The organism is Luteibacter sp. (assembly GCF_009912395.1).
Lineage (GTDB): Bacteria > Pseudomonadota > Gammaproteobacteria > Xanthomonadales > Rhodanobacteraceae > Luteibacter.
The window spans coordinates 1-115,343 of sequence record NZ_WNDO01000010.1 but is presented as its reverse complement, the minus strand read 5'-3'; the positions used below and the strand labels follow the sequence as shown (position 1 = coordinate 115,343).

Annotated in this window: 87 protein-coding genes, 6 tRNA genes and 2 pseudogenes (1 of these 95 running past the window's edge); 39 read left to right on the top strand and 56 right to left on the bottom strand. The window is 65.7% G+C overall.

Translation table 11 applies throughout. From position 1 onward, the window contains the following. The 3 genes in view from recJ to GAK28_RS11090 are tightly spaced (at most 1 nt apart) and all read right to left on the bottom strand, a layout consistent with a single transcriptional unit that may run on beyond the window. Positions 1 to 267 carry the 5' end (the start) of a single-stranded-DNA-specific exonuclease RecJ gene (gene recJ / locus GAK28_RS11100; RefSeq protein ID WP_291778607.1) on the bottom strand. 1,443 nt of this gene lie to the left of the window's left edge, so only the first 267 of its 1,710 coding nucleotides appear in the window; the start codon lies at positions 265 to 267; the stop codon falls past the left edge of the window. Further along, complete coding sequence (locus GAK28_RS11095; protein ID WP_291778604.1) at positions 264 to 1,253, bottom strand: phosphoglycerate mutase; 990 nt, start codon at positions 1,251 to 1,253, stop codon at positions 264 to 266. Before GAK28_RS11095 ends, recJ begins: the two co-directional genes overlap by 4 nt. 1 nt (position 1,254) lies before the next feature. After that, complete coding sequence (locus tag GAK28_RS11090) at positions 1,255 to 3,144, bottom strand: ATP-binding cassette domain-containing protein (protein WP_291778601.1); 1,890 nt, start codon at positions 3,142 to 3,144, stop codon at positions 1,255 to 1,257. 181 nt (positions 3,145 to 3,325) lie between these two features. On the opposite strand from GAK28_RS11090, the gene GAK28_RS11085 reads away from it, so the two are divergent. The 6 genes from GAK28_RS11085 (at position 3,326) to GAK28_RS11060 (ending at position 7,898) form a co-directional block, all read left to right on the top strand. Then, entirely contained in the window at positions 3,326 to 3,652 is a 327-nt protein-coding gene (locus tag GAK28_RS11085; RefSeq protein WP_291778598.1) for a hypothetical protein, read from the top strand. A 143-nt stretch (positions 3,653 to 3,795) separates the two neighbouring features. After that, positions 3,796 to 4,833: an agmatine deiminase family protein gene (locus GAK28_RS11080; protein ID WP_291778594.1), complete on the top strand. Its 1,038-nt coding sequence runs from the start codon at positions 3,796 to 3,798 to the stop codon at positions 4,831 to 4,833. 47 nt (positions 4,834 to 4,880) lie between these two features. Next, entirely contained in the window at positions 4,881 to 5,771 is an 891-nt protein-coding gene (locus tag GAK28_RS11075; protein WP_291778590.1) for a carbon-nitrogen hydrolase, read from the top strand. 120 nt (positions 5,772 to 5,891) lie between these two features. Next, a complete protein-coding gene (locus GAK28_RS11070; protein ID WP_291778587.1) occupies positions 5,892 to 7,112 on the top strand; it encodes a TraB/GumN family protein in 1,221 nt (406 codons plus the stop codon). Positions 7,113 to 7,210: 98 nt separating this feature from the next. After that, a complete protein-coding gene (locus GAK28_RS11065; RefSeq protein ID WP_291778584.1) occupies positions 7,211 to 7,531 on the top strand; it encodes a cytochrome c in 321 nt (106 codons plus the stop codon). A gap of 19 nt (positions 7,532 to 7,550) precedes the next feature. After that, positions 7,551 to 7,898, top strand: a complete 348-nt coding sequence (locus GAK28_RS11060; protein WP_291778582.1) for a cytochrome c — start codon at positions 7,551 to 7,553, stop codon at positions 7,896 to 7,898. A 73-nt stretch (positions 7,899 to 7,971) separates the two neighbouring features. On the opposite strand, the gene GAK28_RS11055 is transcribed toward GAK28_RS11060, so the two are convergent. Continuing rightward, positions 7,972 to 8,565, bottom strand: coding sequence for an NfuA family Fe-S biogenesis protein (locus GAK28_RS11055; protein ID WP_291778580.1), 594 nt, complete (start codon positions 8,563 to 8,565; stop codon positions 7,972 to 7,974). 142 nt (positions 8,566 to 8,707) lie between these two features. Between GAK28_RS11055 and GAK28_RS11050 the strand changes: the two genes are divergently transcribed. Together GAK28_RS11050 and GAK28_RS11045 are read left to right on the top strand one after the other, a co-directional pair. Next, positions 8,708 to 9,049: a 4a-hydroxytetrahydrobiopterin dehydratase gene (locus GAK28_RS11050; RefSeq protein WP_291778577.1), complete on the top strand. Its 342-nt coding sequence runs from the start codon at positions 8,708 to 8,710 to the stop codon at positions 9,047 to 9,049. Position 9,050: 1 nt separating this feature from the next. Further along, positions 9,051 to 10,448 carry a CPBP family glutamic-type intramembrane protease gene (locus tag GAK28_RS11045; protein ID WP_291778575.1) on the top strand — a complete coding sequence of 466 codons (1,398 nt, stop codon included), beginning with the start codon at positions 9,051 to 9,053 and terminating at the stop codon, positions 10,446 to 10,448. Between the two features lie 176 nt (positions 10,449 to 10,624). Here GAK28_RS11045 and GAK28_RS11040 read toward each other — a convergent pair whose 3' ends face one another. After that, positions 10,625 to 11,572, bottom strand: a complete 948-nt coding sequence (locus tag GAK28_RS11040) for an RluA family pseudouridine synthase (protein WP_291778572.1) — start codon at positions 11,570 to 11,572, stop codon at positions 10,625 to 10,627. Between the two features lie 351 nt (positions 11,573 to 11,923). On the opposite strand from GAK28_RS11040, the gene rne reads away from it, so the two are divergent. Continuing rightward, positions 11,924 to 15,490, top strand: coding sequence for a ribonuclease E (gene rne / locus GAK28_RS11035; RefSeq protein WP_291778569.1), 3,567 nt, complete (start codon positions 11,924 to 11,926; stop codon positions 15,488 to 15,490). A gap of 111 nt (positions 15,491 to 15,601) precedes the next feature. On the opposite strand, the pseudogene GAK28_RS11030 reads toward rne, so the two are convergent. Beyond that, a pseudogene (locus tag GAK28_RS11030) lies at positions 15,602 to 16,255 on the bottom strand (response regulator). A gap of 541 nt (positions 16,256 to 16,796) precedes the next feature. On the opposite strand from GAK28_RS11030, the gene GAK28_RS11025 reads away from it, so the two are divergent. Continuing rightward, the gene (locus tag GAK28_RS11025; protein ID WP_291778566.1) at positions 16,797 to 17,048 is read left to right on the top strand and encodes a hypothetical protein; all 252 of its coding nucleotides are present in this window, start codon (positions 16,797 to 16,799) and stop codon (positions 17,046 to 17,048) included. On the opposite strand, the gene GAK28_RS11020 is transcribed toward GAK28_RS11025, so the two are convergent. The 4 genes from GAK28_RS11020 to GAK28_RS11005 are packed head-to-tail and all read right to left on the bottom strand — an operon-like array spanning position 17,045 to position 44,991. Then, positions 17,045 to 18,022 carry a TauD/TfdA family dioxygenase gene (locus GAK28_RS11020; RefSeq protein WP_291778564.1) on the bottom strand — a complete coding sequence of 326 codons (978 nt, stop codon included), beginning with the start codon at positions 18,020 to 18,022 and terminating at the stop codon, positions 17,045 to 17,047. The genes GAK28_RS11025 and GAK28_RS11020 overlap by 4 nt on opposite strands. Before the next feature lie 55 nt (positions 18,023 to 18,077). Next, positions 18,078 to 19,826 carry an ABC transporter ATP-binding protein gene (locus GAK28_RS11015; RefSeq protein WP_291778561.1) on the bottom strand — a complete coding sequence of 583 codons (1,749 nt, stop codon included), beginning with the start codon at positions 19,824 to 19,826 and terminating at the stop codon, positions 18,078 to 18,080. Then, on the bottom strand, positions 19,823 to 27,082 hold the full coding sequence (locus tag GAK28_RS11010) for a non-ribosomal peptide synthetase (RefSeq protein WP_291778558.1): 7,260 nt from the start codon (positions 27,080 to 27,082) through the stop codon (positions 19,823 to 19,825). Before GAK28_RS11010 ends, GAK28_RS11015 begins: the two co-directional genes overlap by 4 nt. Beyond that, the gene (locus GAK28_RS11005) at positions 27,079 to 44,991 is read right to left on the bottom strand and encodes a non-ribosomal peptide synthase/polyketide synthase (protein ID WP_291778556.1); all 17,913 of its coding nucleotides are present in this window, start codon (positions 44,989 to 44,991) and stop codon (positions 27,079 to 27,081) included. The genes GAK28_RS11010 and GAK28_RS11005 overlap by 4 nt, the downstream gene beginning before the upstream one ends. Positions 44,992 to 45,095: 104 nt before the next feature. Here GAK28_RS11005 and GAK28_RS11000 point away from each other — a divergent pair, with 104 nt between their 5' ends. Together GAK28_RS11000 and GAK28_RS10995 are read left to right on the top strand one after the other, a co-directional pair. Beyond that, entirely contained in the window at positions 45,096 to 45,425 is a 330-nt protein-coding gene (locus GAK28_RS11000) for a hypothetical protein (RefSeq protein ID WP_291778554.1), read from the top strand. 436 nt (positions 45,426 to 45,861) lie between these two features. Further along, the gene (locus tag GAK28_RS10995) at positions 45,862 to 46,482 is read left to right on the top strand and encodes a hypothetical protein (protein WP_291778551.1); all 621 of its coding nucleotides are present in this window, start codon (positions 45,862 to 45,864) and stop codon (positions 46,480 to 46,482) included. Positions 46,483 to 46,665: 183 nt separating this feature from the next. Here the strand turns inward: GAK28_RS10995 and GAK28_RS10990 are convergent. From GAK28_RS10990 to GAK28_RS10965, 6 genes are all read right to left on the bottom strand, one after another. Next, positions 46,666 to 46,741, bottom strand: a tRNA-Gly gene (locus GAK28_RS10990). Positions 46,742 to 46,806: 65 nt separating this feature from the next. Beyond that, the gene (locus GAK28_RS10985; RefSeq protein WP_291778548.1) at positions 46,807 to 47,955 is read right to left on the bottom strand and encodes a beta-eliminating lyase-related protein; all 1,149 of its coding nucleotides are present in this window, start codon (positions 47,953 to 47,955) and stop codon (positions 46,807 to 46,809) included. 73 nt (positions 47,956 to 48,028) lie between these two features. Beyond that, the gene (locus GAK28_RS10980) at positions 48,029 to 50,206 is read right to left on the bottom strand and encodes a CBM35 domain-containing protein (RefSeq protein ID WP_291778546.1); all 2,178 of its coding nucleotides are present in this window, start codon (positions 50,204 to 50,206) and stop codon (positions 48,029 to 48,031) included. 99 nt (positions 50,207 to 50,305) lie between these two features. Continuing rightward, positions 50,306 to 52,531 (bottom strand): alpha-galactosidase, encoded by a 2,226-nt coding sequence (locus tag GAK28_RS10975; protein ID WP_291778544.1) that lies wholly within the window; start codon positions 52,529 to 52,531, stop codon positions 50,306 to 50,308. A 38-nt stretch (positions 52,532 to 52,569) separates the two neighbouring features. Continuing rightward, positions 52,570 to 53,442, bottom strand: a complete 873-nt coding sequence (locus GAK28_RS10970) for an aldose 1-epimerase (protein WP_291778541.1) — start codon at positions 53,440 to 53,442, stop codon at positions 52,570 to 52,572. Between the two features lie 213 nt (positions 53,443 to 53,655). Further along, a complete protein-coding gene (locus GAK28_RS10965) occupies positions 53,656 to 54,393 on the bottom strand; it encodes a FadR/GntR family transcriptional regulator (protein WP_291778538.1) in 738 nt (245 codons plus the stop codon). A gap of 415 nt (positions 54,394 to 54,808) precedes the next feature. Here GAK28_RS10965 and GAK28_RS10960 point away from each other — a divergent pair, with 415 nt between their 5' ends. Together GAK28_RS10960 and GAK28_RS10955 are read left to right on the top strand one after the other, a co-directional pair. Continuing rightward, positions 54,809 to 55,138, top strand: coding sequence for a hypothetical protein (locus GAK28_RS10960; RefSeq protein ID WP_291778535.1), 330 nt, complete (start codon positions 54,809 to 54,811; stop codon positions 55,136 to 55,138). 41 nt (positions 55,139 to 55,179) lie between these two features. Then, complete coding sequence (locus tag GAK28_RS10955) at positions 55,180 to 56,193, top strand: hypothetical protein (RefSeq protein WP_291778533.1); 1,014 nt, start codon at positions 55,180 to 55,182, stop codon at positions 56,191 to 56,193. Between the two features lie 70 nt (positions 56,194 to 56,263). Here the strand turns inward: GAK28_RS10955 and GAK28_RS10950 are convergent, their stop codons facing one another. Both GAK28_RS10950 and GAK28_RS10945 read right to left on the bottom strand, forming a co-directional pair. Further along, entirely contained in the window at positions 56,264 to 57,241 is a 978-nt protein-coding gene (locus tag GAK28_RS10950; RefSeq protein WP_291778530.1) for a hypothetical protein, read from the bottom strand. A gap of 28 nt (positions 57,242 to 57,269) precedes the next feature. Beyond that, on the bottom strand, positions 57,270 to 57,461 hold the full coding sequence (locus tag GAK28_RS10945) for a hypothetical protein (RefSeq protein WP_291778518.1): 192 nt from the start codon (positions 57,459 to 57,461) through the stop codon (positions 57,270 to 57,272). 486 nt (positions 57,462 to 57,947) lie between these two features. Here GAK28_RS10945 and GAK28_RS10940 point away from each other — a divergent pair, with 486 nt between their 5' ends. The 4 genes from GAK28_RS10940 to GAK28_RS10925 are packed head-to-tail and all read left to right on the top strand — an operon-like array spanning position 57,948 to position 60,026. Continuing rightward, a complete protein-coding gene (locus GAK28_RS10940; protein ID WP_291778515.1) occupies positions 57,948 to 58,910 on the top strand; it encodes a hypothetical protein in 963 nt (320 codons plus the stop codon). 44 nt (positions 58,911 to 58,954) lie between these two features. Next, entirely contained in the window at positions 58,955 to 59,287 is a 333-nt protein-coding gene (locus GAK28_RS10935; protein ID WP_291778513.1) for a hypothetical protein, read from the top strand. Between the two features lie 37 nt (positions 59,288 to 59,324). Further along, positions 59,325 to 59,660 (top strand): hypothetical protein, encoded by a 336-nt coding sequence (locus GAK28_RS10930; RefSeq protein ID WP_291778510.1) that lies wholly within the window; start codon positions 59,325 to 59,327, stop codon positions 59,658 to 59,660. A 48-nt stretch (positions 59,661 to 59,708) separates the two neighbouring features. Further along, positions 59,709 to 60,026 (top strand): hypothetical protein, encoded by a 318-nt coding sequence (locus GAK28_RS10925; RefSeq protein WP_291778507.1) that lies wholly within the window; start codon positions 59,709 to 59,711, stop codon positions 60,024 to 60,026. 581 nt (positions 60,027 to 60,607) lie between these two features. Here the strand turns inward: GAK28_RS10925 and GAK28_RS10920 are convergent. Continuing rightward, complete coding sequence (locus GAK28_RS10920; RefSeq protein ID WP_291778503.1) at positions 60,608 to 61,045, bottom strand: hypothetical protein; 438 nt, start codon at positions 61,043 to 61,045, stop codon at positions 60,608 to 60,610. 156 nt (positions 61,046 to 61,201) lie between these two features. Between GAK28_RS10920 and GAK28_RS10915 the strand changes: the two genes are divergently transcribed. Further along, a complete protein-coding gene (locus tag GAK28_RS10915) occupies positions 61,202 to 61,534 on the top strand; it encodes a YnfA family protein (protein WP_291778500.1) in 333 nt (110 codons plus the stop codon). Here GAK28_RS10915 and GAK28_RS10910 read toward each other — a convergent pair. Further along, positions 61,531 to 62,166 carry a cation transporter gene (locus tag GAK28_RS10910; protein WP_291778497.1) on the bottom strand — a complete coding sequence of 212 codons (636 nt, stop codon included), beginning with the start codon at positions 62,164 to 62,166 and terminating at the stop codon, positions 61,531 to 61,533. The genes GAK28_RS10915 and GAK28_RS10910 overlap by 4 nt on opposite strands. A 61-nt stretch (positions 62,167 to 62,227) precedes the next feature. Between GAK28_RS10910 and GAK28_RS10905 the strand changes: the two genes are divergently transcribed. After that, the gene (locus GAK28_RS10905) at positions 62,228 to 62,629 is read left to right on the top strand and encodes a helix-turn-helix domain-containing protein (RefSeq protein ID WP_291778494.1); all 402 of its coding nucleotides are present in this window, start codon (positions 62,228 to 62,230) and stop codon (positions 62,627 to 62,629) included. A gap of 10 nt (positions 62,630 to 62,639) precedes the next feature. Here GAK28_RS10905 and GAK28_RS10900 read toward each other — a convergent pair whose 3' ends face one another. Beyond that, positions 62,640 to 63,461 carry an AraC family transcriptional regulator gene (locus tag GAK28_RS10900; protein ID WP_291778491.1) on the bottom strand — a complete coding sequence of 274 codons (822 nt, stop codon included), beginning with the start codon at positions 63,459 to 63,461 and terminating at the stop codon, positions 62,640 to 62,642. 211 nt (positions 63,462 to 63,672) lie between these two features. On the opposite strand from GAK28_RS10900, the gene GAK28_RS10895 reads away from it, so the two are divergent. The 4 genes from GAK28_RS10895 (at position 63,673) to GAK28_RS10880 (ending at position 66,896) form a co-directional block, all read left to right on the top strand. Next, positions 63,673 to 64,713, top strand: coding sequence for an aldehyde reductase (locus GAK28_RS10895; protein ID WP_291778489.1), 1,041 nt, complete (start codon positions 63,673 to 63,675; stop codon positions 64,711 to 64,713). Positions 64,714 to 64,887: 174 nt separating this feature from the next. Then, positions 64,888 to 65,133, top strand: a complete 246-nt coding sequence (locus GAK28_RS10890; RefSeq protein WP_291778736.1) for a hypothetical protein — start codon at positions 64,888 to 64,890, stop codon at positions 65,131 to 65,133. Between the two features lie 6 nt (positions 65,134 to 65,139). Further along, a complete protein-coding gene (locus GAK28_RS10885; protein WP_291778486.1) occupies positions 65,140 to 65,379 on the top strand; it encodes a hypothetical protein in 240 nt (79 codons plus the stop codon). Between the two features lie 437 nt (positions 65,380 to 65,816). After that, on the top strand, positions 65,817 to 66,896 hold the full coding sequence (locus GAK28_RS10880) for a hypothetical protein (RefSeq protein ID WP_291778483.1): 1,080 nt from the start codon (positions 65,817 to 65,819) through the stop codon (positions 66,894 to 66,896). Between the two features lie 571 nt (positions 66,897 to 67,467). Here GAK28_RS10880 and GAK28_RS10875 read toward each other — a convergent pair. The 11 genes from GAK28_RS10875 to GAK28_RS10825 all read right to left on the bottom strand — a co-directional run bounded on the left by GAK28_RS10875 (position 67,468) and on the right by GAK28_RS10825 (position 76,970). Then, a tRNA-Leu gene (locus GAK28_RS10875) sits at positions 67,468 to 67,554 on the bottom strand. Positions 67,555 to 67,603: 49 nt separating this feature from the next. Beyond that, positions 67,604 to 67,677 (bottom strand) — tRNA-Cys (locus GAK28_RS10870). A gap of 77 nt (positions 67,678 to 67,754) precedes the next feature. Then, positions 67,755 to 67,830, bottom strand: a tRNA-Gly gene (locus GAK28_RS10865). 38 nt (positions 67,831 to 67,868) lie between these two features. Beyond that, positions 67,869 to 68,477 carry a CDP-diacylglycerol--glycerol-3-phosphate 3-phosphatidyltransferase gene (pgsA, locus tag GAK28_RS10860; protein WP_291778480.1) on the bottom strand — a complete coding sequence of 203 codons (609 nt, stop codon included), beginning with the start codon at positions 68,475 to 68,477 and terminating at the stop codon, positions 67,869 to 67,871. 45 nt (positions 68,478 to 68,522) lie between these two features. Beyond that, the gene (gene uvrC / locus GAK28_RS10855) at positions 68,523 to 70,346 is read right to left on the bottom strand and encodes an excinuclease ABC subunit UvrC (protein ID WP_291778477.1); all 1,824 of its coding nucleotides are present in this window, start codon (positions 70,344 to 70,346) and stop codon (positions 68,523 to 68,525) included. A 209-nt stretch (positions 70,347 to 70,555) separates the two neighbouring features. Beyond that, positions 70,556 to 71,341 (bottom strand): 3-deoxy-manno-octulosonate cytidylyltransferase, encoded by a 786-nt coding sequence (kdsB, locus tag GAK28_RS10850; protein WP_291778475.1) that lies wholly within the window; start codon positions 71,339 to 71,341, stop codon positions 70,556 to 70,558. 100 nt (positions 71,342 to 71,441) lie between these two features. After that, positions 71,442 to 72,749 carry a 3-phosphoshikimate 1-carboxyvinyltransferase gene (gene aroA / locus GAK28_RS10845; RefSeq protein WP_291778472.1) on the bottom strand — a complete coding sequence of 436 codons (1,308 nt, stop codon included), beginning with the start codon at positions 72,747 to 72,749 and terminating at the stop codon, positions 71,442 to 71,444. After that, on the bottom strand, positions 72,746 to 73,858 hold the full coding sequence (gene hisC / locus GAK28_RS10840; RefSeq protein ID WP_291778469.1) for a histidinol-phosphate transaminase: 1,113 nt from the start codon (positions 73,856 to 73,858) through the stop codon (positions 72,746 to 72,748). Before hisC (GAK28_RS10840) ends, aroA begins: the two co-directional genes overlap by 4 nt. Further along, positions 73,855 to 74,955 carry a prephenate dehydratase gene (pheA, locus tag GAK28_RS10835; protein ID WP_291778466.1) on the bottom strand — a complete coding sequence of 367 codons (1,101 nt, stop codon included), beginning with the start codon at positions 74,953 to 74,955 and terminating at the stop codon, positions 73,855 to 73,857. Before pheA ends, hisC (GAK28_RS10840) begins: the two co-directional genes overlap by 4 nt. Before the next feature lie 79 nt (positions 74,956 to 75,034). Further along, a complete protein-coding gene (serC, locus tag GAK28_RS10830; protein WP_291778463.1) occupies positions 75,035 to 76,120 on the bottom strand; it encodes a 3-phosphoserine/phosphohydroxythreonine transaminase in 1,086 nt (361 codons plus the stop codon). 76 nt (positions 76,121 to 76,196) lie between these two features. Continuing rightward, positions 76,197 to 76,970, bottom strand: coding sequence for an FHA domain-containing protein (locus GAK28_RS10825; RefSeq protein ID WP_291778460.1), 774 nt, complete (start codon positions 76,968 to 76,970; stop codon positions 76,197 to 76,199). A 129-nt stretch (positions 76,971 to 77,099) separates the two neighbouring features. Here GAK28_RS10825 and GAK28_RS10820 point away from each other — a divergent pair, with 129 nt between their 5' ends. Then, the gene (locus GAK28_RS10820) at positions 77,100 to 77,381 is read left to right on the top strand and encodes a polyhydroxyalkanoic acid system family protein (protein WP_291778458.1); all 282 of its coding nucleotides are present in this window, start codon (positions 77,100 to 77,102) and stop codon (positions 77,379 to 77,381) included. A 97-nt stretch (positions 77,382 to 77,478) separates the two neighbouring features. Beyond that, positions 77,479 to 77,697, top strand: a complete 219-nt coding sequence (gene infA, locus GAK28_RS10815; RefSeq protein WP_019466733.1) for a translation initiation factor IF-1 — start codon at positions 77,479 to 77,481, stop codon at positions 77,695 to 77,697. Between the two features lie 66 nt (positions 77,698 to 77,763). Here the strand turns inward: infA and GAK28_RS10810 are convergent, their stop codons facing one another. Continuing rightward, positions 77,764 to 78,354 carry an ATP-dependent Clp protease proteolytic subunit gene (locus tag GAK28_RS10810; RefSeq protein WP_291778456.1) on the bottom strand — a complete coding sequence of 197 codons (591 nt, stop codon included), beginning with the start codon at positions 78,352 to 78,354 and terminating at the stop codon, positions 77,764 to 77,766. Between the two features lie 58 nt (positions 78,355 to 78,412). Between GAK28_RS10810 and GAK28_RS10805 the strand changes: the two genes are divergently transcribed. Then, a complete protein-coding gene (locus tag GAK28_RS10805) occupies positions 78,413 to 79,072 on the top strand; it encodes a sigma-70 family RNA polymerase sigma factor (RefSeq protein WP_291778454.1) in 660 nt (219 codons plus the stop codon). Positions 79,073 to 79,166: 94 nt separating this feature from the next. Here GAK28_RS10805 and clpA read toward each other — a convergent pair whose 3' ends face one another. Next, positions 79,167 to 81,434: an ATP-dependent Clp protease ATP-binding subunit ClpA gene (clpA, locus tag GAK28_RS10800; protein WP_291778452.1), complete on the bottom strand. Its 2,268-nt coding sequence runs from the start codon at positions 81,432 to 81,434 to the stop codon at positions 79,167 to 79,169. Positions 81,435 to 81,510: 76 nt separating this feature from the next. Further along, positions 81,511 to 81,843, bottom strand: coding sequence for an ATP-dependent Clp protease adapter ClpS (gene clpS, locus GAK28_RS10795; protein ID WP_291778450.1), 333 nt, complete (start codon positions 81,841 to 81,843; stop codon positions 81,511 to 81,513). A gap of 123 nt (positions 81,844 to 81,966) precedes the next feature. On the opposite strand from clpS, the gene GAK28_RS10790 reads away from it, so the two are divergent. From GAK28_RS10790 to hflD, 3 genes are all read left to right on the top strand, one after another. Continuing rightward, on the top strand, positions 81,967 to 82,455 hold the full coding sequence (locus tag GAK28_RS10790; RefSeq protein ID WP_291778447.1) for an NUDIX hydrolase: 489 nt from the start codon (positions 81,967 to 81,969) through the stop codon (positions 82,453 to 82,455). Further along, on the top strand, positions 82,452 to 83,546 hold the full coding sequence (gene mnmA, locus GAK28_RS10785; RefSeq protein ID WP_291778445.1) for a tRNA 2-thiouridine(34) synthase MnmA: 1,095 nt from the start codon (positions 82,452 to 82,454) through the stop codon (positions 83,544 to 83,546). Before GAK28_RS10790 ends, mnmA begins: the two co-directional genes overlap by 4 nt. Positions 83,547 to 83,619: 73 nt before the next feature. Then, positions 83,620 to 84,246, top strand: coding sequence for a high frequency lysogenization protein HflD (gene hflD, locus GAK28_RS10780; protein ID WP_291778442.1), 627 nt, complete (start codon positions 83,620 to 83,622; stop codon positions 84,244 to 84,246). A 71-nt stretch (positions 84,247 to 84,317) separates the two neighbouring features. On the opposite strand, the gene GAK28_RS10775 is transcribed toward hflD, so the two are convergent. Then, positions 84,318 to 85,262, bottom strand: a complete 945-nt coding sequence (locus GAK28_RS10775) for a LysR family transcriptional regulator (RefSeq protein ID WP_291778439.1) — start codon at positions 85,260 to 85,262, stop codon at positions 84,318 to 84,320. A gap of 214 nt (positions 85,263 to 85,476) precedes the next feature. On the opposite strand from GAK28_RS10775, the gene acnA reads away from it, so the two are divergent. Together acnA and GAK28_RS10765 are read left to right on the top strand one after the other, a co-directional pair. Then, the gene (acnA, locus tag GAK28_RS10770; protein WP_291778436.1) at positions 85,477 to 88,218 is read left to right on the top strand and encodes an aconitate hydratase AcnA; all 2,742 of its coding nucleotides are present in this window, start codon (positions 85,477 to 85,479) and stop codon (positions 88,216 to 88,218) included. Between the two features lie 322 nt (positions 88,219 to 88,540). Continuing rightward, on the top strand, positions 88,541 to 90,235 hold the full coding sequence (locus GAK28_RS10765; RefSeq protein WP_291778432.1) for an AMP-binding protein: 1,695 nt from the start codon (positions 88,541 to 88,543) through the stop codon (positions 90,233 to 90,235). Positions 90,236 to 90,343: 108 nt separating this feature from the next. Here GAK28_RS10765 and GAK28_RS10760 read toward each other — a convergent pair whose 3' ends face one another. Continuing rightward, positions 90,344 to 90,751, bottom strand: a complete 408-nt coding sequence (locus GAK28_RS10760) for a PilZ domain-containing protein (protein WP_291778429.1) — start codon at positions 90,749 to 90,751, stop codon at positions 90,344 to 90,346. Positions 90,752 to 90,833: 82 nt separating this feature from the next. Further along, positions 90,834 to 92,021: a DNA polymerase IV gene (gene dinB, locus GAK28_RS10755; RefSeq protein WP_291778427.1), complete on the bottom strand. Its 1,188-nt coding sequence runs from the start codon at positions 92,019 to 92,021 to the stop codon at positions 90,834 to 90,836. Positions 92,022 to 92,419: 398 nt separating this feature from the next. Between dinB and GAK28_RS10750 the strand changes: the two genes are divergently transcribed. The 4 genes from GAK28_RS10750 (at position 92,420) to arsC (ending at position 95,977) form a co-directional block, all read left to right on the top strand. Further along, positions 92,420 to 93,223 (top strand): ScpA family protein, encoded by an 804-nt coding sequence (locus GAK28_RS10750; RefSeq protein WP_291778732.1) that lies wholly within the window; start codon positions 92,420 to 92,422, stop codon positions 93,221 to 93,223. An 89-nt stretch (positions 93,224 to 93,312) separates the two neighbouring features. Then, the gene (gene scpB, locus GAK28_RS10745; protein WP_291778425.1) at positions 93,313 to 94,143 is read left to right on the top strand and encodes an SMC-Scp complex subunit ScpB; all 831 of its coding nucleotides are present in this window, start codon (positions 93,313 to 93,315) and stop codon (positions 94,141 to 94,143) included. Further along, positions 94,140 to 95,639, top strand: a complete 1,500-nt coding sequence (locus GAK28_RS10740; RefSeq protein WP_291778422.1) for a pseudouridine synthase — start codon at positions 94,140 to 94,142, stop codon at positions 95,637 to 95,639. Before scpB ends, GAK28_RS10740 begins: the two co-directional genes overlap by 4 nt. 2 nt (positions 95,640 to 95,641) lie before the next feature. Further along, positions 95,642 to 95,977 (top strand): arsenate reductase (glutaredoxin), encoded by a 336-nt coding sequence (gene arsC, locus GAK28_RS10735; RefSeq protein ID WP_291778419.1) that lies wholly within the window; start codon positions 95,642 to 95,644, stop codon positions 95,975 to 95,977. Between the two features lie 54 nt (positions 95,978 to 96,031). On the opposite strand, the gene hisIE is transcribed toward arsC, so the two are convergent. Genes hisIE through GAK28_RS10690 form a run of 9 tightly spaced genes read right to left on the bottom strand, consistent with a single transcriptional unit; the run spans position 96,032 to position 103,367 of the window. Next, entirely contained in the window at positions 96,032 to 96,634 is a 603-nt protein-coding gene (gene hisIE / locus GAK28_RS10730) for a bifunctional phosphoribosyl-AMP cyclohydrolase/phosphoribosyl-ATP diphosphatase HisIE (RefSeq protein ID WP_291778417.1), read from the bottom strand. Beyond that, entirely contained in the window at positions 96,631 to 97,401 is a 771-nt protein-coding gene (gene hisF, locus GAK28_RS10725; RefSeq protein ID WP_291778414.1) for an imidazole glycerol phosphate synthase subunit HisF, read from the bottom strand. The genes hisIE and hisF overlap by 4 nt, the downstream gene beginning before the upstream one ends. After that, positions 97,395 to 98,147: a 1-(5-phosphoribosyl)-5-[(5-phosphoribosylamino)methylideneamino]imidazole-4-carboxamide isomerase gene (gene hisA, locus GAK28_RS10720; RefSeq protein ID WP_291778411.1), complete on the bottom strand. Its 753-nt coding sequence runs from the start codon at positions 98,145 to 98,147 to the stop codon at positions 97,395 to 97,397. The genes hisF and hisA overlap by 7 nt, the downstream gene beginning before the upstream one ends. Next, positions 98,144 to 98,734: an imidazole glycerol phosphate synthase subunit HisH gene (gene hisH / locus GAK28_RS10715; protein WP_291778408.1), complete on the bottom strand. Its 591-nt coding sequence runs from the start codon at positions 98,732 to 98,734 to the stop codon at positions 98,144 to 98,146. Before hisH ends, hisA begins: the two co-directional genes overlap by 4 nt. After that, complete coding sequence (gene hisB / locus GAK28_RS10710; protein ID WP_291778404.1) at positions 98,734 to 99,798, bottom strand: bifunctional histidinol-phosphatase/imidazoleglycerol-phosphate dehydratase HisB; 1,065 nt, start codon at positions 99,796 to 99,798, stop codon at positions 98,734 to 98,736. The genes hisH and hisB overlap by 1 nt, the downstream gene beginning before the upstream one ends. Beyond that, positions 99,795 to 100,859 (bottom strand): histidinol-phosphate transaminase, encoded by a 1,065-nt coding sequence (gene hisC, locus GAK28_RS10705; RefSeq protein WP_291778402.1) that lies wholly within the window; start codon positions 100,857 to 100,859, stop codon positions 99,795 to 99,797. Before hisC (GAK28_RS10705) ends, hisB begins: the two co-directional genes overlap by 4 nt. After that, positions 100,856 to 102,163, bottom strand: a complete 1,308-nt coding sequence (hisD, locus tag GAK28_RS10700) for a histidinol dehydrogenase (RefSeq protein WP_291778399.1) — start codon at positions 102,161 to 102,163, stop codon at positions 100,856 to 100,858. Before hisD ends, hisC (GAK28_RS10705) begins: the two co-directional genes overlap by 4 nt. After that, positions 102,160 to 103,053: an ATP phosphoribosyltransferase gene (gene hisG, locus GAK28_RS10695; protein ID WP_291778397.1), complete on the bottom strand. Its 894-nt coding sequence runs from the start codon at positions 103,051 to 103,053 to the stop codon at positions 102,160 to 102,162. Before hisG ends, hisD begins: the two co-directional genes overlap by 4 nt. Beyond that, the gene (locus GAK28_RS10690; protein ID WP_291778395.1) at positions 103,050 to 103,367 is read right to left on the bottom strand and encodes a YerC/YecD family TrpR-related protein; all 318 of its coding nucleotides are present in this window, start codon (positions 103,365 to 103,367) and stop codon (positions 103,050 to 103,052) included. Before GAK28_RS10690 ends, hisG begins: the two co-directional genes overlap by 4 nt. A gap of 149 nt (positions 103,368 to 103,516) precedes the next feature. Here GAK28_RS10690 and GAK28_RS10685 point away from each other — a divergent pair, with 149 nt between their 5' ends. Continuing rightward, positions 103,517 to 104,209 carry a response regulator gene (locus tag GAK28_RS10685; RefSeq protein ID WP_291778392.1) on the top strand — a complete coding sequence of 231 codons (693 nt, stop codon included), beginning with the start codon at positions 103,517 to 103,519 and terminating at the stop codon, positions 104,207 to 104,209. Between the two features lie 6 nt (positions 104,210 to 104,215). Here GAK28_RS10685 and GAK28_RS10680 read toward each other — a convergent pair whose 3' ends face one another. Both GAK28_RS10680 and hisS read right to left on the bottom strand, forming a co-directional pair. Then, positions 104,216 to 106,105 (bottom strand): aromatic amino acid lyase, encoded by a 1,890-nt coding sequence (locus GAK28_RS10680; RefSeq protein WP_291778389.1) that lies wholly within the window; start codon positions 106,103 to 106,105, stop codon positions 104,216 to 104,218. A gap of 36 nt (positions 106,106 to 106,141) precedes the next feature. Beyond that, positions 106,142 to 107,524 (bottom strand): histidine--tRNA ligase, encoded by a 1,383-nt coding sequence (gene hisS, locus GAK28_RS10675; protein WP_291778387.1) that lies wholly within the window; start codon positions 107,522 to 107,524, stop codon positions 106,142 to 106,144. Positions 107,525 to 107,678: 154 nt separating this feature from the next. Between hisS and GAK28_RS10670 the strand changes: the two genes are divergently transcribed. Then, a tRNA-Pro gene (locus GAK28_RS10670) sits at positions 107,679 to 107,755 on the top strand. 64 nt (positions 107,756 to 107,819) lie between these two features. On the opposite strand, the gene GAK28_RS10665 is transcribed toward GAK28_RS10670, so the two are convergent. From GAK28_RS10665 to GAK28_RS10635, 7 genes are all read right to left on the bottom strand, one after another. After that, on the bottom strand, positions 107,820 to 108,224 hold the full coding sequence (locus GAK28_RS10665; RefSeq protein WP_291778384.1) for a globin: 405 nt from the start codon (positions 108,222 to 108,224) through the stop codon (positions 107,820 to 107,822). A 138-nt stretch (positions 108,225 to 108,362) separates the two neighbouring features. Continuing rightward, a tRNA-Ser gene (locus GAK28_RS10660) sits at positions 108,363 to 108,455 on the bottom strand. A 71-nt stretch (positions 108,456 to 108,526) separates the two neighbouring features. Then, complete coding sequence (gene csrA / locus GAK28_RS10655) at positions 108,527 to 108,724, bottom strand: carbon storage regulator CsrA (protein WP_166947260.1); 198 nt, start codon at positions 108,722 to 108,724, stop codon at positions 108,527 to 108,529. A gap of 301 nt (positions 108,725 to 109,025) precedes the next feature. Beyond that, the gene (gene alaS / locus GAK28_RS10650; protein WP_291778377.1) at positions 109,026 to 111,659 is read right to left on the bottom strand and encodes an alanine--tRNA ligase; all 2,634 of its coding nucleotides are present in this window, start codon (positions 111,657 to 111,659) and stop codon (positions 109,026 to 109,028) included. A gap of 65 nt (positions 111,660 to 111,724) precedes the next feature. Continuing rightward, a complete protein-coding gene (locus GAK28_RS10645; protein ID WP_291778375.1) occupies positions 111,725 to 112,240 on the bottom strand; it encodes a regulatory protein RecX in 516 nt (171 codons plus the stop codon). Further along, positions 112,221 to 113,267, bottom strand: coding sequence for a recombinase RecA (gene recA, locus GAK28_RS10640; RefSeq protein WP_291778372.1), 1,047 nt, complete (start codon positions 113,265 to 113,267; stop codon positions 112,221 to 112,223). Before recA ends, GAK28_RS10645 begins: the two co-directional genes overlap by 20 nt. Positions 113,268 to 113,358: 91 nt before the next feature. Beyond that, positions 113,359 to 113,871, bottom strand: a complete 513-nt coding sequence (locus tag GAK28_RS10635; RefSeq protein WP_291778369.1) for a CinA family protein — start codon at positions 113,869 to 113,871, stop codon at positions 113,359 to 113,361. 1,159 nt (positions 113,872 to 115,030) lie between these two features. On the opposite strand from GAK28_RS10635, the pseudogene GAK28_RS10630 reads away from it, so the two are divergent. Beyond that, a pseudogene (locus tag GAK28_RS10630) lies at positions 115,031 to 115,216 on the top strand (hypothetical protein); the annotation flags it as partial. Positions 115,217 to 115,343: the final 127 nt, after the last annotated feature.

The window sequence follows — 115,343 nt, the reverse complement described above, 5'->3', positions numbered from 1 at the left end:
GGCCGTGCCGGTCGCGCCGTCGCAGTCGTAGTCGCCCGCGACCACGATGCGCCAGCCTTCGTCGATGGCCTGCGCGAGCAGGGCCACGGCGCGCTCCATGCCGCCCATCTGGGCCGGTGAAAGCATGCGCGCCAGCTTGTGGTCCGCCTCGTCGGGCGTGCAGACGCCGCGCGCGGCGTAGATGCGCTGGATCACCGGATGCGCCCACGCGGGCCAGCCGCTGGGTGCGGTGGCGACGGCGCGGCGATACCAGAGCTTGCCGGTCATGCCTTGCGCCAGAAACGCAGGCGATGCCGCTTGCGCAGCACCATGCGGCGTCCGTCGGCGAAAGAGAGACGCAGTTCGGTGCCGGCGTCGAGGTGGGACTGGAGCATGGGCCACCAGTCGCGTTCGAAGGCGGTGGGTTGGATGTCCTGGAGGTCGAGCAGGCTTATCTGTAGGAGCGCGCTTGCGCGCGATTCGGGGGTGTCGCCAGCGTGCATCGCGCGCAAGCGCGCTCCTACAGAAGTCCGGGTTTCGTTAGTGCCACCGGAAAGCAGGGCCGAACGGGGTTGGACTTCGACGTCGGCTTTCTGCGCCAGAGCCCACACCAGCAGGTCGTCGCTATAGATGCGTTGCTGTCCGCACTCCACCCAATCGGGCAGCACGCCCGCGCCCCATAGCCAGACGCTGTTGATCGGCGGCAGGCCTTCGCGTGTGCGCAGCGCGTTGGTGGGATGGTTGTGCAGCACGACCTGCGCTTCGTTGAGCAGCGCGCGCCAGCGTCGGCCCTCCTCGCCTTGCGGAAGCTGTTCGAACAGATCGGCGCCCAGTGCCTCCTCGGGCTCGGGGAACGCAGGCACGCCGACGTACTCGGGCACGCGAAGCTGCCAGTGCTGCGGGTCGCCCACGGACAGGCTCATGCCTTCGGCGGAGAAGGTTTCGGCGAGCGCCACCACCATGCCCTCGGCCTCTTCCGGCAAGACACCAAGATTGCCGCAACCGAGCAGACGCGCACCGTTGAGTTCCGGCTGCACCCAGGCAGGATCGGCGCACAACCAGAGCGCATCGCCTGCATCGCCGGCCACCGCCTGACGAATCAGCGCGGCGGCGGGCAGTGGCCCCGAGGGCCAGCGGAAATGTTCGGCCAGCGCGGCGAGGTAACCCGGCACCGCCGATGGCAGCGACGTACCGCGTGCCAGCCATGCCGTGAATTCAGGGATATGCGCGAGCTTGTCGCGTCCCGGCAGCAGCAGATGCAGGACGTTGGCCATGTCAGGCGTCGAGCTTTTCGAGGAGTTCGAGCCATTCCAATTCGAGGGCTTCCTTCTCGCCGCGCAGTTCGGCCTGGCGCTGGCCAAGACGCATCAGCTCGGTCGTGGGACCGCCGTATACGGCGGGGTCGGCGAGCTTGCCCTCGATCTGGGTCAGCTCCTTGTCCATGGTGGCGATGAGCGTTTCGATCTTCTTCACCCGCGCGCGCAGCGGCTTTTCCTTTTCGCGCTCCTCGGCGCTGAGCTTGCGCTTTTCCTTCGCGGAACTCTGAATAGGCGCCTCGGCTGCGGCGGAAGCCACGGCCGCCGTCTTGCGTGTCGTGGCGCGCGTGCGCAGCCACTTCGCGTAGTCGTCGAGGTCGCCATCGAATGGCGCGACGTCGCCATCGGCCACGCGCCAGAATTCGTCGCACACCATGCCGAGCAGGTGGCGATCATGCGAGACCAGCACCAGCGCACCGTCGAACGCGGCGAGCGCGTCGGCCAGGGCTTCGCGCATGTCGAGGTCGAGATGGTTCGTCGGTTCGTCAAGCAGCAGCAGGTTGGGCTTGTCCCACGCGATCAGCGCCAGCGCCAGGCGAGCGCGCTCGCCACCGGAGAACGCGTCCACCGGTTCGAAGGCGCGATCGCCGGGGAAGTTCCAGGTGCCGAGGTAATCGCGCAGGATCTGTGCGCCGGTGGTGGGCGCCTTCTGCTGGAGATGGTCGAACGGGCTCGCGCCTTCGATCAAGCTTTCCACCGTGTGCTGGGCGAAGTAGCCGATCTTGGTGTCCTTGTGGAAACCGCGTTCGCCTACCAGTGGTTCCAGCTCGCCCATCAGCGACTTCACCATCGTGGACTTGCCGGCGCCGTTCGGTCCCAGCAGGCCGATACGGTCGCCCGATTCCAGACCGAAGGCGACGTCGCGCAGCACCACGTGCGAGCCGTAGCCGGCGTCGATGTGGTCGAGCTGCAACATGGAGGTGGGCAGGCGATCCGGCGTGGGGAACGCGAAGCTGAAGGAACGCTCGGCGCGCACGGCTTCGGTGCCGGCCATCTTCTCCAGGCGCTTCATGCGCGACTGCGCCTGCTTGGCCTTGCTGGCCTTCGCCTTGAAGCGGTCGATGAAGGATTGCAGGTGGGCGCGCTCGGCCTGCTCGCGCTCGTGCGCGATCTGCTGCTGGCGCAGGTGCTCGGCGCGCTGGCGTTCGAAGGCCGTGTAGTTGCCGGTGTAGAGCTTCGCGGTGCCGTCGTGCAGGTGCATCGTGTGCGAGGTGACCGCGTCGAGGAATTCGCGATCGTGCGAGATGATCAGCAGCGTGCCCTGGTAGCGGCGCAGCCATTCCTCCAGCCACAGCACGGCATCGAGATCGAGATGGTTGGTGGGCTCGTCGAGCAGCAGCAGGTCGGACGGCGCCATCAGGGCGCGGGCCAGGTTGAGGCGCACACGCCAGCCGCCGGAGAACGAGGCGACGGCCTGTTTGTGAGTCTCGGGGCTGAAGCCCAGGCCGTGCATGAGGCGGCCGGCGCGGGCACGCGCGTCGTAGCCGTTGAGTTCTTCGATGCGATGGTGGGCGCGGGCGACGGCTTCGTGATCTTCCGCGATATAGGCGTCCTGCTCGGCCTTGAGGGCCGCGGCCACGTCCACGTCACCGCCCAGCACGTACTCGATGGCCGGGTCCGGCAGTGCCGGGGTTTCCTGCGCCACCGAGGCCAGGCGGACCTTGGACGGCATGTCGAGGTCGCCGACCTCCGGCTCCAGCTCGCCCTTCAGCGCGGCGAACAGCGTGGACTTGCCACAGCCGTTGCGGCCGATGACGCCGAGGCTCCATCCGGACTGGATCGTGAGGTCCATCTGCGAGAGCAGCGTGCGGCTGCCCCGGCGCAGGGCGAGGTTGCGGAAGGAGATCATGGCAGGCAATCAGCGATAGGCGACTGCGCATGATAGCGGCCCGGCCGCGCCGCGTCGCCCGAAACGCGACGCAGCACACAGCCGTGAAGGCCGCCGCGCGCCGCCCATGGCACGGCCGGGGGCGATCTGCTACAACGGCGTCCTGCGCCGCCTTGGGGAGCGCGACGGAGCCTTTATGTCCATGTTCAAGCCTGTTTTCGCTGCGCTCGCCCTGGCGATCGCCTCGGCCTCGTCCGCCCATGCCGGCGACAACCTACTCGTCCAGCGCGTGCAGCAGGAGCAGGCCATGAACCTGCCGGCCAAGGGCATGAGCATGACCGAGGTCGAGCGCCGCTTCGGCACGCCCACATCGAAGCTCGACGCCCGCGGCGGGGGCCACCCGAAGCAGCCGGTGATCAATCGCTGGATGTATCCGGGCTATATCGTCTATTTCGAGCGCAGCCGGGTGATCCACACCGTGCTGAACACGCCGGCCGGCAACAACAAGAACCCCTCCAACCCCTTGTAGGAGCGCGCTTGCGCGCGATGGGGCTGGCGGCAACCGTGAATCGCGCGCAAGCGCGCTCCTACGACAGCCGTTGCGGGTGAAAAGCACGGGTCATGCGGAAGCCTTACAATAGGCGGCTTCCCCCAAGCAGCCTCTTCACGACCATGACCGATCGCTCCTCCTACCGCCTGCCCGCCGAATGGGAGCCGCAGGCCGGCGTCCTCATCGCCTGGCCGCACGCGGACACCGACTGGGCCGACCGCCTGGCCGAGGTGGAGACCACCTACGTCGCCCTGGCCGCCGCCGTGACCCGCTTCGAGCCGCTCCACGTCATCGTGGCCGACGCCGAATTGCGTGAACGTGCGCGCCTGCTGGCCGAGCAGGCCGGTGCCGACATGTCGCGACTGCACTTCATCGAGCTGCCGTACGACGACACCTGGCTGCGCGATTCGGGTCCGATTACCCTCACCGGCCCGGACGGCGTGCTGCTCAACGATTACCGCTTCACCGGCTGGGGCGGCAAGTTCGGCGCGGAACAGGACGACGCGATCATCGCGGGCCTGCTCCAGCGCGGCGTGCTCTCCGGCCTGCCGCACCAGCGCATCGACTGGGCGCTGGAAGGCGGCGGCATCGAAAGCGACGGCAAGGGCACCATCCTCACCACCTGGAAGTGCCTCACCCAGCGCCACCCCCAGCTGTCGCGCGAATCGATGACCGAGACGCTGGCCACCACCCTGCACGCCGATCGCGTGCTGTGGCTGGACCACGGCTACCTCGAGGGCGACGACACCGACGCCCACATCGACACGCTCGCGCGCTTCAGCCCGGACGGCGGCATCGTCTACCAGGCCTGCGACGACGCCAGCGACCCGCATCACGCGGAGCTGGGCCGCATGGGCGAAGAGCTTGCCGCGCTGCGTTCGCCGGAAGGCAAGCCGTACCCGCTGCATCCGCTGCCCTGGGCGCAGCCGATCCTCGACGAGGGTCGCCGCCTCGCGGCGTCCTATGCGAACTACCTGATCGTCAACGGCGCGGTGCTCGTGCCGGCCTACGGCGACCGTGTGGACGACGAGGCGGCCCGCATCATCGGCCTAGCCCATCCGGGCCGCGAAGTGGTGCAGGTGCCGTGCCGTCCGCTGATCTGGCAGAACGGCAGCCTGCACTGCATCACGATGCAGTTGCCGGCCGACATCGCCAAGTAATTCCCTTTCATCACCGGCGCGGCGCTGGCCGCGCGAGGATCGACGACATGACCCGCAAGACCCTCAAGGTCGCCCTCCTCCAGGAAACCGACCACGGCAGCCGCGACGCCAACCTCGACGCGATCGAGGCCGGCCTGCGCAAGGCCGCCGCGGCCGGCGTGGAACTGGTGCTGCTGCAGGAACTGCACAACGGCCCGTACTTCTGCCAGCACGAAAGCGTCGACGTGTTCGACCTGGCCGAGACCATCCCTGGCCCGGGCACCGATCGCATCGGCACGCTCGCGGAAGAGCTGAAGCTCGTCGTCGTCGCCTCGATCTTCGAGAAGCGCGCCACCGGCCTGTACCACAACACCGCCGTGGTCTTCGATCGCTCGCGCGAGATCGCCGGCAAATACCGCAAGATGCACATCCCCGACGATCCGGCGTTCTACGAGAAGTTCTACTTCACGCCGGGCGACATCGGCTTTGAGCCGATCCGCACCTCGGTGGGCAAGCTCGGCGTGCTGGTGTGCTGGGACCAGTGGTATCCGGAAGCCGCGCGTCTCATGGCGCTGGCCGGCGCCGACCTGCTGTTCTATCCCACCGCGATCGGCTGGGACCCCAACGACAACGACCCCGAGAAGGCCCGTCAGCGCGAGGCCTGGATCACGGTGCAGCGCGGCCACGCCGTCGCCAACGGCCTGCCCCTGCTGTCGTGCAACCGCACGGGCTACGAAGCCGACCCGACCAACGTGGGCAGCGGCATCCAGTTCTGGGGTTCGAGCTTCGTCGCGGGTCCGCAGGGCGAGTTCCTCGCCCAGGCGAGCACCGACGCGGCCGAGTTGCTGATCTGCGAGGTGGACATGGAGCGCAGCGAACACGTGCGCCGGATCTGGCCGTTCCTGCGCGATCGCCGCATCGACGCCTACGGTGACCTGACGAAGCGTTTCCGCGACTGACCGCCTATCGCGCGAACCGCCGACGCGCCCCTTGCGCTTCGCGGTTCACGCCCCACTACGGTTGATTCACGCCTTACGCTCCATTCCCACGCGCTGGAATACCGAATGCTCCCGGACGAGATGACCCAAACCGAAGTAGCAGCCCTGGAAGGCCAACCGATCCAGCGCATGGAGCGCGACGGCGTCCAGTACGTCATCCTCGGCACCGCGCATGTGTCGCGGGCGAGCGTGCAGGCCGTCGAGGCCCTGCTCGACACCGAGCACTTCGACGCCGTGGCGGTCGAGCTGTGTGCCAGCCGTGCTCATGGCATCCGCGATCCGGAAGCGTTCAAGCAGATGGACCTGTTCCAGGTCATCCGCCAGGGCAAGGCCGGCATGGTCGCGGCGAGCCTCGTGCTCGGCTCGTTCCAGAAGCGCCTTGCCTCGCAGTACGGCATCGAGCCCGGCGCGGAAATGAAGGCCGCGATGGACGGCGCCGAGGCGCGCGGCACGCCGGTGTGGCTGGTGGATCGCGAAGTGGGCACCACGCTCAAGCGCGCCTGGCGCAGCATCGGCTTCTTCCAGCGCTTCGGCCTGCTCGCCGGCATGCTGGGCAGCGTGTTCGAGCGCGAGGACATCGCCGAGGAAGACATCGAGAAACTCAAGCAGTCCGACCTGCTCGAAAGCGCCTTCAGCGATTTCGCCCAAGGGTCTGCCCCGCTTTATCACGCGCTGATCGCCGAACGCGACCAGTTCATGGCCGCCCGCCTACGCGAGAACGGCGAGCGCATGGATGTCGACGCGCCGTCGCGCAAGGTGCTCGTGGTGATCGGTGCCGGTCATCTGAAGGGCATGAGCGAGCAGCTCGCCAACCAGCACGGCGACGCACGCGCCACGGCCGACGACCTCGCCGTGACCCCGCCCGCGGCGAAGTGGCCGAAGTACCTCGTGGTGGGTGTCGTGCTGGCGATCTTCGCCGTCATCGGCTTCGCCTTCTATCGCAACCCGAGCCTCGGCAAGGACGCGCTGATGAGCTGGGTACTGCTCACTGGCGGTCTGTCGGCACTGGGCGCGCTCATCGCGGGCGCGCATCCGCTCAGCATCGTGGCCGCCTTCGTCGCCGGCCCGATCAAGCCCTTCCGGCCGGGCATCCCGTCGGGCGCCATCAGCGCGATGGTCGAGGCCTGGATCCGCAAGCCGCGCGTGGGCGACTTCGAACGCCTGCGCGACGACATCACCCACTGGACCGGCTGGTGGAAGAACCGGGTGGCGCGCACGCTGCTGAATTTCTTCCTGGTCTGCGTCGGCACCATCGCGGGCGAGTACATCGCCGGGTTCTATATCCTGCGTTCGCTTTTCTAGGGCCAGCCCTGGGCCGAGTTGTCCCGCGTCGCGGACCGCTTCTATACTCCGGGGGCTACTTTTACCCCGGCCCCGCCCGGCACCCAGGGAACCCATTGATGAAGCGTTTGCATCTGATTGGTCTGACCGCTGTAGCCATGTGCGCCGCTTTCGCGACGCACGCCGAAGGAAACAAGGCCAACGGGCGAACGCTCGTCTATACGTGCCAGGGGTGCCACGGCATTCCCGGGTACTCGAACGCCTATCCCAGTTACCACGTGCCCCATATCGCGGGCCAGAACGAGCAATACCTCGTCAATGCGCTGAAGGCCTACAAGAGTGGTGAGCGCACGCACCCGACGATGGGCGCCCAGGCACAGAGCATGTCGGACCAGGAAATCGCCGACATCGCCGCCTATCTCTCCAGTCTCGCCAAGTAAGCCGCCGAGGACGCATACGATGATCCGTGGGATCACCCTGACCGCCATCGCCGCCCTGCTGGCGCTGACCGCCACCTCCTCCATCGCCGCTGGCGACCCCGCCGAGGGCGCCAAAAAAGTTGCCACCTGCGTGGCCTGCCATGGCAAGGACGGCAACGCCGTCGATCCGCAGTACCCGCGCCTGGCCGGCCAGTACGCCGACTACCTTGCGCAGTCGCTGCACGAGTACAAGGACGGCCGCCGCAACAACGCCATCATGAAGGGCTTCGCCGCCACGCTGTCCGACCAGGACATCAGCGACATCTCCGCCTACTTCTCCAGCCTGCCGACGAAGTTGCAGGGGCTGGAAGGCCACGTGCAGCAATAACGCCACCCTCTGTAGGAGCGCGCTTGCGCGCGATCGCGCGCAAGCGCGCTCCTACAGAGAAAATCGTTGCGGGTTATCCTGCCTTCCGCTCGAAATACGGCTTCTCGCCCGTTTCGTGGTCGGTAACGTCGCGAACCTCGGTCACCTCGGGAATCCGCTCGCGCAGGGTCTTCTCAACGCCGTTCTTCAGCGTGACATCGACCATGCCGCAGCCGTGGCAACCGCCGCCGAAACGCAGCACGACCACGCCCTCGGCCGTGACCTCCACCAGCGAGATGCGGCCGCCATGCGAGGCGATCTGCGGCGCGATCTCCGACTCCAGCACGTAGCGGACGCGCTCGACCAACCCCGCGCCCTCGCCCGGTGCCTCGCCCTTGATGCGCGGCGCGCGGATGTTGAGCTGGCTGCCGGTCGGCGTCATCTCGTAGTCGATATTGGCCGGGTCGAGCCAGCGCATGCTGTCGCCATCGACGTAGAGGTTGAAACCCTCGCACTCGATGGTCCACTCGTCGCCGGCCAGTTCCGCGGCGGCGCAGAACTCGAGTTCGCACTGGGCGGCCGGCGTGCCGGCGGACACCACGCGCAGGCGGATACCGAGGCCGTCCTCGCCTTGCTGGGACAGCAGACGCTGGAAATGCGCCTGGGCGCGCTCCGAAATGTCGATCATGGGAACTCCGAAACAGGGTCCGGCCGTACGGCCGCCGGAAAACAGCACCATTTTAGTACGGTTTCGAGATGAGCGCGCCGTTTTGACAATTCAACCGTCGTCACGCCACGCTTCACGCTTTCGTTCCCAGGGACACCCGGCCATGACGCTTTCCCCCCTCGCCACCCAGCACTGCCAGCCGCGCAAGGGCGCGGAGCACGCGCTCGATCGCACCGCCATCGACGGCCATCTCGCCACGCTGCCGGGCTGGAAGGTCACGGCCGACGGCAAGGCCATCGTCAAGGATTTCCCGTTCAAGGACTTCCACCACACCCTCGGTTTCATCAACGCCGTGGGCTTCATGGCCAACCAGGAAGACCACCACCCCGACCTCGAAGCCGGCTACGGCCACTGCCATGTGCTGTGGTCGACCCACGATGTCGGCGGCCTGTCGCTGAACGACTTCATCTGCGCCGCGCGCGTCGAGGCCCTGCTCGATCGCTGACGTGAGACCTCGCGCGCCCCTGTGGAGCATGGTGGTAACGGCCCTGCTGGCCGCGACCCTGTTCGTCCTGATCCAGCCCTTCGCCTCCCGGGTGGTGCGCCAGACCCTGGCGCACAACGGCGCGGCCGATCGCGCCGCTCTGGCGGCGGGCGATTCGCCGTGGCACTGGCACTTCACGGATAAGGACGACCTGGTCGCCGGGCGCGCTTTCGGCACGGGCGTGCTGGCTTCGTCCTCGGCAGGACTCCTGCTGGAGACCGTGGACGACAGCGTCAACCAGCTCGGTTTTCCGCTGGCCCGTACCGTCGATCTTCGCCGACTGGACACCCTGCACCTGGACATCAAGGCGTCCGCCCGGGGCAAGTACGCCTTGCTCGCCCGGCAGACTCTGATCTCTCCCCTGCTCTCCGCCGATATCGGCACGCTTCCCGCCGGCCCCCTGCCGGGCACGGTCCGACTCGACCAGTTGGCCTGGAAAGGGGCGGACGGCGCACCCGTGGCCCTGCCGCCTCGCCTGGCGATGCTGCGGCTGACCGTGCAGCTTCCGGCCCAGTCCACCCTGACCCTGCGCGAGGCCTGGCTTGCGGCCGGTACCGGTCCGGTCACGACACGCGGCACGCCGCTTCCCGCTGGACTGCCCACCGAGGCGCTGCTGCATTGGCGCGACGCCCGGTACGTCAACGATCCACTGGCGACCTTCGGCGATCTTCCGCCGCCGGCGTCGCACTGGACGGGATGGCCCTGGATTCCGCTACCCATCTACCTGGTGCTGATCCTGGTGTCCGGTCGTCGAGCCCATCGGCGCGGCAGCGCCGGGGGCGCCGACGCACTCCTGGTGCTGGCCGGCCCGCTCTGGCTCATCGCAGGCATGGGCTTGGGCCCCGTGTTGTCGATTCCGGGATCGCTGATGTTCGCGCTCGGCGTGGCCTACGCCGGTGCCCTGACCTGGCGGCGTCTCATTCCCGAGTGGCACTGGTCGGGCGCGTGGCGTATGGCTGGCTGGCCGCTCCTGGCAATCCCCGTGGCCATTGGCCTGGTCGCGGTGGCCGGGCATCCACTGGCGTGGCCGTCGCCGGGGCGCGCCGCACTCTATATAGGTTGGGCGTTGTTCCAGCAGTGGTTGCTGCTGGCCGTGGCCGGCAGCCTGCTGGACCGCGCCATGCCCCGCCCCTTCGCCGTGCTGCTGACGGCGCTCGCCTTCGCCCTGCTGCATACGCCCAACGGGCTGTTGATGCAGCTGTGCTTCGTCGCCGAACTGGGCTGGGCCTGGTGGTACACCTACCATCGCTCGCTGCTGCCGGTGGCGCTGGCCCACGCCGCGGCCGCCGTGATGCTCCAGGCCGACCTGACCGGCGGCATCCTCCGCTCCCTCGAAGTCAGCGCCCGCTACCTGATGTAGGAGCGCGCTTGCGCGCGACCAGGGCAAAGCGATTGGGTCGACCCTGACGCAGCCTTGTAGGAGCGCGCTTGTGCGCGATGGGCCGAAACGGTGAGTCGACCCATCGCGCGCAAGCGCGCTCCTACAGACCAACGGGCCGCCCTGCATGGGTCGCGCGCAAGCGCGCTCCTACAGGATTAGCCGCGGAGATTGTCTAGGAACGTCTTCAATTCGTCCGGTAACGGCGCCGAAAAGTCGTAGTTTCGGCCATCCAGGTCGAAACTCATCCGCGACGCGTGCAGGAACATCCGCTTCAGGCCCAGGCCGCGGAAGCGCTTGTTGGCCTCTTCGTCGCCGTACTTCGGGTCGCCGGCCAGCGGATGACCGATGTACTGGGCGTGGACGCGAATCTGGTGGGTGCGGCCCGTGCCGAGCGTGGCCTGCATTAGGCGGGAGCCCTTGTACTGCTCGACCTCCTGGAAGAAGGTCAACGACGGCTTGCCGGCGTCGTCTACCCGCACCATGCGCTCGCCGCCATGCATCACCGACTTCAGCAGGGGCTCGTTCACGTCGAACTTGGCTCGGCGCGGGGTGCCGACCATCAGGCAGAGGTACTGCTTGATGACCGCGTTGTCGCGGATCAGGGCCTGCAACCCAGTCAGCCCCGATCGGGACTTGGCCAGCACCAGCACGCCGCTGGTGTCGCGGTCGAGGCGGTGGACGAGCTCCAGGTGATCCTTGGGACGGGCCGCCCGGAGCAGCTCGATGGCGCCATGGCTCACGCCGCTGCCGCCGTGGGCCGCGATGCCGACCGGCTTGTCGATCACCAGAAAGTGCTTGTCCTCGAAGATCACGGCGTCAACGACGGCCTTGACCATGCCCGCCGGGGCCACGCCCTCCTCGCGTTCAGCCACCCGGACCGGGGGAATTCGCAGCATATCGCCGGCGGCCAGGCGCGTTTCCGGCTTCGCCCGCTTGCCGTTGATCCGCACCTGACCCGTGCGAAGAATGCGATAGACAAGGCTCTTCGGCACCCCCTTCAGGAGGGTCATGAGGGCATTGTCGACACGCTGGCCATCCCTCTCGGGACCGATTTCGAGCAGGCGCACACCTTGGCCGCCGTCGAGGGAAGTTACCGTCTGCATTGATAAAACTCGAAATTGATAGGATACTCGGCCAGCGCCAGGCTCCGCTGAAGACTCGTCTCTCGCGGGGTGCCGGTTCCGTCGCGTAAGGCGAGTGTCGCGTCAACCCGTCCGAGGGGTCGGGGGGCGAATGGCACCCCACATCGTAACGGTTCGGGTTGCGGTTGTCCGGTTCATCCGTAGGGATGCGGTCCGGTTGCAAGGCGCTTATTCACGAATCACGCCGGGCCCAGGTATCGGTCCCGGATCTTATGCCGCTTTAAGCCTCATCGCAGCGGCGCGATCCCCGGCAGGCCGCCACATGGGCGCCACCGCGGCGCGCGGCCGCGCGGCAAGGCCGAGGAACCTACAATGAAGCGTATGTTGATCAACGCGACTCAGCGCGAAGAGTTGCGCGTGGCCATCGTCGACGGACAGAACCTCTACGATCTCGATATCGAGATTCCGTCCCGCGAACAGAAAAAGGCCAACATCTACAAGGGTCGCATCACCCGCGTCGAACCCTCCCTGGAAGCCTGCTTCGTCGATTACGGCGCCGAGCGCCACGGCTTCCTGCCGCTGAAGGAAGTCGCCCGCGAGTATTTCAACCCGAACGCGGAAGGCAAATCCAACATCCGCGAACTGTTGAAGGAAGGCCAGGAAATCATCGTCCAGGTCGAGAAGGAAGAACGCGGCAACAAGGGCGCGGCTCTCACCACCTTCATCAGCCTCGCCGGTCGCTACATGGTGCTGATGCCGAACAACCCCCGTGCAGGCGGCGTCTCGCGTCGCATCGAGGGTGAAGACCGGCAGGCCCTCAAGGAGGCCATGGAGCATCTGTCGGTGCCCGACGAGATGGGCCTCATCGTGCGTACTGCCGGCATGGGCCGCGACGCCGAGGAACTCCAGTGGGATCTCGACTACCTCCTGCAGCTGTGGAAGTCGATTTCGGCCGCCGCGAATTCGCAGAAGGCGCCGTTCCTGATCTACCAGGAATCCAAGCTGTTCATCCGCGCTCTGCGCGACTACCTGCGCAACGACATTGGCGAGATCCTTATCGACGAGGAGTCCCTCTTCAAGGACGCCCGCGATTTCGTCCAGCAGGTCATGCCGAACAACCTGCGCAAGCTCAAGCTCTACCAGGATCCCACCCCGCTCTTCTCGCGGTACCAGATCGAAACGCAGATCGAGAGCATCTTCGAGCGCAACGTGCGCCTGCCGTCGGGCGGATCGATCGTGATCGACCAGACCGAAGCCCTCACTGCCATCGACATCAACTCGTCGAAGGCCACCAAGGGCAGCGACATCGAGGAAACGGCGTTCAACACCAACCTCGAGGCCGCAACCGAGATCGCCCGCCAGCTGCGCATCCGCGATGCCGGTGGCCTGATCGTGATCGACTTCATCGACATGGATAGCCCGCGCCACCAGCGCGAGGTGGAAGAGCGCCTGAAGGACGCCCTCAAGGCCGACCGCGCCCGTGTCCAGATCGGCCGCATCTCGCGCTTCGGCCTGCTGGAGATGTCCCGCCAGCGCCTGCGCCCGAGCCTCGGCGAAGCCACCCAGATCGTCTGCCCGCGTTGCGAAGGCCATGGCCACATCCGCAGCGTGGAATCCCTGGCGCTGTCCACCCTGCGCCTGATCGAAGAACACGCGATGAAGGAAAACACCGGGCAGGTCCTGGTGCAGGCGCCGCCGTCGGTCGCCAACTTCCTTCTCAACGAGAAGCGCGCCAGCATCGTCGAGATCGAACTCCGCCACAACGTGCACGTGGTGGTGGTCGCCGACCACAAGCTGGAGACCCCGCATCTCGAGATCACCCGTATCCGCGAGGCGGACATGGGCGAGCACAGCAAGCCCAGCTACGAGCGCACCACCCCGGTTACGGCAACCCCGCTGCCGAAGATGGGCCAGATGCCGGGCAGTGGCGAGCAGCCGCTGGTGACCGGCGTCGTGCCGTCCTCGCCTGCCCCCATCCGCGACGAAGCCCCGGAGCCGATCGCCCCGGTCGCCCAGCCGGCCCGCACGGCCGCACCGGCCGCGCCCACCGGCGGCTTCTTCTCGCGCCTGTTCAGCAGCCTGTTCGGCGGCGGCACCTCGCAGCCGGCCCCGGCCGCGCAGCCGACCCCGAGCAGCCGTCGCGAGGAATCGCGTTCGGGTGGTCGCAACGAGCGCAACGACCGTAACGGTCGCCGCGACGAGCGTCGTGGTGAAGGTCGTGGCAAGGGCGAACCGCGTCAGGGCCAGCAGGGTCAGCGCAACAAGGACAAGGACAACACCCAGGTCCAGCAGGGCAAGGGTGGCCAGCAGCAGGCCAAGGGCAACAAGCAGGGCCAGCAGCAGCCGCGCCAGGGCGAGGAAAAGAATCGCCAGAAGGACGGCCAGCCCGCCCAGGGCGGTCGCCAGGGCGGTCGTCCGGAACAGGACAAGCAGGACAAGAACGCCAACCAGGCCGGCAACGAGAACCGTCGCCAGCAGCAGCCGCGCGGCGAGCGCCAGCCGCAGGGCGAGAAGGTCGACAAGCCGGTGACGGAGAAGACCGAGAAGGTCGCCGCCACCCAGGCCCCGCAGCAGCCGCGCGCCGAGAAGGCCGTCGCACCTGTCGCTCCGGCGGCGGTCGACGAAAAGCTGCTCGCGGCCGGCACGGCCGGTGCCGCGGTGGTCACCGCTACCGTCGTGGCCGAGGTCGATGCGCCCAACGCCTCGACCACCGACATCACGAGCGAAGACGCCGACCTGTCCGCCGACGGCACGAAGGACGTCGGTGAAGGCGGCCAGCGTCGTCGTCGCGGTCGTCGCGGTGGTCGTCGCCGCCGTCGCCAGGACGATGGCACGCAGGCTGGCGCGATCGAAGGCTCAGGTTCCGACGAACTCGACGACGAGGACGGCGACGAGGCCGCCCCGGTCACCGCGCGCGACAGCGACAGCGTGCCGCCGGTGCTCGACACTGCGGAAGCCAACGAGAACGCGTTCAAGGTGCAGCCGCCCCGCAACGAGGCGACCCGCCCCGCTCCGGCGCAGGCGGAAGAAGATGGCGAGAAGGTGCCCTCAGCGCTGACCCTGCCCTCGCTGCCGAAGCTGCCGCCCATCCCGGGCGCATCGGCCACCACGCCGACCTCGCATGATGCACCAGTCGATGTCGCCGCGACGCCGGCCGAGTCGGCCGAGCTCCGCACGACCGAACGTCGCCAGACCGAATCGGACGCGCCGCGGAAGGACGTGTCGGCAGCCCAGGTGACCGACGTGGCCGCCGAGTCGGTGGCACCCGTCGCCGCACCCGCACCGGCACCGGTGGTCGAGGCCACGGCTCCGGCCGTGGAAACCATCGTGCAGGCCGCCGCTCCGGCTCCGGTCTCCTCTCCGGACGAGGCCATCTCGGCGCTCGATACGCCGGCCCGGGGCCTGATCCCGGAAGCCGACGAAGCGCCGAAGGCGGAAAAGGTCGAGAAGAACGTCGAGCCCGTGAAGGTCGAGACGGTTGAGGCACCGACGGTCCAGGCCGAGGATGTCGCGATGACGCCGGTCGAAGAGAAGCACGAAGCACCGGCCCCGACGCCCGTAGCCGAAGCGGCTCCGACACCTGAAGCCGCGCCGATCCCGGCTCCGACGCCCGTGATCGAGACGGCCCCGGCGCCCGAAGCCTCGCCGGTCTCGGCTCCGATCGAGCCTGTCGCCAAGGACGACGCCGAGGCGGAGAAGACCGAAAAGGTGGTCGCCCCTGCCCCGACGCAGGACGTCACCCCGGTCGCCGCGCCTCAGCCGCCGGCGGCACCGACGCCCAAGTCGCCCGAAGCCTCGAACGTGTCGCATGTCTCGCATGCGCCGGCCGCTCCTTCGGAAAGGCCGAGCTGGACGCCGCCCACCCAGGGCGACCTCCTGACCCGTCCGCGCCAGGAACCGCACGGCAACGACGAGTCGTCCCACAACGCCCAGTCGTAATCGCCAGGAAAACCGGCATGTCCCTTCGGGCAGGCCGGTTTTCGACGGATACGTTCCAAACGAAAACGCCGGGCTATGCCCGGCGTTTTCGTTGAACCCTATCGAATCGAATCAGCTACCGACCTGGTGGTTGTGCGTATCCAGCAATCCGTGCACGGTCATCAGGTGGGCGAGGCCCACGACGTGATCGACGTGGAGCTTTTCCATCAGGCGCTGCTTGTACGTAGAGACGGTCTTCGGGCTCAGGTTGAGCCGTTCGCCGATGGAGGTGAGCGGCATGCCACGCACCAGCATCATGGAGACCTCCATCTCACGGGTGGACAGCGTATCGAACGGCGAATCCGAGCCATCGAGCGTGGCGAGCGCGAGTTGCTGGGCCACCGTGGGTGCGAGGTAACGACGGCCGGACGCGACCTGGCGCACGGCGCTCAGGAGTTCGTCCGCGGAGCAGCCCTTGGTGAGGTAGCCCAGCGCGCCAGCATCGAGCAGGCGCTTGGGGAATCGCGCGTCGTCCACCACCGTCAGGATGACGATATTGGTGCGAAGCTTGGCGCGGATGACGCGCTCGGTCAGTTCCACGCCACTCATACCCGGCATGTGGACGTCGACCAGTGCGATATCCGGTGCCTGTGAGCGGATCAGGCGAAGGCCTTCCTCGGCCGATGACGCCTCCCCTCAAATCCGGATATCCGCCTGCTGCTGCAGGATCATCCGGAAACCGGTCCTGACCAATTCATGGTCATCGACCAAAACTACGTTAATCATCAGAAGCCCTCCCTGGGCCGATGTACTTCTGAGCGCCTCCCCATCGGAGGAGCACAGCCTGCGAACACATACAATGCCAGATGTGCAGGCGAGACAACCAGCGGATGTCTATGATCGGGGCGGCGGTCGACGGCATGTAGTGGGGTTCCCACTCACTCGCAGGGCAGAGATATCCTTGGATATTGTCATCCTTCGCCCGGGGCCTGTGTGAGGCCTTTCTTACAAATCGTGCCGATGGGGCACGGAGGCCCGTGGGGAGCCGTCTGGCGCGGCCAATCGGTTCCGCCTGACCGCACGTGCGGCCGCCCAGCGACGCAACAGGATGATGCCGGCCAGGATGACAATCGCGGACCCCCATTTACCGCCCGCCGCCTCCGTCAGCAGCCGTCCCGCGGCAAGGGCCCCCAGGCTGTTCTTGTGATCGTTCGCCATGGGATTCCCCTCTCCGTCACCAGGTACCCAGCCTTGCCGCAGCCCGATGGGCGCGGCGTGAAGGCCGTGCCGACTCCACGTGCACACGCTACCGGCTGGCGTCGTATGATTGCCGTCAGCTCAACTGCCCCACCCCGCCGTGCCGAGAAGCCTCACCGATTACCTCCCGTGGATCGCCATCGTCCTGGCGGTGGTCGTGGCGGCCGTGTACTTCGACACCCGCTCCACGGCGCCGGCACCCGAGACCTACGAAAGCTGCATCGCGCGGCTGACCGCCGCCGACCAGGGCGATGCCGACAAGGCCCTGAACCGGTCGATCTGCGCCGGCAAGCCCAAGGCGGCGAAGGTCGGCGGATCCTAGCGATTTGGGCACGCCATGCCCGTCAGCACCTTGCGCGCACCGGTGAAGGACTCCCTGCCGTGGGTAAAGCGCATGTTGTCCAGTAGCAGCAGGTCGTTTCGCTCCCACGGAAACCGGATCCGGGTGCTTTCGTAGGCCGATCGGATGAACGCGAGCGTCTCCGCCTCGATGGGCGTGCCGTCACCATAGTAGGCGTTACGCGGCAGGTTCTCCTCGCCCACCGATGCGACAAGGCTGGCGGCGGCACCCTCGCCCAGGCTGGACACATGGAACAAATGCGCCTGATTGAACCACAGGCGCTGCCCCGTCACCGGATGGATCGCCGTGGCCGGGTTCACCTGCACGGTGCGCAGGCTACCGTCCGGCTGCCATTCGCAGGTCATGCCGTTGGCACGGCCATAGGCCTCCACCTCGTCCCTGTCCTCGGTCTGGAAGACCACGGACCACGGCAGGTCGAGATCGGAGTAGTTGCGCACGTACATCACCCCCTTCGCCTCGAAGCGCTCGCGGATGGAGGCCGGAAGCATGTCGTGGATGAGCTGGCTGTCGCCGATGGGCGTTTCCCCGCCCGTCTCCGAAGGCAGCATGCAGAGGAAGCCGATGCGAAGTGGCCACTGTCGCGAATAGGCGTTTTCGTTGTGCTGGGGAATGACCTCGCTCGCAGGGTATTCGGTGGCTGTGTAGACGTTGCCGCGAAGCCCGGTACGTGGCGTCGAACGGTAGACGTATTCGACCAGCTCGCCGCCGAACAAGGTCGACAGGATCTTGCCGAACTGACTGCTCCCCGGCACGTTGAGGCCGCGAATAAGCATCGCGCCATGCGTGTGGAGAATGGCCCGTACCGCGTCCTGGTGTTCCGTGGCCCAGGCCACGGCGCTACCCGCACCCGCCACGTCCAACCGCAGGGGCATGCCCCCGACGGGAACGAGGTCGTCGATGGTGAAGTCATGCGAATCGAGCGTGGCGGTCGTCATGGTGCGAGTCCGGTAAGGGTGGAGGGAGGCGGGGTGCCGTCAAGGGTGCGAGGCGTCATGCGCTCTCCTTTTCCGGACGGCGGAACTGCCTGGCGACCAGGCGCGCATACGGGGCGTGCGTCGAAAGCAGCTCCTCGTGGTTGCCTGCGCCGGATATCCGGCCGTTCTCGAGGAAATAGATCCGATCCGCATGCATCACGGTGGCTAGCCGGTGCGCCACCACGATATTGGTGCGCCCTTGCATCAACGACTCCAGCGCCGTCTTCACGCGGTGCTCGGTTTCGCTGTCGAGACTGGAGGTGGCTTCGTCGAGGATCAGCACATCGGGATTGCGCAGGAACATGCGCGCGATGGCGATGCGTTGCCGTTGCCCGCCGGAGAGGTTGCCCCCCTGCTCGCTGAGCACGGTGTCCAGGCCTTGCGGCATCTGTCCGATGAATTCCATCGCCCCCGCCTGCGCCGCGGCATCCCATACCTCATCGTCGGAACAGGCGCGATCGAGACCGTAGACGATGTTGTCGCGTACGGTGCCAGGCATGATGGGCGCGCTCTGCGCCACGTAGCCGATGCGGCTGCGCCATGCGGGCAAGGCGAAGTCGCCGATCGGTCTGCCATCACACAACACCGCCCCGAATCCGGGCGAATAGAAACGTTCGATCAACGACAGCACGGTGGTCTTGCCGTTGCCGCTGGCGCCCACCAACGCGGTGGTGGTACCAGGTCGGAACACCAGGTCGATGCCGTGCAGCACGGTCGCCTCCCGCCCCGGGTAGCCGAAGGAGACGTTACGGAACTCCAGCAGGCCGTCGATGCCTTCCACGTCATCGCCGACCGTGCTCTCTTCCTCTTCATGGAGCAGCACCGCGATACGCGTCGACGCGCCCTTCGCCTTCTGCCATTCCTCCAGGAAGGTCGTCAGCTGCACCAGGGGCAACGCGACGTTGAAGATGTAGAGGATAAAGGCCGTGAGCGTGCCGATGCTGATGCTGCCGCTGCCCACGCGCGAACTACCGTAGACGAGGATGACCAGGATGGCGGCGGTCAGCGAAAGACTGATCAGGGGCCCAAGCACCGCGCTGATCTTCGCCACGCGGATACCGAGCCGTCGGATGTCCAGGATCTCCGCGCGGCTCCGCTCGCGCTCGCGGGTTTCCGCCGTGAACGCCTTCACCAGGCGGATCTCCGACAGCACGTGGGTGAGGATGCCGCCCAGCTTCGCCGTGCGATCCTGCGTGCTCAAGGCGAGACCTTCGAGCATCGCCGCGAGAGGAATCGCCACGCCGAAGGCAAGGACGATGCACCCCAGCACGGTGAGCGTCAGGCGAATATCCAAATACAGCAGCACGACGATCGAGCCAGTGAGAACCAACACACCGCTCACGAGGTTGACCATCTGCCGTGTCGCCAGTTCGGAGATCGACTGGCAATCGCTCAAGACGCGACTGACACGTTCACCGGTGCTCTCCCGATCGAAGGCGGCCACGGGAAGGCGCAACAGCTTCTCCACGAGCAACGTACGCAACGAGGCGATCATGTCGTGACCGACGCGACTGAGCAGATAGCCCGACACGGCCGATGCGATGGCCGACCCCGCCATGACGCAGGCCAGCAGCGCGATGCCGGCGATGTCCGGCGCCCCGTGGGCAAGCGTGTCCACCAAGCGGCGGGTCAATACGGGAAACCCGAGCGTGCCGGCCACCGACAGCAGGGTCATGCCCATTGCCGCCCCCAGCAATGGCCGGGATGGACGCGCCATGCGCAGGAGCGACCATAGCGACGAACGGGATACCGAAGCCGCGCTCATGCCCAACGCTCCTTCGACAGACGCTCGTCGCGTGCCTTGTCACGCGTTCCCATCATCGCCCGGTTCATGACATCGGTGACCCGACGGATGAGCGTTTCGTCCTGCATGATCGACATGTGCGATCCCTCCATCCGGGTCACGTCGAGGCAAGCGCCGATCACGTCGGCCCAGCCATTGCTTCGGTCCTCGCGCGCCGGCTCGCTGGCGCTGAACAGGTCCACGTCCAGCACGAGGGGCGGTGGCGTATAGGCCGCGCAAGCGCGACCGATGTCCTTTGCGACCTGGAATCGCCGATCCATATCGCGTGCGGTCACGTCGACTGGCAACCATCCGTTGCGATGGCATTCCTCGACCGTGGCATCGAGGCCACCCAGCGACAGCAGGGCCCGCAAGATTTCCGGCGCGAGGTCGGGCCTCAGGTACTCCAGCGTGCGCACGAGGTAATGCGTAGTTTCGGCGATGTCGCCCTCCAGGTCCTCCACCGCGATGTTGTAGGTGTCGATGAGGCCGAGGAATTCGACCGTCTCGCCCTTCGTCATCAACTGATGGGCGACCTCGTAGGCGATGAGTCCACCGCTGGACCATCCAGTCAGGCGATAGGGCCCGGCAGACTGGATGCGTTCCAGTTGCGCGAGGTAGTCCGCCGCCATCGCCTCGACCGTGCGGTAGACGGGCAGATCTTCGTGCAAGCCCCTGGCCTCGAGCGCATACACGGGAATCCGGGGATCGACGAACCGCGCAAGCCGTTCGTACGCGAGGATCGTGCCGAAGCCCTCGTGGAAACAGAATAGCGGAGCCTCGTCACCCGCCGAACGGATCGGCACCATCGTCGAGTGCATGTCCGCCACGCGGTCGGCCACGCCGACGATAGCGGCAAGCGACATCAGGTCCGGTGCATCGAACACCTGGCGAAGGTCCATCGCCAACCCAGCTTTACGCGCTCCATCCACCAGACGCGACAGCAACATCGAGTGCCCACCGAGTTCGAAGAAATTGTCCCGGCGTCCCACGGTGTCGACACCGAGCAGTTCGCACCACAGATGGGCCAGCGCAATCTCCGCATCCCCCTGGGGTGCGTCGTAACCGCGTTGCACATAGGCGTGCGCGTCGGGTGCCGGCAATGCCCGGCGATCCACCTTCCCGTTCGGGGTCAGCGGCAATGCGTCGAGCGACACATAAGCCGAGGGCAACATATAGGCCGGAAGCGTGCGCGTCAGCGCGTCCCGTAGCGACGCGTTTTCCAGGCGGACGCCGTCACCCTGCACCACGTACGCGACGAGCCGCTGTTCACCGGGAACATCTTCGCGCGCGAGCACCGCCGCTTCGCGCACCGCGTCGATCTCCAGCAGGCGGGATTCGATCTCGCCCGGTTCAATGCGCAAACCACGGATCTTCACCTGGTGATCGTTGCGACCCAGATACGCCAGGCGACCGTCAGGTAGCCAGCGACCCAGATCACCGGTCTTGTACATGCGCGCCTCGGCCCCGTCCGCGAAGGGATCGGACAGGAAGCGCGCGGCCGTCAGCTCCGGGCGATTCAAGTAGCCGCGAGCGACCTGCGCGCCACCGATATGGATCTCGCCGGGCGCGCCGTGCGGCACCGGATGACCATGGCGATCCAGCAGGTAGATCCGTGTGTTCGCCACCGGTCGGCCAATATGCGGCAGCGTGTCGTCGGCGCGAAGCACGCCGGAAGTCGCCACCACGGTCGTCTCCGTCGGGCCGTAGTTGTTGATCAGCTCGAAGGGCAGATCGGCGGACGGTAGGCGGCCAAGGCGATCGCCACCGGTCAATAGCTGGCGGAGGTTTCCGCGCTCGGCTTGCCCGCGCGACAACGCCGCGTCCGCCAGCGCCGTCACCAGGAAACTGGTTTGCAGATCCTCCTGCTCCCACCAGTCCAGCAACGCGACCGGATCGCCGGTCGTCACCAACGGCGGCAGCACCAGGGTCGCACCACGGCATAGCGCGGGCCATATCTCCCAGGTGCAGGCATCGAACGCCACGCCCGCCATGCATGACGTGCGCTCGCCCGGCGACAGCGGGAAGGCGTCGCCATGCCAACCGATCAGGTTCGCCAACTGACGGTGCTCGACAAGCACGCCGTTCGGACGACCCGTTGAACCCGACGTGTAGATCACGTAGGCCAGCCGACTTCCGTCGACGTCGTCCGCCGTCGGCACCTCGCCGGACGACTCCTTCCACCGGCTGTCCGGATCATCCAGCAAGAGCACCTGCCAGTCGCCATCGAGGTTTCCGTCGATCGCAAGATCCTTCTGCGTCAGTACGACCCGTGGCCCGCAGTCATGCAAGGTGGCCCGCAGGCGCTCGGCCGGATAGGCAGGATCAAGCGGGACATACGGGCCACCGGCCTTCAGCACCGCGAGCATCGCGAGCACCAACGCTTCGCCGCGACGCAGGCACAACGCCACCCGCACCTCCGGACCCACGCCATATGCGCGCAGCACATGCGCGAGGCGGTTCGCGGCCTCGTCCAGTTCGCGATAGGTCAGTACGTGACCATCCTGTTCGACGGCGACGATATCGGGCGTCGCCCTGGCCTGTCGCTCGAACCCTTCGTGCACATAGCGATCCTGCGGGTAGGAACGCTCGGTCACGTGCAGTTGGGCCAGGCGGCGAGCCTCCCTGCCGCACACGATCGGTATCGCGTCCACCGCACGCGTATCGTCGTCCACCATGCCGCGCAGCAGGGCGACCAGATACGCGACGTGACGCCGGATCGTGTCCTCCGCATACAGTGCCGAGGCGTACACGATCGTACCGGCGATCGTGTCGCCTTCTTCGCCCAGTTCCAGCGTGAGGTCGAACTTCGCCGCCACGTGATCCGGCGACAATGCCTCCCGGTCGAGGCCGCCCAGGGTCGTCGTGCCAGACGATGCCCCCTGCCAGGCGAACATGAGCTGGAAAAGCGGCGTGTGCGCCAGGGTACGAGGCGGCTTCAGCGCCTCCACCACCTGTTCGAACGGCAGGTCCTGGTGCCCCTGGGCCTGGGTCGCGCTATCGCGCACCTGGGCGAGCAACTGGGCGACGGTGGGACGGTCGCCAAAGGCCACCCGCAATGCCACGGTGTTCACGAAGAAGCCGATCAGGGGTTCCATCTCCGCACGCGTACGATTGGCTAGCGCGGAACCGATCACCACGTCCTCGTCACCGGAGAGCCTTGCGACCAAGGCGGCCCAAGCGGCGAGCAAGGTCATGTAGAGCGTCGTGCCGTGACGCTGGGACAGGTGACGCAGCCCGGCCGTCAGTGCCGCGTCGAGCACGACATCGATCGACGCGCCACGGTAATCCTGTACCGACGGCCGGGGCAGGTCGGTGGGCAGTCCAACCAGCGAGGGTGCCTTCGCCAGATGATTCCGCCAGAACTCGACGAGCCTGCGCTGCGCCGTGCCCGTCAGCCAGCGGCGTTGCCACAGCGCGTAGTCGGCATACTGGATGGGCAGCGCCGGCAACGGGTCCACACCTGGATGCACATCGCCCTTCGCATAAGCCTGGTACAAGGTGTCCAGCTCCTCCATGAAGACGCCAATCGACCAGCCATCGGAAACGATGTGGTGCATCGTCAGTAGCAGCACATGCTCGCGATCCGCGACCCGGAGCAGATAGCCACGCGCAAGCGGGCCTCGCGACAAGTCGAAAGGCGTCTCCGCATCGTGGCGACGCCAGCGCTCCACGGCTTCGTCACGATCGATCTCGTCGCGCAGGTCGTGGTGGGCAAGCGCGAAGGTCGCGTCATGGTCGATCCGCTGCACGGGCAGGCCTTCGACGGATTCGAATCGGGTGCGCAAGGCCTCGTGTCGCTGGATGATCCGATCCAGTGCCGCCTGCATTGCGCCGATATCGAGTTCGCCATGCAAACGCAGCGCGCCGGGCACGTGATAGGCACTACTCGCTCCGTCACCCATGTGCGCGATAAACCACAGGCGTTGCTGGGCAAACGACAAGGGCAACACGCGCGGACGCGCACCGGCCACGAGGGGTGGCACGTCGTCCGGTCGCGCTTCGGCGGCGATCCGGGCGAATTCCCGCAGCGTCGGATGCATGAAGACCGCAGAGACCGGCACATCCAGACCTGAGCGCTGCCGGAGTCGCGAGGTCATGCGCACCGCAAGCAGAGAGTGACCGCCAAGATCGAAGAAATCGTCCTGTCGCCCCACCCGCTCCACACCCAGCAGTTCGCTCCATAGCCGTGCCAGCGCAATCTCCACCTCGCCCTCTGGCGCCTCGTACGCACGCTGCGCGTACGCGGCGTCGTCCGGAGCCGGTAACCCGCGACGATCCACCTTGCCGTTCGCCGTCAGCGGCAACGCCGACAGCGTCACGTATGCCACCGGCACCATGTACCCAGGCAGCACCGCCGCCAGCGCGTCGCGCAGCGACGAGGCCTCCAGCGTCACGCCGGCCGTCGGCACCACGTACGCCACCAGTCGGCGCTCGCCCGGCACGTCCTCCCGCGCCAGCACCGTCGCCTCGCGCACGCCTTGGATAGCGAGCAGCCGTGCTTCGATCTCGCCCGGCTCGATGCGCAGGCCGCGGATCTTCACCTGATGGTCGTTACGGCCCAGGTAGGCCAGCCGTCCATCCGGCAGCCAACGTCCGAGGTCGCCGGTCCGGTACATGCGCGCATTCGCCTCGGTCGCGAACGGATCGGGCAGGAAGCGCGCCGCCGTCAGCTCCGGACGGTTGAGGTAGCCCCGCGCCACCTGCGCGCCAGCAATATGGATCTCACCCGGCGCGCCCATCGGCACCGGGCGGCCATGCCGATCCAGCAAGTGGATTCGCGTGTTCGCGATCGGCCGGCCGATATGCACCAGCCCATCGTCCGCGCGCAGCACGCCGGAGGTCGCCACCACCGTCGTTTCCGTGGGGCCGTAGTTGTTGACCAGCTCGAACGGCAGCTCCGCCGATGGCAACCGGCCCAGCCGATCGCCACCGGTCAGCAGCTGGCGTAGTCCGATCTTGTTCGCCTGCCCGCGCGACAGTGCCGCGTCGGCCAGCGCCGTCACCAGGAAACTGGTGCGAAGGTCTTCGCCTTCCCACCAGTCCAGCAGCGCGGACGGATCGCCCACCGTCGTTGATGGCGGCAGCACTAGCGTCGCACCGTGGCACAACGCCGGCCAGATTTCCCACGTGCAGGCATCGAACGCCACGCCCGCCGTGCATGACGTCCGTTCGCCCGGCGACAGCGGAAAGGCTTCGCCGTGCCAGCCGACCAGATTCACTAGCTGGCGATGCTCCACCATCACCCCATTCGGGCGACCCGTCGAGCCGGAGGTGTAGATCACATAGGCGAGCCGGCTTCCGTCGAAGTCGTCGGAGACCGGCGCATCACTCATGGGCGCCGGACGATCCGCCCCGTCGATGGCCAGGATCGACCATTCGCCCGACAAGGCATCGTCTTCGGCGAGGTCGGCATGCGTCAGCACCACGCGCGGCGCGCAATCCGCCAGCGTGTCGCGCAACCGTTCCGACGGATACGCGGGGTCGAGCGGCACATAGGCGCCTCCGGCCTTCGACACCGCAAGCATCGCGCGTATCAGGTCCGGACCGCGACGCAGGCATAACGCCACGCGTTCCTCCGGACCCACGCCCCTATCGCGCAGGGCGTGCGCGAGGCCGTTGGCTTCCTCGTCCAGCGCACGGAAGCGCCAGGTCCGGCCATCCTGCTCCATGGCCACCGCATCGGGCGACGAACGTGCCTGTGCTTCGAACCATGCATGGATCGGTCGATCCACGGGATAGACGCGCGCGGCGCCATCGAATGCCGCCAGCTGGTCTCGTTCTTCATCGTCCACGAGTGGCATCGCGTCCATGGCCAGCGCATCGTCCTCGACCATGCCACGCAGCATCGCGCGCAGGTAACCCAGGTGCCGACGCATCGTTGCTTCATCGAAGAGCGCGGTCGCGTAGACCAGCGTACCGGCGACACCGTTTTCCTCTTCGCGCAGTTCAAGCGTCAAGTCGTACTGTGCGAGCTGTTCCCCTTCGCGCGATGGCAGGGAGTCGACCGCGACATCGCCCCAGGCGGACGTGTCACCCGGGGTGTTCTGCCACGCAAAGGCCAGCTGGAAGATCGGCGTATGCGCCAGGGTCCGGCGCGGACTCAACGCCTCCACCACTTGTTCGAACGGCAGGTCCTGGTGATCCTGTGCCTGGAGCACGGCATCGCGCACCTGCGCCAAAAGTTGCGCCACACTGGGCCTGTCCCCGAACCCGACCCGCAGCGCGAGCGTGTTCACGAAGAAGCCGATCAACGGTTCCACCTCGGTACGCGTTCGATTCGCCACCGGGGAGCCGATCACCACGTCATCCTGCCCGGACAGCCGCGACACGACCGCCGCCCATGCACCCAGCAAGGTCATGTACAACGTCGTGCCATGGCGCTGGGACAGCGCTTTCAGCGCTGTCGTCAGCGACACGTCCAGTTCGAAGGCGATCCCGGCCCCGCGATGATCCTGGACGGATGGGCGCGGACGATCCGTCGGCAATTCGACCTTCGTCGGCGCGCCGGACAGCTGTTCTGTCCAGTAGGCAAGCTGCCGCTGCCGGATATCGCCCACGAGCCAGTCACACTGCCAGGCGGCGTAGTCCGCGTACTGGATCGGCAGCGCCGGCAACGGATCGACATCGACCGCCAGGCCACCGGCATAGGCGCGATAGAGCTCACCCAGTTCATGGGCCAGCACACCCATCGACCAGCCGTCGGAGACAATGTGGTGCATCGTCAGCAGCAGCACATGCTCGTCCGCGTGCAACCGAAGCAGGCGGCCACGGATCAACGGACCCGTGGCGATATCGAACGGCGTGCTCGCCTCGACATCCCGCCAATGCGCGACGGCGTCGTACTTGCCATCGTCCCCGGACAGGTCATGGCGACACCATGCGACGCGCCCCGTCGCCGCGATACGTTGCACGGGTTGCTCGTCCACCACGTCAAAATGCGTGCGCAAGGCTTCGTGCCGCTGCACGATCCGGTCGATCGCCGCCTGCAAGGCCACCTCATCGAGCCTTCCGTGCAAACGCAGGGCCGCTGGAAGGTTGTGGGCCGCCGGCCACATGTGCGCGATGAACCACAGGCGACGCTGCGCATGCGACACGGGCCAATGATCACGCGGGGCCTGGCGAGCGGGCACGCCGACCGGTCGGGCAGCCGCACCGCCCTTGCGTCGCGCGGCTTGCGCCTTGAGGAAAAGCGCTTCGCGCGCCGCCCGGCTCATGTTGTCCAACGTGGCGTTCATGACAGCAAGTCCCTCTCTTCGTTGACGAGCCGCTCGAGATCATCGGCGTCGAATTGCGAAAGCTGGAAATCGACGATGGCATCGGCGAATTCCGCCAGGCTCGTGCGGGTGAAGACCGTGGTGAGTGGCATGTCGATCTCCCATTCGCCGCGGACACGGGATAGCAACTGCGTGGCGAGCAGCGAGTGACCGCCCAGGTCGAAGAAACGGTCATGCCGGCCGATCCGTTCGACACGCAGCAGTTCGCTCCATATCGAGGCCAGCGTCGTTTCCACCTCGCCCGCGGGCGCCTCGTAGGTTCCCTGCCCTGCCGCCGTTCCCGAGGGAACGGGCAGCGCCTTCCTGTCCACCTTGCCGTTCGGCGTCAGGGGCAGCGAGGGCATCACGACCCATGCCGTGGGCAGCATGTGCGGAGGTAGCGTGGCGGCCAGCGCCTTGCGGACATGCTGGGTGTCGAGGGTCGTGTCGAGCGAGGGCACCAGGTAGGCCGCGAGGTAACGGTCGCCCGGCACCTCTTCGCGGGCCATCACCAGCGCTTCGCGCACACCGTCGATCGCCATCAGGTGCGCCTCCACCTCGCCCGGTTCGATACGGAATCCACGCACCTTCACCTGATGATCGTTTCGTCCCAGGTAATCGAGCGTGCCGTCGGGACGCCACCGCCCCAGGTCGCCCGTGCGGTACATGCGCGCGGCGGGAGCGGACGCGAACGCATCGGGCAGGAAGCGCTCGTCCGTGAGCGACGGACGGTCGAGGTATCCCCGTGCCACGCCCGCGCCACCGATATGGATCTCGCCCACGGCGCCCATCGGCACCGGCAGCCCGCGCCGGTCGAGCAGGTAGATCGAGGTGTTCGCGATAGGGCGCCCGATCGACGGATCGAATCCTTTCCGACGATCCATGCGAATCCACGTGGAATACGTCGTGGTTTCTGAGGGCCCGTACAGGTTGCACAGGCTGTCAACATCCGTGGTCGCGAACAGTGCGTCCGCCAGTGATCCTCGCAAGGGCTCGCCCGCCACGTTGACGACACGGACACTCGGGGGTACCACGCCCTCCGCGACGATCGCCGCGAGGGCGGAAGGCACCGTATTGACCAGGGTGACCGGAACGTCGTGCGTCGCCAGCGCCAGGATGTTGTCCACCAGATGGATGCAACCTCCACATGCCAGCGGCGCGAAACACTCGAAGACGGCGAGATCGAAGTTGAGCGACGTCGAGAACAACGTGTGGCGCAATGCCTCGGCGGAGAAAGCGTCGAGCGCCCAGCCGATGAAGTTCACGGCGTTACCGTGGTCGATCGCGACGCCCTTCGGACGCCCCGTCGATCCCGAGGTGTAGATCACATAAGCGAGGTCGCGGGACGTCACCGTCCCAGGCAAGGCAGCCTTGGACAGCAACTCCCATGGACGATGCGTGGCATCCAGGTCAACGCGCATCGTCTCCGGCGGCAACGACGGCATGTCGACGTCGAGCTGCGCCAGCACCACGCGCGGCCGGCTGTCTTCCAGCATGTAGGCCAGCCGTTCGCTTGGGTACGACGGGTCGAGCGACACGTAGGCACCACCGGCCTTCAGCGTCGCCAGCATCGCGATCACCATCGACGCGTTCCTGCGCACGGCGATGGCCACACGATCGTCCGTACCGACGCCGAGGGCGCGCAGGTGATGTCCCAGCCGGTTCGACGCCTCATCGAGCTCGCGATAGCTCAGCGTCTGTTCGAGATGGACCAAGGCCGGCGCGTCGGGAGTCGCGCGGGCCTGGCGTTCGAACCATCCATGCAAGCCGGTGACGGCGTCCGACCACTCGCGACCCGTGTCGTTGAAACCGGCAAGCAGCTGCTGGCGCTCCTTGTCGCCCAGCACATCGATACGCCAGCACGGCGTGTCCGGCGCCGATTCCAGCGCATCAACGAGGCGCTCGAGGGCCTGTCGCATGTACTCGCACATGCGCGAGGCGGCGATCGGCTCGCTCACCTGCGCGCCCAGTTCGAAGCCGTCGCCGAGGTCGTCCACCGACATCATGAAGGGATAATTGGTGCGCTCCTTCACCGCCAGCACGTCGACGCCCTGCGCCCATGCGGGCGCCTCGCCCTCGTGCTCTTCGCTATGCCGGTAATTCAGGATCGAGGAAAACAGCGGTGCGTCGGCAGCGAGACCGCTGCATCGCTGGGCCAGCGCCAGCGACGCGTGCTCGTGGCGCATGAGGCCGGATAACGCATCGTGCGCGTGCCTGACCGCGTCCCGGACGCCGCTGTCACCAAGCCGGACGCGCAACGGCAACGTGTTGATCAGCAGGCCCATGGTGCGATCAGTGCCCGCACCGCCTTGCAGGCGTCCGAACAGCACGGTGCCGAAGACGACATCGTCGCGTCCCGTGGTTCGCGCCAGCACCTGCGCCCAGGCCCATTGGAACAGGCTTGCCGCGCTGACACCCAGGCCACGCGCCTGCGCACGCAGACGACGCGCAAGATCCATCGACAACGGCAAGTGGGCCTCGTACACGTCGGCACCATCGCCACGGACATCCTGTTGTCCGAAGGGCGCCGTCGGCTCGTCCACGTCGCCCAGCATGTCCCGGAAAAACGCCTCGTGCTCGTGCTGGCCGACACCGAGGCGGGCCTGGGCCACGAAGTTGCGGAACGGTACCGCCTCCGGCAGTTCGGCGTGGCGGCCGTCCAGGATCAGGCCGACCTCCTGCAACAGCACGTCCAGCGCCGTGTGATCCAACACCAGATGATGATGGACCAATTGCAGCAACACGCGCCCCTGATCATCCCGGGCGGTGTAGCCCCTGATCAGCGGGGCTTGGCGAAGGTCGAGGCGGAAATGACGCGAATCGGTGTATTCGACCAGGGCCGACAACGCCTCCTCCGGCGACACCGCCAGTTCCTCCACGTCGAAACGCGCATGGCGCCAGACCACTTGCACCGGTTCGGGCAGGCCGTCCCAGAGTACGGCCGTACGTAGTACGTCGTGACGATCCACGACCTGGCGCAGCGCCGCGACGAACGCATCCATCCGTTCGCGCGTATCGAATGCGAGAACGGTCGTCGACAGATAGGCGTCGCCTCGTTCCTGCAACAAGTGATGGAACAGGATGCCTTCCTGCAAGGGCGCCAGCGGATAGATGTCCTGCACGTTGCTCGCGCCGCCGGGCACCGTCGCGACGATACGGTCGATGGACGCCTGGGCCAGCGTGACCAAGGGCAACATGTCCGGCACGATCGCTTCGCACGCCGCGGGGATACCGTTGGCGGGGACAGCCACGCCCTGGTCGCTTCCCTCGCTCACCGCTTTCGCCAGGGCCGCGAGGGTCGGTCGGGCAAACAACGCACGGATGTCGACGTGAAGTCCTTCACGCCGCATGCGCTCCATGAGCTGCACGGCTAGCAGGGAGTGCCCGCCCAACTGGAAGAAATGGTCGTGGCGACCGACACGTTCCACGCGCAGCAGATCGCGCCAGATCGCGGCGAGCAGCGTTTCCACCCTGCCTTGCGGCGCCTCGAACGCGTCGTCCGACGTACCGGCAGACGACGGTGCGGGCAGTGCGCGACGATCCACCTTGCCATTGGTGGTGAGCGGTAACGTGGCCAATGTCACCCATGCAGAGGGCAGCATGTAGTCCGGAAGCCGGGATGCCAGAACCTCGCGCATCGCCATGGGATCGAGCGTCCCAATGGCCTCAGCCACGACATAGGCCACGAGGCGCCGGTCGCCCGGCACGTCCTCGCGTACCAGCACCACTGCCTCCCTTGCACCCGCATGGGTCACCAGCAGCGATTCGATCTCGCCCAGCTCGATGCGGAAGCCACGGATCTTCACCTGCTCGTCGATGCGTCCCAGGAACAACAGCACGCCATCGTCGACATGGCGCACGAGATCGCCCGTCCGGTACAGCCGTCCTTCGCCGAAGGGGTTCGCGATGAAACGTTCCCGGGTGAGCTCGTCGCGACCGAGATAGCCGCGAGCCACGCCGGCGCCACCGATATACAACTCGCCCACGCAGCCGGGAGGCCGGAGCTTGCCGGCCGCATCCAGCACATAAAGCGTGGTGTTGGCGATAGGACGTCCGATCGGCGCCGCGGCGCCCTGTATCGACTCCAGTTGGTCGGCCGAGGCCAGCGTCCAGGTGCTACAGCCGACGACGGTTTCGGTGGGGCCGTACTCGTTGACGAACACGGCGCGGGGCAGCAACGTCCCCTTCCATCGATGCAAAGTCGCCATCGTCAACTGCTCGCCACCCACAACGATGCGGTGCGCGGCATGCCCCGCGTCCGGGGCTCGTTCCATGTACGACAACGCCTCCAGATGGGCGGGCGTGATCTTGAACAACCAGTCGCCATCATCGGCGAACAGGCGTTCCGCCAAGGCGGGAAGCACACCGTCGTCATCGGGCAACAGCCAGACCTGGCCGCCCGTCAACAACGGCGGCAACAGCGTCGTCAGCGTGGCGTCGAAGCACAGCGGCGAGCTCACGACGGATCCGGCCATGCCCGGCAGATAGGTATCGACCGCGTACGCGAGGTAGTTGCCCAGCGATCGATGCTCCACCATCACGCCCTTCGGGCGCCCCGTCGAACCCGAGGTGTACATCACATACGCAAGGTCATCCCAGGCTACCTCGGGCAAGTCGCCATCGACGTAGTCGTCGAGCCAGTACGGGTCATCGACCGCACCGTCCATGAGCACCACGTCGACGCCCTGCAAGGGTAGCGTCGCCATTGCCGACGATTCCAGCAGCACCCAGCCCGTGCCCGCATCGTCCAGCATGTCGGCGATGCGTTCCGCGGGAAGGCTCGGCTCCAGCGGCACGTACGCGCCACCGGCCTTGAGCACGCCCAACACGGCGATAAGCAAGGCCGGCGAACGCGGCAGATAGAGACCCACCGTTTCACCAGGTGCCACGCCCGACTCGACGAGATATCGGGCCAGGCGCGTCGCGCGGTCGTCGAGCTGGGCATAGGTGAGCACGACATCGCCCGCCCGCAACGCGGGCCGGTCCGGCATTCGCCGGGCCTGCTCGGCAAACCGTTCGTGGACGTGCACCTCCGCCAGAGGCATCGCCGTGGCGTTCCAGGTAACGCGAAGCGCTTCCTCCTCCGCCTCGTCGAGCATGGACACCTCGGCGAGACGACCGGCAGGCATGGCGAGCAATGCGTCGAGCAGAAGGACATAGCGTGACGCCAAGCGCTCGACGGTGGCGCGATCGAACAACGCCACGTCGTACTCGAATGCCAGGTCCATGAGGCCATCGCGCTCGGTCACGTAGATGGTGAGGTCGAACTTGACCGAATGCGACGCGGCCGGAAGCACCTCGAGCGCCAGGCCCGGCAGCTCCACCGTGCGATCCGGCATGTTCTGCATCTGCAACATGACCTGGAACAACGGCGTCGCGCCTGGATGACGCTCGGGGCGGAGCCGTTCCAGCAGGGTATCGAACGGCAGCTCCTGATGGCGATGTGCCTGGATCACCGTCTCGCGCACCTGGTCCAGCAAGGTGACGAAGCTCTGCGCATGGTCGATCCGCGCACGGATGACCTGCGTGTCCAGCAGCATGCCGATGAGCGGCTCCAGCTCGGCATGATCGCGGTTGGCGACCACCGTGCCAACGTTGAGGTCGTTCTGCCCCGTATGCCGGGACAGCAACACGTGGAAAGCCGCCATCAACACCATGAACACCGTGCCATCGTGGCGTCGCGCCAACTCGCCGACGGCCGCGGTCGTGGTCTCCGGTACGCGTGCATGCACCATGTCGCCCACGTAGCCCTGTGTCGCCGGACGCGGTCGATCGGTCGGTAAGGCGGACAACGATGGCGCATCCGCCAGCTGCGTGGTCCAGTAGGCCAGGTGCCCTTCGAGGCGCGCATCGTCCAGGCGACGGCGCTGCCACGATGCGTAGTCGGCGTATTGCACCGGCAATGGAGGCAACGGATCGTGGTCGTACGCGACATCGCCGGATACGTAGGCGGCGTAGAGCACGCTCAATTCCTCGGCCAGCACGCCCAGCGACCAACCATCCGACACGATGTGGTGCATGGTGAGCAGCAACGCATGGTCGTCGTCGGCCAGGCGCAGCAGGCGCCCTCGGATGAGCGGCCCCGTCGCGAGATCGAAGGGCGCCTTCGCTTCCGCGAGGCCATGCTGGTGAATGATCGCCTCACGATCGGCTTCGGGGGCCTCCAGTGCTTCACGCCGCAGGACGAAATCTCCTGGCGGGGCGATCCGCTGCACGGGCTCGTCGCCGTCGAGGACGAAGGAGGTCCGCAACACGTCGTGCCGGTGCCGGATACGGCGAAGGGTCGCCTCGAGCGCCGCTTCGTCGAGCCGGCCCCGCAGGCGAAGTCCGATCGGCATGTGGTAAGCCGCGCTCGCCTCCTCGCCCAGTTGGGCCGCGAGCCAGAGGCGCCGTTGCGCAAACGACAACGGCGACGTCCCGGATCGTTCCACCGGGACAAGAGCCGGTCCGTCCACCGCGTCGGCGATGTCGACCGCCACCGCGAAGTCGCGCAACACGGGATGCGCGAACAAGCTGGGTAGCCCCACGTCCCGCCCCGTGCGCTGGCGCAATCGCGACATCATGCGTACCGCGAGCAGCGAATGGCCGCCGAGTTCGAAGAAATGATCGTCGCGTCCTACCTGTTCGACGCGCAGCAGCTCCGCCCACAGCCCGGCCAGCAAGGTCTCCGTGGGACCGACCGGTTCGGTGTAGCCACGCTGGATGGAGGCGCCGCCTTCCGGCGTGGGCAACGCGCTACGATCCAGCTTGCCGTTCGGGGTGAGCGGCAGCGCATCGAGAAAGACCCACGCGGATGGAACCATGTAATCGGGCAGATCCCGACCGATCGCTTGGCGCAACACGGACGCCTCGGGCCTGCTTTCGGGCGTGGGTACGACGTAGGCGACCAGGCGCTTGTCGCCCGGCACGTCCTCGCGTACGAGGACCGCGACCGCCTGCACTCCCGGCTGGCGCCCGATACCCGCTTCGATCTCTCCCAGCTCGATGCGCAGGCCACGGATCTTCACCTGGTGGTCGTTGCGGCCCAGATATTCCACGGTGCCATCGGGGAGCCAGCGTCCCAGGTCGCCGGTGCGATACATGCGCGCGCCGGCCCGCTCCGCGTACGGATCGGGCACGAAACGTTCACGGGTCAACTCGGGGCGATTCAGGTAACCACGCGCCACCTGCACGCCACCGATATGGATCTCGCCAGGCACGCCGGCCGGCACCGGGCGGTCCTGGGCATCGAGCACATAGATCGACGTGTTCGCGATGGGCGCGCCGATAGGAATGTTGTCCGGCAACGGCGTGACGTCACAGGTCCACGCCGTGACGTCCACGGTGGCTTCGGTCGGGCCGTACAGGTTGTGCAGCGCGGTACCGGGAAGCACCTGGCGGAAGCGCCTGGCGACGGCGCCCGGCAAGGCCTCGCCACTGCATACGACGCGACGCAGGCCAGTGCACGCGGCCGCCTCGTCACCGTCGATGAATACCTGGAGTAGCGATGGCACGAAATGCGCCGTGGTAATCCCGTACTCACGGATCGTTTCGGCGAGGTAGACCGGGTCCTTGTGACCTTCCGGCCTGGCCATCACCAGTCGCGCGCCTTCCGTCAGCGGCCAGAAGAATTCCCAGACGGAAACATCGAAACCGAACGGGGTCTTCTGCAGCACCGCGTCCGAGGCATCCAGACCATACGCCTCCTGCATCCAGGCCATGCGGTTGACCACGCCGGCATGTTCGATCATCACGCCCTTGGGCTGACCGGTGGAGCCGGAGGTATAGATCACATAGGCCAGGTGTCCGTCGTGCAGACCGATATCCACCGGATCGTCGATCGGGCGGTCGTCCCATGGACGGTGCTTACCGTCCAGCAGCAGAACATCGGCCGTCGCCGACAGGGCATCGATGTCCATGCCCGCCTGGGCCAGGACGACCCGTGGCTGGCAGTCACCCAGCATGTAGGCGATGCGATCCGCCGGATACGACGGATCGAGCGGGACGTAGCCACCGCCCGCCTTGAGCACGGCGAAAATCGCGACCACCATGTCGATGCTTCGCCACAGGCACAGTGCGACGCGCTCCTCCGGACCGACACCCCGCGCGCGAAGCTCATGGGCGAGGCGATTCGCGCGCTCGTTGAGTTCGCGATAGCTCAGTCGTTGCGCTTCGTATTCGAGGGCGGTGGCATCTGGCGTCCGCCGTGCCTGCCGCTCGAACAGCTGGTGGATGCACTGGCCCTGGTCGTTCCAGGTGTGCCGCGTGTCATTCCAGCCGTGTAATACCTGCCTGCGCTCCTCTTCGCCGAGGATGCCGATATCCCTTGATGGCAAGGATGGCGAGTGTTCCAACGCGTCCGCGAGCCCCGTCAGCGCATTCAGCATGTAGACGCAGAGGCGATCCGCATCGACGGCTTCCACCACCTGCGCACTGAGCGCGAAGCCGTCGCCGAGATCGTCCACCGACAGGGTGATGGGGTAATTGGTGCGTTCCTCCACCGACATCAGCTCCGCGCCACGCATCCAGGCGGGCGACGTACCCTGCTCGTCCACGCTATGCCGGTAGTTCAGCAGGGCGGAGAACAAGGGCGTGCCGGAAGGAAGCGCGCTGCATCGCTGGGCGACCGCCAAGGGCGCATGCTCATGGCGTACCAGACCTGACAGACGGGCATGGGTGGCGCGAACGCCATCCGCCACGCCGATCTCCCCTAGCGCCACGCGCACGGGCAACGTATTGATGAACAGGCCCATCGCCCGGTCGGCGCCTTCGCCGCCCTGGAGGCGGCCGAATAGCACCGTGCCGAAGACAACGTCTTCTCGCCCCGTGGTCTTCGCCAGCACCTGCGCCCAGGCCCAGTGGAACAGGCTCGCCGCGCTTACGCCGAGAACACGCGCCTGGCGGCGCAAACGCAGGCAAAGCGACGATGGCATGCGCAAGCTGGACTCGCGTACGTCCTCGCCATCGCCATGCACGTCCAGCAGGCCGAACGGCGCCGTCGGCTCGTCCACGTCGCCCAGCATCGCCTGGAAGAACGACTCGTGCTCCTGGATGCTCGCGCCCAGGCGGGCCTGCGCCACGAAATCGCGGAACGGCAAGGGTGCCGCGAGCATCGCCTCATCGCCATCGAGGATCTGGCCGATCTCTTCCAGGATGAGGTCGCCCGTGACATGGTCCATGGCAAGGTGGTGCTGTAGCAGCGACAAAAGCCAGCGATCCGTCTGGCGATCGTGCGCGACGACGGCGCGCATCAACGGCACCCGCGTGATGTCGAGACGGTGGTCGCGCGGGTCGGTATGGGCCTTCAGGGCAGCGACCCTGTCGTCGCTCGGGAGATCAGGCGTCTCGATTTCGAGACGCGCGTTGCGCCACACCACCTGTACGGGTTCCGGAAGGCCGTCCCACAGCACCGCGGTACGGAGTACGTCGTGGCGATCGATCACCGCCTGCAAGGCATCGACGAACGCATCCAGCCGATCCCGCGATGCGAACGACAGCAAGGTCGACAACAGGTAGGGGTCGCCATGACGTTGCAGCAGGTGATGGAACAGGATGCCCTCCTGCAACGGCGCGAGCGGGTAGATGTCCTGCACGTTGCTCGATCCCCCGGGAACCGAGGCCACGATACGATCGATCTGCGCCTGGTCGAGGTCGACCAGCGGCAGCATCGCCGGCGTGATGTCCTGCGTGCCGACGGGAATGCGAGCAGGCGGCACGACCACGCCCTGCCAGCCTTCACGCCTTGCCTCGTCCACGGCTTCGGCCAACGCGGCGAGGGTCGGCCGGGCGAACAGCGTGCGGATATCGGCATGCATCGATGCGCGACGCATGCGCTCCATGAGACGCACCGCGAGTAGCGAATGACCACCCAGTTCGAAGAAGTGGTCGGTGCGCCCTACCCGTTCCACCTGGAGCACCTCGCTCCACAGATGTGCGAGCGCGACCTCGGTATCGCCACGCGGCGCCTCGTAGGCACGCCGTACGAACGCGTCGCCGGACGGCACGGGCAGCGCACGACGATCGAGCTTGCCGCCCGGCGTGAGCGGCAAGCGGTCGAGCGCCACATAGGCCGCCGGCAGCATGTATTCGGGGAACACCGCCGACAGAGCTGCGCGAAGGCCTGATGGATCGAGAGCCTCCCCCGACACGGCGACCACGTAGGCCACCAGTTGCGTGCCGCCCGTCGCGTCGGGCAATGCGAGCACGGCCGCGTCGCGTACCAAGGAAAGACCGCGAAGCGTGGCCTCGATCTCGGCCGGCTCGACGCGGAAACCGCGGATCTTCACTTGCTGGTCGTTGCGCCCCATGTATTCGAGCCGCCCATCGGCCGACCAGCGACCGAGATCGCCCGTACGGTACATGCGCCCCCCCCGATGGCTCGCAAACGGATCGTCGACGAAACGCTCCTGTGTCAGTTCGGGACGGCCGATGTATCCGCGGGCCAGGGTCGCGCCACCGATATGGATCTCGCCCGCGACCCCGGGCGCCACCGGCCCGCCGTGCGCATCGAGCACATAGATGGAGGTCTCGGCCACCGGCCGACCGATCTGCACGTCGGCGCGGTCCACCACCTCCTGCACCGTGGCGACGACGATGGCCTCCGTCGGCCCATACGTGTTGAACAGGCGCGGACGATGACCGGACATCGCCATCCAGCGCCCCACCGTCACCGGGTCGATGGCCTCGCCACCGACGATGACGGCGCGAACGCCCTCGGGTACCGTCGCGGTGCTATCGGACACCAACTGCTGCCAGAACTTCGTCGGCAGGTCGACGACACTGATACCTGCGCCTTCGCACAAGGTCCAGAACGCGTCGGCCGCGACCAGCCATTCGGGCGTTCGCAACACCAGCGCCGCACCCTGGGTCAGGGCGCCGCAGATCTCTTCCACCGACGCGTCGAAATTGATCGAGGCGAACTGGAGTATCCGGTCCGATGCGTGGAAGCCGTAGCAGGCCGACAGTCCCTCGATGCGTCGACGCAAGGCACCATGCTCCACCGCCACGCCCTTCGGCACACCTGTCGAGCCCGAGGTGTAGATCACATAGGCCAGATGACCTGCGTGCAGGCCGACATCGGAGGCCGGCACGTCGTGCGCGGCCAGCGCTTGCCATGCCGGTTCGGCGGCGTCCAGGTCGATGCGCGGCACATGCGGCGCGATCCGCGTGACGCGATCCATTGCCTCCAGCGTCAGCACCACCCGCGGTTCGCTGTCACGCACGATGTGCGCCAGTCGGTCGTCGGGGTAAGACGGATCCAGCGGCACGTAAGCGCCACCGGCCTTGAGCGTGGCAAGGATCGCCACGATCGCATCCATCCCGCGTTCGACGCACAACGCCACGCGATCGTCTGGCCCCACCCCCTGATCGCGAAGGTGGCGTGCCAGGCGGTTCGCCCGCGCGTTCAGTTCCTCATAGGTCAGGTGACGGCCCGCGTGTTCCAGCGCGACGGCCTGCGGTGTCCTGCGAGCCTGTTCCTCGAACAGCGCATGGATGAGACCGTCGGCCGCCATCATGGCGTCACCCCGCCCCATCGCCAGCACCTGCGAGCGCGCCGCATCGTCCAGGATGTCGACATGCCACGAGGGCCGTGACGGATCGATGTCCAGCGCGTCGGCCAGCGCCACCAACGCCTGCTCCATATAGGCACAGACACGCGCCGCGCCGACGGCGACGACCGCCTGCGCGCTCAGATTGAAGCCTTCGCCGTGATCGTCGACGGACAGGTCGATGGGATAACTCGTACGCTCGTGCGTCGACACGACATCGTGGCCGTGCGTCCAATCCGTGTCGTGGCCTTCGGCGCTATGCCGGTAGTTGAGCAAGGAGGAGAACAACGGCGTACCGCCAGGTATCGCGCTGCAACGCTGTGCCAGCGCGAGCGAGGCGTGCTCGTGGCGAACGAGTCCCGACAAGGTCGCTTGCGTTCTCACGACGCCATCGCGGACGCCGACCTCCCCCAGCCCGATACGGATCGGCAACGTGTTGATGAACAGGCCCATGGCGCGGTCCGCACCATCACCGGCATGGAGCCGACCGAACAGTACGGTGCCGAAGACGACATCGTCGCGTCCCGTGGTCTTCGCCAACACCTGTGCCCAGGCCCAATGGAACAGGCTGGCGACACTCACGCCGAGACGCCGGGCCTGCGCGCGCAGACGGACCGCAAGCGCCGTCGACAAGGTGCGTCGCGCCTGATCCGTGTCACGCCCGTCGCCGTGCACGTCCAGCAGGCCGAACGGCGCGGTCGGTTCGTCCACGTCGCCCAGCATGCTTCGAAAGAATCCTTCCTGCGCTGCGATATCCACGCCGTGGCGCGACCATGCCACGAACCGTCGGAAGGGCACCGGTTCACCCAGTGCATCGGCACGACCGGCACGGATCATCGCGATCTCGCGTAGCAGCACGTCCAGCGCGGTATGGTCGAGCACCAGATGATGGTGAACCAGTTGCAACGACCAGCGCCCCGTGACCGTATCGGACGCCACGAATCCCTTCACGAGCGGAGCCTGCCGAAGATCGAGCCCCGCCTCACGGGGATCGATCGCCCCATCGACCTCCGTCACGTCGAGCCGCGCCTCGCGCCACACCAACTGTAGCGGTGCGTCGAGCCCTTCCCACCGCATCGCCGTTCGCAACACGTCGTGACGTGCGACTACGTGGCGGAGCGCATCGACGAACGCGTCCAATTCGTTCCGCGTGGCGAAGCCAAGCGTGATCGACAGAAGATACGGATCGTCGTCCGGATGCATCAGATGGTGGAAAAGGATGCCTTCCTGCAACGGCGCCAGCGGATAGATGTCCTGTACGTTCTCGGTGCCTCCGGGCACGGTGGCGACGATACGGTCGATCGTCGGTTGGTCGAGGGCCACGAGCGACAGCATGTCCGGGACGATCACCGTACTTCCCGGCGGGATCGGACCGGAGGTCGGCAACGCGTCCACGGCATGATCCCCCGACACCGCCTGCGCAAGCGCGGCGAGGGTCGGCTGGGCGAACAGCGCGGCGATATCGGCATGCAGCCCCTGCGAACGCATGCGTTCAACCAACTGCACGGCCAGCAACGAGTGGCCGCCAAGTTCGAAGAAATTATCCCGCCGCCCCACCCGCTCCACACCCAGCAGTTCGCTCCATAGCCGCGCCAGCGCGATCTCCACCTCGCCCTCTGGCGCCTCGTACACACGCTGCGCGTACGCTGCGTCGTCCGGTGCCGGTAACCCGCGACGATCCACCTTGCCGTTCGCCGTCAGCGGCAACGCCGACAGCGTCACGTATGCCACCGGCACCATGTACCCAGGCAGCACCGCCGCCAGCGCGTCGCGCAGCGAAGAGGCCTCCAGCGTTACGCCCTCCGTCGGCACCACGTACGCCACCAGTCGGCGCTCGCCCGGCACGTCCTCCCGCGCCAGCACCGTCGCCTCCCGTACGCCTTCGATAGCTAGCAGTCGCGCCTCGATCTCGCCCGGCTCGATGCGCAGGCCGCGGATCTTCACCTGATGGTCGTTACGGCCCAGGTAGGCCAGCCGTCCATCCGGCAGCCAACGTCCGAGGTCGCCTGTCCGGTACATGCGCGCGCCCGCCTCGATCGCAAACGGATCGGGCAGGAAGCGCGCTGCCGTCAGCTCCGGTCGGTTGAGGTAGCCCCGCGCCACCTGCGCGCCAGCGACATGGATCTCGCCCGGCGCGCCCATCGGCACCGGGCGGCCATGCCGATCCAGCAAGTGGATCCGCGTGTTCGCGATCGGTCGGCCGATATGTACCAGCCCATCGTCCGTGCGCAGCACGCCGGAGGTCGCCACCACTGTCGTTTCCGTGGGGCCGTAGTTATTGATCAGCTCGAACGGTAGCTCCGCCGATGGCAACCGGCCCAGCCGGTCGCCACCGGTCAGCAGCTGGCGTAATCCGGTCTTGCTCGCCTGCCCGCGCGACAGTGCCGCGTCGGCCAGCGCCGTCACCAGGAAGCTGGTGCGAAGGTCTTCGCCTTCCCACCAGTCCAGCAGCGCGGACGGATCACCCACCGTGGCCAAGGGCGGCAGCACCAGCGTCGCACCGTGGCACAGCGCCGGCCAGATTTCCCACGTGCAGGCATCGAATGCCACGCCCGCCGTGCATGACGTACGTTCGCCCGGCGACAACGGAAACGCTTCGCCGTGCCAGCCGATCAGGTTCGCCAACTGGCGATGCTCCACCATCACCCCGTTCGGGCGACCCGTCGAACCGGAGGTGTAGATCACATAGGCAAGGTTCGACGGCGCCGCCGCCTGAAGGGCTATCGCAGGCAGCGACGGCATGTCGTCTTCCACGCGAAGAACGGCCCAACCGTCGAAACGGCCGTCTTCCGCCAGATCGGCATGCGTCAACACCACGCGCGGTGCACAGTCCACCAGCGTGTCGCGCAGGCGGTCCACGGGATGGGCCGGATCGAGCGGCACATAGGCGCCCCCGGCCTTCGACACCGCGAGCATCGCGCGCACCAGATCCGGACCGCGACGCAGGCACAAAGCCACCCGTTCTTCCGGACCCACGCCATTCGCCTTCAGCAGCCACGCCAATGCGTCCGCCTCGTCGTCGAGCATGCGATACGTCAGCGCGTGACCGTCCTGCTCCACCGCGACGGTATCCGGTGTCAACGCGGCCTGCCGTTCCACCAGGCGATACACCGGCTCGTCGCAGGGATAAGGCCGGTCGATACCGGCGAGCGTGGCCAAGGCGGCCTGCTCGGTGTCGGAGATCAACGCGATGCTGTCGATCTCCAGCGTATCGTCCCGCACCATGCCGCGAAGCGTCGCTTCCAGATAACCCAGGTGACGACGCACCGTTTCCTCGTCGTAGAGCGAGGTCGCGTAGATCATCGAACCGACGATGCGGCCGCCCTCTTCGGCGAGATCCAGCGTGAGGTCGAAACGGGCCTGGTCCGCCAGCTCGGGCAACGCCTCCACCTGCAGCCCACCCAGCGCGAAGGTCGCGCGGTTCTGCCAGGCAAAGGCGATCTGGAAAATCGGCGTATGCGCCAGTGTCCGTCGCGGCCGCAGTGCTTCGACGAGCTGCTCGAACGGCAGGTCTTGATGCGCCTGGGCGCGAAGCACGCGATCGCGCACTTGCGCGATAAGCTGGGCCACGGTGGGCCGGTCGGCGACATCGACTCGCAATGCGAGGGTATTCACGAAGAAGCCGATCAGCGGTTCCACCTCGGTCCGCGTCCGGTTCGCCACCGGAGAACCGATCACCACCTCGTCCTGGCCCGACAGCCAGGATACGACCGCGCCCCAGGCGGCCAGCAGGGTCATGTACAAGGTCGCGCCATGCCGTTGCGACAGCGAGCGTAGCGCCGAGGTCAGTTCGCCATCGAAGGCGATATCGACACGCCGCCCCCGATAGTCCTGCCTCGCGGGTCGCGGGCGATCGCTCGGTAGATCCACCAACTCGGGCACCGAGGCCAGTTCACCGCGCCAGAACTCGATCTGCGACGCCTGGGCCGGAGCATCGAACCGATGCCGCTGCCACAGCGCGTAATCGGCGTACTGCACATTCAGGGAGGGCAGCGGATCGATGTCGTCCGGCATGCCATCGGACCCGTAGGCGCGATAAAGCGTATCCAGCTCATGCGCGAGGACACCCATGGACCATCCGTCGGAGACGATATGGTGCATCGTGAGTAGCAGGACGTGTTCTTCCTCCGCGACACGAATGAGACGCGCCCTGAACATCGGCCCGTTCGCCAGGTCGAATGCCGCATCGGCATCGATCCGCCGCCAGCGGGCGACGATATCCGCGTCACCCGTATGAAAGGACAGCACCTCTGCGCTGGCATTCTGTATCCGTTGCACCGGATGCCCGTCGACCATTCCGAAACAGGTTCGCAGGGCTTCGTGACGCTGCACGATACGCGCGAGGGCCGACGATAACGCCGTACTGTTAAGCGAACCGCCCAGACGCAACGCAAGCGCCAGGTTATAGGCCTTGCTCGCCTCGTCGCCGGTCCGCGCGATGAACCACAAGCGTTGCTGGGCGAACGACAGGGGCAGCGCATCGGGTCGGTGGCCCGGAACGAACGGAGAGCTATCCACCGGCTCGGACTGCCCGGCGGCGTTGGCGAAGTCACGCAGCACTGGATGCGAGAACACGCCACTCATCGGCACGTCGAGACCCATGCGCTGGCGCAACCGGGAACTGACCTGCACGGCAAGCAGCGAATGGCCACCCAGTTCGAAGAAGTGGTCATCCCTTCCCACGTCGCCCGTGCGCAGCAATTCGTTCCAGATCGTCGCGATGGCTGTCTCCAGTTCACCCACCGGCGCCACATAGGGGCGGCGCGTGACGGCGTTGGCACCGGGAACGGGGAGCGCCTTGCGATCCAGCTTGCCGTTCGGCGTCAGTGGCAACGCATCCAGCGTCACATACGCGGAGGGCACCATGTATTCGGGCAATACGCCGGACAGCGCGTGACGCAACGCGCGAGGCTCGATCGCGACGGTTCCGTCACCGATGACATAGGCCACCAACCGTGCGTCGCCGGGGGTGTCTTCGCGGAGCACGACCGCGCATTCGCGCACCCCTGACACGTCCGCGAGCCGTGCCTCCACTTCACCGGGTTCGATGCGCAGTCCACGCAGCTTCACCTGGTCGTCCACGCGCCCCAGGAAATCGAGCGTGCCATCGTCCAGCCAGCGCACCAGGTCGCCTGTTCGATAAAGCGTCGCGCCGGCGCGATCGGAGAACACATCGGGGACGAACCGCTCCCGGGTCAGCGCATCGCGCCCGAGGTAGCCGCGCGCCACACCCACACCACCGATGTAGAGTTCGCCGGAAGCACCGGGGGCCGCTGGCTTGCCATGCGCATCCAGCACGTACACTGTCGTATTGCCCACCGGACGTCCGATCGGCGGGCGCTGATCCGTGCCCGGGACACAGGCGTGCCATGTCGCCCAGACCGTGGTTTCCGTCGGCCCGTAGGCGTTGATGAAAGTACGACCTGGCGCCCAACGGTCGACCAGTGCCGATGGGCAGGCTTCGCCTGCCACCGCGAGCACACGCAACAGGGGCAGGCTCGATGGCACGGCATCCACGCCGGAAAGCACGGACGGTGTCAGCGTCGCATGGGTGATGCCTTCATCCAGCAGCAGACCGGCCAGCGTCGCGGAGGCCACCATCGCGCCTGATGGCGGAAGATGCAGCGAGGCACCGTTGCACAGCGCCATCACCATTTCGAACAGGCAGGCGTCGAAGCTGAAGGAGGCGCACTGGAGCACCCTGCTCGACGCGTCCACGGCAAAGACCTCGCGCTGCATGGTCGCCAGGTTGCATACGCCACGATGTTCCACCATGACGCCCTTGGGCTGCCCGGTGGACCCGGAGGTGTAGATCACATAGGCCATGTGTTCCGGTGCCACGCCGGTCGTGTCGCGTGCGAGGCGCTGGTCGGACAGGCCATGCGAGGACATCTCGTCGTCGATATCCAGGATCGCCGTCGTTTCATTCGCCACCTGTCGCAAGGCATCGCGCACGCCGTGGGGCACATCGCCATCGGTCAGCATGACGGCGGGGCTACTGTCATGCAGTAGATAGGCCAGGCGATCCACCGGATATCCGGGATCGAGCGGTACATAGGCACCGCCCGCCTTCCAGGTCGCAAGTACCGCGATCACGCGCTCGATGCGACTCGGCATGCAGATCGCGACACGCACATCCGGCCCGACGCCGACGTCCCTCAAGCGCCACGCCAGGCGATTCGCGCGTGCGTCGAGCTCCGCGTAGGTCAGGAGTTCGCCGCCAAGGCGCAGCGCCGTCGCCTCAGGCGCACGATCGACCTCTCTCTCGAACAGTTCATGGATGCATCGGTCCGCTGGGAATTCGATGTCGTTACCGTTCCAGGACGTGGGAATCTCATTCGCGATGTGATCTTGCGTGTTCATGTAACGAAGATCCTCTGGTCCGCCGACGCGTAAAATCGCGTTGCGTGAGTGGAATATCCGTTCGGCAGGCAATAGGCGCCCTTGCGCTCGCCGCAGCAGCGCATATGTCGACGGTGGGTTTTTCAGGCGCGCAGAGATATCCGGTTCACGAGAACATCGTGAACATCGACGGACTCATCGAAGGGGATGGCCTGACCGTGTCGCCGCTTCGTCAGCGAGCGATACGAAATGCGCTAACACGGGGATTTTGCCGACCTCACCCTACAGGGAATAGCGGCGAAAGCCTCGCGGCGATGCAGGATATCGACGTGCCGCGCCGCATGGGCGCCGATACACGACAGGCGGTCATCGTCTCCGCGACTGGCGCGTCTCCTGACCGTGACAACGAAATCGAAAAGCCTCCCGAAACGCATGAATCCTCCCGAAACTCATGACATGGGTATGCGATCTATCGATGAATCATTGTGATGTCGCCGCCGCTGACGTGCAGGTCGAGCCTGCTTTTTTTGGGGACGCGGCATTGAATGGGTGGGCCATTCTAGTTGGCCATCGACGCAAAAACAGCTAGGGAAACTACTAGGTTTTCATTCCTTCGAAGATGTGCATCACACTTTTCGCATAAACATGCGCACGCTTACAGACGCCACGATCAACCGATGACACACGCCACTGCGCATATTCCTGCGCGCTTCCGCGAATCATGCGCATCGCTTGCTACAGCGACACGACGAACGGGTGCATAAACGGCACTTTTTTTCGCCATGGCGTTCATGCATGTGAATGAATGGCATCGCGTTGACATAGATGAAAGGAACGCGAAAGCGCGACGACTACACCGTCGCGCATCACCGCCAAGCAAGGGAGCCTCGCATGCAGCTGAAGTCGTTCATCATTCCCATGGCCATCGCCTGTCTTTCGTGTTCCGCGTTCGCGGCAGCGAAGACGAAGACCGCCACCACCGAGACCATCGTGTTCATGCGGCACGGCGAAAAGCCGGCCGGTGGTTACGGACAACTGACCTGCCAGGGCTTGAATCGTTCGCTTAAGTTGCCTGATGTACTGATCACCCGCTACGGCCAACCGGATGCGATCTATGCGCCGGACCCGGCGGCGACCCAGGTTTCGGATCCTGCAGGCACGTTCGACTACGTCCGCCCGCTGGCCACCATCGAACCGACCGCCATCCGTCTTGGCATGCCGGTGAACACGCCTTACGGCTTCACCGATATCAGCGACATGAAAGACACCTTGCTGGGGGACGACCTGCGGTCCAGCACGGTCTTTGTCGCCTGGGAGCACTCGCAGCTGGTCAAGCTGGTGAAGAAGCTGGTGAAGGACACCGGGGGTGACGACAGCATGGTGCCCAAGTGGTCGGACAGTGATTTCGACAGTCTTTACGTGCTGACGATCGTGCGTAGCGGGAAGACGACGACCGCTAGCCTGCAGCAGGATAGTGAGGGGTTGAATGGTCTTCCGGTGACGTGTCCGTAGTAGGCGGGGCACGCATCCGTCGCTTCGTTGGCTATCGCGCGCAAGCGCGCTCCTACAACCGCCCCCAACGCCTGACGCGTATCCCTCCCCCCCTGTAGGAGCGCGCTTGCGCGCGATGTCCACACGACAAAAAGCCCCTGCAAGAGGGGCTTTTTGCTTACTCCGAAACCACCGGAGCGAATATGGAGCGGGAAACGAGACTCGAACTCGCGACCCCGACCTTGGCAAGGTCGTGCTCTACCAACTGAGCTATTCCCGCATCGTGAGTAGGCCATTATAGGGGGATTTACGCATAGTGCAAGCCCCCTCCCCCCACTCGCCGTCTCAGGCCGAAAAAACCCGGGCGATCACGTCCACGGGCCGGCGCAGCAGGGTCTCGTTGAAGGAGACCTCCAGGCGACCGTTCTCCACGTCGTCCACGACGATATCCGCCGCCCTGGCGCGCTTGACCAGTCCCTCGGCCACCGAGGGCTCCACGTGCAGGAAGACGATGTTGCTCGCTCGGGGAACGCGCTCGATGCGGATGCCCGGCATCCCTTCCAGCTTCGCCAGCAGCGCCTCGCCCGCCGACCTGACCCGCGTGAAGCGCTCGGCAAAACCGTCGAGGTTGCGCAACGCCAGTAGCGCCGAGGTCCAGCCGTGATAGATCGTGCCACCGAAGATGTGGCGCAGGTGCCGCGCACGCTCCATCTGCGCCTTGCTACCGGCGAGGATCGCACCGAACGGCGCACCGAGGTACTTGTAGAGCGAGACGTACACCGTATCGAACGGAGCCGCGTAGGTACGTGGATCGAATCCTGGCATACCGCTCATCAACAGCAGGCGGGCGCCATCCAGATGCATGCCCGTGCCGTTCTGCTTCGCCAGCGCAGCGATGCGCCCGATCACCTCTGGCGACACACACGAGCCATCGAGCCGCCTCACCGGACTCTCGATCGATATCGCGCCGATCTCGATCGGGTACGGATCGTCCTTGCGCTTGCCGAACTCGGCCTCGACCGAAGCGACCAGCGCGTCGTCCGTACCGCCGTCGATGGGCACGGGATTGATGCCGCTCAGCACGGCCACCCCGTCCTCTTCGTCGCGGTAGACGTGACTCTCTTTTTGCAACAGGACATGCCGCCAATCGCCGCACAGGATGTGGATCGCGATCTGGTTCGCCATCGTTCCCGTTGGCATGAAGACCGCATCGTCCTTGCCCAGCAGGTCGGCGAAACGTCGTTCGAGCTGGCCGACCATACCCTTGGCGAGATAACCGTCGCCAAGCTTCGTCTCACCGTGAAACGCCGCTTCCAGTCGCGCCGGCATCTGCACGGCCCGATAAGGGATGTCGTCGCCGACGAGCGCCACCACCTTCTCCACCGGGATCGGCTTGTCGGCCGGCGCCGCGGCCACCGCAGCCGGTAAGGATGTCAGCGCAAGGGACACCGCCCCTGCCGGCATGGCCTGGATGAATTGACGACGACTGACCATCTCGTGCCCCCGCAGTGATGATCGTCGCAGCCTCGCACGCGGCGGGCTGCGACGCCATGTGCCTAACGACCTCCTATCGGCAGGGCGATGTGGTGGCGCCCAGCAGTGCCGGCACCACGCGCGGAGCCACCACGATGCGATCCAGGTCGGGCGCGACGCCGCTCGCGTTGCCGAAGCGGATCGTGTTGACGCCCTTCTTCAAGCCCACCTCCAGCACCTTCGCCACCGGATCGTCGAAGCTGCTGCCATCCAGCGCCAGCTCGGTCGCCGTCGCGCCGTTGATCGACATCTGCAAGGTACGGGCGCCCTTGGTCGCGTAGTCGATCTCCAGTTGGTACACACCGGCCACCGGCACGGTGACGTTGGTGAAGGTGACCGAGTTGGCAACACCGCCGCCGATGTTGCCGGCCTTCGCCAGGCCCGAGAAGTAATTACTGAAGCCGGCCGTGACGGTGCCGCCGAGCACGGCGGATTCGGCCTCGTAGGTGGTGCTGTCCGGACGCGGCGCATCGCCACGACCGGAGACCACGATGCGATCGAGGTCCGGCGGATAGCTCGCCGCATTGCCGAAGCGGATACGGTTGACGCCCTTGTGCAGGCACACCGGCACCGTGCCCGACGACGGCAACTGGAAGCTGCCTCCACCGGAGTTGAACGTCTGCTGCGGTCCATCGTTCACCTGGAACAGGTACGAACGCAGCCCCTGGGTCAGTGAGTCGATGCGCAGCAGGTAGCTGCCGTCGCGTGGCGCCTGCACCTGCCCGAAGGTGACGGTGTTGTTCGCACCCAGGCCCAGGCCACCGACCTTGCTGCCACCCGAACACGCCGGGCATGCATACACGGCGGCCGTGCCGGCGAGCGTCGCACCCTCGGCATCGAAGGCCGACGACGGATCGGCGGCGACCTGTCCCGGCATCGCCTCCACCAACAGCAACTGCGTCGCATGACCAGGCAACACGGTAACGTGGTTGCCGAAGGATGGGCCGAGCTCCTTGTGCGTCCACAGGTCGCGTACGCGCAATGCGCCGTTGATGCCCATCTGTCGCCACTGCCATTGCGCGACGGTGCGCGTCGCGTTCATATTGAACAGCGCGACGTAGTAACGACCGTTACCCAGGTCGCTCACCCAGACCTGGAGATCACCCGCCTGTAACTGGCGAGCAGGCTTGCCCGACTGGTTCACCGCGATCACTTCGTCGTTGGTGGTCAGGCGCTTGCCGTCGTCGTCGAGGTGGGTGAGATCGCCGCCCAGGTAGATCGGTGCATTCGCCATCGCCCACAGGGTGAATGCGGAACGCTTCTCGTCGAGGCTGAGGCCGTCGAGCGCGCCATCGCCGATATCGAGCGAATCGAGATCATTCCAGCCCTGCGTCGGACCGGCGGCATCCTGCCAGTTGGGCAGGTCGCGGAAGCGCTTTTCGATACGCGGCCAGTTGGTCAGCGTCGCGCAGCGGCCTTCGCATTCCACGTCGTCGTCGATGCGTCGTGCGTTGGAGTACGTACGCCAGGTATCGAGGTAATCCTTGCCGACCTGCCAGGACACCGTGAACCACATGGGTCGTCCACTGCGCTGGATCGCCCGCGACCATGCCGCGACATCGTCGCGATTGTCGATGCTGAGATCATCGCTGTACGAACCCGGCGTCACGCCATCCAGCTTGATGAAGTCCACGCCCCACGAAGCGAACAACGCCACGACGGAGTCCATGTACTCCTGCGCACCCGGTTTGGAGAAGTCGATCTTGTAGTGGTACGGCGAGGTGCCCGGTCCACCGAAGGCATTACCCGCGCGATGCGGCACCGCGAGGATGTCCTGGATATGGTACGAGGTGCCCAGGATCGGCGAGTTCGCCTGCACTGCCGGTTCCTCCACGCCGGGAATCCAGTAGATGCCCGCCTTCTGGCCGTTGGCATGGATGTGGTCGATCATCGCCTTGATGTCTGGAAAGATCGCCAGGTTCGGTGTGGGCCGGCCATTGGCATCGAAACTGCCCTGCCAGCCCGAGTCGAGGTTGATGTAGGTGTAACCGTGGTCTTGCAGTCCGGACGATTTCAACGCGTCGGACTGTCGGATCATGTTCGCCTGGGTGAGGAAATCGGGTTCGATCGTCTGCTGGCTGAAACTGCTCCAGCCCAGGTAGGGCTTCTGCGCCACGCCATTGACCTGCGCCATGGCGTAGGGAGCGGCAAGGGACAACGCGCAGGCGATGGCAAGCCTGCGGAACGCGGGACGGCGGCTACGGTCGTGCATGGTTCGACTCCATGGTTGAAGGAGGCGCCCGCGAAAGCGGGCACCGGTCGAAGAACCCCTGCGGCTCCCGCGCGACGCGCCGCGCGTGGAACGAATCGGTTAGCGCACGCGGTCGAACACCACGCCGGCGGCCTGGAGGTCGCCCTTGATCGCGATGTCTATGCCACGTTGCATCCAGTAGGCGCCGCTGGCCGTGTCGGGTGTGCCCGGCGCCGCCTTGCCGTGGATGAAACGCATGCGGTAGCGCGCCTTCGGATCAAGGCCGCGCAGGCGCAGCGTCGGGAAAGCCCGCGCTTCCTCGCCCTGTCGCTGGAAGGCGAACAGCACCGCCTGCGCGCGATCCGCCGAGACGGATTCGGTCGCCGACCACGGCGCCCTGCCCTGCGGCGATAGCAGGCGATACAACTCGCCCTGCTGCACGGTGGCGCGAATGGTCTTGTATTCGGCGATGTAGCGACGCGCGGCCTCCTCGTCCGACGCGGTCCATTCGAGCAGGTTGGCACCGATGCCCAGGCCACCCTGCATCGAGGACAGGAAACGGAAATCGAGTGAACTGCTGCGACCATTCACCCAGTTCGGCGAGCCGGTGACCCAGGCCATCATCGTCGCGGGCGCATAGGCGTAGCTAAAGCCATCCTGGATCGACAGGCGATCGGAAGGATCGGTGTTGTCCGACGGCCACACTTCGTCGGTGAGCGCCATGATGCCCAGGTCCACGCGCGCGCCGCCGCCGGAGCAGGATTCGATCTCCACGCCCGGATGCTTCTCGCGCAGGCGGCGCAGGATGTCGTAGAGGTTGCGCGTGTAGGCAACGTACACCTTCTGCTGCTCGTCCGGCGCCATTTGCGGCCAACCCGGCTCCGACCAGTTGCGGTTGTAGTCCCACTTCAGGAACTGGATGTCATTCTCGGCGAGCAAGCGGTCAAGCACCTCGAACACGTGTGCCTTCACGTCTTCGCGGGCCAGGTTGAGCACCATCTGGTTGCGACCCAGGCTGCGGTCACGGCCGGTGAAATTGAGTACCCAGTCCGGATGCGCGCGATACAGGTCGCTGTCCGGATTGACCATCTCCGGTTCCACCCACAGGCCGAAGCTCATGCCGAGCCCGTGGACGCGGTCGATCAGTGGCTTCAGGCCGTTGGGGAACTTGCGCCGGTTGACCACCCAGTCGCCAAGGCCAGCATGATCGCTGTCGCGCGCACCGAACCAGCCGTCGTCGACGACGAAGCGCTCGACACCGAGCGCGGCGGCCTTCACCGCGAGACGCTCCTGCCCCACTTCATCGACCTTGAATTCCGTGGCCTCCCACGAGTTGTAGAGCACCGGCCGGATCTTCGGCGTCGGCCCTTCCGGCAGCACGCGGGTGCGCTCGAAACGATGCATGAGGCGCGATGCTTCGCCCACGCCATCGCCCGTGTAGCCCGCATAGAAGACCGGTGTATCCAACGACTCGCCGGGTTTCAGGCGGTAGCCGAAGTCGAACGGATTGAAGCCGCCAGTGACTCGCACCTGGCCGAGGATGTCCTCGTCCACGCGCAACTGCCACGAACCGCTCCATGCGAGCGCGCCGAACCAGACATCGCCATGGTCCTCGTTCCAGTCGCTGCCGCGGCCGATAGCGAACCAGGGATTGTTCTCGTCGCCGGTGCTACCGCGACGGCTTTCCAACACGGTGGCACCCGGAGCAACGGGACGCGTCTGCAGATGCCACTCGCCCGCCCACGTACCCGTGAGGTAGCGCAGGGAGTAATCGTTGGCCGGCGGCAGGCTCCAGGTGGCGGCGGCCGCGCTGTCGATGGTGATGGGCTGGCCGCTGCCGTTCTCGATATGTGCCGAACGTCCGACGATGCCAGTCGATGCGTCGGCGCTGTAATGCAGCGTGACCTTCACGCCGGCCTGCGCATCGCGCAGCAGGATGGCGAGATCGCCGCCGTCGATGCGATAGCTGTCGTAACGCAGCACGAGGTCGCGATTGCCGTCGTCGAAGCGCAGCTTCAGCGCGGGCGTGGCGGTCAGCGAACCGCCCCAACCGGCATATTCCTGGAGACTCAGCGCGCCCTTCGGATCGAACGACGAACGCTCCGGCGCCGGCAGCGCCACGAGCGGATCGGCATCTTCCAACCGCGCGCCCCAGTAGATGTTCTGGAGCATGCCGTCCGCGTTGACCCCCATCGCATAGGTCACCTTGCCCGCATCCAGGCGAAACACCTTCTGCGTCGCATCGAAGCGCGGCTTCGCGTCGTGACTGGCGGCCATGGCGCAGGGAACGGTAGCCACGACGGCCAGGGCGAATGGAATGCGTAGGTGACGAGCGAGCGTGTTCAACGGGCTATCCTCGTGATCGGTGGAGCGCGATGCCCCGGTCAGGCCACTCCGGCTTCAACACGGAAGCGAAAGCGGCGTTCCAGTTGCTGGCCCGGGGCCAGCGCCGTCATGCCGTTGACGACGGCACCTCCCGGAAGATGCACCGCGTTGATCGGGTGGTCCACCGGTTCGAAACAGAAGAAATCTTCGCCTTCGGGCACGTAGAGCACATACACGTCAGCCTCGGCTTCGACATGCAGGCTCAGCGCCCGATGCGGCCAGTGGACCGACGCCCTACCCGACCAACCAGTGAAGGCGTGGTTGAGGCCGCCACCCGGCAGTTGACGCGACGCCCTGAAATCCCACTCGCCAGGCACCGGCATGAGGGCGATGGGCAGCGGATCTTCGCCATCGTTCATCCAGACCGATGCCGCGTCCGCCTGCAAGCGCGTGTCCGCATCGCGGGGAAAGAACGGATGCACGCCCAGACCAAACGGCAACACGTAGGCCCCGGTGTTGACGACACGCAGGCGAATCTCCAGCGAGGGACCATCGAGCCGAAAATGCTGTTCCGCCTCGAAGGCATAGGCGCCTTCCGTCGCGTCGCGCAGCGACAGGACGATGTCGTTCCGGGTCTGGTGTTCCACCGTCCACGGCCGTTGCCAGCCACTGCCATGGATCGGATACGGGTCGTCGTTCCGGTTCGGCGACAAGGTCACCGCCCTGCCGTCGTGGACGAAGCCGCCCCGCGCGATACGGTTGCTCCAGGGCAGCAGCGGATAGCAGCCAAGGCGGTTCGGCTCGGTGGTGTCGGGGTCGTCGCAGGGACGCATCAACGGACCGCCATCCTCCAGCCAGTCGAAACGGGCGATGCCACCCCCCGTACCCGGCAGCACGCCGAGCCGCAGGTAGGCATTGCGCAGTTCGATCATCCCTGCGCGATCCGCGCAGGCCGACGAAGGAGGTACGGCCATTGGCTTGCCCTGCATTCCCAGCCCCTATCGATGAATGGCGGCGCCCCTTTCCCGATCGCCATGGCATCCGCCCGCCACGACGCCGCGCGGCCAAGTCAGCCACGACGTCAATTGTAGTATTTTATGATTATCGAACCGCAAGCTGCGGCGCAGCATCGGCAGAAACGGCGCTCAGGCGGGCTTGAGCTTGCGACCGCGTCGACGGATGTTGTCGTGGGATTCGCCCACCATGCGCAGCATGGCCTCCCGGGCCACTTCGGGCTGGCGCTTGCGCACGGCCTCGTAGACCTTCTCGTGATGCGGCAGCGCCAGCTTGAAATTCTCGGCGTTGCGCGCGGAAAGCAGGAAGAACGTGCCCAGCGCCGTCGCGATGACCGCGAACAGCGACACCATCAGCTCGTTGTTGGTGGCGTGCAGCATGCTCTGGTGGAAGGCCAGATCGGCCTCCGCCCAGGCATCGAGATCCTCCGCGGCGGCCATGGCGTCGTAAGCCGCCTTGAGGGCCGCCAATTGCTCGGGCGTACGTCGTTTCGCCGCCGCCGCAGCGGCCGCGGGCTCGATCAGCTCGCGCATCTCGACGAGTTTCTCGACAAAGCTCTCCGTCGGCATCAGCGCACAACGCCAGGCGAGCACATCGGCATCCAGCTGATTCCAGTAGATGGCTTCACGCACACGGGCCCCCGTGCGCTGCCGGGACTCGATCAATCCCTTCGCCACCAGGACCTTCATTGCCTCGCGTAGCGCCGTTCGGCTCACCTTGAGGTGCTCGGCCAGCACTTCTTCCCGGGGCAACCCTTCGCCAGGGGCCAGCTTGCCGCCGACGATCATCTGACCCAGCTCCTGGACCACCTGGCCATGCAGGTTGCGGGCCGCTACGGGCTTCACGATCACATTGGTCCTCAAGGGCATGGGGGTCCAGGTAGCAGCCAAACGATCATCAGTGACGGGCCATCCTCTACGAAAGCCCTTGTAGGCCGAAACGAAGGACGAGGTTATGCCCCGACCCGACTAACGACCGTGAAGATCGTACGTGGAGCCGTGCTGGCCGTCCATGAAGTCGTTGCCGAACCCCTTATGGAGCAGGCCGATACCTACATAGGTATCAGCCGGCGCCTACATACATTGCGGCCCGAAGGAAAAAGAATCGCCCTGCCTCCGCCGGAGGCATGCCACCAGGGGACCATCGAATGCACAGGACACCACCGACACCCGTCGACGCAGATCGCTGCGCCATCTTCCGTGTCGGGACGTCGTCGCATGCCCCTGGCTTGCCCGTCACAGCATCGCTTCCTAGCGATGCATCCGCCAGATAAGGACATATCGCATGAAAAAGCTGATCGTCGGTACCGTTCTCGCACTCGTTTCAACCGCCTCTTTCGCCCAGTACCAGACACCGCCGGCACGGATCACCCAGATCGTCACCGGATGGGCCTCGGATTCGTTCTCGCTCAACATGGGCGCACCGGCCTACAACCCCGCGGGTTGCCAGGCAACGGACATCTACGCCAGCGATATTTCCAATCCTGGCTACAAGACCTTCTATGCCGCGGCGCTGACCGCGTTCGCCACGGATACGCCCGTCGTCCTCGTGGTGAGCACCACGGAATGCCAGGGCGCCCGGCCGAAACTCATGAGCGTCACCCTCACCCATTGACCCGGTGGCGACAGACACCCCATGACAAAGAAGGGACGCCCATGAAACCAGCATTGCAGGGGGTTATCGCCCTGATGTTTTCGCTAAGTGCGCTGCAGGCAGGCGCCACCGAGAAGTATTTCGGTTACTACGGAGGCGATTACAGCAGCGACGCCGCCGCCAATCCGGGCGGGCTCGCCTTCCCGGAAATGAAGGACCACATCAATCTCTATTCCATCCTGAACTGGACGGGCACGGGAACACCCGAAGGAAAACAGGTATCCGAACAGCATGTGCTGGAACAGCTTGAAGCCGCCCGGCTTGCTCATGTCCACGCCATCGTGCCGGCCTTTCCGTTCGTGTTCCAGAGAAAACCTGGCACCCATTGCAACATCACCGACACCGATGCCGCACGTGCCTGGTCCAGCCTGGCGCAGAAGATGGTCGACCGAGGCTACCTGATACCTGGCGACCCAGTACATAGCGTGGTCGTAGCCACCTACATCGTCGACGAACCGAATGCAGACGAGAACTGCCTGGCGGATGTCGACGGGCAGGCCAATCCGGCCTGGGTCAACGCGGTCAATGCCATTAAGCAGGCACCGCAGACCGCAACGCTGCCAATCGCATCGATCATGACGGACAATTTCCAGAAGAACATGCGCCAGGGTATCCAGCTTCTGGACTGGGTGGGATTCGATCACTACGGCTACAGCGACTCCAAGTGGCAGAAGGCGATGAATACGCTGAAATCCGTCGCGCCGGGCAAGAAGTACATCGTGGTGCCTGGCGCCATGGAAGGATGCAATGGCGTCACGGTGGACAATGCCGCCCGGTTCTTCAACGCTATCGAGAACGACCCCGACGTGACCTGGATCGCACCCTTCACGTGGTTCTCTGGCGCGGGTGGCGTTGCTACATGCAAGGGCGTGCGCGACATCCCCTCCGTGCGGGCAACCTATACGGCGGAAGGCAACAAGATCAAAGGCATGCAGTGCAACGCCTCTTTTGGAGACAAGGCATTTTGCGGCAAGGTGTTTGGCGCAGGTGCGGCTATCGAAACCCTTCTCGACTGACGACGGGCCATAACATGCGGCGGTCCACGGGAAAGCATCCTTCCCGTGGACCGAACTACGCACGCCCGGATCAAGATCCCGGGGTATCCTCGCCGACACGGGTGAACCATACCTTGCGATGGGCGTAGTCCACCGTCATGCGGAACGGCGCGTAGATGTTGCCGCCGGCCGCACCGTAGACCGTCTCGTCCATGATCGACGACATGCCCTTGTCGAGGAAGTTCTTGTCCGGGCGCTCGGTGAACCACACCGGCCCCGTGCGCCACCGCCCCACCTGCACATAGGGCACGCGAATAGCTCGGGTGGCCTTGCCAGCACCGCCCAGGTCGTCGGCGCCGTCGACCAGCGGCCAGTCCGGATGCGCCTTGTGCCAGCGATCCATCACGCGGGTGATGATGTAGCTGCCACCGGCGAAGCCATGCTCATCCACTTCCGTGCCCATCGCTTTGCCACCGGCCGGCGACGGATGCGCCGTGGCGCCCGTGTCCAGCAGCAGGTCGATGCGCTCTCCCGCGACATCCAGCGTGATGCGCGGATAAGGGATGCCTATTTCGCCCTTGGCGTTCATCACGAGACCGATCGGAAGCGCCTCGGCGGCAGCGTCGGGTTTCCAGTCCGAGGCTTCCAGGACGAGGCGATGCGCGGGATAGTCGAAGGTCCAGGTATGCGCGGAGAGATACCAGCCGCTGACCTGTCCCCCGGTCATCGGCGTCATCACGCCACCAGGCGACACGCCGAACTTGCCGCAACCACGCGCCACCGAGGGAAGCACACTGTCCTTGGCGAACACGGGTGGCTCGACCATGCCGCCATCAAAACCGGGGCATGTCGCCGCTTTCAAACCCAAGCGCCTGGCTTCTGTCTCCCAGATGACGAGCCCTGAACCACCGCCACCGGTATCCACGACCATATCCAGATGCTCGCCGCTGGCCAGCGTTGGCGTCAGGAAGAAATGGCCTGCACCATATCGCGTCGGCATCACTGTACCCGCCGATGCCACGCCACACACCGCGAGCGACAGCGCCCACGCCAGCTTGCCCAGTTTCATGCGCACTCCCCCCGGAGCGGTGGTGAACTTACTTCGTCGCCTGACGGATGGCCGCATTTTCCAGTACGGCCGTCGCGCAAGCCGCGCCGTTACCACCGGAAGACGAACACAAGGGCTTGGGTTGCTGCACACCGATGGGCGGGCGATCGTCCGCGTAGTTGTGTATCGGGGTGGCGCAGCCAGCGAGGCCGAGCACGAGAAGTCCGATGAGAATCCGCATAGCCTGTCCTGGGCAGTGAGATGCGCCATCTTGAGATATATCGCCAGCCAAGTATAGAGCCGCGCCGCCCTACGGTTCCCCGGGCACATGCCTCCCGTCAGGTGGTTGTAGGGATTCCCCTACACAGATATCCGCAAACCACTGACATACGTGCCAAGAACTGTCCCACATGATCGCTCCGCTGGCTGCCTACGCCAGCCCATGCACCCAGGGGTAAAGCCATCATGTCATCCACTCGCCTCTTCGAGGCCGGGGTTTGTCGGGGCCCGCGCTTCCGCGAATCGATACCCGCATCGCCTCGCCAGACGCCAGACCTCCTCCCGGAACGACCTGAGTCCGCTCCCCATGTGATGTGACCCCATCCGACCGAGTGACGGAGCCCCTCTTGGGACCGTCATCGGCCATCGCGCGCCCGTTGATTTCTCAGGAAACCCCATGATCAGGCAACTTCTCCTCGCCGCGGCGCTCGCCGTTCCAGCGACCGCCATGGCCCAGTCCGCCACCAAGTATTTCGGCTACTTTGGCGGCGATTACGAGACGGACCCCGTCGTCGCTCCCTCTCATCCCAGCCTTCCCGAAATGCAGGATCACATCAACCTGTATTCCATCCTGTTCTGGAGCGCGGACACGAGTCCGGCAGGCAAGGCCGGCTCCCAGCAATATGTGCTCGACGAATTGGCAAGAGCCAAGGCGGCACATATCCACGCCATTGTTCCCGCGCATCCGTTCGTATTCCAAAAAGGCGGCGTGGCCGACAACTCATGCTGGCAGATGGACACCACCGCCGCCGCGTCCTGGGCAAGCCTTTCCAAGGCGATGGTAGACAAGGGCTACCTCATCCCCGGGGATCCGGTTCGCAGCACGGTGGTCGCGGTCTACATCGTCGACGAACCCAATGGCGACGCATGCCTCTCGGACGTCAATGGTGCTGCGAATCCGATCTTCGTCAACGGCGTGAATGCCGTACGGCAAGATCCGAACACGGCGGCACTACCGATCGCTTCGATCCTGACTCCGGATTTCAATCAGTTCGACAAGGGCATGAAACTTCTCGACTGGGTGGGCTACGACCACTACGGCGACTCGGACTCCACTTGGCAGAAGAAAATGGCGGACCTGAAAAGCCGCACGCCGGGCAAGAAGTACATCATCGTCCCGGGCGCGATGTCGGGATGCGCTGCCGTCAAGGTCGAGAACACCGCCCGGTACGAACAAAGCATCAACACCGACCCGGACGTCGTCTGGCTCGCCCCGTTCGCCTGGTTCTCCGGAAAAGGAGGCAACGCCAACTGCCGCGGCGTTCGTGACATTCCGGACCTTCGAGCCACCTACACCCGTATCGGCCACGCGATCAAGGACCAGCAATGCAATGCGAGCACAGGCGACAAGCGGTATTGCGGCCTGACGCACAGCACGTCCAGCGCGATCAACCTGCTACTCGAACTATGAGATCCGTGGAAACGCCCATTATTTCCCTATCCAGGTATCGATCCATGAAGAACCCGTCCACCCGACTGATCGCGCTCGCAACGCTTTGCACCCTTTCGTCCGCCGCCATGGCCGGTGACGGCAGCGGCCTCATCACGAAGCTGACCGCCTACGGGAGCGTTGTCGTTTTTTCGGTCGCCGATCACGCGACAAAAGCCCCCTGCAGTCCGGACGGCGCGTTCGTGATCGACGCCTCCACGGCGGATGGAAAAACCATGTACGCCACGCTGCTCACCGCGGTGTCCACAGACAAGCCGGTCTTTATCTACAGCAGCAACAGTTACCCGTCGTGGTGGGCGAATTCCGAGTCGCCCCATTCGGTCACCATCACGCCCTGATCCTTCTCCCCCTTTCCCTTGTCAAAGGACCCTACCCATGAAAAAACGCTTAGCTTGCACCCTCGGCCTCGCCGCCGCCCTTCTCATGACCGGCACCGCACAAGCGGGTTCCCAGACGGGCAAGATCGTCACGATCTACGCCCGCCAGAACGATGGCCTGTTGTTCTTCCTTCTCGACACTTCCATCGACAATCGTGCGCCCTGCGCCGCCAACAATCTCTGGATCATCAAGGAAGAGAACTCCGAACTGGCGAAGAAGCAGATGGCGCTCCTGATCGCAGCACGCACGAACGACATGCCCATCACCGTCCAGGGCAGCGGCGCCTGCACCCGCTGGGTCAATAGTGAGGATGTCGACACCATTGGCCTCTGAACGCGTCTAAAGCCCATCGCACCAACATCTATCCAGGACCCCAACGCCATGAAGCGCTACCTCTCCGTCTTCTGCCTCCTTGCCACGACGATATCTACGCAAGCCATGGCGACAGACGACACCCATAGGACGATTGCCGCCATTGGCGCCCAAACCACGACGAGCGCCTACGTCAGGTTCAATGAAGGTCTTTCCCAGCCCTGCATCTTTGGTATCGTCTTCCTTGGCGACATGAGCCAGCCCATGCCCAAGGCCATGCTGGCGACATTGTTGTCCGCCAAAGCGGACGGTTCGAAGGTATCGGTCATCAGCTACGAGATGGGCTCGGATACGTTCTGTACGGCGACAAAGGTCGAGATCGAGTGATTCCCGCCGACGCGTAGGGCGCTCGTTTCATGGGATAAGGAATCTATCCCGGTAAGGGAACACCGCGCCTTCGTGCCAGTCCAGGTGCGGTACGCCATAGGAACATGGCGTACCGCAGGTAACGCATTGACGCATGCTACGGGCACGAGGGGGCTCGACGGCTATCCGAATGCGGATACCGGACGAGAGGTCGTGAAGTGGATGGCGGCGTCGGACGGCCTCACCACGCCATGTGTTTGCAGCCACACGGGGGCTGGGCATCGAATCCGGAGGACATCCGGGCCGCGGTTCATCAACCGTGCCTGGGGACGTCCCAGGCGATCCGACGAACATCGAGCATGCCGCCATCGGGAAACGGCGGGCGAGGTGGTGCCGTAGAATGCGGGACAGCCATGATGACTCCTCTAGCAAGTGATTATGGTCAGTGGCCCGACCGGTGTTCCTAGGCACCGTCGGGCCGCGCTTCCACCGCATCGCGCGGTGGACGTCATCCATGTGTGGATGACGAAACGAACGCTAGCAGAACTTCACCGACGTGTTGCCGGCGAGCCTGAAAATAATGGCGTCGATATCGCGCGCTACTAACGCAATGCCATCACTCGCGACTTGAGGTCATTCGACAGATCCGGGCCGCCGTCGTAGTCCACCCGTTTGCGGTCGTTGCACAGCGCTTGTGCCTGTGCGCCCAGCCATTGTTCGTACTTGCTCGTGCGGATGGTGAGGAACGCCTGCCACACGGGTTCGGCGCCCTCCTCCTGAGCGAGGAATTCGCCACAGATCATCGCCTGGCTATTGCCGTTCGGCGCGGTGATGTGGGCGAGCTTCACGTCGCGAAAATCCAGCGATGCCGGCGACGGGTGCGCGTGGAAATCCGCCGCGGACGATGTCAGCAAGTATTCGACATCCGCCCCGGCGTCGTGCGCCATGACGCTGCCCACGGCAAGCAGCCCGACAAGGGCGACGATCTTCAACATGATGGATACCCCATGCCCGGTTCCGATCAGGATTTCACGGACCATGCCATGAGTCCGGGCGTCGCGCCACCCCAGGCGCTGGATCGCCACCCCGGCTTCTGTAGGAGCGCGCTTGCGCGCGATGGGGCCTGGCGGCAACCTCCCATCGCGCGCAAGCGCGCTCCTACAATGGGCTGTCTCCTGCCTACCCATCGAAGCCCCATGCTCGAATTCTCCTGGCGCGTCGCGCTGTTCGTCCTCACGGCGGTTGCCGAGATCCTCGGCTGTTACCTGCCCTGGCTGGTGCTGAAGCAGGATCGATCACCCTGGCTTCTACTTCCCGCCGCTCTGTCGCTGGCCGCCTTCGCCTGGCTACTCACCCTGCACCCGGCCGCCGCCGGTCGCACCTATGCGGCCTATGGCGGCATTTATATCGCCGTGGCGCTGGCGTGGCTGGCGCTGGTCGAAGGCGTGCGGCTGACCACTTGGGACATGGTCGGCGCAGGTGTCGCCCTCGCGGGCATGGCGATCATTGTGTTGCAGCCCGCACACTAGATCGCCGTGGTCGCTTGCCGCTGCCGAAGTAACGGCCATGCGGCGTGGCATACGTTCCAGCCTGTGCGCAGAAAGAGCAACGCCAGGCTGCCACCGAACACCAGATCCAGCCACCACCAGCCGGTCAGCGCGATCAGCGCCGTGGTGACCAGCACGCCAGCGTTGCCGATGACATCGTTCCGCGAGCATTGCCAGACGGAACGCATGTTGATGTCGTCCGCCCTGAACGGGGTGAGCAAGGCCAGGCAAGCCGCGTTGCCGACCAGCGCACCGGCCGCCGCCCAGGCCATGATCCCGGTGATCGGCGGTGCCTCGACCAGCAGGCGATGCGCCACTTGCGCCATGACCAGGCCGGCGAACACCACCTGCACGACACCCTTCACCATCGCCGAGCCTGCACGGGCCCGCAGCGATTTGCCAACAACCAGCAGGCTGATCGCGTAGACCAGCGCGTCGCCGAGGCTGTCCAGCGAATCGCCCTGCACAGCGCTGGATCGGGCCAGCCAGCCGAATCCGAACTCGGCACCGAAGATCGCGAGGTTGATGACCAACACGATCCACAGCACCCGACGGTGCCGGGCGGTATCGGCGATCGCCCGAGCCTCGCAACTGTCGTGATCGCAACAACCCATGGCGCGGTCCTTCCGGAAAGCGCCTAGAATCGACTCCGTAGCTACTACGGAGTCAAGCACCGTGCGCATCAGCCAGCTCGCCGAACGAACCGGATGCCACCTGGAAACCATCCGCTACTACGAGCGGATCGGCCTGCTCGCCGAACCCGCCCGCACGGCCAGCCGCTATCGCATGTACGGCGAGCCGGACGCCGAACGACTCGGTTTCATCATGCGCTGTCGCGGACTGGGCTTCACCATCGAGGACATCCGCAGCCTTCTCGCCTTGACCGCCGACGATACGCGCTCCTGCGACGAGGTGGACGTGGTAGTGCGCCACCATCTCGCCGACATCGAACGCAAGCAGCGCGAACTCGCGGCCATGGCCGATACGCTTCGTGCATCGCTGGCGAACTGCGCCCGCACCACGGTGGGCGAATGCACCGTTTCGCGACGACTTCACGGCACATCGCTCCCGGCATGACACCCGATACCTAAGCCGCCGCGAGGCGCATCAGCACATCCGTGCGCAGTTCATGCGCCGGCACCTGCTCAGGATCGTCGAGGAAATAGTGGAACAACGGGAAATCCGCCGGCTCGCGAGACGAGGCAAGCACCCAGTCGACAAGCCGCTGGCTGGTATCTTCCAACCCGTCGTAGCTACCCAGGTGCCTGAGCACCGCATAGTCGCCCGCCGCCAGCGTGACTACCTTAAACGGTGCCGGCGGTGTTCCCGGATCGGCCAGGGCAAGGCAGGCCTCGTAGCGAAGCCGGCTTTCGTCCACGCTGACCGGATCGTCGAACGGGATGCCGTAGATGCCTTGCAGGCCGTCCAGCTTGCCGGCACCGTCGGCCCAGTTCCATAGCTGCCAGAACAGCGCGTTGAGTCCGTGGTAGGCGCCGCCGTCCTGGCGCAGGGCGACGAGCTGGCCATCCTCGCGCAGCTCGATCCGAACGGACGCATCGGGTTTCGCCGCTACTGCGATCCGCTCGCCTCCCTGCGACAGGAACTCGGTGGGCGACAGGCCGGTCACCTTGCGGAACGAGCGCGCGAAACTCTGTGGTGTGCCGAAGCCGCTATCCATGGCGGCAGTGGTCACCGACGCCCCTTCGGCCAACCGCTGCTGGGCGACGGCGATGCGCAGCCGGGCGATGGTCTGCCCTGTCGTCTCCCCCGTCATCGCCCGCCAGATCCGATGGAAATGGAAGGGCGAGACGGCCGCCGCCGACGCCAGTTCATCCAGGTGCGGCGGCTCGTCGAGCCGCGAGGCGAGCAGCGCCAGCGCGCGCTCCATACGGGGAATCCAGGCATTCATGCGTCAGCGCTCCTCGGGTATGTGAGGCAGAGCATAGCCAGCAGACCGGGCAGATGCGGTCCCGATCTTGCGCTCCCGCTGCGATGCCATCCGTACGATCGCGAAAGTAAAGCGCACGATCACGTATTAAACGTCCGGAGGTGCCTCGCTAAGCTTTGACGCCTGAGCCTTGCCTTCCTTTTACGGTCCATGGACCGACGACGAGATCCCCATGAGCGACGAATTGGTTTTGGTCACCGGTGGCACCGGTTTCATCGCGCAACATTGCATGATTGCCCTCTTCAACGCCGGTTATCGCGTGCGGACCACGGTCCGCTCGCTGGCTCGCGAGGCGGAAGTACGAGAACACCTCAAGGTGGGCGGCATCGAACCGGGCGACCGCCTGTCGTTCGTCGTGGCCGACCTGGGGTCGGACGAAGGCTGGTTCGAGGCCGTCGCGGGCTGCCGCTACGTGATGCACGGCGCCTCCCCTACGCCATCGGGCAGCCAGGTACGGGAAGAGGACTGGATCAGGCCCGCCATCGACGGCAACCTGCGCGTTCTTCGGGCCGCGCGGGATGCAGGCGTCACGCGTGTGGTGCTGACGTCAGCGTTCGGCGCGATCGGCGTCGGGCACGCACGGGACCATCGCCGTCCGTTCGACGAAACGGACTGGAGCGACCTGTCGGGCAACGTCGCGCCCTACCAGACATCCAAGACCCTTTCGGAAAAGGCCGCCTGGGATTTCATCGCCCGGGAAGGCCATGGACTCGAACTGTCCGCCGTGAATCCCACCATGGTGCTGGGACCGGCACTCGGCGCGGACTACTCGCATTCGATCCGCACGATCGCCGGCATGCTCAACGGCCAACCGGGCTGCCTGAATATCCATACGGGACTCGTGGACGTCCGCGATGTGGCCGATCTGCACCTGCGCGCGATGACCCATCCCGCCGCCCGGGGGCAGCGCTTTCTCGCCACCGCGGGTCGAAGCCTGTGGATGACGGATATCGCACGTGTACTGCGTGACCGCCTGGGCGCCCATGCCGGCAAGGTGTCTACACGTGAGCTGCCCAATTGGCTGGTGCGCCTGCTGGCACGACGCAACACGACACTGAAGGGCGTCGTCCCCCTGTTGGGCGTGAACCTCGATGCATCCGGTGAGAAAGCGACGCGCCTGCTGGGCTGGAGGCCACGCTCGTCGGAAGACGCCGTCGTGGCGACGGCGAAAAGCCTGGTGGCGCTGGGGCTGCTCGACCATCGTTCAGCGTGAGCCTGACTGCGATGTTATGCACAGCTCGGGGCATGTGTACATCGCTCTTCGGCGGTGACAACCAGCGTCGACTTCGATAGCTGACGCCGCATCGCTTACTCTTCTTGGGACGGGAGCGCTGGCATGGAACACACCACCGACCTATCCTCACCCATGACGATATGTGCACAAGGAATGCTCGTGTTCACGTTCCACCCTCGATGGAAGGAAGAACTGGTCTGCACGGCCCCCGGCGGTTCGTTCGTGTTGACGCTGGACATGGGCATCCTCACGGCGCACCTGCCGACGGAAGCGATCTGGGTCGGCAAGGCCCCCGACTGGGCCAAGTCGCTTTGGCCCGTGCTCCACGAGGAGCTGACGGAATGGTGCCTCACCTCTGGCGCCGATATCTTCCTCGACGGCAGCGCGCCCGTTTACTGAGGCCTCATGTTTACTTTTCAATCCCGATGGAAAGAAGAACTGGTCTGCACCGCGCCCGGTGGCTCCTTCGTGCTGACGCTGACCATGGGCGTTCTTATGGCGCACTTACCCACCGAGGCGGCCTGGGCCGAAAAGGCGCCGGACTGGGCCAAGGATTTATGGCCCGTCCTTCACGAGGACCTGCATGCGTGGTGTCAGTCGCATAAGGCGGAATTGCTGATCGATGCGAGCGCATGGGTCGACTGACGATCGAATGGTGGCGGGCGGCTAGCGCGTTACCGAGGCGCGGATGAAATCGAGCAGATCGCGATTGAAGCGATCCGGCTCTTCAAGAAAGGGGGCTTGCCCCCGAGGCAGCGTACCGCTTGCTTTCAATACGAGCACCCATAGCGACGACGGCCCTATTCGCAGCGGGCGTCTTCCCCATGATCAAGCCCAACAGCAAGCTCATGACGAGGATATTCAAGGGTCGTCCGGAGGGCGCGCAGGCATTCGACGTGGCGAGGTCAAGCGGGAACCGCATGCTAGGATGATGTGCCGGATAATTCGGTAAGGTCGCTCTCGGCTCGCCAACGGAAGGACATGTAATGAAACGTTCCTATAGGTATGGATTAGCGTCGATCGCATTTTGTGTTGCATCCCTTACTGGCATGCCTACGGCATTCGCGGATAGTGGTTCGCGAATGACCAACATGCTTAACTCAACGGGCGAAGGGACATCGAATCCATCGTATGGCCGATTGATCAAGAACATCATGATCTTTCAGGCCGGCGGGTGGTCAGGCCTTGCCACTTCACCGGCCTGTCTCCAGCAGGTCACGCCAACCTGCGGCTCAAATCCGTCTTGGCCGCAAGCCGGGGCGGGAAATCCAGGTGGCCGGGTTGGCTATCTGAGCAAGAGCAACGACGTATTCCTGAATCAGATGGCCCAGATCAAAGCCATGAATCAGGACACCGCCATTGCGGTGCTGATCATGCCTGACGAAGAAGCCGCCGCCAGCGGTTACGGGGCATGCTACGGAAGCTTCTGGACCAATGACCAGTCGTGTTCGGCCGGGGGCACCTGGTCCACGCCGCGCGCGATGTTCGCCAACGTTGCCTGGGCCGCGTGGATGAAGGGCATCCAGGTCGCGCCACTGATCTCGATCAACGTTTACGATCACATCAAGGGTAGCGCGGCATTTCCGACGAACGACGATCCGAACAGGGCCTCGGTAGCCGTCGCGCGGCTGAAGCAATACGTTGACTGGTACATGTCGACGGTCAATGCAACGAGCCTTCATGCCTCTGACGGACGCGTGGTCATTCTCACGGAGGGGCTTCCGTCTAATACCAACCTTCCCGCCGACAACGCCCAGGCCTCCGCGATTATCGCCTATATGAAGTCGCGCACCGACATTCTGTGGATTGATAATTTTTCCGGCATGAGTGCGGGACAGGCGAACTCGGCCAGCAACATCTACCGTTCGGCCAGCACGGAAGACACCACCGGCAGCGTCCAGGATGGTCTGAAAGCTTCCTGGAAAAGCCATTACCTTTGGCATTTCATTGACCGATGGGGCAGCAATGCGGCCTACACGACGGGGATTCCAGAGCCGCTTCGCCTGAAGTGGCTGAACATATCGCCGGCCGCGTCGAACAACTACCCGGTAATTATCAGTCAATGGAATGAGTACGCGGAGTCGCTGACATTTGAACCCGATCAGAACGGCGGAACAGCGGAGTACGCCTATCTTCAGTGGCGGCTGGGACAGCAGCCATGAGAAGTAGATAGGCTGCCGAGTGTTCCACCGGCCTATGCTTCGAGGCTAAGCAAATCCCCGCACATTGCGAGCGGGGATTTCTTTTGGCCAACGCCAACGTGCTTCAGGCACATAGCGTCGCCAACTTAAGCCGCTAGTGCAGCTCGCAATGTCCTTAATCTCTGTACTGAATTTACGATTTACCTCTTCCAGGAGAGGCGCTTCTACCTCAGCAACGTCGTCGAGCCTATCTAAGTTTGCGAGACTGGAGTGCATCAGTCACCAGTCCAGCAATCCATAGGACTTGTGCCTAACCGGCCTCCCCTGCCACCGCTGGATGGCTTTGGCCGTGGCCCTGGCGGCCGCCGCCGTAATGTCTTGGTGATGGCCCGGCTGTTCGCGGCCCCTATGGCGTCAGCGACACCCCACCCTGGTCTCGATCCTAGGAGACCACCCTCGATCTCGCCCAGATTCACTCCCAGAAGACCGTCGACACTACGCCAACTAGACGAGGAAACAGCTAGAAAGAGGGCGTATTTCGGGTCTCCAGGTCGCCAGTGAGGAGATACTGGGATGCCGTGAAACGGCTAGATGGTGCCCGGAGTGGGACTCGAACCCACATACCCTTGCGGATGAGGGATTTTAAGTCCCTTGCGTCTACCGATTTCGCCATCCGGGCTGAAAAGAAAAAAGGCGCACCGCTGTTGCGTGTGCGCCTTGGAATGCGATGGAGGCCGAGGTCGGAATCGAACCGGCGTACGCGGATTTGCAGTCCGCTGCATGACCACTCTGCCACCCGGCCATCGCTTGCGCACGCGGAGAGTATCCGATAGCGCTTAAAAAACAAAACCCCGGTTTTTCCGAGGCTTTGTGGAAATCTGGAGCGGGAAACGAGACTCGAACTCGCGACCCCGACCTTGGCAAGGTCGTGCTCTACCAACTGAGCTATTCCCGCGTCGTGGTCCAGCTATTCTAGATGAGATCGACAATGTGTCAACTACTTTGCACCGGATTTTTTTCGGCTTTTTTCACGTCGTGATCGCGCAATGCGGGCCATGCGGCGCGCAGGTAGTCCACGCCCGACCAGATGGTGAGGATGCCCGCCACGACCAGCAGGGCTTCGCCGATGTGGTACAGGCGCAGCGTCTCGGCGTCGTGCTGGAGCAGCAGGACGACCAGGGCCACCATCTGCATCGCGGTCTTCAGCTTGCCCAGGAAGGCCACCTTCACCTTGGAGCGCGCGCCGATCTCGGCCATCCACTCACGCAGGGCCGAGACGCTGATCTCACGGCCCACGATCACGGAGGCGGTCACGGCCAGCAGGATGCCCTGCCAGCCGCCCGGATGGGACTGCACCAGCAGGAACAGGGTGACGGCAACCATGAGCTTGTCGGCCACCGGATCGAGGAAGGCGCCGAAGGCCGAGGTCATGTCCAGGCGCCGGGCCAGGTAGCCGTCGAGCCAGTCCGTGAGACCGGCCAGGACGAACACCAGCGCGGCGGCCAGGTTCGAGCCGCGGAACGGCAGGTAGAAGACAACCACCATCACGGGCAGGAGCAGCACGCGGAATAGGGTCAGCCAGGTAGGCAGGTTGATACGCATAATTTGGCCGGTTCTTCCGGGCGACCTTCCAGTCGCCCTGTTCGTTCAGGGATGGAGCATGGCATAGATGCGTTCGGCGAGACCGCGATCAATCCCCTTTACGCTCATCAATTCCTCGACGCCCGCGGCTTCCACGCCCGCGAGGCCGCCGAAGGCCTTCAGCAGGGCCGCACGGCGCCGTGCGCCGACGCCCGCCACGTCTTCCAGGGTACTGCGCTCGCGCGCCGCCTCGCGCCGACGGCGGTGGCCGCTGATGGCGAAACGGTGCGCCTCGTCACGGACCGCCGCCACCAGGTGGAGCGCTGGCGAGGAGGTGCCTGGATGCAAGGTGCGGCCGCTTTCGGCCAGCACCAGGGTTTCTTCGCCCGCGCGGCGGCCCGGCCCCTTGGCCACGCCGACCACGCGGATACCGGCAACGCCCAGGTCGCGCAGCACGTCCACGGCCTGGCCCACCTGGCCCGTGCCGCCGTCGATCAGCAGGATGTCGGGCTTCGCACCGCCTTCTACCACCTTCTTGAAACGCCGGGTCAGCGCCTGATGCATGGCGGCGTAATCGTCGCCCGGCGTGATCCCCGCGATGTTGAAGCGACGGTAGTGGGATTTCTCCGGCCCTTCCGGACCGAACACCACGCAGGAGGCCACGGTGGCCTCACCTCGGGTGTGGCTGATGTCGAAGCATTCGATGCGCCGCGGCGTTTCGTCCAGTTCGAGCACCTTCTGCAGGTCGTCGAAACGCGCCAGCAGCGTGTGCCGGCTGGCGAGGCGCGAGGTGAGTGCCGCGCTGGCGTTGCGCTGCGCCATCTCCAGAAAGCGCGCGCGGTCGCCGCGCACGCTGGTCTTCAGCGCCACGGCGTAGCCCGCGTGCTCGGACAATACGGAGGTCAGCACCTCGGCGTCCTCTACCGGATCGCTCAGCACCAGCTCGCGCGGCACCTGACGCTCCAGGTAGTACTGGGCGAGGAACTGCTCCATCACGTCGGAGACCGACGCGTCGGTCGGCAGGCGCGGGAAGAAGTCGCGCGATCCCAGGCTGACACCGTTGCGGAAGAACAGCACGCTGACGCAGGCCATGCCCCCTTCCATGCAGCAGGCCACCACGTCCATGTCGGCGCTGGCGCCCTGCACGAAATGCTGCGCCTGGATCTTGCGCAGCGCCGCCACCTGGTCGCGCAGCGCGGCGGCACGCTCGAAATGCAGTGCGGCACTGGCCTGCTCCATCGACGTCGCCAGCTCGTCGATCACGGCGCTGCTGCGGCCTTCGAGGAACATCTCGGCGTGGCGCACGTCGTTGCGGTAGTCGTCCACCTCGATCAGCTTCACGCATGGCGCGCTGCACCGGCCGATCTGGTGTTGCAGGCACGGGCGCGAGCGATTGCGGAAGTAGCTGTCCTCGCACTGGCGCACCTTGAACAGCTTCTGCATCAGCCCGAGGCTCTCGCGCACGGCAAAGGTGCTGGGATAGGGGCCGAAGTACCGGCCGATACCCGACTTGGCGCCACGATGGAATGCCAGGCGCGGGTAATCCTCACCGCCGGAAAGGTAGATGTACGGGTAGCTCTTGTCGTCGCGCAGCACGATGTTGTATCGCGGCTTGAGCGACTTGATGAGCTGGGATTCGAGCAGCAGCGCCTCGCCAGCCGTGCGCGTCAGCGTGACTTCCGCACGATCGATCTGCGACACCATCGAGGCGATGCGCGGGTCCATCGGCGGCTTGAGGAAGTAGTTGCTGACCCGCTTCTTGAGGTTCGCGGCCTTGCCCACGTACAGCAACTCGCCTTCCCCGTCGAAGTAGCGATAGACGCCGGGGGAGGTCGTGAGATGGCGGACGAAGGCCTTGCCGTCGAACGGATGCGACTCGGTGTGCTCCATCCGGTCATTTTACCGCGTCGGCGGCCCTTGAAGACGAAAAACGCCGGCATGGGCTGGCCATGCCGGCGTAGACCTTCCATGGGAGTGTCGCCGTCCTTAGGGGGTCACTGTGGCGACAGGGATAGATTACGGAATGGCCCCACGCCGCACATTCGGGCGAAGCCTTGAATGAATGTCAGGCTTTTACCTTGGGGCTTGTACGTGAACGCCTACAAACCAGCCGATCGGGCCAGCCAGCGCTCGGCCCGCTCCAGGTCTTCCGCAGTGTCGATGCCCGGCGGGAAGGGCTCAGGGGTCGGCTGCACCGAGATGGCGTAGCCGTGCTCCATGGCCCTCAGCTGCTCCAGCGACTCGGCCTGCTCCAGCGGTGTCCGCGGAAGGGCGGCCAGGCGGCGCAGGAAGCCCGCCCGGTAGGCGTAGATGCCGATATGACGCAGGAAAGGGATCTTGGCGGGCAATATGGTACGGTCGCGGGCGAAGTCGTCACGTGCCCACGGCGAGGGGGCGCGGGTGAAATAGAGGGCCCGCCCGTTGGCGGCACGCACGACCTTGACGATGTTGGGATCGAACAGTTCGTCGGCATGTTCGATGGGCGTGGCCAGGGTCGCCATGGGCGCATCGTCGCCGGCCAGGGTCGCCACCACCGCACGGATGCCGGCGGCCGGGGCGAAGGGCTCGTCGCCCTGCAGGTTCACGACGATGGTGTCTTCCGGCCAGCCGTAATGGCTCACCACTTCCGCAATGCGGTCGGTGCCGGACGCGTGGTCCTCCCGGGTCATGCAGACCAGGATGTCACCGCATCCGCGCAGCTCGCCGGCGACCCGGCTGTCGTCGGTCGCCACCACTACCTGCGCAGCGCCCGCCTGCCCTGCCCGCTCGGCGACCCGGCGGATCATCGATATGCCGCCGATCTTCAGCAACGGCTTGCCGGGCAACCGGGTGGATCCGAACCGCGCAGGCACGACGACGACGAAGGGAGGGAGCTTGGCGGCCATGTCGGCTTCCGTGGACGGGGAAGCGGAAGCGTGTCGCGAAAGGCGGTCGCGCGCAAGGCGCACTCCTACATGTAGGAGCGCGCCTTGCGCGCGACCGGGATCAGACTACCGGCGTAATACGGAAACCGACGCCGTTCGCCAACTCCAGGAACCCCGGAAACGACGTCGCCACATTGGCGCAATCACCGATGACGATCGGGCCGGACGCCACCAGGCCGGCGATGGCGAAGCTCATGGCGATGCGGTGATCGCCATGGCTGTCGATGGTGCCACCATGGATCGCGCCGCCACGGATCATCGCACCGTCAGGCAGTTCGTCGATGAGCACGCCGCAGGCCTTCAGGCCGTTGGCCATGCTGGCGATGCGATCGGACTCCTTGACGCGCAGCTCGGCGGCGCCACGGATCGTGGTCATGCCTTCGGCCGCCGCGGCAGCCACGAACAGGGCCGGGAACTCGTCGATCATGTCGGGCACGATGTCGAGCGGCAGCGCAACGCCATGCAGCGGACGATGACGGACGATCAGGTCAGCGATCTCCTCGCCACCGCTGACACGCTCGTTTTCTACCGAGATATCGGCGCCCATCAGTTCCAGCGCGGCCAGCAGGCCCGTACGGCGCGGATTGAGACCCACGGCCTTCAGACGAAGCTCCGAGCCCGGCACGATGCATGCGGCGACGATGAAGAACGCAGCCGACGAGAAGTCGGCGGGCACGTCCACATCCACGGCATGCAAGGTATGGCCGTCTTCGAGCTTCGCCTTACCCGGGGAATACTCGATGGGCCAGCCGAAGGCCTTGAGCATGCTCTCCGTGTAGTCGCGCGTGGGATGCGGCTCGATGACTTCGGTGCTGCCTTCGGCATACAGGCCGGCGAGCAACAGCGCGGACTTGATCTGCGCGCTGGCGACCGGCGGATGGTAGGTGATGCCCTGGAGCTTGCGACCGCCATGGATACGCAGCGGCGGCTTGCCGTCTTCGGTATCGATCTGCGCGCCCATCTCGCCCAGCGGATCGGTGACCCGGCGCATGGGACGACGCGACAGCGATTCGTCGCCAACCAGTGTCGAGTCGAACGCCTGGCCGGCGAGCAGGCCGGCGAGCAGGCGCATGCCGGTGCCGGCGTTGCCGCAGTCGAGTGATTCTTGCGTGCCACGCAGGCCGTGCAGGCCCACGCCATGCACGATGCGCTCGCCCGGCGCAGGCGTTTCGAAACGGACGCCGAGCTTGCCGAGGATGGCCGCCGTGGCGCGGGTGTCCTCACCTTCGAGGAAACCACGGATGTGCGAGGTGCCTTCGGCCAGCGCACCGAACATCAGCGAGCGATGCGATACCGACTTGTCGCCGGGCACGGTGATCTCGCCGCGCAGCGGGCCACCCTGGTGGCTGGTCCAGTCGATACGGCTCAAGGGAGGTTCTCCAGCAGGCGTTGCAGCTCGGCGCGGCTGCCCACGCTGATACGTACGGTGGTGAGCAGGCCATAGCCGACCATCGGACGCACGATCACGCCGGTGCCGAACAGGTGCGCTTCCAACTCGGCCGCATCGCGACCGACATCGACGAGCACGAAGTTGGTCTGCGACGGAAACACGCGCATGCCGCGCGCGGTCAGCTCCGCGGCCAGCCACTCGCGATCGCGACGATTGGTCTCCCTGACGCGGGCGCGGTGCTCGTGGTCACCAAGCGCGGCTTCGGCGGCGGCCAGCGCCACGCCGTTCACATTGAACGACTCGCGCAGGCGCTCGCACACCGCCGCGACGGACGGATGGCTGAGCATGTAGCCCACGCGCAGGCCCGCCAGCGCGTACGCCTTGGAGAACGTGCGCGTGACGATCAGGTTCGGATAACGACCGAGCAGGTGCAGCGCGGTGCTGAGGCCTGGCGCGTCGACGTATTCGTTGTAAGCCTCGTCGACCACCACCAGCGTGCTCGACGGCACCTGGTCGAGGAAGCGCTCAAGCACCGCATCGGTGAACCAGGTGCCGGTCGGATTGTTGGGATTGGCGAGGTAGACCAGGCGGGTATCTGGCGTGACGGCCTTCGCCATCGCGTCGAGATCGTGCCCGTAAGGCGCCTCGGGATGATCGATGGGCAGCGCGGGCACCACGATGCCCCGCGCGCCCGCCGCGGCGGCGGCGATCGGGAACACCGCGAAGCTGTACTGCGAATGCACCACCGGATGCTCGGCATCGGCAAAGCACTGCGCGAGCAGCATCAGCAGCTCATGCGAACCATTGCCGAGCGTGATGCCGGAGACCGGCACGCCCAGTTCATCCGAGATGCGATGCTTGAGCGAGGCACCCACCGGGTCGGGATAACGGAAGATGTCGTCGAGCACGCGCGTAGCCGCGCGCATCGCCTGCTTGCTCGGGCCGAGCGGGTTTTCATTGGAACCCAGCTCGGAGAGCACGTCGCCGAAACGCGCGCGCAGCGTGGGCAGGTCGTGACCGGGATCGTAGGCGCGCAGAGCCAACGTCGCCCGGTTGGCGAGCGTCGCCGCGTCGAAACCGGCGGTCACGGCAAGGCGACCGGGTAGGAGCCGAGCACACGGACATCGGCGGCCGTGGGCTTCATCTCCTTCAGGGCCGCCTGCACCGAGGCATCGTCCACATGACCGGAGATGTCGATGAAGAAGGCGTATTGCCACTTGCCGGTGTGGGCAGGGCGGGATTCGATGCGGTTCATGCTGACATCGTGCTTCGCGAGCGGGCTGAGTACGTCGTAGAGCGCGCCGGGCTTGTCCTTCACGGTGACCAGCAGCGACGTGCGGTCGTTGCCTGACACCGGGAAAATGGAGCGACCGATGACGAGGAAGCGCGTGGTGTTGTCCGAGCGATCCTCGATGGGACCGGCGACGGTCTTCAGGCCGTACACGCGACCTGCGGTTTCACCGGCGATGGCGGCGGAATCCGGCGACAGGCGCGCGGTACGCGCCGCTTCGGCGTTGCTGGATACCGCGATGCGCTCGGCATTGGGCAGGTTCACGCGCAGCCAGCCCTGGCACTGCTGCAACGACTGCGGGTGCGAATAAATGCGCTTGACGTCCTTCAGCTCGCCCGTAAGCGAGAGCAGGTTCTGGTGTACGCGCAATTCCACTTCGCCGCAGATGGTGGCCTTGGAGACGAGGAACATGTCCAGGGTCATCTGGATCATGCCCTGCCCCGAGTTCTCCACCGGGACGACGCCGAAATCGGCGTTACCCGCCGCGACTTCCTGGAAGACCTCTTCGATGCTACCCAGCGGCAGGCCATAGGCGGCGTGGCCGAAGTGCTTGCGCACGGCCTGCTCGCTGAAGGTGCCTTCGGGACCGAGGAAGCCGATCTTCAGCGGCTGCTGCTGCGATAGGCACGAGGACATGATCTCGCGGAACAGTCGGACCAGCTCCGCGTTGGGCAGCGGGCCGTCGTTGCGGTCGATCACGCCGCGCAGGACCTGGGCTTCGCGTTCGGGTCGGTAATAGTCCACCGCCGCCTTCAACGGGCCCTTGGCCCGGCCGACCTGCTGCGCCCACTGGGCGCGCTCGCTGATAAGCGATTGCAGTTGCTGGTCGATGCTGTCGATGCGCTGGCGCGCTTCGGTAAGCGTGGCTTGTTTGTCGGCGGGGGTCTTGCTCATGGACGTCCGGGCGGCTAAATGGTTGCAATTGAAAGGGATTGTCGCCGCACGCATGCTGCATTGCGGCGATCCTCCGACTTTAACCGTGACGCGTTGCAAAGTCCCGCATAAATTTCACGAGTTCGTCCACGGCCTCTTGCGGCACCGCGTTGTAGAGCGACGCGCGCATGCCACCCACGGCCTTGTGGCCCTTGAGCGCGAGCAGCCCGGCTTTCTCGGAATCGGCAAGGAAGGCGGCATCGAGCGCGCTGTCGTGCAAGGTGAAAGGCACATTCATGCGCGAGCGCGCGGCCACATCGACCGGGCTGCGATAAAAGCCGCCGGAACCGTCGATGGCGTCGTACAGCGTCTTCGCCTTGCGCGCGTTTCGCTCGCCCATCGCGACAAGGCCGCCCTGCTCGTCAATCCAGTCGAAAGTGAGCTTGGCCAGGTACCAGCCCCAGGTGTTGGGTGTGTTGAGCATGGAATCGTTCGCGGCGTGCTCCGCGTAGCGGAAGATCTTCGCCATCGGGCGGCCTTCGCGCGCAAGCAGGTCGTCACGGACGATCATCACCACCAGGCCGGACGGGCCGATGTTCTTCTGCGCGCCAGCGTAGATCAGGCCGAAACGTGACACGTCGAGCGGTTCGCTGAGAATGTTCGACGACATGTCAGCGATGAGCGGCGTATCGCCAACATCGGGAATATCGTGGAATTCCACGCCGTGGATCGTCTCGTTCGGCGTGTAGTGCACGTACGACGCGCCCTCGCTGAGGCGCCAGGTGTCGCGCGACGGCAGCTTCAGGTAACGATCGCCTTCGGACGTCGCCGCGACGCGCGCGTCGATGTACGGCGCCGCTTCGCGCACGGCCTTCTCACCCCAGTGGCCGGTGACGATGTAGTCCGCGTGGTCGCCGGGGCCGGCGAGGTTCATCGGGATCAGCGCGAACTGCTGCGTGGCGCCGCCCTGGAGGAACAGCACCTTGTAGCCGGGCGGCACGCCAAGAAGACGTCGCAGGCTGGCCTCGGCCTCAGCCGCCAGTGCCATGAAGCGCTTGCCCCGATGGGACAGTTCCATCACCGAAGCGCCCGAGCCGTTCCACTCGAGCAGCTCCGCCTGCGCACGCCGAAGGACCGGCTCCGGCAACGCCGCCGGGCCCGCGCTGAAATTCCAGGCTCTTGTCACGCCAGAAGCACCTTAGGTTGGGGAGAACCCCGATTATGCTCCCAGCCCCGGGCGCGATTGGAAGGGCTTTATCCGGTCAGCCGCCGGGCATGAAGAGGACGGCGGCGATGCCCAGCGCCAGCAGCGCGGCTGTGACGATGAGCCACCAGACATCGTTTCGCGATGACCCGCTCTCGTCGGCTTCCGGTTCGTCCGGCGATTCCTCCACGAGGGTCACCACCGGTTCGGCGGCCCAGCCGGGCGCGTCGAGGACGAAGCGATGGTTGGCGATGCCGATCTGGTCGCCCGGTTGCAGGGCCGCACGCGCCACGGTCACGCCATTGACGCGCACGGCATGACGCGGCGGCACGCGGGTGGCGTCGAGCACCAGCTCGCCGTCTTCCCAAGCCAGGCTCAGCAGGGCGACATCGTTGCCGGGCAACTCCAGTGGCAGCGCGCCATGCGTGGCACCCAGCTCCAGTCGCTCGCCCACCGGCACGGTGCGGCCGGACAAGGGACCAGCCACCGGGCGCAGGGCAACGGTGCAACGGGCCTCGTTGGGCACCACGGCGTCGCGGTTGTCGATGTCGGCATCGTCGCGGATGAGCATGCGGCACTCACCCAGCGACAGGCTGTCGCCCGGCCGCAGGAGGGCCCACTCGCGGACCGGACGCGCATTGACGTAGACACGCCCCGCCTCCGGCGCCACCTCGAGCACGAGGCCGCGACGGTCGCGATGGATGCGGACATGGCGTGGGGCGACCTGGGCCTCGGAGACCACGAGATCATTTTCTTCGGCGCGGCCGATCGTGAGCACGGGCCGTGACCAGTGGAAATCACCGCGTGCCGAGCTGACGAATTCAATGCGCATGAAGGAACCGGGACGTTGACGAAGCGACTTTAGCAGGTTGCGGTATCTATTTGAAACGTAAAGATGTCGTGATCGTCGCCTAACGTGCCTGCTAGACTCGCTGACTGACACGTTCTACGGAAATCCTTCATGCCCACGATCGACATCCATCGCCCTCACGGCACCACCCGCGCCGATGCCCTCGAGACGACGCAGAAGATCGCCACGCGGATGAGCGAGAAGCTGGGCACCAAGGGGCACTGGCAGCCGGGCGGCCTCTATACCTTCACCGGCCCGGGCGCCAAGGGCTCCATCACCGTGGGCGACAGCGAAATCCACGTGGTGGTGGAGCTGGGCATGATGTTGACCTTCATGAAGGGCACCATAGAGGACGAAATTCGCCGCAAGCTGGAAGAGCATTTCGGCCGCTGAGCGGGGGTTCCTCCCAGGCGGGTGGCCTTGGCCTCGCTGCCATGCCATAATACGGGACTTATGCGGCCACGGCGGCCAACTATCCGACCCGGAACACATGGCAAAAGACGACGTCATCGAAATGGAAGGCACGGTCCAGGAGACCCTGCCCAACACCATGTTCCGCGTGCAGCTCGAGAACGGGCACGTCATTACTGCCCATATCTCCGGCCGCATGCGTAAGCATTACATCCGCATTCTCACCGGCGACAAGGTGAAGGTCGAAATGACCCCCTACGACCTCACCAAGGGCCGTATCACCTACCGCATGAAGTAAGCGCTTCTCGCGCCGGCTTCACCGGAACCCAAGAAGGCCGCGGCTATCGCCGCGGCTTTTTTATTGTCACAACTCCGTCCGCCGCTCGATCACCCGCGAAATCAATCCGTACGCCAGCGCTTCCTCCGCCGGCATCCACAGATCGCGCTCGATATCGGCACGGACCCGCTCCAGCGGCTGGCCGCATTCCCGGGCGATCACTTGGGCGATACGCTCCCGCGCCTTCATGATCTCCTTCGCCTGGATGGCGATATCACTGGCCGGGCCGCCTGCCCCGCCGCTCGGCTGATGGATGAGGAAGCGGGTCTGCGGCAGGCATACGCGACGCTCTCGCGGTACGCCGAGGAACAGGTGCGTGGCGGCGCTCCCCACCCAGCCGGTGCCGATCATGTTCACCGGGGCGTTGATGAAGCGAAGTACGTCGTGGATGACGTCGCCGGATTCCAGGTGACCACCCGGCGAGGACACGATCATGTCGATCGGGGCGTCGGCATCGGCATCCAGCGCCAGCAGGCGACGTACCGTTTCGGCGGCGACGGTGTCGGTGATCGTGCCGAAGACCAGCACCGTGCGGGCGCGAAACGCCTTTTCTTCGAGGAAGGCACTGCCCTGGGCCTGCGGGGTCGGCGGCCGGGTGTCGGTGTCATTGGTGAACATGGGACGGTTCTCCGTGTCGTGGTAGGTTCATCCTGTAGACGAACGAGTGACCACGAACGTGACATCCCCTGCGCCGTTCCATTCGCACCTCGACGACAAGGCGCTGCGCCTTCGCCTCCTGGCGCTTGCCCGCCGCTGGTCCGCCGCGGACCACGACGCGGAAGACCTCGTGCAGGAAACCTACCTGCGCACCGCGCATGGTGCGCTGTCCGACACGGAAAACCCCGAAGCCTGGATGGTCACCGTGCTGCGCAACCTCTGCATCGACGGGCTACGCCGGCACGACCGCTACCGATCCATCCTGGCGAACCTCGTCGCCGGGAGCACGGGCGGCACCGAGGCCGATACGCCCGAACATCGTTTGGACACCGACCAGCAGGTCACGATGGCGCTGCTGCGCCTCGTACGTTCGCTGTCACCGGGAGACGTCGCCCTCCTGCTGCTGCACGAGGTATTCGAACTGGATCACGCGCGTCTAGGCGAACTATCGGGCCGCAGTGAGGTGGCGTCGCGTCAGCATGTGCGTCGCCTGCTTGCTCGCGTAAGGGGAGATCGACAGACCTGGGACGACGCGTACGCCGACGAGGATACGGGTGATCTTTTGGCGCTTTGCCAGTTGGCGGTATGCCAACGCGACCCGGCAGGATTGATCGCCACGGTGCGGATCTCGTCGCCGATGGCGCTGATGAGCCTGGCGGAGCCGATCACCGTTTTGTAGGAGCGCGCTTGCGCGCGATCGGAGTCACCTCTTCGCACCCATCGCGCGCAAGCGCGCTCCTACAGTAAAGCCGGAGCGCGCTTGCGGGCTGGGATTACGCGGTGGCCGTGGCCGGCTCCGCGGATTCGGTCTCAACATGCAGGTCATCGCCCTCGACCGAGAGGGTGACCTTGCCGCCGTCGGCCAGCTTGCCGAAGAGCAGCTCGTCGGCCAGGGCACGCTTGACCTTGTCCTGGATGACGCGGGCCATCGGACGTGCGCCCATCTGCGGGTCGAAGCCGTGCTCGGCCAACCAGCGACGAGCCTCCGCCGTGACGTCCACGCTCACCTTCTTCTCCGCCAGCTGGGTTTCCAGCTCGATCAGGAACTTGTCGACCACGCGCAGGATGTGATCGAAGTCCAGGGCGTTGAACTGGATGATCGCGTCGAGACGGTTACGGAATTCCGGCGTAAACAGGCGACGGAGGGTTTCCATGGCGTCCGGTGCGTGGTTCTGCTTCACGAAGCCGATGCCCCGGCGCGAAGCCAGCTGCGCGCCGGCGTTCGTCGTCATCACCACGATGACGTTCTTGAAGTTGGCCTCGCGACCGTTGGTGTCGGTCAGCACGCCGCGGTCCATCACCTGCAGCAGGATGTTGTAGACATCCGGATGCGCCTTCTCGATCTCGTCGAGCAGGAGCACGCAGTGCGGGTGCTTGGTGATCTGCTCGGTCAGCAGGCCACCCTGATCGAAACCGACGTAGCCCGGAGGGGCACCGACCAGGCGCGAGACGGAATGGGCTTCCATGTACTCGGACATGTCGAAGCGAACCATCTCGATACCCAGCTGCATGGCGAGCTGGCGGGTGACTTCCGTCTTGCCGACGCCCGTGGGGCCGGCGAGCAGGAAGCTGCCGATCGGCTTGGACGGATCGCCCAGGCCCGAACGCGCCATCTTGATCGACGAGGCCAGGGCCTCGATCGCCGCATCCTGGCCGAACACCACCATCTTGAGGTTGCGCTCAAGGTTGCGCAGGACATCGCGATCGGACGCCGAGACCTGCTTGGCGGGGATGCGCGCCATCTTGGCGACGATGAATTCGATCTCGGCCACGTCGACCTTGCCCGTGCGCTCGTCCTCGGGGAGCAGGCGCTGTCGGGCGCCGGCCTCGTCGATGACGTCGATGGCCTTGTCGGGGAGCAGGCGGTCGGGGATGTGCTTGACCGAGAGATCCACGGCCGCGCGCAGCGCCTCACCGGTGTACTCCACCGAGTGATGCTCTTCGAAGCGGCTCTTCAGGCCACGCAGGATCTCGATGGAGTCGGCCACGGTGGGCTCGACCACGTCGATCTTCTGGAAGCGGCGGGCCAGGGCGCGGTCCTTCTCGAATACGCCCCGGAACTCCTGGAACGTGGTCGAGCCGATGCAGCGCAGTTCGCCCGAGGCCAGCATGGGCTTGATCAGGTTGGAGGCGTCCATCGTGCCGCCCGATGCCGAACCCGCACCGATGATGGTGTGGATCTCGTCGATGAACAGGATGGAGTTGGGCTGCTTCTTGAGCTGGGCGATCACCGCCTTGAGGCGCTTCTCAAAATCGCCGCGGTATTTGGTGCCCGCGACCAGCGCGCCGAGATCGAGCGACCAGATGGTGCAGTCTTCCAGCACCTCGGGCACCTGACCTTCCACGATGCGCTTGGCGAGGCCTTCGGCCAGCGCCGTCTTGCCCACGCCCGCCTCGCCCACGTAGAGCGGGTTGTTCTTGCGGCGGCGGCAAAGCACCTGGATGGTGCGCTCGACTTCGTCGTGGCGGCCGATCAGCGGATCGATCTTGCCCTGGATGGCCAGTTCGTTGAGGTTGGAGGCGTACTCGCTGAGCGGGTTGCCCTTGCCCTCGCCGCCGTCTTCGCCGTCGCGCTCGCTGTTCGAGGTGGCCGGGGCCGCCTCGTCACCGATCTTGGCGATGCCGTGGGAGATGTAGTTGACGACGTCCAGGCGGGTAATCTCCTGCTGGTGCAGGAAATAGACCGCGTGGGAGTCCTTTTCGCCGAAGATCGCCACGAGCACGTTCGCGCCAGTGACTTCCTTCCGGCCGGACGACTGCACGTGGTAGACGGCACGCTGGAGCACGCGCTGGAAGCCCAGCGTCGGCTGCGTGTCGCGCTCGTCGCCGGCGGGGAGCACCGGGACGGTCTCGGCGATGATTCGTTGCAGGTCGGCCGCCAGACGCGGCAGGTCTACGCCGCAGGCCCGCAGGGCAGCCAGGGCGGAGGTGTTTTCGGTAAGCGCGAGCAGCAGGTGCTCCACGGTCATGAATTCGTGGCGCTGCTCGCGGGCCTGCTTGTAGCAGTGCCCGATGGTGACTTCGAGATCCTTACTGAACATACGGACCGTCTCCGATAGCTGTGGGCGGCGGGGTCTAACCCTTTGGTTGCCGCATGTATTCCAGATGGGGGACTGGCTACATCTTTTCCATAGTGCACAACAGCGGGTGTTGATGAGATCGTGAGTACTCGTTTACCTGCGTCACCTTGGTTTCTGCCACCTCGCGGGTGAACACGCCGCACACGCCTTTTCCTCGGGTGTGGACGTGGAGCATCACCTGGACCGCCTTCTCCTGGTCCATGCCGAAGAAGCTACGCAAAACCTCGATCACGAAATCCATCGGCGTGAAGTCGTCGTTCAGCAGGACGACCTGGAACAGCGGCGGCCGTGCCGTCTCCGGACGGCTGGTTTCTACGGCAAGGCCATGACCGCGGTCGCTTTCCTGATCGTGTTCGTGTTCCTGGGACATTTAGAAGAACCTTGGGTACGCGATTCGATTATATACACCCGATTTTCGCCCGGCTTTCGGGTCGACTCCCACAGGTGATGGCACAATAGGCCGTTTTCCAGAGCCCCCTCCCCCATCCGACCGATGACCTCCCAGCCCAACCCGGCCGAAAACGTCTGGTGCCCCCGCGTGACGGTGGCCTGCGTCGTCGCGCACGAAGGCCGATTCCTCATGGTGGAGGAGGACGTCTTCGGCGAACTGGCCTACAACCAGCCCGCCGGACACCTCGATCCGGGCGAGAGCCTGCGCCATGCCGCGGTCCGCGAAGCCCTGGAGGAAACCGGGCACACGGTCGAACTGGATGCCTTCCTGGGCGCCTGGCAGTGGCTCAGCCCCGAGCACGGGGAACAGGTGATCCGCTTCGCCTTCAGCGGGCATTCGGTGGGCCACGACCCGTCGCGCGCCCTCGACACGGGGATCCTCCGCGCCCTGTGGATGCGCCGGGACGAGATCGAGGCCCTGGGTCCGCGCCTGCGCAGCCCACTCATCCTGACCACGATCGACACCTGGCTGTCCGGGCGGCGCCTGCCGCTGGAGGCCGTCGCCAGCCTGCTGCCGGGGACCGCGCCGTGAAGGTGATCCTCGGCGTATCCGGTGGCGTGGATTCCTCCGTCGCTGCCCTCCTGCTCCAGCAGGCCGACCACGAGGTGGAAGGCATGTTCATGCAGAACTGGGAAGAGGACGACCGCTCCGGCCCCTGCACCACCGACGAGGACCGCAAGGACGCCGTCGCCGTCTGCGGCCGCCTGGGCATCCCCTTCCACGCCCGCAACTTCGCCGGCGAATACTGGGATGGCGTGTTCGCCTACTTCCTGGCCGAGTACGCGGCGGGCCGGACACCCAACCCGGACGTCCTCTGCAACCGCGAGATCAAGTTCAAGACCTTCCTCGACCACGCCCAGGCGCTGGGCGCCGAGAAGATCGCCACGGGCCACTACGCCCGCGTGGATTTCCGCGACGGCCGCTACCGGCTGCTCCGCGCCGTGGATGCGAGCAAGGATCAGAGCTACTTCCTGCATGCCCTCGGCCAGAAGCAGCTCGCCGCCACGCTGTTCCCCGTGGGCGAGATCGAAAAATCGCTGGTGCGCGAACTGGCCCGCGAGGCCGGACTCGCCACGCACGCGAAGAAGGACTCCACCGGCATCTGCTTCATCGGCGAGCGCGATTTCCGCGCGTTCCTCGCCCAGTACCTCCCGGCGAAGCCCGGCGCGATGGTCGACCCCGACGGCAAGGTCATCGGCGAGCACCAGGGTGTCATGTACTACACGCTGGGCCAGCGCAATGGCCTAGGCATCGGCGGCCGCGTCGGCGCCTCGAACGACCCGTGGTACGTGGTGGGCAAGGATGTCGCCAGCAACACGCTGATCGTCGCACAGGGTGGTGAGAACCAGTGGCTGCAATCCACCCACCTACAGGCCACCGACGCCACCTGGGTAGCTGGGGAAGCGCCAGGGCTGTCCTTCCGCTGCACCGCGAAGACCCGCTATCGCCAGTCCGACCAGGCCTGCACCGTCGAGGTCCGGGCCGATACCCTGCGCGTCGTCTTCGACGAGCCGCAGCGCGCCGTGACTCCGGGCCAGTCGGTCGTCCTCTACGACGGCGAAGCCTGCCTGGGCGGCGCGGTAATCTCCGCCACCGATGCCGTCTACGGTGGCCTCGCATGACCTGTAGGAGCGCGCTTGCGCGCGATGGCCTTTCGCGAAAGGCCACCACGAATCGATTTTCCGAGTCTGACGAATGAATGAAGAACGCATCCTAGCCCTCGCCGGTGTTTTCCAGGGGGCCGCCCTCGCCCAGCAGCTCGCCACCGAAGGCCGCTGCGACGACGTGGCGTTCGAGGCCAGCATGGGCAGCGTGTTCCGGATCGACGCGGATTCCGTGGCGGCCGTTTATGGCGGCGTCGCCGGCGTGCGGCGCGGCCTGCGCACGCTCGTGGCCCAGTTCGAAGACCAGACCCGCGATATCGCCGTGATGCGCATGGCCGTGACCGTGCTGCGCCTGGAGCGCTCGCTGTCGCGCAACCACGCCCTGCTGGAACGCCTGCGCGAAGGCATCGTAGCCACCCAACGCCAGGTGGAACATTTCGGCCTCGACCACCCGAACGTGGAGGCCCGACTGGCCGAGGTCTACGCGACCACGCTGTCCACGTTGAAGCCCCGCGTGATGGTCACCGGTACGCCGGCCTATCTCCAGCAGAAGGGTAACGTCGAGCGTGTTCGTGCCGCCCTGCTCGCCGCCGTGCGTTCGGCGGTGCTGTGGCGCCAGATCGGCGGTCGGCAGTGGCACATCCTGTTCTATCGGAAGCAGTGCGCGATGCTGGCCCGTGGCCTGCTGACCGGCTCAACCCTGGACAACGGCCTGTAGGAGCGCACCTGCGCGCGACCCGCGGCAGCGGCAATCTGGCCCGCTGCCGCGGGTCGCGCGCAAGCGCGCTCCTACAAGGACGGGGCGGTGTCCAGGCCGGGGATGGTCCCGGCTAGCGTTCTCAGCAGATCACCGAAGCCGACGAGGTCGTCACGCCACGGCGAGGCGCTGCGCCAGAACAGCGCGATATGCCGCCCCGGGCGGGCGCCCTCGACCGCCGCCAGTACTACGTTCGGAATGGACCCCAGCCGCTCGTGGGCCAGGATCGGCACCAGCGAGTATCCACCACGCAACGCCACCAGGGTCGCCAGGCTCTCGATGCTGAGATCCTGGATGCGTTCGGGTCGCGCCGCGCCAGGCATGCCCAGGTCGGATACGCCGTTACCATGGCTTTCCGCCATCAAGGTGGCGTCGGCCGCATCCAGCTCCGTGAGGGCGATGGATTCGCGCCCTGCCAGCGGGTGACCTTTTTGCAGCAGCAGCTCGTAGGGCTCGAAGAACAGCACCACCGACTCCAGGCCTGTGACCGTCGCGCTCGGCGGTGCCAGCACGGCGTCCAGTTCGCCCTCGCTCAACCGGCGGAGCAAACCACGCGGCTTGCCCTCGGAGATGGTCAGGCGCGCATCGGGAAAGCGCTCGGGAAACGGCTCGATAACATGGGGCAGCAGGTACGGCCCCAGCGTGGAGGGCACGCCCAGCCGCAGCTCGCCGCCAAAGGCGATGTCGCCGGCCCGCGCCGCGTGCTCCAGGTGTTCGGCCGCCGACAGCACGCTGTCGATATAACCCAACAGACGCTGACCGCTGGCCGTGGGCGCCACGCGTCGGCCGCCGCGCTCGAAGAGCGGCATGCCGAGCGCCTGCTCGACCTTCTGGACCTGGTGGGAAAGCCCCGACGGGCTGATGTACATGGCTCGGGCGGCGCTGTTGAAGCTGCCTTCACGCGCAACGGCCTGGACCAGGGCGAGGTCGCGCAGCGACACCGATGACAGGGCCATCGAAATCATCGAACGCTGCATGCCATCAAATGCGTTTGCGCCCATTCGCCGCCGCCCTCATCCTTTTGCCGCCGAAATTCGCGTGGCCTATGCCACGGACCGGCCATTGTAGCCGGCCACGGGTCTCACGGCGGTCGCATACCAACGCCAGACTGCGCGATAATCGACGCTTTGATGGGCCCGACCGGGTCCGCCAGGCCTCCCCAGCTAAAGAACGTCACGCCAGGAGTACAGCATGAAAGACTCGTTCTCGGTACGAGACAGCATCGAAGTCAACGGCAAGCGCCACACCATCGCCAGCCTGGCCAAGTTGGGCGAGAAGTTCGACCTCAAGCGCCTGCCCTACTCCATGAAGATCCTGCTGGAGAACCTCCTCCGCCAGGAAGACGGCGAAAACGTCACCTCGAAGGAAATCAAGGCCGTCGCCAAGTGGGACGCCAAGGCCGAGCCGGACACCGAAATCTCCTTCATGCCCGCCCGCGTGGTCCTCCAGGACTTCACCGGCGTGCCCTGCGTGGTCGACCTCGCCGCCATGCGCGACGCCGTGGTGAAGCTCGGCGGCGACGCCAAGCGTATCAACCCGCTGGTGCCGGCCGAGCTGGTCATCGATCACTCCGTGCAGGTCGACGCCTTCGGTGCCGAATCGGCGCTGGAAAAGAACGTCGAAATCGAATTCGAGCGCAACCAGGAGCGCTACTCCTTCCTGCGCTGGGGCCAGAAGGCCTTCAACAACTTCGCCGTCGTGCCGCCGCGCACCGGCATCGTCCACCAGGTGAACCTGGAGAACCTCGCCCGCGTCGTGTTCACCAGCGACGTGGACGGCGAGTCGTTCGCCTACCCGGATAGCGTGTTCGGCACCGACTCGCACACCACCATGATCAACGGCATCGGCGTGCTGGGCTGGGGCGTGGGCGGTATCGAGGCCGAGGCCGCGATGCTCGGCCAGGCGTCGTCCATGCTGATCCCGCAGGTCGTCGGCTTCCGCCTCACCGGCAAGCTGTCCGAAGGCGTCACCGCCACCGACCTCGTGCTCACCGTCACCCAAATGCTGCGCAAGCTCGGCGTCGTGGGCAAGTTTGTCGAGTTCTTCGGCAACGGCCTGCAGAACCTGCCGCTGGCCGACCGCGCCACCATCGCCAACATGGCCCCGGAATACGGCGCCACCTGCGGCATCTTCCCGATCGACCAGGAAGCCCTGAACTACCTGCACCTGTCGGGTCGCGACGACGCCCAGATCAAGCTGGTGGAAACCTACGCCAAGGCCCAGGGCCTGTGGCACGACGCCAACACCCCGGAAGCCGAGTTCACCACGGTGCTCGAGCTGGACATGGCCACGGTCAAGCCCTCGCTGGCCGGCCCGAAGCGCCCGCAGGATCGCGTGCTGCTCGAAGGCGTGAAGCAGAGCTTCCTCGACGTCGTCAGCCCGCTCACCGCCAACCGCAAGACCAAGAACGGCGACACCTCGCGCTTCAGCAATGAAGGCGGCGGCACCGCCATCGGCAACGAAGCCAACGGCATCAACGAAGAAGGCGTGCTCGTCCACAAGGACGGCCAGAACTTCCGCATCAACGACGGCTCCGTCGTGATCGCCGCCATCACCTCGTGCACCAACACCTCCAACCCGGCCGTGATGCTCGCCGCCGGCCTGGTGGCGAAGAAGGCCGCCGCGCGTGGCCTCACCTCCAAGCCGTGGGTGAAGCCCTCGCTCGGCCCGGGTTCGCTCGTGGTCACCGAGTACCTGAAGAAGACCGGCCTGCTCGCCGAGCTGGAGAAGGTCAACTTCTACGTGGTCGGCTACGGCTGCACCACCTGCATCGGCAACTCGGGTCCGCTGCCGGCCGAAATCAGCAAGGGCATCGCCGAGGGCGACCTCGCCGTGGCGTCGGTGCTCTCGGGCAACCGCAACTTCGAAGGCCGCGTGCATCCGGAAGTGAAGATGAACTACCTGGCCTCGCCGCCGCTGGTGGTCGCCTACGCCCTGGCCGGTACGCTCAACATCGACCTCACGAAGGACGCGATCGGCACGGGCAGTGATGGCCAGCCGGTGTACCTGAAGGACATCTGGCCGAGCAACCAGGAAATCAGCGACCTCATCGCCGGCGCCATCAGCCCGGAGATGTTCAAGGCCAGCTACGCCGACGTCTTCAAGGGCGACAGCCGCTGGAACCAGATCGCCTCGCCGGACGGCCAGACCTACGCGTGGGACGACTCCACGTACATCAAGAACCCGCCGTACTTCGACGGCATGTCCGCCGAAGCCGGCACCATCGAGGACATCCACGGCGCCCGCGCCATGGGCATCTTCGGTGACTCGATCACCACCGACCACATCTCGCCGGCCGGCTCGATCAAGAAGGACAGCCCGGCGGGCCGCTTCCTGATCTCCAAGGGCGTGGAGCCGAAGGACTTCAACTCCTACGGTTCGCGTCGCGGCAACGACGACGTGATGGTGCGCGGTACCTTCGCCAACATCCGCATCAAGAACCTGATGCTCGACGGCGTCGAGGGTGGCTACACCAAGTACATCCCGAACGGCGAACAGATGGCCATCTACGATGCCGCCATGAAGTACAAGGCCGACGGCACCCCGCTGGTCGTCCTCGCCGGCAAGGAATACGGCACCGGCTCGTCGCGTGACTGGGCGGCCAAGGGCACGCTGCTGCTGGGCGTCAAGGCCGTGATCACCGAGAGCTTCGAGCGCATCCACCGCTCCAACCTGGTCGGCATGGGCGTGCTGCCCTGCCAGTTCCAGGACGGCGAGAACGCACAGTCGCTGGGCCTGACGGGCGACGAAGTGTTCGACATCACTGGCCTCAACGGCGGCGAGTCGAAGACGGCGAAGGTCAAGGCCACGCGTCCGGACGGCTCGGTCAAGGAGTTCACCGTGAAGGTGCTGCTGCTGACCCCGAAGGAGCGCGAGTTCTTCCGCCACGGCGGCATCCTGCAGTACGTGCTTCGCTCGCTCGCCAAGGCCTGATAGCGTCACAGGTCGAGTGAATGAAAAGCCCCGGGGAAACCCGGGGCTTTTTTTATGTTCGTCACGGCGGCTTTTGCGCCTTGTAGGAGCGCGCTTGCGCGCGATGGGTGCTCGCGATATCCCGAATCGCGCGCAAGCGCGCTCCTACAACCGCTCGGCTCGGGAAAAACCCCACACGAAAATTCGCAGTGCCGGAGCCGCGGTTTTCCCCTATAAATGACGCTGCAATGCGGCTTGCCGCTATACGCGCGCGTATGCTCCAATGCCGCGATCGTACGATGCGTCGCCGTTGCGACTGTCACCACTGGAGTCCATTCCATCCATGAGCACCGAGCGTCCGTGGCTTGAACACTATCCCGAAGGCGTACCGGCGGATGTCGACGTCGGCGCGTTCCGCTCCGTCGCCGCGCTTTGCGAAGACTCCTTCGCCAAGTTTGCCGACCGCCCCGCCTTCCGCAACTTCGGCCACACCCTGACCTATCGCCAGGTGGACGAACTCTCGAAGGCCTTCGCCGCCTTCCTGTCCGGCGAACTGGGCATGCGCAAGGGCGATCGCCTCGCGATCATGCTGCCGAACCTGCTGCAGTACCCCATCGCGCTGTTCGGCGCCCTGCGTCTCGGCCTCACTGTGGTCAACACCAATCCGCTGTACACCGCGCGCGAACTGCACCACCAGCTCGAAGACTCCGGCGCCAAGGCGCTGCTCGTGCTCGACAACTTCGCCCACACCGCCCAGCAAGCGCTGGACGGCACCAAGGTGCAGCACGTCATCACCACCGCCGTGGGCGACATGATCGGCTTCCCCAAGGGCGCCATCATCAACTTCGTGGTGAAGAACATCCGCAAGGAAGTTCCGGCGTTCAACATCCCCAAGGCGATCCGCTTCAAGGATGCCCTGGAGCGCGGCCGCAAGCATGCGCTGCCGAAGGTCGAGGTCAATCCTGAGGATCTGGCTTTCCTCCAGTACACCGGTGGCACCACCGGCGTGGCCAAGGGCGCGATGCTCACCCACGCGAACATGGTCGCCAACATGCTGCAGACCCGCCCGTGGGTGGCGCACCATGCCACGCCGGGCGAAGAGACCGTCATCACAGCGCTGCCGCTGTACCACATCTTCTCGCTCACGGTGAACGGCCTCATCTTCACCAGCCTCGGCGGCCTCAACGTGCTGATCACCAATCCGCGCGACATGCCCGGCTTCGTGAAGGAACTGCGCAAGACCAGCTTCACCGCCATCACCGGCGTCAACACGCTGTTCAACGGCCTGCTCAACACGCCGGGCTTCGACCAGGTCGACTTCTCGCGCCTGCACCTGGCGATGGCCGGCGGCATGGCGCTGCAGCGTGCCGTGGCCGAACGTTGGAAGAAAGTCACCGGCCGCGCGATCATCGAAGGCTACGGCCTGACCGAAACCTCGCCGGTCGCTTTCGCCAACCGCGTGGACGTCACCGAATATACGGGTGCCATCGGCTATCCCATTCCGAACACCTACGCCGAAATTCGCGACGACGAGGGCCACCCGCTGCCGCTCGGCGAGGCGGGCGAACTGTGCATCCGCGGCCCGCAGGTGATGAAGGGCTACTGGGCGCAGCCGGAGGAAACTGCCAAGGTGCTGTCCGCCGATGGCTGGCTGCGCACGGGCGACATCGCGAAGATGGACGACAAGGGCCAGGCCTATATCGTCGACCGCAAGAAGGACATGATCCTCGTCTCGGGCTTCAACGTGTATCCGAACGAGATCGAGGACACCGTGATGCATCATCCGGGTGTTGCCGAAGTGGCGGCCGTCGGCATCGACGACGAGCATTCGGGCGAGATCGTCAAGATCTACGTGGTACGCAAGGACCCTTCCCTCACCGAGGAAGCCCTGCGCGAGTACTGCCGCGAGAACCTTACGGGCTACAAGCGCCCGAAGCAGATCGAGTTCCGTGATTCACTGCCCAAGAGCAACGTGGGCAAGATTCTCCGCCGCGAACTGCGCGACGAGGAACGCCGGAAGAAGGCCGCCAAGGCCTAAGCACCGCTGTAGGAGCGCGCTTGCGCGCGATGCCAGGCCGCGATGCGCCTGGTATCGCGCGAGATCGCAAGCACCCATCGCGCGCAAGCGCGCTCCTACAGGGTTAGGTCAATCCTGGTGCCAGGCCTCTAGGGTGTCGGCGTAGCCGCCCAGCAGCTCCCACAGCGGGGCCTGCTTGTCCTCGGGAATGAGGGAATACTTCAGCCCGATCTGGCGGGCGGAGGCACGAGCGACCTCGGCCTCCATGTTGATGTGCAAGTCGTGCGCGAACACGATGTCGAGCACCCAGACCTGGCCCACGACGCCACTCCAGCGCTGCGGCCGCTTCAGCAGCACACCTGTGGCGGAGATATCGATCAGATCGGTGGAGAAGGCTTCGTGCCCGCGGCTCATGAGGACGGCCGCCGGTACCTTCATGCGCGCGTGGCGTTCGTGCGCCTGTGCGCCAGCCTTGTCAGGAGCCATCAGTTCTTCCACCCATCCCGGTGCCTTGCCATTGTCAGTCGCGATCGGCATGACCGCACCTCGCAAAACTTACGTTCCGTGTCACTTATCGACACATTAGCGCAGTCCGGGGTTCCGTTCACCGTCTTTCGCGTCACTCCTTACCGCGCGTTTTCAGTACGCCCGCCCGGACCAGCGCACCGGCGCCGAAGCGCTCGTTGATCCGGTCCTGGACGCCGTCGGAGCGTTTTTGCACGGCCGGGGCGGCAAACATGTCCTGCTGCTCGTCACCGTGCCGGGCATCGAACCCCGACAGCCCCACCCCGAGGAGGCGAAGCCTCGGTCGCGGATGCTGGTTCCACCAGACCTGAAGCAAGCGACGTGCCACGGCATAGATCTCCGGCGTGGCGTTGCCGGGAACGGGCAATTGCGCCTGGCGGCTATGGGTAACGAAGGGCGGTTCGCGCAGCTTCACGGATACCGTGCGTCCCTCCAGGCCCCGGGCACGCGCCCTGGCCCCGACCCGTTCGCACTGGCGAAGCAGCCAGGCCTCCGCGATAGACAGCGCATCGAGATCGATTTCGAAGGTCCATTCGGCGCTGATCGAGACCTCGGCCGCGTCGGCCACCACCGGCCGGGTATCCTCGCCCCGGCACAGCGCCCGCAGCTGCGCACCGTGGCGTGGACCCACCGCCTTGTGAAGGCGCCAGTCGTCGGCCCGCAGGAGGTCGCCGATGGTACGGATACCGACCTGTTGCAGGGCCTCCTCGGCCACCTTGCCCACCGTCCACATGCGGCCGATCGGCAGGGGGTCCAGGTAACCCCGGATCTCGTCCGGGTGGATCGACAGGAATCCGTCGGGCTTGGACAGCTCGCTGGCCAGCTTGGCCAGCAACTTGTTGTGCGCCATGCCTACGGAGGCATTCAGGCCGGTCCTGGCCTTGATGTCGTCCTTGATCCGCCGGCCGATCGCGTCGATCGACGAGAAAAGGCGCAGGCTGGCCGTGACGTCAAGAAATGCCTCATCCAGCGACAGCCCTTCGATCGTGGGCGTGAACTGGCCGAATACCTCGAAGACGATGTCCGAAATGGCCTGGTAGCGGGCATGACGAGGGAAGATGTACACGCCCTGGGGACAGCGCCGACGGGCCTCGGCGGTGGGCATCGCCGAACGGACCCCGTACTTCCGGGCCTCGTAGTTGGCCGTCGAAACGACGCCGCGGCGGCCCAATCCGGCCACGATGACCGGTTTTCCCTTGAGCGACGGGTCGTCCAGTTCCTCCACCGACGCGTAGAACGCGTCCATGTCGACGTGGATAATGGCGCGCTGGACCGGCTGCATGGTTCCTATTGTGCCGGATCGACAGGGCGCCCGGCGGTGCCCCCGCTGGACTTGGCCGCCCGCAGGCGATACCCTGTCTCTCCATCGGGTGTATTTATTGCGGGCGTCTCGCCCTCGTCGGCTGTCAGGATGCCGCCGGCCGTAGTCCACCCCCGACGTTCCTTCAGAGGTAGTGACCCTTTCCAGGGTGTCCAACGGTGATGCCTTTCGCTCGTCGGCGACGATGCGGGGCGTGCCGGACGACTGGCGGTAATCCGCCGGACGGCATCGATGGTTGCTTGCGTTCCCGGTCGCTCATGCGGCCCTTCTGACGTGTGCCGATGACTAACGAGACAACCGAAGTCCAGGTGGTCGAAACAACCCGTGACGCCTTCGCCGGCGTTCCGCAGCAACAGGAAATGCCCCTGGCGCTCGTGCGCGGGCAACCGGTGCTGCAGATGCCGCAGGACCTGTACATCCCGCCGGACGCGCTGGAAGTCATCCTGGAGTCGTTCGAAGGTCCGCTCGACCTGCTGCTTTACCTGATCCGCCGGCAGAACCTCGACATCCTCGATATCCCGGTCGCCGAGATCACCCGGCAGTACATGGACTACATCGGGATGATGCGCGAGGTGATGCGACTGGAGCTCGCGGCGGAATACCTGCTGATGGCCGCGATCCTCGCGGAGATCAAATCCAGGTTGCTGCTGCCGCGACCACCCGCGGAAGAAGGCGTCGAGGAGGATCCCCGCGCCGAGCTGGTGCGACGCCTGCAGGAGTACGAACGTTTCAAGAGGGCCGCGCAGGACATCGACGAACTGCCGCGCTTGGAACGCGATACCACCGTGGTGCACGCCTTCGTCGGCGAACACACCGTGGTTCGGGTCCCGCCCCCGCTGGAACTCAGGGAGTTGCTGCTCGCGCTCAAGGACGTGCTCAATCGCGCCGAACTGTTCACGCACCATGCAATCCAGCGCGAACCGCTCAGCGTCCGCCAGCGCATGGGCGAAGTGCTCGGCTCGCTGGGAGGCGGCGCGTTCCACCGGTTCGAAACGCTGTTCGACATCAGCGAAGGCCGGCTCGGCGTGGTGGTGACCTTCCTCGCCATGCTTGAGCTTGCGAAGGAAATGCTCGTCGAGATCGTCCAGGAAGAAGCCCTGGGGCCGATCTACCTGAGGACGAAGGTGCAGACGGAGGACGAGCACGCCGAAGCGCTCACCTGAAGGCCCCCACGGGCCAGACTTCGAATCCGCCGCTCCACGGCGCGTTCGCGAAACCCCACCCGCGCCACGGCGCGGTACACCGAAGGCCTATGCAACCGGAACAACTCAAACCCATCGTGGAAGCGGCGCTGCTGGCGTCGACCCAGCCGATGACGATTCCGCAGCTGAAGGCGATCTTCGGCGAGGATGAGGAGATCGGCACCGACGAACTCACGGCGACGCTCCAGGCGCTGGCGTCGGATTGCGAAGGACGCGGCGTCGAACTGCTGGAGGTCGCCTCCGGCTGGCGCTACCAGGTACGTCGCGAGGTCCATGGCTGGGTCTCCCGGATGTGGGCCGAGAAGCCGAGCCGCTACTCGCGCGCCCTGCTCGAAACGCTCGCACTGATCGCCTACCGGCAGCCGATCACCCGCCCCGAGATCGAACAGATCCGCGGCGTGGTCGTCTCCTCGAACATCATCAAGACCATGGAAGAACGCGAGTGGATCCGCGTGGTCGGCTACCGTGACGTCCCGGGCCGCCCTGCCCTGTTCGGCACTACCCGCACCTTCCTCGACTACTTCAACCTCAAGTCGCTGGACGCGCTGCCACCGCTGTCCGAGATTCGCGACCTCGAGGAGTTCAATCCGCAGATGCGCCTCGATGGCGACGCGGAACCGCCCCCGGCCCGCGTGGCGATGCCCGACGAGGCCGAAGGCGACACAGCCCCATCCCCTGCCGAGGCCGACCAGGCCCCGGTCCCACACTCCGGTGAAGCCGACCGCGTCGATGACGCCGAGGCCGAAGCCACGAACGAACAGCCTGCCGGCGACGACGTCGCCGCGGCATCCCCCACTGCCGACGAGGCAGAGAACCCCGCAAGCGCCGACGACCAAGACGACGACGGCGCCGAGAAAGACATCGAGGAGTCACGCGCATGAATGCGCCCCAGCGATCCCTGCTTACCCTCAAGCGCGGCGGCAGCCGCCCTGAAGAAACCACCCAGCTCGAAGAGCGCCTGCACAAGGTGCTCGCCAACGCCGGTCTCGGCTCGCGCCGGATGCTCGAACAGCGCATCCAGGCCGGCGAGGTCGAGGTCAACGGCAACGTCGCCACCATCGGCGAGAGCGTCCACGCGGGCGACCGCGTCGCGCTCGACGGCAAGCAGTTCATCGTCGCCACCGATACCCGCAGCGACGCCGAAGTGCTGGTCTACCACAAGCCCGAAGGCGTGGTGACCACCCGCGACGACACCGAAGGCCGTCCCACCGTGTTCGAACAGCTGCCGCGCCTGAAGGGTGCGCGCTGGGTCGCCGTGGGTCGCCTCGACATCAACACCACCGGCCTGCTCCTGCTCACCACCGACGGCGAGCTCGCCAACGCGCTGATGCACCCGAAGAGCGGTCTCGAGCGCGAGTACCTCTGCCGCGTCCATGGCGAAGTGCCCGACGAGATCATCGAGCGCCTCAAGGCCGGCGTGGAACTGGAAGACGGCCCGGCACGCTTCGACGAGATCGGCGTCATCAGCCGCGGCGGTAGCCACAGCTGGTTCCGCGTCACCATCCGCGAGGGCCGCAACCGCGAAGTCCGTTGCCTGTGGGATTCCCAGGGCTTCCTCGTCAGCCGCCTGAAGCGCATCCGCTACGGCAGCGTCGAGCTGCCCCGCGCCCTGCGTCGCGGCGACTGCGAGTCGCTGGACGAGGCCGCCATCAAGGAACTGCGTGAGCGTTCCGGCCTGGGCGCCCCCGATCCGGTGCTGACCCTCAACGCCGTGGTGCACCAGCGCCGCGCACCGCGCAACGTCACCGAATACCGCCCGGACAAGGGTGGCAGCACCGGTGGCTGGAGCTCGGCCAAGCATGACGAGGCCCGCGAACTCACCGCCTTCGACCGCATCCGCGACGACAATCCGCGCGGTGGCAAGGGTGGACGTGGCGGTGCCGGCGGCAACGCGGGCGGTCGCCGTCGCGAAGTGAACGGCAACGTCGCTCGTCCGGAGCGTCCGGCCGGTGGTCAGCGCAAGTCGTCGCGCCGCGTGGCTCCCGGTCAGGAACTGCCGGCCCTGCGCACCTGGTTTGCCGGCGACAGCCGCACTGGTGGCGGCAATGCCAATGGCAACGTGGCGGGTAACCCGGGTGGCGGCAATCGCGGCCCCCGTGGCGGCCAGGGCGGTGGTGGCAACCGCGCCCAAGGCGGCGGCATGGGCCAGGGTGGCCCGGGCCGCTCCGGCGGCAACCGTGCGTCGGGTGGTAACGCTCGTGGTCCTGGTGGCGGTAATAGCCGCGGTCCCGGTGGTGGTAACTCCCGGGGTCCCGGCGGCGGCAACAGCCGTGGCCCGTCCGGCGGTGGCAATCGCGGCGGTCGCCCGGGTGGCGGCGGTAACCGTGGCGGTCGTCCCGGTGGCGGTGGCGGTGGCAATCGTGGCGGCAACTTCTGAGCATGCTCACGATCTGGCATAACCCGCGCTGTTCCAAGTCGCGGGAGACCCTGGCCCTTCTTCAAGAGAAGGGTCTCGAGCCAACGATCGTGGAATACCTGAAGACGCCGCCTTCGGCGGCGCAGATCGATGCCGTGCTCAAGGGGCTCGGCATCGAACCCCGCGACCTGATGCGCAAAGGCGAGGCGGAGTACGCCGATGTCCCTGCGGATGCGTCGCGCCAGCAACTGATCGAGGCGATGGTCGCCACGCCGAAGCTCATCGAGCGTCCCGTGGTAATCCACGGGAAGAAGGTGGCGATCGGTCGTCCGCCCGAAGCGGTACTGGCGATTATCTAAATCTGTTGTAGGAGCGCGCTTGCGCGCGATCGCGCGCAAGCGCGCTCCTACAGATCAGCGATGACGCGAGGCGAGCTTCTGCACCACCCGCTCGAACCCAAGCCCACGCGCTCGCAACACCACCATCAGGTGGAACACCAGGTCAGCCGCCTCGCCAAGCAGGGCCTCGTCGTCCTCGGCCACTGCGGCCAGCGCGGTCTCGACGCCCTCCTCGCCCACCTTCTGCGCGATGCGACGAATACCGCCGTCAAACAGTTTCGTGGTGTAGCTTCCCTCCGGTCGATCCGCATGGCGTGACGCCACCAGCGCGTCGAGCTCTGCCAGGAAACCCAGCGCGGGAGCCACGTCGTTACCGAAGCAACTCGTCGTGCCGGTGTGACACGTCGGGCCGGCCGGAAGCGCCTTGACCAGGAAGGTGTCCGCGTCGCAATCGATCGTCAGCTCGACCAGCTTTAGCACGTCGCCGGAGGTCTCGCCCTTCGTCCACAGCCGCTGCTTGCTGCGGCTGAAGAAAGTGACCAAGCCGCTGTCACGGGTCTTCGCCAGCGCTGCCTCGTCCATATAGCCCAGCATCAGCACTTCGCCCGTAAGCGCATGCTGCACGATCGCCGGCAGCAGGCCATCGCCCTTGGCGAAATCGGGAAGCTTGTCGTTCATGCACGCACCTCGATGCCCCGCGCGCGCAGTTCGCGCTTCAGGACGGGAATGGCGATCTCGCCGGAATGGAACACACTGGCCGCGAGGGCCGCATCGACATCGGCTTCGCGGAAAACCTCGAAGAAATGGTGCGAAGTGCCCGCGCCGCCCGAAGCGACCAGCGGCACCCGGCAGCGCTGGCGTGCTTCGCGAAGCTGTTCGATGTCGTAGCCGCGACGCACGCCATCGGTACCCATGCAGTTGAGCACGATCTCGCCCGCGCCCAAGGCCTGCACCTCGTCGATCCAATCGAGCGTGCGCTTGCGCAGCGCCTTCGTCTTCGACGGATCGCCGGTGTACTGGCGCACGCGCCATTCGCCATCGTCGTCGCGCAAGCTGTCGATGCCCACCACCACGCACTGCACGCCGAAGGCATCGGCGATCTCGCCGACCAGTGCGGGTCGCTCCAATGCGGGCGAATTGATGGAGACCTTGTCGGCGCCGGCATGAAGCACCTCGCGCGCGTCTCCCACGCTGCGTATGCCACCCGCAACACAGAACGGGATATCGATCTCGCGGGCGACGCGCTCCACCCAGTCACGATCCACGCGACGCCCTTCTGGGCTGGCCGTGATGTCATAGAACACGAGTTCGTCGGCGCCTTCGTCGCGGTAGCGAAGCGCCAGCTCGACGATGCCACCGACCACCACGTGATCGCGGAAACGCACGCCTTTCACCACTTGCCCGTCGCGAACGTCCAGGCAAGGCACGATGCGCCGGTTCAGCATGTGGCACCCGCCTTCGCGGCCACGTCGAACGCTTCTTCGAGAGTGAATTCGCCTTGCAGCAAGGCACGACCCAGAATCACGCCGGACACACCTTGCAGGGTCAGCGCCACCACGTCGTCGAGCGAACGCACGCCGCCCGACGCCTGCACCTCCAAAGTGGGCGCGAGCCCGGCGAGGTGACGATAGAGCGCCCGGTTCGGCCCCGTCATCGTGCCGTCGCGGTCGATATCGGTGCATAGCAGGTGCTTCGCACCGGCCCGGGCGTAGAACGGCACCAGGTCGTCCAGCGTGCGCGCCTCGTCGGCCGTCCAGCCGGCGCTCGGCAGTTTCCATTCGCCATCGCGGAAGCGGGTGTCCAGCGCGAGGACGATCCGCTCGGCGCCATGCGTCGCCAGCCAGCCGGCGACGGTCTCGGGTTCGCGGATGGCGATGCTGCCCACGACCACGCGGGAGACGCCCGCGTCGAGCAGGCGCTTCACGCCATCCTCGTCGCGCACGCCACCGCCTGCCTGCACGTGCAGGCGCCCCGCAGCGGCGATGGCTGTCAATGTAGGCAGGTTCTCGAAGTGTCCGGAGCGCGCGCCGTCAAGGTCCACGACGTGCAGCCACGAGGCGCCTGCGTCCGCGTAGCGGCCGGCGAGCACCAGGGGATCCACGTCGAACGTGGTCTGCTGCGCGTAGTCACCCTTGTACAGGCGCACCACCTTGCCGTCGCGCAGATCGATGGCAGGAATCGGGAGAGTCATAAAGAAAGGAAATTCCGCAGGAGTCGGGCACCCACGCCGGCCGAACGCTCAGGGTGGAACTGCATGCCCATGAAATTGCCGGAGGCGACCATCGCGGAGAACAGTACACCGTGGTCGCTGGACGCCAGCGTGTAGTCGCCGCTGGGCACCATGTAGCTGTGGACGAAGTACGCGGTGTCGCCCTCGTCCAATCCTGTCGTGAGCGGGTGCTCCCGTTCGCGGCTTAGACCGTTCCAGCCCATGTGCGGCACGCGAAGGCCCGGCATGTCGTCGAAACGACGGACCGTCGCGGGAACGACACCGAGGCATTCGGTATCGCCCTCTTCCGAACGCTCGCATAGCAACTGCATGCCGAGGCACACGCCGAGCACCGGCTGGGTAAGGCCGCGCAGCACGTCCACGAGACCCGCCTCGCGCAGTCGACGCATGCCCGGCGCGGCAGCGCCGACACCGGGCAAAATCACGTGCGTCGCGGCGCGGATGCGCGCGGCATCCGAGGTCAGCTCCGCGTCGGTGCCGAGCCGCTGCAACGCGTAACGTACCGAGCCGATATTGGTGCCGCCGGCGTCGACGAGGACCACCCGCATCACAGGCTCCCCTTCGTGCTCGGCAGCTCGGCACCTTCGCGACGGATCGCCTGGCGCAAGGTACGGGCGACGACCTTGAAGCAGCCTTCCACCATGTGGTGGGCGTTCTCACCCTCCACCGTCAGGTGCAGGTTCGCGCCCAACGTTTCGCAGAGGGAACGGAAGAAATGCGGCACCAGTTCGGTGGGCACGTCACCCACGCGGTCGCGCGGGAACGTGCCGGAGAAGACGAAGTAAGGCCGTCCCGACAGGTCCAGTTCGGCGCGTGCGGCGCTCTCGTCCATCGGCAGCGCGAACCCGTAGCGACCAATGCCTCGCTTATCGCCCAGCGCCTGGCGCAGAGCCTGGCCGAGCGCCAGCGCCGAGTCCTCGATGGTGTGGTGCTCGTCCACCTGCGTGTCGCCATCGCAGCGCAGGGTCAGCGCGAAGCCGCCGTGCTTGCCAATCTGTTCGAGCATGTGGTCGAAGAAGCCGAGGCCCGTGTGGATGGACGGCTCGGCCACACGATCGAGGTTCACCGAGACGCGGATGGAGGTTTCCTTGGTCCGCCGGATCACCTCGGCCACGCGCGGCGCGTCGAGTAGTTCGTGCGCCACCGTCGCCCAATCCATGCCCTCGGGTCCGACGCGGAAACCACGCACGCCCATGTTCGCGGCGAATTGCAGGTCGGTCTCGCGATCGCCCACCATCGCCGACTGCGCACGGCTCCAGCCGTCGTCGGCAAGCCAGTGGCGCGCCAGGCCGGTGCCCGGCTTGCGGGTGTCGCGGTTCTCGTGCGGAAAACTGCGGTCGATCAGCTGTTCGCGGAAGACGATGCCCTGGGATGACAGGATGCGCAGCATGAGGTCATGCGGGCCGTCGAAGGTATCCTGCGGGAACGACGACGTGCCCAGGCCGTCCTGGTTGGTCACCATCACCAGTTCGTAGCCTGCCGCGACGCAACGCTGCAAGGCAGCGACGACGCCTGGCATCAGGGCGAGTTTTTCGTAGCTGTCGATCTGCTGGTCGGCCGGCTCCTCGATGAGGCAACCGTCGCGATCGACGAATAGGATCTTGCGGCTCATGCGGCGTCTCCCGCACGAAGCACCGCGAGTACGCGGTCGTTCTCATTGCCCGTGCCGACGGTGATGCGCAACGCGTCGCCCAGGCCCGGATAACGCGTGATGTCGCGCACCACGATGCCGGCGGTCAGCAGGTGGCGGTAGGTTCCCGCCGGATCGTCGAAGCGCACGGCGATGAAGTTGGCATGCGACGGAAGTACCTCGCTCACACCCGGTACGGTCGCGAGGGCCTTGGTCATGCGGGTGCGCTCGGCGAGCGTTTCCGTGACATGGTGGCGCTGCACGCGACGCCCTTCGTAGGACAACGCGGCAAGCGCCGCTTCCACGCAGGGCGAAGGCAAGGGATATGGCGGGATGATCCGGCGCAACAACCCGATCACTTCCTCCCTGGCCATGACGGTACCGACGCGCGCGCCGGCCAGCGCCCAGGCCTTGGACAGCGTGCGCAATACGGCGACGTTGTCGAATTCATCGAGCAGGTTCGCCGCGCTCGGCGCACCACTGAATTCCGCATAGGCCTCATCGACCACCAGCACCGCGCGCCCCGCCAATGCGGTGGCGAGGCGACGCAGCGTCGCCAGCTCCACGAGGTTGCCGGTTGGATTGTTGGGCGAACATACGAAGACCAGGCGGGTACGCTCCGTAACATCCGCCAGCAAGCGGTCGACATCCAGCCCGCCGGAGGCCCCGAGCGGCGACTCGATCACCGCGGCATCCTGGATGCGCGCGCAGATGGCGTACATGCCGAAGGTCGGTGGCGAGATCAGTACGGCATCACGCCCGGCTCGGCAGAAGGCGCGGACCAGCAGGTCAATCGCTTCGTCGCTGCCACGCGTGACCAACAGTTCCGATGGAGCGCGGCCATATAGCTCGGCCAGGGCCTCGACGAGGCCACGCGGCTGCGGATCGGGATAGCGATTCAGGCCTTCACCACCCGGAATATCCGCCGGACGGGAGGATTCGTTGGCGTTCAGCAGCACCGTGCCGCCGGATGCTTCCATGCGGGCGCTGGAATACGGTGCGAGGGCGCGGATTTCCTCACGAGCGAGATCGAGGACGCTCATGCGACGGCATCCATCGCCGCGAGACGCAGCGTCACGGCACGACGGTGGGCCTCCAGTTGCTCGGCCTCGGCCAGCGTCGCGGCGCAGGGACCGATGTTGCGCAGCCCCTCGGCACTCACTTCCTGCACGGTGACCTGCTTCTGGAAACTGGCCACGGAAACGCCGCTGTAGCTGCGCGCATAACCATAGGTGGGCAGCACGTGGTTGCTGCCGCTGCAATAGTCGCCCACCGACTCGGGCGTCCATTCGCCGAGAAAGACCGAGCCCGCCGACTCGACGTCGTCGAGCAAGGCACGCGGATCGGCCGTCTGGATGATCAGGTGTTCCGGCGCGTAGCGGTTGCTGACTTCTACCGCCTCGGCAAGATCGCGTACCTGCACGAGCCGGCTTTCGCCGAGCGCCTTCGCGGCCACCTCGGCACGCGGCAGTTCGCGACGCTGCCGCTCCACCTCGTCGGCGACACGATCGAGCAGATCGCTGGACGGACTGACCAGCAGCACCTGCGAATCCGGGCCGTGTTCCGCCTGCGAGAGCAGGTCGGCGGCGACGAAGCGAGGGTCGGCGGCGCCATCGGCGATCACCAGCACTTCGGACGGCCCGGCCGGCATATCGATGGCGGCGCCCGCCGGGTCGCCGGCCACCTGCAACTTCGCCTCGGTGACCCAGGCGTTGCCGGGACCGAACAGCTTGTCGCAACGAGGAACGCTGTCGGTGCCGTACGCCATCGCAGCGATCGCCTGCGCGCCACCGAGCTTGAAGACGCGATGCACGCCCGTGACCTTGGCGGCAAATAGCACGGCGTCGTCGCAGCGACCGTTCGCCTGCACCGGCGTGCACAGCACCACCTCGCGGCATCCGGCGATGGCGGCCGGTACGCCGAGCATGATCGCCGTGGACGGTAGCGGCGCACCGCCCGCCGGCACATAAAGACCCACGCGGCGGATGGGACGCAACACGCGCTCTACGCGCACACCGGGCGCGGTGTCGACCGCCACCGGCATCGGCTGTGCCGCGCGGTGGAAAGTGTCGATACGCGCCGCCGCCTCGCGGACGGCCGCCTTGAGTTCCGGCGCGAGGCGCGCTTCCGCGGCGGTGAACTCTTCGTCGCTCACCGCGAGTTCGTCGAGCGACGTACCGTCATAGCGCTGGGTGAACTCACGCAAGGCGGCGTCGCCGCGCGCGCGAACGTCAGCGACGATCGCCTCGACACCCTCGCGGAGTTGGGTCGCCCGCGATTGGGCCGGTCGCGCCAGGGCCGCTTCGCGGCCGGCATAATCCAGCGTGTTCCAGTCGATCCGTTTCATGCCAGCATCTTCTCCACCGGCAGCACCAGCATGTCGCGGGCACCGGCACGTTTCATGTCTTCGAGCTGCCGCCAGCTCACCGAACCGGCGCACAGCGCCTGCACCACCACCTGGTCGGGGGCACCATCCACAGCTGTCAGGGTCGGCACAGGCAGGCCCGGCAACAGGCTGGTGATCTCGGCTAGCGCATCGCGCGGTGCCTGCAGGAGGATCAAGCGCGAGTCACGCACCTGGATCACGCCGTCGAGTCGGCGCAGCAGCAGCTCGGCGATTTCGCCGCGCTCATCCGTCGGCAGTTCGCTGCGACCGGCCAGCACGGCCTCGCTTTCCACGAGAATGGCAGTTTCGCGCAGCTGATTCGCCACGAGCGTGGCACCGCTGGAGACGAGATCGCAGATCGCATCGGCGGTGCCCAGGCGCGGGGCGATTTCCACCGAACCGGCGAGATAAACCACCTTCGCGCCCACCCCGTTGCTACGCAGCCATTCGCCGAGCAGGCCCGGATAGGAGGTGGCGATGCGCTGGCCGTTCAACTGGCTCGGGCTGTCGTAGGCCTCGTCCTGGGGCAGCGCGATGGACAGCCGGCAGCGACCGAACCCGAGCGGGCGCAGTTCGTCGAGCGCCACGCCCTCCTCCGGGTGCGAGTACTGGTACTCGCGGAGCACGTTGCGGCCCACGATGCCCATGTCGCACACGCCCTCGGCGATCAGGCCGGGAATGTCGTCGTCGCGGACCAGGAGCAGGTCCACCGGTTCGCCTTCACCGAAGCAGAACAGCTTGTCGCGGCTCTGGCGGAATTTCAGCCCGCAGCGGGCGAGCAGTTCCTGAGCGGGGTCGGTCAACCGCCCCGACTTCTGCATGGCGATACGCAAACGGTCGCGCGGCTTCATGCGTCGCCTCCAAGGTTGCGGCGGGCGGCGGCGGCCATGTAGCCGCCGTTGCCCTGGTTGAGGTAACGGGCCACGCGGCCGATCGTGGTGATGCTCACCGCCGTCCGCTCGTGGATCTCCCGGTAGGACCGCCCCTCCAGCAGGTGAGGCACGACACGCCAGCGATCGACCATCACCTCGATCTCGGCCGGGGTGCAGAGGTCGTGGAGGAACGCCCGCATCTCCTCCACGGAGGACAGGCCCAGCAAGGCCTCGCAGAGGCTGGTTTCAGCCGAGTCGGACGGGGTTTCGGGATCGAGGGATCGACGCTTCATAATGTACTAACGCGTTAATACGATAACTCATCGTAACGCGGACAACCGAGCCGTGGCAAGCACCGACATGCGATTGCGCTTTTCTTCCATATCCGAGGCGGCGGGGGCTCGCCACCATGGCGGGAATATCGCTCAGGGAGCCCCTTTTCATGTCCAGCACCGTGATCATCGCGGACGACCACCCCGTCGTCGTGGCCGGCGTCGAGGCCATCCTCACGTCCCACCGCTACGTCGTGACCGCTCGCGCCTACGACACCGACGCCCTTCTCCGGGTGGTGACCGACGCCCCCTGCGACGTCGTCGTGACGGATTTCTCCATGCCCGAGGGTAGCCACCCCGATGGCATGCCCATGATCCGGCGCATCCGCAGCCTGCGGCCCGATGTCGGCGTCGTGGTACTCACCATGCTCAACAATCCGGCCATCCTGCGCACTCTGCTCGACATGGGCGTGGCGGCCATCTTCGACAAGCGGACCAACCTGAGGGACATCCCCGTGGCGGTGCACGCCGCGGACGTGGGGCGCTCCTATCTCAGCCCCGCCGTGCGCCGCCTGTTCCACGAGGCCGATTGCGCGGACCAGCGCGACGACCTGGAGGCACGGCTGTCCCCACGCGAAGTGGAGGTGCTTCGCGCGTTCGCGCAGGGCTTTTCGCTATTGGATATCGCGGCCGCCATGGGCCGCAGCTTCAAGACGATCAGCCGGCAGAAACGCTCGGCCATGGGCAAGCTGGGCATCTCCAACGATGCCCAGCTCTACCAGTTCCTGGCCGGCGTACCCGGCCGGCTCGGCATCCGGACGCCCCTGGTCGAGGCGACCGTCGGGGCGTACATGCCGTCCTGACGATCGTCAGGCGACCAGCTTTCCGGAGGCCACCAGCTCGCAGACGAGGCGAACATCGCCATCCATCGCGCGATCGCGCTGCATGAAGGCCACATGCTCTCGCAACGCGACCAGCGCCTTGCGCACCGCGTGACCGGCATGGAAGTCGTCCGCACTGGCAAGGGCCTGCATCAGGGCGCGCACTTCTTCCTCGAAGCGGGCGTAATGCGGCGAATCGCTGCGCGGCGCACCGGAGATCTTCGCGGCCAGCGCCTGCCAGTCGCCCCGATGGGCGAGCGTGCGGGCGGCGTTGAGCATGTCCTGACGGTATTCCAACGCCTGGGCCGCGGTGTACAGCTCCATGGCCAGCACGTGACCCAGGTCCTCGGTCATTTCGAGAACATGGCGGGCCTCGTTGGCACCCATGGACACATGGTCTTCGGCATTGGCGCTGGTCGGCACCGAGTACACGGAGGCCGGATGCGCACGGGTGGCGAGGTCGTTCACCAGCGCGGCGGCGGTGTACTGGACGATCATGAAGCCGGAGTCGGTCGCATCCTCATTGCCGATGAGGAAGGCCGGCAGGCCATCGTTGTTGGCCGGATCCACCAGCTTGGCCGTGCGACGCTCCGAGATGGACGCCAGCACCGGGATCGCCGCCTTCACGTAGCTCATGGCGAGCGCGAGCGGCATGCCGTGGAAGTGGCCGGCCGAGATCACCTGGTCCTCGATCACCTCGGCGTTCTCGGCATCCGGGAACACCAGCGGGTTGTCGGTGACCGCATTCAGCTCGATGTCGTACACGCGGCAGGCTTGTTCCCAGGCGTCGCGCACCGCGCCATGCACCTGCGGGGCGCAGCGCAGGCAGTAGGCGTCCTGCGGCTGGTGCTTCTTGCCGCCCTTGAACGGCAGGAAGCGCGCATAGAACGCTTCCTTGCCATGACGCTGGGTGGCCGGAACCCAATCCCAGCCGATATCGAAACGATGGGCCTGGTCCGCCGGCTCCGACCACGAATCGGACAGCCAGGAACGGAAGCGCGGCACCAGGTGGTAGGCGATATCGGCGAGCGTGGAGCCCTCGAGCAGGCCGCGGATGTTGCGTGCGGCCTCGACCTGACCCGGATGCGGGCGCAGGCCGTGCACTTCTTCCGCGTAGGCGCCGGTACGGCCGGCGAACGCGTCCAGGGTCATCGCCGCCGCGAGATCGGCCGTGCGAATCAGCATGCCCATGGTGTCCAGGGCCAGCACACCGGTCGCGAGCATCTGGGTGGTGCCGTTGTTGAGGGCCAGACCCTCCTTGAACGACAGGCGCACGGGCTCAAGGCCGGCCTTGGCCAGCGCCTGGGCGCCGGTCATGCGCTCGCCGTGATAGAAGGCTTCGCCACCACCCAGCAGCACGATGGCCAGATGGGACAGCGGCGCGAGATCGCCACTGGCGCCCACCGAGCCCTTCTCGGGGATCACGGGGATGACATCGCGATTGAGCAGTTCGGCCAGCGCCCGCAGGGTTTCCACGCGGATACCCGAATGACCGCGCATCAACGTGTTGACGCGGATCGCCAGCATCGCGCGGACCACGTCCACGCCGAACGGCTTACCCACGCAGACCGCGTGGGTGATGATGAGGTTTCGCTGAAGTTCTTCGAGCAGCGTGCCCTCGGTGGCCTCCGGGTTGCCGCCCGGCAGCTCGTCGCGCACGCGATGCGCGCCGAGCAGCTTGTCGGCATTGCTGCCGAAGCCCGTGGTCACACCGTAGATCGGCTCGCCGCCACCCACCTTCTCGGCAAGGAAGTCCGCCGCGCGCTTGACCTTGATCAGCTGCGCGTCGTCGAGCCGGATCGAAGCGCCCTGGCGGGCGATGGCGACAACCTGGGCGCGCGTGAGGCTACGACCGTCGAGGAGGATGCTGTTCGTCATGGAGAATCCCGTGGGGAATGGGGGCGAAAGGGAAAGTCAGCGACCGACTTCGGCCTGGGCCAGTTCGACGCGGAGCGTCTTCACCAGATCGGCGCGCGACACCTCGAACTGGTCCTCGCGGCGCAGGTCCTTGACCGTGACCACGCCCTTGGCAACCTCGTCCTCGCCAATGACGACGACGAAACGGATGCCGGCGCGGTCGGCGTACTTGAACTGCTTGCCCAGCTTGCCGCTTTCCATCACCACTTCGGTGGCGATGCCGGCGCCGCGCAAGTCGCTGGCGACGGCTAGGTAAGTCGGCAGAAGGGCCGGATCCATCTGCGTCACCAGTACTTCGACCGTGCTCTGCGCCGTGGAGATCAGACCGGCGTCGCGCAGCTGCCAATACAGGCGGGTGAGGCCGATGGAGATGCCCACGCCCGGCAGGTGCGACTTGGTGTACTGGCCGGCGAGATTTTCGTAGCGACCGCCGGAGCAGATGGAACCGATGCTCGGATGATCGTTGAGCGTGGTCTCGTAAACCGTGCCCGTGTAGTAGTCGAGGCCGCGCGCGATGGACAGGTTGAGCGCGAAGTGGGTTTCCGGCACGCCGAAATCACGGATCAGCGCCAGCACTTCCTTCAGCTCCGCCCTGCCCTGCTCGAAAACCTCTGAACCGCTGCCGAGCGCATCGAGCTTGGCGAAGGCGTCGTCGACGGAGGTGGAACGCACCTGCACGAACTCGAGGATTTTCGCCGCCGCCTCGGCCGAGAGACCAAAGGCCTCGCCCGTGAGCGTGTCACGCACGTAGTCGGCCCCGCGCTTGTCGAGCTTGTCGACCTCGCGCAGCACCAGCATCTGCCGCTCCGGATCGGTCACGCCGAGGTTCTCGAAGTAACCACGCATCAGCTTGCGGTTGTTGAGCTGGATGGTGAAGGCACCAATGTCCAGCTCGCGGAACACGCTGTAGATCACCGCCGGGATTTCGGCGTCGTAACGCACCGAGAGCGAGTCCTTGCCGATGACGTCGATGTCGCACTGATAGAACTCGCGGAAACGACCGCGCTGCGCACGCTCGCCACGATAGACGCGCTGCATCTGGTAGCGACGGAACGGGAAACTGAGATCGTGTTCGTGTTCGGCGACGTAACGCGCCAGGGGCACCGTGAGGTCGAAACGCAGCGCCAGTTCGGGCACGCCGTTCTTCGTTTCCGCATTGAGCGAACCGGTGGACTGCACGAAGTAGACCTGGCGTTCGGTCTCGCCACCCGTCTTGGTCAGCAACACGTCGCTATGCTCGATCACCGGCGTCTCGACCGGCAGGAAGCCGAATCGCTCGTAGTTGCGGCGGATCGTGTCCAGCATGCGCTGGAAGGCGATCTGGTCGAGCGGAAGAAGCTCGAGGACACCAGGCATGGTGCGGGCCGGGGTGAGTGCCATGCAATTCCTCTTCGGACAGGCTGTACGGGAGCCGCCAGGCGGCAGCCCGTTAGAGTAACAGATGGCGTCCGGGCGCTCTGGCGGCCTCGCGTAAAAAAGATGCGAAGACCTGTTGCCAACCACCCACATCATGGCTAATATACGCGGCTCCCGTCGGGGTGTAGCTCAGCCTGGTAGAGCGCTACGTTCGGGACGTAGAAGTCGCAGGTTCGAATCCTGTCTCCCCGACCAATGAATCAACGAAAACACCGGCCACTGGCCGGTGTTTTTGTATGTGCGTCCGGCATCGTCGCGCTCAGTAGGCCGCGACGAAAACCTCCACCACGACTCCCATCGCCTCGCGCCAGCGACGCTCCAGCTGCGGCGTCAGTTGCTCGTCGCGTTCGCTCACCGCGAGCATCAGGCTTTCCAGCCAATGCTGGTGGAACACAGGCGACACCGGTGCCCTGCCCGTTCGCGCATGCACGCGCACCATCTCTTCCATCGGGCGTTTCGCCATGCCATCGCCCGCTGCCCAGCAGATGGCCAGACTGATGCCTCGACGCAGGGCCATATGCTGCTTCTGGAAATCGGTGCGCTCGAAGAGCGGCGGAATGGCCGGATCGCGCGCCAGGAGGATTTCGTAGAAGCGCTCGATGAAACCGCGCGAACGAAGACAGCGGCCATAGCTGGCCTGGAGATCGTCGTATCCCGTCGACATGGGTGGTGCCCGCCAGAAAACGACCAGACTAGGACGATTGACGCGCGGCACCCCTGACCGAAATCAATTTCCATGCACGTGCCAAAAGCACGAACGCAGAAAAGCAAAACGCCCCACAAGGGGGCGCTTTGCTTGAACTGGCGGAGAGTGAGGGATTCGAACCCTCGATAAGGCTTTTGACCCTATACTCCCTTAGCAGGGGAGCCCCTTCGGCCTCTCGGGCAACTCTCCGGATTGTTTCGCCGATCCAACCGACTCAACGAGCCAGCAAGGATACTTGGCCTTGCCCGGCTCGTAAAGCCTTATTGGTCGTTACCGGAATGGTCCCCGGTGTCGCCTTCGTTCTTGATGCGCTGGTAAATCTCTTCGCGGTGAACCGCAACATTCTTCGGCGCATTGATACCGATGCGGACCTGGTTACCCTTCACACCCAGGACGGTGACGGTCACCTCGTCGCCGATCATCAGGGTTTCACCGACCCGGCGGGTCAGAATCAGCATGATTGATACTCCATAAAATCAGGTATTGGCTTCCCCACCAACGACAACTCACCCCGAGTGCTTGTCGCCGATGGATCGACGTTTCGACCATCGAAGGCCGAACCGCCTTCCCCGGCTTATAAGTTGTGTTTGTCGCTGACCAGCTGTCCTGCCTGTCGACCCTTTGCCGGATCGATGCCGAAGGATGCTCTCGACATTCGGCTGATACTAGCTGAGCCGAAGCGGCTGGCGCAACGCACGCGACCGTGATGACCGGTGCCGGTCGTCACATGGACAACCAGCGTCCGACGGGGTTCACGATTCAGCGAAGCTTGCCCTCCACCCAAGCCGGAATGGCGCCCAGGATGCCCGGGAGGGCCGGGGCGTCCAAGCCGCCGCCCTGGGCCATGTCCGGGCGGCCGCCGCCCTTGCCGTCAATCTTGGAGGCCACCTCGGCGACCAGGTCGCCAGCCTTGATCCGCCCCAAGGCCGAACCACCGACACCGGCCACCAGCGAGACACGACCATCGGCCGCGCCAGCGAGGATCACGGCGCAATCGCCGAGCTGCTGCTTGAGCGCGTCGAGGCTGTCGCGCAACGACTTGGCGTCGAGCCCTTCCAGGCGCGCGGCGACCACCTTGATACCGGCCACGTCGACGGCCGAAGTCGCGAGATCGGCGGACGCCGAACTGGCCGCCTTGGCCTTGAAGGATTCGATCTCGCGCTCGAGCTTCTTCTGCCGATCGAACAGCTGGCGAAGCTTCTCGACCACTTCGTCGCCAGTGGCCGCGAGCAAGCCGGACACTTCGTTGAGGATGCGCTCTTCATCGGCCACGCGTGCCATCGCACCCGCACCAGTGACCGCTTCGATACGGCGCACGCCGGCAGCGACGCCCGACTCCGAAACAATTTTGAACAGGCCGATGTCGCCCGTGCGCGACACGTGCGTACCGCCGCACAATTCGGTGGAGAAGTCGCCCATCTTCAGCACGCGCACTTCCGAACCGTACTTTTCGCCGAACAGCGCAATCGCACCGAATTCGATCGCGTCGTCGTAGCCCATGTTGTGAATTTCCGCCTGATCGTTACGACGGATCTCATCGTTGACCATGCGCTCGATCTGCGCGAGCTCTTCGGCCGACAAGGCCTTGAAGTGCGAAAAATCGAAACGCAGGCGCTCAGGCGCCACCAGCGAGCCCTTCTGGGCGACATGCTCGCCGAGCACCGTACGCAGCGCGGCATGAAGCAGGTGCGTCGCCGAATGGTTCAGCACAGTGGACTGGCGCTGTGCGGCATCCACCGACGCGGTGACGATGTCACCCTTCTTCAGCGCGGCGGAACCCTGCCAGGCACCGAAGTGCGCGAAGAACACGCCACCGACCTTCTGGGTGTCCTGCACGGCCAGCGCGCCCGACGGGTTACGGAGCATGCCCGTATCGCCAACCTGTCCACCCGACTCCGCATAGAACGGCGTGCGATCAAGCAGAAGGAAACCTTCCTCGCCATCGGCAAGGCTATCCACCGCCTTGCCCTCGCGCACGATCGCGACAACGCGTGCATCGGCGAGGTCCAGCGCGTCGTAACCGGTGAAAATGGTGGGTGCGAGCACGCTCGCCACCTCGGCGGGCAACTGCGCCTTGGTGGCAAAATTGCTGGCGGCGCGCGCACGGGCACGCTGCTCGCCCATCGACTGCTCGAAGCCCGCCATGTCGACCGTCATGCCACGCTCGTGGGCGATGTCGGCAGTGAGGTCCACGGGAAAGCCGTAGGTGTCGTAGAGACGGAACGCATCGGCACCGGGAATGACCTGCCCCGACTTCGAGGCGATATCGTCGAACAGGCGCATACCGTGCTCCAGCGTCTCGCCGAAACGCTCTTCTTCCGTCTTGAGCGCCTGCTCAACGAGGGCACGCTTGGCGACCAGTTCCGGATAGGCCTCGCCCATCTCCTCGACAAGCGGCGCCACCATTTTCCAGAAGAAATCGCCACGCACGCCGAGCATCCAGCCATGGCGCAGCGCGCGACGGATGATGCGACGGAGCACATAGCCACGCCCTTCATTGGACGGCAGCACGCCGTCGACGATGAGGAAGGACGTCGCACGGATGTGGTCGGCAATGACGCGCAGCGACTTGTTGGACAGGTCGGGCGTGCCGGTCAGGCGCGAGGCCTCGCCAATGAGGTGCGCGAACAGGTCGATCTCGTAGTTGGAATGCACGTGCTGCAGCACAGCGGCCAGGCGCTCCAGGCCCATGCCCGTGTCGACGCACGGCGCCGGCAGCGGCGAGAGCGTGCCGTCGGGCGCGCGATCGAACTGCATGAACACGAGGTTCCAGATCTCGATGTAGCGATCGCCGTCTTCGTCCGGCGAGCCCGGGGGACCGCCAGCCACGTCCGCGCCGTGGTCGTAGAAGATTTCCGTGCAGGGACCGCACGGACCGGTATCGGCCATCTGCCAGAAATTGTCGGAGGCGAACGGGGCGCCCTTGTTATCGCCAATGCGGATGATGCGCTCGGCCGGGACACCGACCTGCTTGTTCCAGATGTCGAAGGCCTCGTCGTCCGTGTGGTACACGGTGACCCAGAGGCGCTCCGAGGGCAGCTTGTAGACCTTGGTGAGCAGTTCCCAGGCGTAGGCGATGGCATCGCGCTTGAAGTAGTCGCCGAACGACCAGTTGCCCAGCATCTCGAAGAAGGTGTGGTGGCGGGCGGTGTAGCCCACCTGGTCGAGATCGTTGTGCTTGCCGCCCGCCCGCAGGCAGCGCTGCACGTCGGCGGCGCGGACGTAACCTGGCTTTTCGCTGCCCAGGAACACGTTCTTGAACGGGACCATGCCCGAGTTCGTGAACAGCAGCGTGGGGTCGTTCGATGGCACCAGCGATGCCGACGGCACGATGGTGTGGTCCTTGGAACGGAAGAATTCGAGGAAGGTCGAACGAATGTCGGCGGTTTTCATGAGCGATCGTGGCTGGCAGCTGCGTGTCACGGAGACGCTCCGGCCGGAATCAAGGCTCGTTGCCTTCAGTCGTCGTCGGGGTCTTCCGCATCGGCGTGGGTAAGAACACGTACTGTGGCGGCCGCGAAGCCTCGACGCAAGAGGAATTGCGCCCGACGGGCCCGCTCGGACAGGTCGGAGGTGCCCGCGCCGTAGCGTCGGCGAAGCTGGTCGGCAGCCAGTTCCTGCCAATCCACGTCCGCGTTTTCCAGTAATTCGCGGACCTCCCGGTCGGCGATGCCCTGGCTGCGCAATTCGGCCCGGATGCGGGCCGGCCCGTAGCCCTGCCCCACCCGACTCCTCAGCAGGGACTCCGCGAAACGACTGTCGTCCTGGTAGCCCTGACCCTCGAGCTTCTCCACGGTGTCAGTGCTTTCGTCACGCGCAAAACCGCCCCGCTCCAGCTTCTGCCGGAGTTCGCGGCGGGAGTGTTCACGGCGGGCCAACAGGCCCAGCGCCTTGTCGTAGGCGCTGCGGGAGGGGCGATCGGCCTTGCCGGCATCGCCCGCCCCGCCGTTACGGTCAGGCTTCCTCGGCCTCATCCTGCTCGGTGTCGTTCGAGGCGTTGTTGCCGTTACCAGGCTTCACGAGCAGGCGAGCGCGCAACTCGGCATCGACTTCGTTGGCGATGGCCGGGTTGTCGCGAAGGAACTGGCGAACGTTTTCCTTGCCCTGGCCGATGCGGTCACCCTTGTAGCTGTACCAGGCGCCCGACTTGTCGATGAGGTTCTCCCGCACGCCCAGTTCGATGATCTCGCCTTCGCGCGAGGTGCCCTCGCCATAGAGGATCTCGAACTCGGTCTGGCGGAACGGCGGCGCCACCTTGTTCTTGACGACCTTCACGCGAGTTTCGGAACCGATGACCTCTTCACCCTTCTTCACCGCGCCAATGCGGCGGATATCCAGGCGCACCGAGGCGTAGAACTTCAGCGCGTTGCCGCCGGTGGTGGTTTCCGGGCTGCCGAACATCACGCCGATCTTCATGCGGATCTGGTTGATGAAGATGACCAGGCAGTTCGACTTCTTGATGTTGGCCGTGAGCTTGCGCAGGGCCTGGCTCATCAGGCGGGCATGCAGGCCTACGTGCGAGTCGCCCATTTCACCCTCGATTTCCGCCTTGGGCGTCAGGGCGGCGACCGAGTCGACCACCACCATGTCGACTGCGCCGGAGCGCACGAGCATGTCGGCGATTTCCAGGGCCTGCTCACCGGTGTCCGGCTGGCTGACCAGCAGGTCGGCGACGTTCACGCCCAGCTTTTCGGCGTACGAAGGATCCAGCGCGTGCTCGGCGTCGACGAACGCGGCCGTGCCACCCGAACGCTGGCAGGAGGCGATGGCCTGCAGGGTGAGCGTGGTCTTGCCGGACGATTCCGGGCCGTAGATCTCGACGATACGGCCGCGCGGCAGGCCGCCGATGCCAAGGGCGATATCGAGGCCGAGCGAGCCGGTGGAGACGGTGTCGATCTGGTCGTCCACGCGGTCGCCGAGGCGCATGACGGCGCCCTTACCGAACTGCTTCTCGATCTGGCCAAGGGCACTGGCCAGCGCCTTGCGCTTGTTGTCGTCCATCGTGGTTCCGGTCTCGTCTAGTAGTGTTGGTATGTTGCCCGACCGTGGTCTCAGGGACTGCGATCCGCAATCCCCAAGTGTGCCATAGCGGTCAAGCCTTCTTCAGTTCCTCGACCATTCCAGCAAGCGCGGCGGCCACGGTCTGCCGCCGCACCGCCTCGCGGTCGCCCGCGAAATGGTGAAGGGTGGCGTGGGCATAGCCCCCGCGGCGCTTCCAGCCGATCCAGACCGTACCCACGGGCTTGTCCGTCGTGCCGCCCGACGGCCCGGCAATGCCGGTCACCGCCACGGCCACACCCGCGCCATACCGGGCCACCGCGCCCGAGACCATCTCCAGCACGGTCTCCTCGCTTACCGCGCCGGTGCGCTCCAGGGTTCGGGGATTCACGCCGAGCAGCGATTCCTTGGCGCTATAGCTATAGGTAACGACGCCGGCCTCGAACCAGGCCGAGCTGCCCGCCAGGTCAGTCAGCGACTTGGCGATCCAGCCGCCCGTGCAGGACTCCGCCGTGGCGACCATCACCCGGTGCTCCAGGGCAGCCCGAGCCACCTCCTCGGCAAGGCTCATGAGCTCGGAATCGGACGGGGCGAGCGTAGCGGACATGAATTGGCACCTTCGAATGCAAAGCGGAATCGGCACGTTCTACACCCCTCCAAGGGGGTGCGCCAAGCCGATATGCGGCCCCTCCCTGCCCATTCCAGTGCCGCCGCGCCAAGCAGCCCTATCCATCTCCAGGGGTATCCTCGCCGGGACGGTTCCGGCCACATCCTCCGACGATCGTCGTGACGCGGCCTACACGCGCCGCCCTGTTTCATTCACGCAACAGGGGGAACACGGTCACAGACCGCCAAAGGGCGACACCGACTAACGCAACCATGCCGTGACGGCCAGACTTACCTGGACACGTTACGAAAGCCATGCGCAAGCGTATGTTCGGCACCCGAAAAATCCCCCTCGAACAGGAGGGATTTCTATCATGGAACACGCGGGACGCCACGCATCGATCTACTGGGCAACGCTGCGCAGGCACCGCGCAAAAAGGCGTTTAGACGTCTATTTGAACATCCATGGCGATGCTGCTGAACACCGGGTGGATACGCGGTCGGCGAGGCAATGCTCATCGCAGCGCGTGCCCTATCCGTCGTCTATCGCGGCACTGTCATCGTGGGAAAACGCGACTGTCAAAGTTCCGTCTTTCGACAGGTGGTCCAATGTGCAAGCGTTTGCTGTCATATAAATGACGAGGCATGTTTCACGTCTTTATTCTGTGAAATCAATCACGAACATGGAAAATTTCCGCTCTAGCCAAATCATGAATGATGAGTTATTTTTTTGGCGCGGATTGAGTCCGCTGGGGGAATTGCGCCACCGATCGTCGGGTTTTTCGACGAGCCACTGTCCTCGACAGGCCGGCTCCCCGGATCGGCGGCCCCTCCGATGACACCAAGTGGAGAAGAGCGACCAGGGTCGCCAGGAGTTGGAAGTTGTATGGATAGCAAGCGGATGGGACGGGTCATGGTGGCCCGTGAACATCATCGAAGGGCCGCGCCCTGCCTGACCGCAGGCGCGTGCCCGTTTTATGTTTTCGACAGCGTTCGCTGCGCGCCCATTCGCGTGCGTGAACGTTTTCGTGCCGGATAGCAGTCGAGCCGTACCGGGTGGAAACCGGTGTCCGTCGATGGACCGACGCCGCAACCCGTAATCAGAAAGACCTTGTCTTTCAGCGAATTACGAGCCAAAAGTGAAAACAAACCTTCCTGCCCTGCGCAAAATTGGCACTGCCTTGGTGCTATGCCTCGCTCTTGTCGGTTGCGGAACGCCGCCTGCCAAGGATTTCGGTGGTTCGTGGAAACCGGTGAACCGGTATGACGACAAGGCCACGGAGATTCCGCTGGCCGTCCCGTACAGCTACTACGCCGCCCCCATGGACGGCACGCTCAAGGTCATGTGATCTTGCCCCCGTTTCACGGACACCCCTATAAGCGATTAACTATCGCAATAGGAGGTGGACGATGACCAAGAGCAAGGCAGGCAGAAAGGGGCAGGAGTTCAGCCTGGAGTTCAGGCAGCAGGCA

Coding starts and splice junctions, on each gene's coding strand:
- GAK28_RS11005 (WP_291778556.1), bottom strand. CDS start 44,991: ATGAACACGCAAGATCACATCGCGAATGAGATTCCCACGTCCTGGAAC.
- kdsB (WP_291778475.1), bottom strand. CDS start 71,341: ATGGCCGCCAAGCTCCCTCCCTTCGTCGTCGTCGTGCCTGCGCGGTTC.
- GAK28_RS10680 (WP_291778389.1), bottom strand. CDS start 106,105: ATGACGAACAGCATCCTCCTCGACGGTCGTAGCCTCACGCGCGCCCAG.
- alaS (WP_291778377.1), bottom strand. CDS start 111,659: ATGAAAACCGCCGACATTCGTTCGACCTTCCTCGAATTCTTCCGTTCC.
- hisA (WP_291778411.1), bottom strand. CDS start 98,147: ATGACTCTCCCGATTCCTGCCATCGATCTGCGCGACGGCAAGGTGGTG.
- GAK28_RS10880 (WP_291778483.1), top strand. CDS start 65,817: ATGACCAACATGCTTAACTCAACGGGCGAAGGGACATCGAATCCATCG.
- rne (WP_291778569.1), top strand. CDS start 11,924: ATGAAGCGTATGTTGATCAACGCGACTCAGCGCGAAGAGTTGCGCGTG.
- GAK28_RS10825 (WP_291778460.1), bottom strand. CDS start 76,970: ATGCGCATTGAATTCGTCAGCTCGGCACGCGGTGATTTCCACTGGTCA.
- infA (WP_019466733.1), top strand. CDS start 77,479: ATGGCAAAAGACGACGTCATCGAAATGGAAGGCACGGTCCAGGAGACC.
- GAK28_RS11075 (WP_291778590.1), top strand. CDS start 4,881: ATGACCCGCAAGACCCTCAAGGTCGCCCTCCTCCAGGAAACCGACCAC.
- hisD (WP_291778399.1), bottom strand. CDS start 102,163: ATGAAACGGATCGACTGGAACACGCTGGATTATGCCGGCCGCGAAGCG.
- hisIE (WP_291778417.1), bottom strand. CDS start 96,634: ATGAACGACAAGCTTCCCGATTTCGCCAAGGGCGATGGCCTGCTGCCG.
- recA (WP_291778372.1), bottom strand. CDS start 113,267: ATGGACGACAACAAGCGCAAGGCGCTGGCCAGTGCCCTTGGCCAGATC.
- hflD (WP_291778442.1), top strand. CDS start 83,620: ATGAATGAAGAACGCATCCTAGCCCTCGCCGGTGTTTTCCAGGGGGCC.
- GAK28_RS10810 (WP_291778456.1), bottom strand. CDS start 78,354: ATGTTCACCAATGACACCGACACCCGGCCGCCGACCCCGCAGGCCCAG.
- acnA (WP_291778436.1), top strand. CDS start 85,477: ATGAAAGACTCGTTCTCGGTACGAGACAGCATCGAAGTCAACGGCAAG.
- hisB (WP_291778404.1), bottom strand. CDS start 99,798: ATGAGCCGCAAGATCCTATTCGTCGATCGCGACGGTTGCCTCATCGAG.
- GAK28_RS10995 (WP_291778551.1), top strand. CDS start 45,862: ATGCAGCTGAAGTCGTTCATCATTCCCATGGCCATCGCCTGTCTTTCG.
- GAK28_RS11065 (WP_291778584.1), top strand. CDS start 7,211: ATGAAGCGTTTGCATCTGATTGGTCTGACCGCTGTAGCCATGTGCGCC.
- GAK28_RS10740 (WP_291778422.1), top strand. CDS start 94,140: ATGAATGCGCCCCAGCGATCCCTGCTTACCCTCAAGCGCGGCGGCAGC.
- GAK28_RS11010 (WP_291778558.1), bottom strand. CDS start 27,082: ATGAACGCCACGTTGGACAACATGAGCCGGGCGGCGCGCGAAGCGCTT.
- GAK28_RS11090 (WP_291778601.1), bottom strand. CDS start 3,144: ATGATCTCCTTCCGCAACCTCGCCCTGCGCCGGGGCAGCCGCACGCTG.
- pgsA (WP_291778480.1), bottom strand. CDS start 68,477: ATGCGTATCAACCTGCCTACCTGGCTGACCCTATTCCGCGTGCTGCTC.
- hisG (WP_291778397.1), bottom strand. CDS start 103,053: ATGAAGCCGCGCGACCGTTTGCGTATCGCCATGCAGAAGTCGGGGCGG.
- GAK28_RS10635 (WP_291778369.1), bottom strand. CDS start 113,871: ATGTCCGCTACGCTCGCCCCGTCCGATTCCGAGCTCATGAGCCTTGCC.
- GAK28_RS10760 (WP_291778429.1), bottom strand. CDS start 90,751: ATGCCGATCGCGACTGACAATGGCAAGGCACCGGGATGGGTGGAAGAA.
- GAK28_RS10920 (WP_291778503.1), bottom strand. CDS start 61,045: ATGGTCCGTGAAATCCTGATCGGAACCGGGCATGGGGTATCCATCATG.
- GAK28_RS11000 (WP_291778554.1), top strand. CDS start 45,096: ATGTCGACGGTGGGTTTTTCAGGCGCGCAGAGATATCCGGTTCACGAG.
- hisC (WP_291778402.1), bottom strand. CDS start 100,859: ATGAGCGTCCTCGATCTCGCTCGTGAGGAAATCCGCGCCCTCGCACCG.
- GAK28_RS11070 (WP_291778587.1), top strand. CDS start 5,892: ATGACCCAAACCGAAGTAGCAGCCCTGGAAGGCCAACCGATCCAGCGC.
- GAK28_RS11040 (WP_291778572.1), bottom strand. CDS start 11,572: ATGCAGACGGTAACTTCCCTCGACGGCGGCCAAGGTGTGCGCCTGCTC.
- GAK28_RS10685 (WP_291778392.1), top strand. CDS start 103,517: ATGTCCAGCACCGTGATCATCGCGGACGACCACCCCGTCGTCGTGGCC.
- GAK28_RS11085 (WP_291778598.1), top strand. CDS start 3,326: ATGTTCAAGCCTGTTTTCGCTGCGCTCGCCCTGGCGATCGCCTCGGCC.
- GAK28_RS11060 (WP_291778582.1), top strand. CDS start 7,551: ATGATCCGTGGGATCACCCTGACCGCCATCGCCGCCCTGCTGGCGCTG.
- GAK28_RS10895 (WP_291778489.1), top strand. CDS start 63,673: ATGAGCGACGAATTGGTTTTGGTCACCGGTGGCACCGGTTTCATCGCG.
- GAK28_RS10765 (WP_291778432.1), top strand. CDS start 88,541: ATGAGCACCGAGCGTCCGTGGCTTGAACACTATCCCGAAGGCGTACCG.
- GAK28_RS10950 (WP_291778530.1), bottom strand. CDS start 57,241: ATGAAACTGGGCAAGCTGGCGTGGGCGCTGTCGCTCGCGGTGTGTGGC.
- GAK28_RS10910 (WP_291778497.1), bottom strand. CDS start 62,166: ATGGGTTGTTGCGATCACGACAGTTGCGAGGCTCGGGCGATCGCCGAT.
- arsC (WP_291778419.1), top strand. CDS start 95,642: ATGCTCACGATCTGGCATAACCCGCGCTGTTCCAAGTCGCGGGAGACC.
- GAK28_RS10985 (WP_291778548.1), bottom strand. CDS start 47,955: ATGGTCAGTCGTCGTCAATTCATCCAGGCCATGCCGGCAGGGGCGGTG.
- GAK28_RS10935 (WP_291778513.1), top strand. CDS start 58,955: ATGAAGAACCCGTCCACCCGACTGATCGCGCTCGCAACGCTTTGCACC.
- csrA (WP_166947260.1), bottom strand. CDS start 108,724: ATGCTGATTCTGACCCGCCGGGTCGGTGAAACCCTGATGATCGGCGAC.
- GAK28_RS10925 (WP_291778507.1), top strand. CDS start 59,709: ATGAAGCGCTACCTCTCCGTCTTCTGCCTCCTTGCCACGACGATATCT.
- pheA (WP_291778466.1), bottom strand. CDS start 74,955: ATGAGCAAGACCCCCGCCGACAAACAAGCCACGCTTACCGAAGCGCGC.
- hisH (WP_291778408.1), bottom strand. CDS start 98,734: ATGCGGGTGGTCCTCGTCGACGCCGGCGGCACCAATATCGGCTCGGTA.
- GAK28_RS10930 (WP_291778510.1), top strand. CDS start 59,325: ATGAAAAAACGCTTAGCTTGCACCCTCGGCCTCGCCGCCGCCCTTCTC.
- GAK28_RS10750 (WP_291778732.1), top strand. CDS start 92,420: ATGCCCCTGGCGCTCGTGCGCGGGCAACCGGTGCTGCAGATGCCGCAG.
- GAK28_RS10970 (WP_291778541.1), bottom strand. CDS start 53,442: ATGATCGAACTGCGCAATGCCTACCTGCGGCTCGGCGTGCTGCCGGGT.
- clpS (WP_291778450.1), bottom strand. CDS start 81,843: ATGTCCCAGGAACACGAACACGATCAGGAAAGCGACCGCGGTCATGGC.
- GAK28_RS10645 (WP_291778375.1), bottom strand. CDS start 112,240: ATGAGGCCGAGGAAGCCTGACCGTAACGGCGGGGCGGGCGATGCCGGC.
- dinB (WP_291778427.1), bottom strand. CDS start 92,021: ATGCAGCCGGTCCAGCGCGCCATTATCCACGTCGACATGGACGCGTTC.
- GAK28_RS10690 (WP_291778395.1), bottom strand. CDS start 103,367: ATGAAGCGTCGATCCCTCGATCCCGAAACCCCGTCCGACTCGGCTGAA.
- GAK28_RS10820 (WP_291778458.1), top strand. CDS start 77,100: ATGCCCACGATCGACATCCATCGCCCTCACGGCACCACCCGCGCCGAT.
- GAK28_RS11020 (WP_291778564.1), bottom strand. CDS start 18,022: ATGACGACCGCCACGCTCGATTCGCATGACTTCACCATCGACGACCTC.
- GAK28_RS11015 (WP_291778561.1), bottom strand. CDS start 19,826: ATGAGCGCGGCTTCGGTATCCCGTTCGTCGCTATGGTCGCTCCTGCGC.
- GAK28_RS10890 (WP_291778736.1), top strand. CDS start 64,888: ATGCTCGTGTTCACGTTCCACCCTCGATGGAAGGAAGAACTGGTCTGC.
- GAK28_RS10790 (WP_291778447.1), top strand. CDS start 81,967: ATGACCTCCCAGCCCAACCCGGCCGAAAACGTCTGGTGCCCCCGCGTG.
- GAK28_RS10885 (WP_291778486.1), top strand. CDS start 65,140: ATGTTTACTTTTCAATCCCGATGGAAAGAAGAACTGGTCTGCACCGCG.
- GAK28_RS10965 (WP_291778538.1), bottom strand. CDS start 54,393: ATGCCCTTGAGGACCAATGTGATCGTGAAGCCCGTAGCGGCCCGCAAC.
- GAK28_RS10940 (WP_291778515.1), top strand. CDS start 57,948: ATGGCCCAGTCCGCCACCAAGTATTTCGGCTACTTTGGCGGCGATTAC.
- GAK28_RS10960 (WP_291778535.1), top strand. CDS start 54,809: ATGAAAAAGCTGATCGTCGGTACCGTTCTCGCACTCGTTTCAACCGCC.
- GAK28_RS11095 (WP_291778604.1), bottom strand. CDS start 1,253: ATGGCCAACGTCCTGCATCTGCTGCTGCCGGGACGCGACAAGCTCGCG.
- hisF (WP_291778414.1), bottom strand. CDS start 97,401: ATGCTGAACCGGCGCATCGTGCCTTGCCTGGACGTTCGCGACGGGCAA.
- GAK28_RS10665 (WP_291778384.1), bottom strand. CDS start 108,224: ATGTCGACGGGATACGACGATCTCCAGGCCAGCTATGGCCGCTGTCTT.
- GAK28_RS10980 (WP_291778546.1), bottom strand. CDS start 50,206: ATGCACGACCGTAGCCGCCGTCCCGCGTTCCGCAGGCTTGCCATCGCC.
- GAK28_RS11080 (WP_291778594.1), top strand. CDS start 3,796: ATGACCGATCGCTCCTCCTACCGCCTGCCCGCCGAATGGGAGCCGCAG.
- hisS (WP_291778387.1), bottom strand. CDS start 107,524: ATGGCACTCACCCCGGCCCGCACCATGCCTGGTGTCCTCGAGCTTCTT.
- GAK28_RS11055 (WP_291778580.1), bottom strand. CDS start 8,565: ATGATCGACATTTCGGAGCGCGCCCAGGCGCATTTCCAGCGTCTGCTG.
- GAK28_RS10900 (WP_291778491.1), bottom strand. CDS start 63,461: ATGAATGCCTGGATTCCCCGTATGGAGCGCGCGCTGGCGCTGCTCGCC.
- GAK28_RS10915 (WP_291778500.1), top strand. CDS start 61,202: ATGCTCGAATTCTCCTGGCGCGTCGCGCTGTTCGTCCTCACGGCGGTT.
- GAK28_RS11050 (WP_291778577.1), top strand. CDS start 8,708: ATGACGCTTTCCCCCCTCGCCACCCAGCACTGCCAGCCGCGCAAGGGC.
- GAK28_RS10955 (WP_291778533.1), top strand. CDS start 55,180: ATGAAACCAGCATTGCAGGGGGTTATCGCCCTGATGTTTTCGCTAAGT.
- GAK28_RS10775 (WP_291778439.1), bottom strand. CDS start 85,262: ATGCAGCGTTCGATGATTTCGATGGCCCTGTCATCGGTGTCGCTGCGC.
- clpA (WP_291778452.1), bottom strand. CDS start 81,434: ATGTTCAGTAAGGATCTCGAAGTCACCATCGGGCACTGCTACAAGCAG.
- scpB (WP_291778425.1), top strand. CDS start 93,313: ATGCAACCGGAACAACTCAAACCCATCGTGGAAGCGGCGCTGCTGGCG.
- GAK28_RS10945 (WP_291778518.1), bottom strand. CDS start 57,461: ATGCGGATTCTCATCGGACTTCTCGTGCTCGGCCTCGCTGGCTGCGCC.
- uvrC (WP_291778477.1), bottom strand. CDS start 70,346: ATGGAGCACACCGAGTCGCATCCGTTCGACGGCAAGGCCTTCGTCCGC.